The organism is Microvirga yunnanensis (assembly GCF_025460875.1).
On sequence record NZ_JAMXFI010000012.1, the window covers coordinates 1 to 111715 of the forward strand.

The following is a 111715-nucleotide window of genomic DNA, read 5'->3' on the forward strand; positions in this document are numbered from 1 at the left end:
TGGTGGCGCTGCCACCGCCGGATCATCACCGATTATCTGCTCGCCTCCGGCCATTCCGTGTCCCACATCCTTGGACCCGGCAAGATCGAGCCGGCGTCGCTGACGCCTGGTGCCCGCTCCTCCCCTGGCGGGATCGTCTACCCAGCGGCAGGCCGAGCCTCCTGAAACGCCTCGACCGAATTGGCTGCCAGTCCGATCCGTTCCTCCGGCCTGTCCAGGCAAAACCCTGCGGGTGCGGTCCGGATCGGGAACCCGGCTCCAAATGACGGGTTCCCCATTCAGCCAAGCTTGGACGGCTGAATGAAGTGGGCCATGGAATGTGTCAGGTAAGGCAGGGGGAAGGGTGCGCGTGACCAGCGAACGCTATGCCATCGGGTTGGCGCGGGCCTTCGGGGGCGCCATGATTTTCGGCATCCCGTTGCTGATGACCATGGAGATGTGGTCGCTGGGATTTGCCATGGGCCGCGGCCGGCTGCTGCTGCTCATGATCTTCACCCTCGCGGTGCTTGTAGGCCTCTCCTACTTCTCTGGCTTCGAAAAGACCTTCAGCCTGAGGGAGGACGCCATGGACGCGTTTGCCGCCTTCGGCGTCGGCGTGATCACATCCGCGGTGTTGCTCCTGGTGCTTGCGGTGGTCACCTTCGACATGAGCTGGGGCGATATTGTCGGCCGGGTGGCGCTGCAGAGCGTGCCGGCAAGCATCGGAGCCATGCTCGGTCGCAAGCAACTCGGTGACGAGCAGGACATGGACGCCGAGGAGGAGCGCAAGCGGGAGGCCGGCTATGCCGGCGAGCTCTTTCTCATGCTGGCCGGCGCCCTGTTCCTGGCCTTCAACATGGCCCCAACGGAGGAGATGGTCCTGATCGCCTTTCAGATGACGCCGTGGCACGCCTTGGCGCTGGGCGGGCTGTCAATCATCCTGCTGCATGTTTTTGTCTACAGCATCGGGTTCTCCGGCCAGGAGAGCCGGCCCGAGGGTGGGACGTTCCTGTCGACGTTCCTGCACTTCACGGTGGTCGGCTACGGCATTGCGCTTCTGGTAAGCCTTTACGTGCTCTGGAGCTTCGGGCGTACGGACGGGGTGGCCATGGCCGAGATTGCGAACATGCTGGTGGTGCTGGGCTTCCCTGCGTCCTTGGGCGCCGCGACGGCGCGGTTGGTGGTGTGAGATCATCATGAACCGGGAATCCAAGGCAGAGGACATCACTCCCGCTAAGGCGGGGCAGCAGGTGCCGTGGCTCGAATGGCTTGCATCTGGCATCGGCCTGCTTCTCGTCCTCGCCATCTTCGGTGTGATCGGTTGGCAAGCGTTCAACGATGCAAGCACGCCTCCCGTGATCACCGTCGAGGTCGGGAACGTGGCCCCGGTGGAGGGCGGCTACCGCGTTCTCTTCCGGGCGCGCAACACCGCCGGCGACGCCGCTGCGCAAGTGGAGATTGAGGGCAAGCTGTCCGCGGCAGGCGCGGAAGCCGAAACCAGCCGGGTGATCCTCGACTATATCCCGGGACATTCAGAGCGGCACGGGGGAATGTTCTTTACCCGTGACCCGCGATCCGGCGCCTTGGCTATGCGCGCCACAGGGTTCGCCGAGCCGTGAGCCGTCCGGGCCACCGGTATGGCAATCTGCGCGGCTATGGGGCCCTGGGCAGCCAAGGGCACCACTGACCGCTAGCGCCTCCATCGCTGAGATCGCAGGGTACTTGGTGTTCCAAGTATGCGCCTGTCTTGGGATGAGAGGGCGGGCACGATTCACTGCCAATCAAAAATCGCCTGTGTGTTCAACGGGCTTGCGCTTCATACTCCGGTGCAGGGCGTAGTGCCCCTGGGCGACGCGACTGAGAGCTCGAATAGCCCGCTCCAGCTGACGGTTCAGCATACCGGGCCTTGGGCTGCTGCCGCTTGACCGACCGTGCGGAGGGTTTCCTCGACTCCTGCCCCTGGATCACAATCCTCGTCTTTACGAGGCCCTCGGTCCGGACGAGGGCGAACAGCGTCGCTGCGTTCCCGGGCGCAAGGCGGACGCAGCCATGCGACGCGGGCCGCCCCAGATTGCGAGTGGCGGTGCTGCCATGGATGGCATGGCCCCGATGCGTGAAGAAGATCGAGTGCGGCATGGGCGAGTTGTCCCATTCCTTGGAGGCGTGGTCCTTCACCAGGCGAGATGGCGAGAAGGTGCCAACGGGCGTCTCATGCCCTGCCTTGCCCGTTGATACCCACCAGGCATAGCGCGGCTGGCCATCCACGGAGATCGACATGCGCTGGGTGGTCTTGTCGACGGTGATCAGCAGATCTGCCTTGGCCCAACCGGCTCCGAATGTGAGGGCACCCAGCAAAGATGCGGCAAACAGACCAACACGACGCATAGAGAAAAGTCCTCCACGTAGGAATACAAGGCGACATTCCTACAGACGTCCGGTCAGAACTGTGGTTCCACAGGGCCGGTCCGATCTCACGAAACTGTGTGGATTTGCTTCGCGCCGTGTGCCTGGCAATGATCAGCCTGCCCGAACTGGCCTCGGTAGGTGAACGAAGCCCCGGCCATCACCTCTCAGGATGCGGAATGGCTTCGTCATGCATGAGCGCGCAGAAGCCAAGCTCGCCAGGCGCTGCGCCATCATGACCGAGGCACAGGGCCAGAAGTATGCCTGCTCAGTGGGCTGCGAAACGGCCTGTCCTCCGACTCAGCCAGTCAGCACCAACAAGCCTCGAGGGTTGGAAGGTGGCGGCCCCGCTCTATTGTCAAAGGTTGACGTGTGAAGACGGTTTACCGTTCACCCAATCAGCGAGGACACGGCAAGGCTAATTACTGCTATGCTCGCAAGGAACCAGGGCCACCACACAGGGAGGGGGTGGTCGCTTCTGCCATTCATGCTCAAACCCCTGTCACATCATCAGTCGCAGTTTATTCAGCGGTGACGAGTGCAGGTTTGATCTAGGGCAAAGAATACAGCGAAGGCGGCTTTCTGCTCCCGGGAGGCTCACGATCCCAGCACCGTCGTGCAGGCACGCAGGTACTAGGGCAAATCTACGATATGAGCTCTCCCAGGTCAGGCGATGGAAAGCCCCTGTCCGACCCCACAGGGTGATTGTGCGCAACTCAGTGACGATGTATGGCGCTCTGCTCTTAGGGAAATTTGGTCTTGATTGTCCTGCGCCCAAAGCTGCAGTTTCGAACGTATCCTTTGGAAGGCGGTACTCTCGCTGGGGTTCCGATTGTCGTGGCAGGAGTTTCTGTCGGATATGTGGTATGTAAGAGCTCCGCTCATGCCTACCTCATTACAGGATATTGCTGTCCAGCCGAAACCCCGACTGTTCCGTACGGTGAATGGCCCATCGGGCCCGCGGCGAGTGTCGGCATCGGACTGAAACAGCGTCTACGAGGATTCTGCATCGGTGCGGACGAGACGCCATAGCAAGTCTGGTGATTTCAATGTGCTCAGGGAAGCCTGAACGGTGGCAGCCGGGCGATGGCTGGCTTAGTGAATAGGTATCCTTGAAACAGCCGGATCCCAAGGCCCAGCAGGGCCGCGAGCTCAGCGTGGGTCTCCACTCCTTCGGCAATCACCGTAAGCCCGAGTTCACGCGCCATTCCCATGACACCTGCGACGATGGCTTGCCGCGCCCTCGATGCGGGAAGTCCTCGAACGAGCTCCATGTCGATCTTGATGATGTCCGGCTGGAAGTTCGCCAGCAAACTTAATCCAGCATGACCGGCTCCGAAGTCGTCAATGGCGGTGATGAACCCGTGGTGCTTGTACTCCGCCAAGATCCGGCTGACACGGCTGGGATCCGAAATACGCTCGGTCTCAGTAAGCTCGAACATGATGCGATGGGAGCTGAAGCCAACGTGACGTGCCGCCTCCAATGAAACCGCAATGCAGGCGGCCGGCTCATAGACCGCATTCGGCATGAGGTTGATGGAAAGCCGCATGTCAGTGTCGCGAGGGAATAGGCAGCCTGCCATCTCGATGGCCTTAATCCGACAGGCCTGATCGAAGATGTACTGGTTGCCATCGTTAACCTGTCCGAGAACGACATCGGCCGACTCACCGTCTTCTCCCCGAACGAGAGCCTCGTAACCCCAGACTGCGCGTTGCTTGATGTCGATGATCGGATGAAAGGCCATCGTGAAGCCGAAGGGCAAGCGCCTGCCGCTCCAGGGATCATCGCCACATCCAGCTGGTTCAACCAACGCACTACCTCCCCGGCCGCGCCCCTTGTCGTGAATTCCTCCGGTCAAAGCACCCCTTGACGTTGGCGCCTGTTCTAACAGAAGCATGGATCTCCTTCGTGTGGCTAGCGCATGGGCCAGATGATCACGCTGCGGGGATTTGGTTGGCGGATACCGGTCCAACTCGTGCCCATCCACTCCATTCGCTTTAGGACGTCACACGCGGCCGGGTGAACACGTTCCAGTAGACCAGGGCAAAGCCGCCGAAGGCTCCGGCCCATGCAAGTCCCGCTACCTGGAGCAGCGCATCGCTCCAAGCCGGATGCATGGCCGCGCAGACCCGGGCAAGTGCACCGACGACAAGCAGGAGGTAGAGCCCCTGCAGGGCCGCTGACGCGACCAGCGGACGGCCAGTATGTCCAAGACTTGCCCGAGACATCACCGCTAGGGTCATGATCCCCATGGCACCACCCGACCATGCGTGAATTCCGGCAGCGCTCGACAGAAGCCCCATCGAGGCGAGGCCCGTCAGCATGAAGCCGAATGGGACGAAGGCGTAGGCGACGTGCAGGATGAAAATGAGCCGATCGCGCCAAGTGCGATCCCCAGCCCAGCGACTCAGCCGCACCAATTGAAGAGCGCCGGCAGCGATCAGGGCAGTTCCAGTCATGCTCCAGCGAGGTGCAACGATCCACACCACGAGGGCGATGCCTGCCGCAATCATGGTCACCATGTCGAAGCGACCGAACGGCGCCGGCAGCCGGCCGGGGTTCTCACGCACGAGCCAGTTGCGGGTGAAGCTCGGGATGATGCGGCCGCCGATCAGCATGATGAGCATCATCGTGGCGGCGATGCCGAAGCGGATGCCGTACTCCGCGGCGCCGAGGACATGCGCTTCGATGTGGAACAGGATGTTGCCGGCAAGGAGCAAACCGAGGGCGATGAGGACCTTGAGGTTGCGCCAATTCCTACCCTTGACGATCTCCCGACCTATGGCCGCCGCGACGAGCAGCAAAAATGCGTTGTCGATCACCGCCGCGGCCTCCCAGCCGATCCAGGCCGAGGTCGTGACGGCAACCCGGCCCACGGACCAGACCAGCACGAGGGCGAGCAGCGGCCGCCCCTGGAGCGGCATGCGTCCAGTCCAGTTTGGGACTGCGGTGAGCAGGAAGCCGGTGATCACGGCCGGAAGGTAGCCGTAGAGCATCTCGTGGATGTGCCAGTCGCGCGGCGCAAAGGCGGTCGACAGCGCAAGTTCGCCGTAGAACATCGGCAGCCATGCGAGGATGGCCACCCCCGCGTAGAGCGAACCGAACAGGAAGAACGGCCGAAAGCCGTAGGAGAGGAGCGCGAGTCCCTTGTAGCCGCGCAGGCGTGGGATCGGAGCCATCATCGGCCTCCTTCGACAGGAATGAAGGTGTCCTGCGCCACGAACGCCGCTCCCGAGGCGACGTCCGTCGCAGTAAAGGCAACCGCTTGGCGGTCATTCACGGAAGTGGAGACGAGGACACGGAGTTCGCGGGTGGCGTCGGGGGCGACGGATACCGTCGCGTCATCGCCGACGACTTCGATGGAGACTTCCGGCAGCCCGGTCACCTCCAGCCGGAAGTCCCGCTCGCCGTCTGCCTTGTTGTACAGCCGGACTGTGTAGCCGTTCCGGATCCGGCCATCAGACAGCCGCACCGCGACGGGATTGCGGTCATGGATTACGGTAACTTTGGCATCGCTGCGCATCGAGAGGCTCACCCCCATCGCGCCCATCAGCGCAACGATGGAGAGGCCGAGACCGACGGTTTTCGGGCGCATGACCCGGCGGCGCGGCGACTCCTTGCGATGGCCGCGCTCAATGTTCGTCCAAGCCTCATAGTCGATGAGGCCGCGTGGGCGTCCGAGCTTGGTCATGATGCCATCGCAGGCGTCGACGCACAGGCCGCAGTTGATGCAGGCGAAGTTGGGGCCTTCGCGGATGTCGATGCCGATGGGGCAGACGTTCACGCACTGCATGCAGTCGACGCAGTCGCCCGCGGGTTCGCCCTTCGCTCTCAGCTCGGCCGCCTTCTTGGCCGATCCGCGGGGCTCACCCCGGTAGTCACGGTAGTTGACGGTCAGCGCCTCGGGATCCCAGATGGCGCCCTGGAGACGCGGCCACGGGCACATCCAGGTGCAGACCTGCTCGCGGGCGAAGCCGGCCAGGATGTAGGTAGTAGAGGTCAGGATTCCGACCCAGGCATAGGAGAGGACCGAGGCCTGCCCGGTTGCCAGTTCGACAAGAAGCGTCGGGGCATCGGCGAAGTAGAGCACGAAGGCGCCGCCGGTTCCCATGGCGATGACGACCCAGATCGCATGCTTGACGCCGACCTCCAGCAGGCGCCGCGCGGTCAGCGGAGCGCCCCGCTTCTTCAGACGCTCCCTGCGATCGCCCTCGATCAGTCGTTCAACGAGCAGGAACAGGTCGGTCCAGACCGTCTGCGGGCAGAAGTAGCCGCACCAGACGCGCCCTGCGACGGCATTGAGCCAGATGAGGATCAGCGTGGCCAGGATGAGCAGGCCGGTGAGGTAGTAGACCTCCTGCGGCCAGATCTCGATGAAGAAGAAATAGAGGCGGCCGCGCTCGAAGTCGAAGAGCACGGCCTGGTCAGGCTGGCCCGGGCCACGCGCCCAGCGCATGAAGGGCAGCACGTAGTAGACGGCGAGGCAGGCGATCAGCGCGGCCCACTTCAGCCGACGATAGCGGCCCGAGACGGATTGGGGGACAACCCGCTCCGCGATAGTCCCGCGCCTGGGCTTGCGCAGGTGGGCGCGTTCCGGCTTGAAGCTGATGTCGAGCGTGGCCATCGGATGCCTTGAAACAAGGACGCCGCCGCGACGGAACCATCGCGACGGCGGGACAAGGAACTCAAGCCATCACTTCGCCGCTGTCGTTGTGGTGGCGAGCTTGTCGAAGAGGTTGGCGAAGGCCTGCTTGGCTTTGCCGGGGTGCGTGGCCGCTTTGGCCTGATCCACGTTGGTCGCGTCGCCGACCACGACCATGCCGACCATGCCCATGCCGTAGTGCGGCTTGCACTTGTAGCCATACACACCGGCCTTGTCGAAGGTGACCGAGAGCTCCTCGTTGACCTTGCCGGTGAAGGTCTTGCCGCCCTCGGGAAGCATCGTCTCGATGCTCTCGACGTTGTGGCCTTTGTCAGCTGCGACGAACTTCACCGTGTCGCCCGGGTTGATCTTCACCAGCGCCGGCTCGAACACCATGACGCCCTCAGTGCCCTTGTTGAGCATCTTCACCTCGACCTCGGCCGCCCCGGCTGCACCCGCGAAGCCGAGGGCTGCCACGATGGCGCCGAGCACAATGACCTTCCGCATGATTGTCTCCTGTTGCAATGTAAAATTCTGTGAGCCCCGATCCGAAGCTCGTGAGGATGTGATACGCCTCGCTAGTGAGACCGTGTTTGATCTTGCGCAAACAGTCGGCGTTTTTGCTCAGAAGGCAGGATAGGAGTGGAAGCTTGTTTGCGCTGAAGCAAATAGGATGGCACTTGGTGGCGCCGAAGTTGCGCACCGGCCCATCCCTGACGGAGCATTAGGACCTACCAAGGCGGCGCCACCAAAGAGACAACAAAGACCCACTTTGTGTTTGGTCCCCCTTGGCCCAAGCCGCCCGAACAGATCATAATGCTTGGCTGTTAAACTGGACGGATCCTAATCCGGCGGGGCGGCGTTGGTGCCGCGCCCGTGGCCCATTTCAGGACAAGGCAGGTGGCATGGCCAGCGTTGACCGATCCCTCGTCGAAGGACTCCCGCTCTTCGCCGGCCTCGCCCCGGAGCAGATCGACCAGTTGCTCCAGGAGGCGCAGTCGGTGCGCTATCCCAAGGGCACCAACGTGTTCCAGCAGGACGAGGAGGCCCACTCCTTTTTCATCCTGCTCCACGGGCATTTGAGGGTGTTCAAGCTCACGCCCGACGGGCAGCAGGTGGTGGTCCGCTTCGTTGCGCCGGGCGAGGTGTTCGGCGTCGCCATGGCCATAGGCCGCAAAACCTACCCAGCGACGGCTCACGCTGTTGTGGACAGCATCGCCCTGGTCTGGCCCTCAGCCGCATGGCCCCGCCTCGTGGCAACCCACCCCGGGTTGGCGACCAACACCCTCCAGACCGTGGGCAGCCGGCTCCAGGACGCCCACACCCGCGTGGTCGAGATGTCGACCGAGCAGGTCGAGCGCCGCATCGCCCACACGCTGCTTCGGCTCGCGCAGCAGGCCGGCCGCAAGGTCGAGGCCGGCGTTGAGATCGATTTTCCGATCACGCGCCAAGACGTCGCCGAGATGACCGGCGCCACGCTGCACACCGTGAGCCGCGTCCTGAGCGCCTGGGAGAGCCAGGGGCTGGTCGAGGGTGGACGGCAAAGGATCGTCGTTCGCGAGCCACACAAACTGTTCGTCCTCGCCGAAGGCTCATCCCGCTAGGGAACCTAGCACCACCCTGGGCTGCTGGTCTTGCGGCAGGGGATGGGAATGGCTGAGCGGATGGCTCGCCAGGATACTCCGCCGCTGGCCGGCAGGATTTCGTGGGGAAGTTTGCGCCGGGTCAAAGAGAAGATTGGCTCTATCGGCGAAGGTCTGGCCGCTCCAAGGAGGAAAGCCATGCCCCGCGCGTCCCAACCCCTCGACCCCGATGTCCTCGACTGCCTTCAGGAGGTGATGGATCCCGAGATCGGCCTCAGCGTGGTCGACCTCGGCCTGGTTTACCGGGCGGAGCGCGGCGGCGATAGCATTGACGTAGCGCTCACCCTGACGACGCGGGCCTGCCCGCTTGGGGAGATGATCCTGGAGGATGCTCGCGAGCGCCTGGTGCGCCGCTTCCCGGATGCTCCGCGGATCGCCGTCGAGTTGGTGTGGAGCCCGATCTGGACGCCCGACCGCATCACCCCGCGGGGGCAGGAGCTGATGGGCCGCGCCCCGCGGGAAGCCGCATGATGCCCCGAAGCCGCCGTCAGATCGGAACGGCGGCCACCCGTGCCTCCGAATGCGCGCGTCAGGAGAATCAATTCAATGTCTGACATAGTCCCATCGGCCGCCCTGCCCCTGACGGGCACCAGGCCTCGGCTGGAGCTGCGGCTGGCATTTCTGGCGCTTGGGGCGCTTGGCCTGATTGCCGGCTTATACGGAGCCCTCGGGCGGCTCGGCTTGGCGCTGCCCGCCGGCGGCTCCCTCGCGGCCCTGCATGGCCCGTTGATGATCTCCGGCCTGTTCGGAACGCTGATCAGCCTGGAGCGCGCCGTCGCGCTCGGCCGGGGCTGGAGCTACGCCGCCCCGGCACTGTCCGGGTTCGGCACGCTGCTCCTGCTCGCCGGCGCGCCGGAGTCCGCCGGGGCCGGGGCCTACGTGGCGGCGGCCATGGTGCTGGCTGGGACATCGCTGTTGATCACGATCCAGCAGCCGGCCCTGTTCACCGGGACCCTTCTGTTCGGCGCACTGGCATGGCTGGCCGGAAACCTCCTGTGGCTTCTGGGGGGCTCGGTTCCGGACCTGGTGGGCTGGTGGCTGGCCTTCCTGGTGCTGACCATCGCCGGCGAACGGCTGGAGTTGAGCCGCCTGCTGCCGCAGCGGCGCGGCGGCGAGGCCCTGTTCCTGTTCGCCGTCGGCCTGCTGGCTGTCGGAGCCCAGAATGGCCTCATAACCGAGAACGGTGCGGTCCTGTTCGGGCTCGCCCTGCTCGTCACCACCTTGGGGCTGCTCGTGCACGACATTGCGCGCCTGAATATCCGCCGGTCCGGTCAGACCCGCTTCATGGCGGCCTGCATGCTGGCCGGTTATGCCTGGCTGGGTTTGGCCGGCGCGGTTCTGATGGCGTTGCCGCCCCATGAGACCGCCTTCGGCTATGACGTTGCGCTGCATGCGATCCTGATCGGCTTCGCGCTTTCAATGGTGTTCGGGCATGCGCTTATCATCCTGCCGGCGGTCGCGCGAATTCGGGTGCGCTATGCCCCAGTCCTCTACGCGCCACTGCTCCTGTTGCATGCGTCTGTGGCCCTTCGCGTGGGGGCCGGACTCGCTGGCTGGGAGGCCGGACGGATGGGCAGCGGGGTCTTCACGCTCCTCGCCCTTGCCGGGTTCGCCGCCAGCCTGACCAGCGCTTCGCGGAATGACTGCAAGGCTGCTCGCCCGGCGAAACCGTGCGAACGCGGATCCGGTTCACGTTGAGCCACCCCAGCACAGGCCAAGGTAGCCCGCCATGACATGGATCGAGCACAGCGCGAGATGGAGGCGGCAGGCGACGGCGCTTGTCTCCGCCCTCGCGCTGGCCCTCCATATCGTCTTCATGGCCCTTGGTACGCTGGGCCCGCTCGCGCCCGACGGCGAAGCCGCCCAAGTCCACACCCATCATGCGGCGTCAACCGCCGAGCGCGATGCGGGCGGCCCTACCAAGAGCCCTGAACACAAGCCGCCATGTTGCATTCTCAGCGTCTGCCCGGGGCTGCCCGGCCCGCCCATTGATCACATCTTGACTTACCTGCCCCGGCGGGAGGCCCATGCTGCCGTCTATGGCACCCGCCGCCCCATGGCGGGGGCGAGAATTCCCCAACTCCCTCCTGTCGGAGCCCGGGCGCCGCCCGCGCTGGCTTGAAGCCTCCGATCCGCAACAGCCCTCAATCCGACAGGAAAAGCTATGACCACGACCTTACTTCGCGGGGTGCTTGCCGCCGCCGCTCTCCTCGCGCTCGCCGGCCCGGCGCTGGCCCACACCACCCTTGAAGCGCAGCAGGCCCCCGCCGCCTCCACCTACAAAGCGGTGCTGCGCGTTGGCCATGGCTGCGAAGGGGCGCCAACCCTGAAGCTGCGGGTGCGCATCCCGGATGGCGTCATCAGCGTCAAGCCTATGCCCAAGCCGGGGTGGGAGTTGGAGACCGTCAAGGCACCCTACGGTAAGACCTACGACTACTACGGGACGGCGATGTCCGAGGGCGTCCGGGAGATCGTCTGGACGGGCAAGCTGCCCGACGAGCACTACGACGAGTTCGTCTTCCGCGCCTACTTGACGGATAGCCTCAAGCCGGACGCCATGCTGTACTTCCCCGTCGTGCAGGAATGCAGTGGCGGCAAGGCCGACCGCTGGATCGAAATCCCGGCCGAGGGCAAGAGCGCCGGTGACTATCAGTATCCGGCACCGGGGCTGAAGCTCCTGCCGGCCAAGGCCACCCACTGACGAGGGAGCGGGGAGCCGTTCGAAGAGGGCTCCCCGTGCCGCCATGAAGCACGCGCTCCTCCTCATGCTCTGGCTGACGCTCGCGATCCTGGGCGGGCGCGAGAGTGCCCTCGCGCATGCGGCGCTGGTCGAGGCCCATCCCGCCGATGGCGCGGTGATGGAGCAGGCCCCAGCGATGGTGCGCCTGCGTTTCAACGAGCCGGTTTCCCTGCTGGTGGTCACTCTGACGGATGCGCGCGGCCGCACCCACCGCGACTTGGCGGCCTCGGCCAGCAACGGGGAGATCGGCATCGCGATGCCGCCGGATCTGCCCCGGGGCAGTCAGATCCTCAGTTACCGCGTGATATCAGGCGACGGCCACCCGATCAGCGGCTCGGTGGTCTTCTCGTTAGGCGCCCCGACCGGTTCGGGCGCCGGTCCCGCCGCTGAGGGTGCCCCAGGTGTCCAGCCCGTCCTCTGGCTCGCCCGGGTGGCCCTCTACCTTGGTTTGTTTGTGGGGGTCGGGGGCGCGTTCTTCATGGCCTGGGTGGCCCCGGACCTGCCGATAGCCAAAGCGGAACGCTGCCTTGTCGGCTTTCTTGCGATCGGCGCCATTGCGGCGGTCCTGTCCCTGGGGCTTCAGGGCGTCGACGCCCTTGGCGAGCCGCTTACGGTGTTGGCAAGGCTGGCTGTATGGACGGCCGGGTGGCGAACCTCGTTCGGGCCGGCCGCCGCCGCCGGCGTGGCCGCTGTCCTGGTCGCGTGGTTGGGGCTGCGCGGGTCCCCAGGTTCGCGATGGGCCTGCAGCCTCGCCGCCTTGGCCGGGGTCGGCCTGTCCCTGGCGTTGAGCGGCCATGCCAGTGCCGCCGCCCCGCAATGGGCGACCCGCCCCGCCGTGTTCCTGCACGGTGTCGGCGTTGCCTACTGGGTAGGCGCTCTGATCCCGTTGTCCCTCATGGTCCGGCAGGCGCCCGTCCGCGCGCTTCCGGCCATCCGGCGGTTCTCGAACGGTGCCCTCGTGGCCGTCGCCGTGCTAACGCTGACCGGTCTCCTTCTGGCGCTGATTCAGGTGGAGACGCCCGCCAACCTGATTGCAACAGCGTATGGACAGGTTTTGATCGCCAAGCTGGTGCTCGTTGCAGGGCTGCTCGGGCTGGCAGCCGTGAACCGGATCTGGCTCACCCCAAGCCTGGCGGCCACTGATGGCCCTAGGGGGAAGTGGCTCGTGCGCTCGGTCGCAGCCGAAATCGTGCTCGCCACGGCCATCCTGGCGCTGGTGGGCCTATGGCGCCTCACCCCGCCGCCTCGGGCGCTGGCCCCGGCGACCGAGGCGGTCGCATCAGCCAGCGTCCATCTGCACACCCCGACGCTCATGGCGCAAGTCACCCTGTTGTCGGGTCGGGCCAGCGCCACGCGGGCCCGCATCGTGGTCGCGTCCGGACGCGCCGAGCCGGTGCGCCCCAAGGAGGTGACACTCATCCTCGCCAAGCCCGACGTGGGTATCGAGCCCATTGCCCGCCAGGCCCAGAACATGGGCCGGGATGGTTGGCAGGTCGATGGACTGGTCCTGCCGATGGCCGGTCCCTGGCAGATCAGGGTCGAGATCCTCATCAACGACTTCGAGAAAGCGAGTCTTGCAGGAACCCTCACGATCCGGCCCTGAGCCCGCTGGGCTTTCCTATCAGCGTTTCTGCAGTTCCGGCAGATCGGACCGCAGCCACGCAAGGCGAGCGATGGCGCGCCCGGCCATCGCCTGCACCCGCCTCAGCGCCTCTTCATCCCGTAGGGCATCGCCGGCTTCGAGGTAGCGGTCCGTGAGCAGTTCGGCGAGCGCCACGGGGTCGTCAGGCGGCCCAGCGATGGATCTGTCCCCTGGCATGGCGATGAGTGACTGTGCAAGCTCGTCCGCATTCCGCCGCGCCTCTGCGGCGAAGCCCTCGAGGCGCTCTCTTTCCTGCGGCGACGCCTGGGTAGCAAGGGGATCGAGCAGATCGGCGAGCCGCCGCTCCAGAGCGGCAAGGTCCTTTCCACCGTCGTCATCCGCTTGTCTGCGCCCCAGCGGCCTGCGCTCGGCATGGAAGGCCTTGCGGCGCTCCCGCCGCAGGGTCGCCACATGTCCAAGTTCCTCATGCGCCATCGTCTCGGCCGCGCGCTGGATTTCGGGAACCCGCGCATGGGCGGCCACGTAGCTCCAGAAGGCGAAGGCGCGCTCCTCGTTGCGCACCGCCATCGAAAGCGCCCGGTAGGCGCCCAGCAGCTTGGGATCCGTGGTGGCCGCGCCCTCGTCGTCGAAGGTCTCCGGCAGCTCCCAGCGGATCCGCGCCGGATCGGGGTCGTGGCCCTTGGTCTTCTGCGACCAATGCACGACGCCGTCGAGATGGCCCTGCTCGTCGGCAGAGAGGCGCTCGAACACATCCGCCAGCTTCGGATTGCCCTCCCGCCGCATCCGCTCCGCGATCTCAGCGTAGCGGGTCGCAGCCTCATGCTCCATCGCAGCGGCGATGGCAAAGAGCTCCTCCAGGGATCTCACGGCATCCGGCGGTTCATCCTTGAGCAGCGGCATCTGGTGCTCCGCATGATCGAAATCGGGGGTGCAAATTGGCAGAACGCGTCTGTGTATGTCTTTGATCTAGCGCAAAGAACGCTGGGGCTAAGGGTCGTATAAAGCAACAGTCCTGTTCGGACGCATGCAGGACGGGCTGCAAAAGTTCCTCGCGTTATCGGAACGTATCCGCGCTGCGCGGGTTGGACTCTATTTTTGTCGAGTAGCCACGCTAGAAACAGGACGACTTCGTATTGTCCCAAAAACAACTCTCACGCTCCATCGAATGCTTCACAGATACTGTTTCGCATCGCGTGCAAATGGTAATTCTGCTAGGGATATTTCTCCTCCTGTCTTGCGCAGGGCAGGCCTTCGCGACAGGACGTGTGCAGGAATTCCTCCCAAAGGCACAACCCGCCGAATTCTACCCGGGTGCCGACCGGTTCGGCCTACCCCAGGGTGACCCACCCCTCGTCCCCGCTTATCAGGGCGACCGCCTGCTCGGCTACATCTACCTGAACTCCGATTTCACCGGCGCGACCGGCTATTCCGGCAAGCCAATCCAGATCCTGGTCGGCATCGATCCGAACGGCGTGATCACCGGAATCAAGCTCGTTGACCACAAGGAACCTATCGTCCTCATCGGCATCCCGGAGCGCCGCATCGTCGCCGCCATGAACACGCTCGTCGGCAGGGACATGAAGCCGGTGGCGACCGGAGCCGAGCGGCCGCCCCAGGTCGACATCGTCAGCGGCGCGACCGTGACGGTGCTCGTCATGGGCGACAGCATCGTGCGCTCTGCCGTGCGGCTCATCCGCAGCGGCCGCCTGGGTACTGGCGGAGCAGTGGCAGGAGCGACCGCACCGGCACCGGCCGCCGTGAAAACCGTGGACCTGTCGAAGAGCGAGAGTCGCGATTGGCAGACGCTTCTTGGCGATGGCTCGGTCCGTCGCCTGTCGCTGACCGTCGGCGATGTCAACGAGGCCTATTCCAAGGCCGGGAATCAGGGGGCGGCCAACAACGCCGAAACGAACGATCCCTCCGACACCTTCATCGACCTTTATCTCGCCCCCGTGAGCGTGCCCACCATCGGGCGCAGCCTGCTCGGCGATGCTGGCTACGATCAGCTCAAGGCGCGGCTGAAGCCGGACCAGCAGGCCATCGTGGTGGCTGGTGAGGGGGCTTATTCGTTCAAGGGGTCGGGCTATGTCCGCGGCGGCATCTTCGACCGCATTGAGCTGCTGCAGGAAGGCCAGAGCACACGCTTCCGTGACCGCAACCACACCCGCCTTGGTGACCTCGCCGCGGCGGGGGCTCCGGCCCTGCGCGAGATCGCCCTTTTCGTGGTGCCGGAGGACTTCAAGCTTGATCTCACCGAGGCGTGGCAGCTGCAACTGCTCGTGCAGCGCAACGTTGGCGCACGTGACAAGGCCTTCCTGACCTACAATCTCGAATACACCCTGCCCGACCAGTACCTGCGCATCGAACAGCCTGCCCCGCCACCCGCTCCGACCCAGCAGCAAGCGCAAGCGCCGAGTCAAGCCGGTCCTGCTCCTGCTCAGCAGGCGCAGGACCAGGCCGCCGCGCCCGCTCCCGCCGCAACTTCGCTGAATGACGCGGATGCTCTTGCCGCGGGCGAGGTCGAGGAGCCGCTCTGGCTCAAGATCTGGAAGACCAACACCGTCTCCATCGGCATCGCCGCGGTCGCCCTGCTCGTCCTTACGGCGATCTTCTTCTTCCAGGATGCCCTGGTGCGCCGCCCCGCGGTCTACGTCTGGGTGCGCCGCGCTTATCTGACGTTCACCCTCGTCTGGCTCGGCTGGTACGCCAATGCGCAGCTCTCTGTCGTCAATGTCCTCACATTCACGAATTCGCTCATCACAGGCTTCAACTGGGAGTTCTTCCTGGCGGCCCCGCTGATCTTCATCCTGTGGGCGGCGGTCGCGGCGGGGCTGCTGTTCTGGGGTCGTGGCCCCTTCTGTGGCTGGCTCTGCCCGTTTGGCGCGCTCCAGGAGCTGACCAATAATATCGCCCAGTGGCTAAAAGTGCCGCAGGTCACCGTTCCGTGGGGCCTGCACGAGCGCTTGTGGCCCATCAAGTACGTGATCTTCCTCGGCCTGTTCGGCCTCTCGCTCTACAATGTCGCGCTCGCCGAGGTCTTCGCCGAGGTCGAGCCGTTCAAGACGTCCATCATCCTGAAGTTCGTGCGCGGCTGGCCCTTTGTCATCTATGCCCTGACGCTGCTGTCCATCGGCTTGTTCATCGAGCGCTTCTTCTGCCGCTATCTCTGCCCGCTCGGCGCCGCGCTCGCCATTCCCGGCAAGATCCGCATGTTCGAGTGGCTGAAGCGCTGGCCGGAATGCGGCTCACCCTGCCAACGCTGCGCCAAGGAATGCCCGGTGCAGTCGATCCACCCGGAGGGCTTCATCAACGTCAACGAGTGCATCTACTGCATGCATTGCCAGGAGCTGTACCACGACGATCAGCGCTGCCCGCACATGATCCAGGTGCGGCTGAAGCGCGAGAAGCGCGAGGCGCTTTCCTCCCCGTCTATGCGCCAGATCAAAGACGGCAGCCAGGGTCCTGCTAAACCGATCATCACCCACAAGGGCAAGGTGATCGGAACGCCCGCTGACGCGCCGACCACGGCCGACGTCCCGACAACCGCTTCATGAGCAAGTACAAGGAGGCTCACGTGTCACAGGAAGAAAAGAAAAATGGTCTCAGCCGGCGTCAGGTGCTCGGGACAACTGCAGCTGCCGCGGCCGCCGGAGCGGCGGGAGTTGCCGGCGGTATCTCCCTGAACGACACGGGCGTGATCACGCCCGCGGAGGCGCAGACCGCCCCCGCCGCTCCAGCGGCGCGGCCTGCTGCTGCCAACAAGACCGAGGTCAAGCCGGGCGAGCTCGACGAGTACTACGTGTTCTTCTCCAGCGGCCAGACCGGCGAGGTCCGCATCGTCGGCCTGCCCTCCATGCGTGAGCTGATGCGCATTCCCGTGTTCAACCGCGACAGCGCCACCGGCTGGGGTCTGACGGACCAGAGCCGCAAGATCCTCACCGAGGGCCTGACGCCCCAGACCGTCGAGTACCTGAAGGACAAGGGCGGCATCTACACCGCCGGCGACCTGCATCACCCGCACCTGTCCTTCACCGACGGCACCTACGACGGGCGCTACCTGTTCGTGAACGACAAGCTCAACACTCGTGTCGCCCGCATCCGCCTCGATGTGATGAAGTGCGACAAGATCCTCCAGTTGCCTAACCAGCACACCGTGCATGGGTTGCGTGTGCAGAAGTATCCGCGCACAGGCTACGTGTTCTGCAACGGCGAGGACCGGGTGCCGATCCCGAACGACGGCAAGATCCTGGACGATCCGAAGCAGTACTCGTCGATCTACACGGCGGTTGACGGCGACACCATGAAGGTGGCTTGGCAGATCAGGGTCGATGGCAATCTCGACAACACCGATGCCGACTACCAGGGCAAGTACTCCTGGGCGACCTGCTACAACTCCGAGGAAGGCGTCACCCTCGCCGAGATGATGGCCAAGGAGCAGGACTGGGTCGTCGTGTTCAACCTCAAGCGCATTGAGGAGGCAGTGAAGGCTGGCAAGGCCGAAATGATCGGCGGCGTGCCCGTCCTCGACGGTCGCCACGGCTCGCCCTACACACGCTACATTCCGGTGGCGAACAGCCCGCACGGTATCAACACGGCCCCGGACGGCATTCACTTCGTCGCCAATGGCAAGCTGTCGCCGACAGTCACGGTCTTCGACGCGCGCAAGCTCGACGACCTGTTCGACGATAAGATCAAGCCGCGCGACGTGGTCGTCGCCGAGCCCGAGTTGGGCCTCGGTCCGTTGCACACCGCCTACGACGGCAAGGGCAACGCCTACACGACGCTGTTCCTCGACAGCCAAGTGGTGAAGTGGAACATCGACTTGGCCAAGCGTGCATTTGCGGGCGAGAAGGTCAACCCGGTCCTTCAGAAGCTCGACGTGCACTACCAGCCCGGCCACAACCACACCTCCATGGGCCAGACCAAGGAGGCGGATGGCAAGTGGCTGATCTCGCTGAACAAATTCTCGAAGGATCGCTACCTCAACGTGGGACCGCTCAAGCCCGAGAACGACCAGCTCATCGACATCTCAGGCGACCGGATGGTGCTTGTGCATGACAGCCCGAGCTTCGCCGAGCCACATGACGCCACCATCGTCCACCGCTCGAAGATCAACCCGCTGCACACCTGGAAACGTGACGATCCGTTCTTTGCGGACGCGGTGCAGCAGGCCAGGGCCGACGGCATTGATCTCATGACGGATTCGAAGGTTATCCGAGACGGGAACAAAGTGCGGGTCTACATGACCTCGTCCGCGCCGGCCTATGGGCTGGAGAGCTTCCAGGTCAAGCAGGGTGACCAGGTGACGGTGTTCGTCACCAACATCGATGACGTCGAAGACCTGACGCACGGCTTCGCCATCGTCAACTACGGCATCAACATGGAGGTGGCGCCACAGGCGACGGCCTCTGTCACGTTCACTGCGGACCGCCCCGGCGTGTACTGGTACTTCTGCTCTTGGTTCTGCCATGCCATGCACATGGAGATGAAGGGCCGGATGTTCGTCGAGCCGCAGGCGACCTGACGACATGGCAAGCGTTCGCACCATTGTGCGCTTAGGGCTGGCGGCGACTTTCGCCGCCAGCCTCACCCTGCCCGCTTGGGCGGAGCGGATCGCTGTCTCGACGGACGACGGGCTTCAGGAGGTCCTCGACGCGGCCGCCGATGGCGACGTGATCGTCCTCAAGCGCGGCGAGCATCGCGGTCCCATCCGTGTCACGCGCGAGGTGACGCTGGAGGGCGAGGCCGGCGCGATCCTCAACGGGTCAGGCACGGGAAGCGTCGTCACGGTGTCGGCTCCGGGAGCCGTCGTGCGCGGGCTGACCATCCGCGGTTCGGGCCGGGATCTCGAAAAGATGGACTCCGGCGTCTTCGTTGAGAAATCGGCGGCCGGCGCCGTCGTCGACGGCAATTGGATCGAGGGGAATCTTTACGGCGTCTACCTGCACGGGGCAGAGAACGCCGTCGCGCAGGGAAACACGATCATCGGCATCGAAGAAGGTCGCCTGAACGAGGCCGGCAACGGCATCTCGGTCTGGAATGCCACCGGGGCCAAGGTGCTCGACAACAGCGTCCGATACGGGCGGGACGGGATTTTCGTGATCACCAGCAAGCGCAATGTGTTCTCGGGCAACCGCTTCCGCGACCTGCGCTTTGCGATTCACTACATGTACACCAACGACAGCGAGGTCACGGACAACGTGTCGATCAACAACGCCGTCGGGTACGCGCTGATGTTCTCGAACCGCCTGAAGGTCAGCGGCAACGTCTCGGACGGCGACCGCGACCACGGCTTCCTGTTCAACTACGCCAATGGGTCGCAGATCACCGGCAACACCGTATTGGGCCGGCTTCAGCCGGCCAAGCGGTGGACGACAGCGGGCACACGCTCCAGGGACGACAAGGAGCATGGCCTGCCGACGCCGGACGCGGGCGAGGTGGCCCAGGGTGCCGACGCCAGGCCCGGTCCGACCAAATGCGTGTTCATCTACAATGCCAACCAAAACCGCTTCCGCGACAACTGGTTTGAAGGCTGCGAAATCGGCATCCACTTCACCGCCGGGTCCGAGCGCAACGAGATGGTTGGCAACGCCTTCATCAGAAATCGCAATCAGGTGAAGTACGTCAGCACGCGCTATCTCGACTGGTCCAAGGACGGGCGCGGCAACTACTGGAGCGACAACCCGGCCTTCGACCTCAATGGCGACGGGCTGGGCGACAGCGCCTATCGCCCAAATGACCTGGTCGACAAGGTGCTCTGGACTGCGCCGCAGGCGAAGGTGCTCATGAACAGCCCCGCCATGCAGGTGATCCGCTGGGCGCAGGCGCAGTTCCCGGCCCTGCTGCCAGGCGGCGTGGTCGACAGCCATCCCCTCATGGCGCCGCCCGCGCGTCCCAAGACAGTTGCGGAAGGAGGCCAGCCATGACCGGAACCGTCGAGATCAGGAACGTCGTCAAGCACTTCGGCAAGGTCGAGGCGGTGCGCGGGGTCTCGTTTGATTTGCCCGAGGGCGAGACAGTAGCGCTCGTTGGTCACAACGGCGCCGGCAAGACCACCTTGATGAAGCTCATGCTCGGCCTGATCCGGCCCACCAACGGCAGCATCGCCGTTCTTGGTGATGATCCGGCCGCAGGCGAGTTCGAGGCCCGGCGGCGGTTGGGCTATCTACCCGAGAACGTCTCGTTCAATGCAGCCCTGACAGGACAGGAAACGCTCGCGTTCTACGCCCGTCTCAAGCGCGAGCCCACCAAGACCGTTGCGCCGCTTCTCGACCGCGTCGGCCTCACCCATGCCGCCAATCGGCGCGTCGGCACGTACTCGAAAGGCATGCGCCAGCGCCTCGGCCTCGCCCAGGCGCTGCTTGGCGAGCCTCGCGTGCTCCTGCTCGACGAGCCGACTACCGGCCTCGACCCGGCTCTGCGTCACAGCTTCTACGAGATCGTTGAGGAGTTGCGCGGGCGCGGTGCGACGGTGCTCCTATCGTCGCATGCCCTGACCGAGCTGGAGGAGCGTGCCGGGCGGGTGATCATCATGAACCGCGGCGTCAAGGTCGCGGACGGCACGCTTGACGAGTTGCGCCGCATTGCGCGTCTGCCGACGCGCATCCGCCTCAGGGTCACGGACGTGGGGCTGGCCAACGTGCCGAACTGGCTCGGGCCGGTCGACGGCTGGCGTCGCGTCAACGGCCACATGGTTGAGATCGACGCTGCACCCGAACGCAAGATCGAGGTGCTGCGGCGCGCCACTGACGAGGGGGCGCCGGTCGAGGACCTCGACGTGGTACCGCCGACCCTTGACGAGCTCTATGCCCACTTCCTTCTGTCGCAGGAGGCTGAGCGATGAGAAACATCCTGATCGTCGCGCGCAAGGAGATCCAGGAAGGCCTGCGCAACCGCTGGGTCCTCGCGACCACCCTGCTGCTCGCGGGTCTTGCCCTGTCGCTCACCTTCCTCGGCAGCGCGCCGACAGGCACTGTCGGCGTGCGGGCCCTCGACGTGGTGATCGTGAGCCTCTCCAGCCTCACGATCTTCCTGCTCCCCCTGATCGCGCTGCTGATCTCGCACGATGCCATTGTCGGCGAGATGGAGCGCGGCACCATGCTGCTGCTGCTCAGCTACCCGGTCGGGCGCTGGCAGGTGCTGCTCGGCAAGTTCGTCGGCCATCTTGCCATCCTCGCCTTCGCGACGCTCCTGGGTTACGGCGCCGCGGCTGGGGCGCTGGCGGTCACTGGCGTGGCCATCGATGCGGAGAGCTGGATGGCCTTTGCCTCGATGATCGGCTCCTCGATCCTGCTCGGCGCCGCCTTCATCGCAGTTGGCTACCTGGTCAGTGCGCTTGTCCGCGAGCGCGGCACCGCCGCCGGCATCGCCATCGGCATCTGGCTGGTGTTCGTGCTGATCTATGACATGGCGCTGCTCGGCCTGCTCGTGGTTGACCAGGGGCAGACGCTCTCCGGAGGTCTCCTCAACGCCTTGCTGCTGCTCAACCCCGCCGATGCCTATCGCCTGTTCAATCTGACGGGATCAGCGGGCGTGGGCGCCTTCTCGGGCATGGCCGGGGTGGCGCAGACCGCCACCTTGAGCCCCTCCGTCCTTCTCGCCGCGCTGGCCGCTTGGGCCCTCGTCCCGCTCAGCCTCGCGGCGCTCGCCTTCTCCAGGAGAGAACTATGAGAACGATCGCCCTCCTCGCAGCTCTTGCCGGTGGGCTTCTGCTATCCGGGTGCACCGAGCAGAAGACGGCTGAGGCCCCGCCGCCGCCACAGGAGATGACGGGCTCGGCCATCGGCCGCTACTGCGGCATGAACGTGATGGAGCATCCCGGACCCAAGGGGCAGATCATTCTGGCAGGCCAGAAGGAAGCGGTCTGGTTCTCCTCCGCACGCGACGCGATCTCGTTCACCCTGCTGCCCGAGGAGCCCAAGGACATCCGCGCGATCTACGTGTCCGACATGGCCAAGGCGCCGAACTGGGACGAGCCGGGAGCAACGAACTGGGTCGACGCGAGGCAAGCCTCGTTTGTGATTGGCAGCCGCATGCAGGGCGGCATGGGCGGCGAGGAGGCGGTACCGTTTTCCGACAAGGCGGCGGCCGACAAGTTCGCGGCCGAGAACGGCGGGCACGTCGTCGCCTTCGCGGATGTTCCGAAGGATTATGTCCTCGGCGGCACGGCCGGGCTGACAGGCTCAGTGGAGCAAGAGTCTGGGACGGATGAGGCACTAGGAGGTCATGGCGATCATGCCGACCGCGCCGCACCCTCCGCTTCACAGACCGGCCATGTCCATTAGGAGTTCGAGATGCCCCTCCTCTCCCGCAGGCGCTTCATTGGGATCACGGCGGCAGCGGCGGGCCTGGGGCTCGTGCGGTTCAACCGTGCCGCCCAGGCCGACGCCCACCTCGTGACTTGGCGGGGAGAGGCCATGGGCGCCGTCGCCACGCTGCAGGTTCATCACCGCGACCGCACGGCCGCCGAGCGGCTCGTCGAGCGCGCCCTCGCGGAGGTGCGCCGGCTGGAGGCGGTGTTCAGCCTCTACCGGGAAGACTCTGCCCTGGTGGCGCTGAACCGGCACGGCGTCCTGGTTGCTCCACCAGCGGACCTGGTCGCGCTCCTCGGCGAGAGTCGCCGGTGGTGGGAGCTGACCGGGGGCGCCTTTGACCCGACCGTCCAGCCCCTCTGGACGCTATACTGGGGCCATTTCTCAAAGCCTAATCCGGATCCGCAGGGGCCTCCTGAGCCCGAACTTCGTGAAGCCCTAGGGCGGGTCGGCTTTGACCGGGTGAGATTTGACTCTAACCGGATTGTCTTTGCGCGGCGTGACATGGGCCTGACGCTGAACGGGATCGCCCAGGGCTATGTGACCGACCGAGTCGTGGACATCCTGCGCGCGGGCGGCATCACGAGCAGCCTCGTCGACATGGGCGAACCCAGAGCCTTGGGGACCCGCCTGTTGGGCGAGCCCTGGCGGGTCGGCATCGTGGATCCTGACTGTCCTGGGGAGGTTGGCGAAACGTTGGAGGTGGTCGATCAGGCCATCGCAACCTCGGGTGGTTACGGCTTCCACTTCGACGCGGCTGGCCACTTCAACCACCTGCTCGACCCGCGGACGGGAGCTTCGGCCCGACTGCATCGGAGCGTCACCGTCGTGCTGCCAAGGGCAACGGCCGCCGATGCGTTGTCGACCGCGTTCAGCCTGCTGCCTCCAGAAGGCGTCGGGCGCACGCTTCAACGGCTCGGTGAAGGGCAGGCTCGCCTGATCACAATGGAAGGGGAACGCTATACTCTGAATGCATGATCCAATTGCCGTTAAACTGGAGGTGGCATTTCCGTTGCCTCAATTGCACCTGCAACAGCGGCTCGCCGTTCGAAGTGGATCCTCCCACGTCTGCGTTATCGCGACCGACTGCCTGCACGCCGGTGGGTGCGCCGGGGCCGCGGCCCCGGTGATGCTCCTTGGGTTCCAAGCAGTGCCAGTGCAGCGACGTCTTTGACGATCACGCGACGGCGGCCACGCCTGATCTGCCCCCGCACCTCCCATGAACCGAGCGTCCGGCTCACCGTGTGAAGGGTTGTGCCAGCCAAATCGGCAAGATCCTGGCGGCTCAGCGGAAACGGGATCTCCACACCGTCCGGAACAAGCCTGCCAAACTTATGGGCAAGCTTTGAGAGTGCATGGGCGATCCGTTGTTCCACAGTGCCGCTTGAGAGATCCTTCAGCCTGCTCTCCATCTCACGCAGACGGGCCTCGAGATCACGTAGCGCGTTCCTTACCACTCCAGGATGTTGACTCATCAAGTCGTTGATGATCGACGCTGGCCACTGCAATTCAACGCAGTTTGTCACAGTTATGGCTTCGGCCGGATAAACGCCGTTCAACAAGGCAGGCGTTCCGAATGTCTCGCCAGGTTTGATGTATCGCGTAATGACATGCTCCCCACAGGGCGTGGTCTGCACCATTTTGACGAACCCGGAAAGAAGCACATGCACTGCCCGTGCCGGTTGACCCTCGCTGAAGAGCAGGGTGTCAGCAGGGATCCTGCGCGCCTGCGCCTGCTGCATCAACTCCTTCACGACGGATTCGGCGAGGCCATCGAACAAATCGACCGAAGGTCCTCTCAAAGCTTCGATAACCATCCCATCCGCCAAGAAGTTACAAGCCGCGGATTCACTGGCTCCGCGGCATCTCGTGTGAATGGGTTAGTGGATTAAGGGGGCGGCTACTTTGACGGAGCGCAAAGAGAGGAACCTTTATGGGTCCACCCAGCTTGATGCCGCGACCTGGGTGACCGTTGCCGACATCCATTCGTCCTGGCCGCCCATGCCTGGTTTGTCGCAGCACGGGCAGTTCGTTTGCTCCGTATCTTGAAGGAGGATCGATATGAAGGGACTACTTGCGGCCACCGGCGCTTGCATGCTTCTAGCCGTTCAACCGGTTTGGGCACAGCAGGAACAGCCCCGCTCGACAACTCCCTCGCAAGCCGAAACCAACCCGACCAGTAGCCCGATGGCGGACCCGCACAAGGACGGTGGTCGACCCGAGAGCCATGGCGGCACCGTGCATGCCCCTCAGGTCAACGCAGTCGCGCCCCTGCCGGCCGACATGAAGCCGACCGTCGAGAGCCTCGCCCGCAATGCCGTCACGGCGCAGCAATATGGTAACTTAGCTTCCAAGCGGCACACGAGCGGCGCGGTGCACGATCTCGGCGACCGGATGGTGCTCACGAACAGCCGCATAAACCGTGCCCTGGCCGCCGCTGCCCCCGAGTTGGGGGATGTGCAGATCCCAGGCAAGGAGCGCGGCACCTTCGACAGTCTGGCGCGGGATGCCGATGCGACGCAGTTGGGAGTCAACGTCGCACAGTGGGTCGTGCAATCCTATCCGCAGGCAATCAGCGACCTGGAGAGGCTCGGCCAGCAGGGCCCGTTCAGCGACCTGGTGGGTTCGGCTCTCCCTGAGATGAAGTCACAGTTTTCGGAGGCCCAGAGGATCCTCCAATCCGCGAGCATGTCACCGAACCGGCAGCCGACCTCGACGGGCACGGTCACCGACCCGAAGACGAAATCCGACTGATCCCATATTCCTTGGAGGCCGGGTCGGCCATCGGAGCCGGCCCGAAGTTCTCCGCATTGAGCCAAAATCCCAGCCCAGCAAGGAGTTCTCCATGCGCATTGCCTTGATCGTCCCCATCGCCTTGGCGTTCAGCCCAGAGGTCGCGCAGGCGCAGGACGCTGCCGCCGGAGAAAAGACCTTCGCGCAGTGCCGGGCCTGCCACCAGATCGGCCCGACCGCCAAGAACGCCGTGGGCCCGGTGCTGAATGGCGTCATCGGCCGCAAGGCCGGATCCGTCGAGGGGTACAACTACTCGCCCGCCAACAAGAACTCCGGTATTACCTGGGACGAGGCGACGTTTGCCGAGTACATCAAGGATCCCAAGGCGAAGGTGCCCGGCACCAAGATGGTCTATGCCGGCCTCAAAGACGAGCAGAGGATCAAGGACCTGATCGCGTACCTCAAGCAGTTCGACGCGAGCGGAAATAAGTCCGCTGCGCTCCTTGAACCCCAGCACCTCGCCGCACGATAGCCCAAGACCGGAATTGACGCATCGGATGGATGCCTGACGGGCTCGCGTCGCGATTACGGCGGCTGGTTCCGTGCGGGGCTCAACCGGCTTCCGTCCGACCGGCAATTCTGATCACCTCCCCGGCGGCTGCGCATGCGCGCGTTGCTCGCTGGCTTCCAGCAGGTGCTGGAGAAGTCTTCTGGAGGACGGCGCCCTGCTCGACGGCATTCGCGGCGCCTTGGCGGCCTCCACGCAACATAGTTCTCCGGATAGGTGAGCCACTGATCCCTGCGGTTGGGCTGATGAGCGCCACATGCAACTGCACCTGATGCAGGCTGTCGCCGCTGCGAAAGGCGGGAACTGCGGGCCGCCTGCTCGAAACGAAGGGCTAGGGTCGCGCGGTGCGCCGGTGGCTCCGCCGGGGTTTCGCCACCGGCGCACTGGCTTGGTAAAGGACTCGCGCCACGGCCTCTACGTCGGCAATGACCAGCCGAAGACGGTGGCGCCGGATCTGGCGCTGCGCTTCCCAGGTCCGAAGCGTCCGGCTGACCGTTGGCAGGGTGCATCCGATCAGATCCGCTAGGTCTTGGCGGCTGACCGGAAACGGGATCTCAATTCCCTCCGGAGCCTCCTGCCCGAAGGTCTCGACCAACTTCAGGATCGCGCCCGCAAGCCGCTGCTCGACAGGTTCGTTCGAGAGGTCGCGCAGTCGGCCCTCCATCTCGCGCAGGCGCGTCTCCAAGTCGCGGATGACGTTGAGCGCCACACGCGGATGCTGGTCAATAAAGGTCCTGACCAGTTCGGAGGGCCACCGCAACTCCACGCCGTCCATGACCGCCACGGCGTCCACGGGATAGAACCTGTCCAGCAGGGCAGGACTGCCGAAGACCTCGCCCGGCCTGACGTACTTGACGATGACACGCGCCCCCTTGGACGTGCTCTGCATCAGCTTGGCCGCTCCAGTGGCGAGCACATGCACCGCTCGTGCCGGCTGCCCTGCCGCGAAGAGCATGTCGTCGGCGCGTACCGTCCGGCGCTGCGCCTGCTGCAGCAGGGCAGCGGCGACATCTGGCTCAAGCCCTTCGAACAGGCCTATCGATGCGATCTTTCCGGACATGCAACCAGGCCCAATCGTGTCACTGCTGACATCGTGTACAGGCGTACGGCTTAACAGAGGCGAAGGTTGTGCGCCAAGCCCTGCACTCACAATCACCGGTCGATCCACAAGGCCAGCGAGGGAAAGCCGCCGGCCGAGTACACGGCCTGTGCCGGTGGCTCCCCGAAATCAGCGCAATCTGAACCGTGCGGGCCAGGAACTCCTCTGCCACGACACCGGATTCCAGCCGGGCCAGGTCAGCTCGCGGGTGGATGTGGGTGGGAATGAGCGCAGAATGAAGTCTAGACGCCGCCCCCATCGACGTGTCTCGCCCCCGGGGCCGATTGATGTGGCTTCAGCCTTGCGACACGATCCTCCGCGCCCCGGTAAGGCGCCAGGCTGCCGCAAGGCGTTGGCGCGCCATGATGAGGCCGATGGCGATGGGGGCAATGATCGTAGCCCCCAAGAGAGCTACGGCTGCGACAAAGGCCATGAGCGCCATCGTAGCCAGAATGGCGCCGACGCCCAGTCCCTGAAAAACTAAGCGCAGGAAGGGCGTATCTGGCAAACCGGGCACTGGAGTATCTCCGGATGAAGGATCCGGTTTTGTGGCCCAGCCGGCGGCCCGTTGCTTTGCGCCATGACAAACAAGACCGCTTTTACGTGTGGCGCTGAACGAGCTGCGATCCTCGGCCGAGACGGCTGCGCCTACCCGGAGCTCCCTTCCGAGCAGACGTCCCTCTGCCAAGGGCTGCAGGCGCAACAGCGGCGAGTGCCAGCAGAAGAAGGACCACGGCCACGAAGAACGGAGCCCCCCAGCTGATGGAAGGACCGGGTTGCGCCACGCCCGCGGCGAAGCTCGCCGTGAAGAGGACTGGGCCGATCAGGCCGCTCACGCCCCGCAGGCTGTTGAGTGCGCCCTGCAGCCGCCCCTGCTCTGAGACCGCGATCCGCAGGGTCATCAGGCTCTGCGCGGCCGGGCCGAACAGGCCCCAGAGCGCTGCCATTGGGATGGCTAGCCAGATCCAGCCTCCGCTCGGGGCAAGACCGAACAGGAGGGAGCCGAGAGCGCCGCAGGTAAGGCCCACAGCCATCGTCCGCCGCTCGCCGAGGCGGGGTACGAGCCGGCGCACGAGGCCGCCCTGCACGGCCGCCGACGCGACACCCACGGCCGCCAGGGCGAAGCCGATGGTCATCTGGTCCCATTCGTAGCGATGGCCGGCATAAAGCACGAACACGGCTGGAAAGACCTCATGGGCTAGATTCGAAACGAACATCACCGCCGAGATCCTGAACACCTCCGTGTTCGACCGCAGCAGTCGCAGTGCGGCCACGGGGTTCGCGTTGCGCCAGGCGAACGGTCTCCGCCTCTCCTCCGGCAACGACTCGGGCAGGGCAATAATGCCGTACAGCGCGTTGGCCAGGCACAACCCTGCGGCCACCCAGAACGGAAGCCGCAGATCGATTGCTCCGAGCACTCCGCCAAGGGCTGGTCCGGCGATGAAGCCGAAAGCAAACGCTGCGCCAATCACGCCAAACCCGGCCGCGCGGCGGTCGGCGTCTGTGACGTCGGCGACATAGGCAAAGGCGGTGGTAAAGCTCGATGAGGCCAAGCCGCCAACGGCGCGCCCGGCCAGAAGCCACCCCACGCCGGGAGCCGCTGCCATGAGCAGGTAGTCAAGGCCAAGCGCCAGATTGGACAGCAGGATGATGGGACGGCGCCCGAGCGCGTCGGACAGCGCGCCGAGGATCGGCGCGCCAAAGAACTGGGCCACGGCCCAGGTGAGGCCGAACAGGCCATAGACCTGCGCCGCGCTTATGGTCTCGCCGCCGAGGAAATCCTGAACCAGGCGCGGCAGAACCGGGATGATGATGCCGAAGGCCAGGAGGTCGAGGGCGACGCTGATCACCAGGAACGAGAGGGTCGCGCGAGGGCGTGGATGGACTTGCATGGGCTGAGATCTCAAGGCGCGTTCGAGGGTGGCGGGCTCACAAGAGAGGTCGCGCTACGGCGTTCCGGTCGCGGCCGGACCCTCACCCTGCCAGTGGCCCTGGCTCTTCAAGGCGTCCGCCACCTCGCGGGGCATGTAGTTTTCATCGTGCTTGGCGAGCACCGTGTCGGCCTTGAAGATGCCGGCCGGGTCGAGCACGCCCTCGGCCACGACGCCCTGCCCCTCGCGGAACAGGTCGGGCAGAAGGCCCCTGTATTGCACGCTCACCGCCCCGCTCGCGTCCTTGATCCTGAAGGCGATGATCTGGTTGCCGCCCTTATGCACCGAGTCCTCCTGAACAAGGCCGCCGAGGCGGAAACGAGTGCCGGGAGCAACGCCTTTGGCTTGGATCTCGCTCGGCGTATGGAAGAACACGATGGTGTCGCGCATGGCAAAGGACACCAGGCCGAGCGCGGCGGCGATGGTGGCCACTCCCGTCCCAATGAGGGTCAGGCGCCGTTGCTTGCGGGTCATGTTTCATGCCTCCAGGCTTGCAATCGTGCCCTCCTGTACCATCACGGCAGCCGCCGGGATTTGATGGAGCGCAAGCTCGTGGCCTGTCGAACGCCGCCGGCAGACATGGAGCCCATGACATTCAGCCGCATCGCAGACCAGTCCGGCGGCGTCACCGCCGCCTTGGCCCGGGGCATGATCAGGCCGAGCGCAACCAGCCCATGATGAGCGCCAAGACCAAGTGAAGGACGCGGGCGTCCGCGGACCGTATGATTGTTGCATTGGACAGGCCGTGCGTGCCAACGGCCGTCGCGGGAGGCGGGATGGCTCCCTCGTCGCGTCAACTCGGGCGCAGGGGGCTGAACCGCTGGTGATGGGAAAGCCGCATGGCCCGCTCCGGATCAGAACGGGCAGAACACCAGACGGTGAGCGGCAGGATGACGCCGAGCGCCGCCAGCGTAATGCTTCCACACCCATAATCGAGGTGAAGCCTCTGCATAAGGCATGCTTGCTGCTGCATCAGGAGGAGACGGCGTGGCACCGCTCCGCCCGCAGGGCCTTAATCGTCTCGGCGTTGGGACAGTACCGCTGCACCACGGGCACCCACCCGCGGTCGAGATCGCGCCGGCAGCGGGAGGCGGCCGCGCAGCCGGAACAGACGATGCTCATGTCGCGCATGACATCCGGATGGGTGCGCTCCAGCCGTTCCGGGACGAGCCCGGCGCCACGCAGGAGCCGCGGCATTTCCTCCCCGGCATGGACGCCGCGCGCCGTCAGCCGGGCCAGTTGCTCCAAGGGAAGCCCGACATCCCGCGCAAGCGCAGCAAGCTCGTCAGCATCCAGAGCGTTCAGTTCGTGGCGCGCCTTTCGGCTGGACCGCCAGTTCCAGATCGTGGTCATCAGATCCATGGGACACCTCTATGCCGTCCGGTGAATGGTGCCACAGTCCCATTCCACGATATTGCTCTGGCGCAAACTGGATGCGGTGATCGCCACAGCATCCGCCGATCTTCCAAGGCCGACCAGCTCCTTGCCGAACTTGCCAAACCACGATTGCGGTGCCCTGCTCACGCAGTGGGACGCGAGTTGCTCACAATTCAGACCGCAGCGGCAGTAGCCAGCCTGCGCGCATCTGGAGTACCCGACGGCCATGCCGTGCGGCGGCTCGTCACCTCGCCGGCCGCAGGCGATTGCAGCCGGCAGGCCAAGCCTGTCCACGGGCAAGCGGGTCCGCCGTCCTGGTGACCCCGCGGGTGCGCGCCGGTTTGTTACCGGGCCTCGGGACAACGGGCGCGGACAACGTCAGTCGTCGCCCTCGGAGCAGCCGACTCTGGGTCGACCGCGGCCCGCAGGTCCGCCAGGAACCTCGCACGATCCGCCCCATGCTCGCGGCATGCGTCATCCACGCTGTGGAAGCAGGCAATCGGACAGCCGACACAACGCATCTTGTGGCTCAGGAAAACGCGAATGGTTGCCGGCCATCGTCGCATCACATCGTCGACGAGCTGGGTGGCCTCAATGGACATCACGGCTGTCATCACAGCCTCCAAAGTGACAGTGTTGGTGTGTTGTCTTGATTAACAGGCCCTCTGCCGGCGCTCTTTGCGCGGCGACAAGAAAGGATGAAAACCTCGGGTCATCTCCGCTTCTGTTTGACCCAGGGCAAAGAAGATGTGGGTTCAGCCCGTCAAGGTCCCGCTGTCGAAGCGGAACGAGAGGCACCGGCGAGGCCTTGCGCCCCGGGTCCAGCACGCCTTCCGCATTGACATCTGCCCGGTCGGAGTCCGTCTGGACACCCGACCCAAATACCGCCCGCGGCTGGGACATCCTTGGCCGCCTGCCAAGGAACACCTCGCGATGTGCAGTTGCAATATCACCGAAACCGTTATCGACGTCCGCCAGATCATGCCGCGGATGCGGCATCCGCTGATCTTCAATACCTTTGACCAGCTCGCCCCCGGCGAGGCCTTCCTGCTCGTCAACGACCACGACCCCCGGCCGCTGTTCTACCAGTTCAATGTCGAACGGCCGGGCGCGTTTGGCTGGGACTACCAGGAAGAAGGCCCGGATCTCTGGCGGGTTCGCATCAGCCGTGGCGCCTGAGGAACCAGGGGAACAACGGGGCAAGGACAGGGCCGCATGGGTCCTGCTCCCTGCCCGGCCCGGTATCGTCTCACCAAGGCCTGACCCATGATCGAATTCTGTGCCGCGCTGACCACTTTCCTGGTGGCCCATCTGATCCCGGCGAGCCGTGGCCTGCGCGCCCGCTTGATCCTGCTGATGGGCCGGACGGCCTATCTGACTGTCTACTCGATTCTGTCCCTTGGCCTGCTGGGCTGGCTGATCGTGGCCGCCCAGCGCGCGGAAACCGTATGGCTCTGGGATCCTGCCCCGTGGCAGTGGCACGTCCCGTTCATCGCCATGCCGATGGCGACGTTCCTTCTGGTCGCAGGCCTCCTGTCGGCCAATCCCCTATCGATTTCCCTGAGAGGCGGCACCGAGCCCGGCCCGATCACCACCATCACCCGGCACCCGGTGCTGTGGGCTTTTCTGATCTGGGCGGCGGCCCACATCCCACCAAACGGAACCGTGGTTGCGCTCCTGCTCTTCGGCGCGATGGTCCTGTTCTCCCTGCTCGGGTTCGTCCTGCTTGACCTCAAGGCGCGCAAGCGCCTCGGCCCGGAGCGCTGGCAGATGGTGGCGGCCGGAACGTCCATCCTTCCCTTTGCGGCGCTTCTCTCGGGACGGGCCCAGTGGCGCGCCTTGCGCGCGCTGGTCCTGCCGGCCCTGATAGCGCTTGCCGTCTATGCCTGGTTCGTGCTGCAGGGCCATGCGCTTCTCATCGGCCTGGACCCGCTCGCCGGTCTTGCGGCCATGGGATAGCGCCTGCCAGGGCGACGGGCGCCGGGCCCAGCAGGCAAACCCGAGGTTTCTACTGCGTCAGGAAAAGGACGGTCGCGATCACGACCGACATGGCCACCGCCGCAATCGTGCCGGTCGGGCGCAACACCCCCATCCGGTTCAGCATGACGGCAAAGATGATGATGAGGGGCGTGGCCATCACCAGGCCAACCTGGGCATCGCTCATGAACGGGCTCTCCTGTTTCCAAAGCCGTCTCCTCTATGGCCGAGAACGCGCGGGATTTGTTTGTGCCATCGCAATGAAACGCAGCACAGCGGGCGGTACGAGGCACCGACGATCAAGCTGTCCTGTCGGAGAAAGCCATGGATGCGGCAAGAGCCCTGAACGCTGCGCAAGACGAGCGCCCCTGGGGCGCCCTCTCGGACCTGCCCGGGCATCCGATGATGTGGGTGCTCATCCTCACCGAGGTCGTGACCTTCGGTCTGCTCTTCATGACGTTCGCCGTGGCGGGCGCCGTTCATCACGATGTCTTCGCCGCGGGCCGCGCCCAGCTCGATCCCATGCTTGGCGGAGTGAACACGCTCGTCCTGATCACCAGTGGCTGGCTCGCCGCCCTGGCCGTCGAGACCCGGTCCGTCGGGCGGCGCGGGACGGCGCGGCTGCAGCTTACGGGAGCGATGGCGCTGGGGCTCGTCTTCATCATCATCAAGCTCGCCGAGTACATCGCGAAAGCCCAGGCCGGCATCGGCCTGGAGACCGACACGTTCTTCACGCTCTACTTCCTGCTCACCGGCTTCCACCTCCTGCATGTGCTGCTGGGCATCGTCATCCTGGCGGCCGTCGGGCTCTCGGACAGCCCCGAGAACCTGAAGACCGGCACCGCCTTCTGGCACATGGTCGATCTCGTCTGGGTCGTGATGTACCCGCTCGTCTACCTGATTGGATAAGGCATGGCACGGTCCACCGCGCGCCAGGTCACCCGGGCCTGGGGCATCCTCGTCCTGCTCACCCTTCTCAGCCTTGCCGCAAGCCATTCCGGCTTGGCCGGAGTGATGGTCAACGGGCTGATCCTGGCTGCCACGTTCGCCAAGGGGCGGTGGATGCTGATGGATTTCCTCAAGCTCCGCGGCGTGCCGCCCGGTTGGCGGGGCCTGTTTCTCTGCTGGCTCGGGCTGGTCACCGTCATTCCCTGGGCCTCCGCCGCCCTTCCCTTGCTGCGCGGCTAAAATGGCCATTCGTTGTCAGGCTTGCGCCAGAGCAAAGAGCGGGCCCGGCGCTCCTGTCATCAAACGGGGGCGCACGCCGCACCTGTGCCTCCCTGCTCTTCAAGAAAGGATCGTGTGATGGCTGAAGCCCTCACCAAATCGGCGGCGAGGAACGTGTTCTACGGGGGCTCGTTCTTCTTCTTCGCCATCTTCGTGGGCCTGACCGCCCACAGCCACTACTACATGAACACCACGTCGACGGACACCTCGACGCTCTCGTCCTCCGTCGCCCGCGGCAAGCACGTGTGGGAGAGAAACTCCTGCATCAACTGCCACTCGATCCTGGGCGAAGGAGCCTACTTCGCCCCCGAGCTCGGCAACGTCTGGGACCGCTGGGGCGGGAGGGAAGACCCGGCCGCCGCCCGCGAGATGCTGAAGGCCTGGATGGCCGCCCAACCCTCGGGCATCGAGGGCCGGCGCCAGATGCCGCAGTTCAACCTCACCGACCAGGAACTCAACGATCTCGCCGACTTCCTGGAATGGACCGACCGCATCAAGACCCAGAACTGGCCCCCGAACAAGGCCGGCTGAGAGGGGATGTCATCATGAAGTACCAAACCCAAAGGGTGGCTCTGCTCTATTTCTACGGAGCGCTGGCCCTGTTCATCGCCCAGGTTCTGTTCGGCGTTCTCGCCGGCACGATCTATGTCCTGCCCAACACCCTGTCCGAATTGCTGCCGTTCAACGTCGTCCGGATGATCCACACCAACGCGCTGATCGTGTGGTTGCTGATCGGGTTCATGGGAGCGACTTACTACCTGATCCCGGAGGAGACCGAGAACGAGCTCTTCAGTCCGCTTCTCGCGAAGGTCCAGTTCTGGATGTTTTTCATCGCGGCCGGAATCGCGGTGGTCGGGTATCTGTTCAAGATCCACGAGGGCCGTGAATTCCTGGAGCAACCCTTCCTCATCAAGGTCGGCATCGTCGTCGTGTGCCTGATGTTCCTGTTCAACATCACCATGACGGCGCTCAAGGGCCGCAAGACCGTTGTCACCAACATCCTGCTCTTCGGGCTGTGGGGCGTGGCGATCTTCTTCCTGTTCTCGTTCTACAACCCGTCGAACCTTGCCGTGGACAAGATGTACTGGTGGTACGTCGTGCACCTGTGGGTCGAGGGCGTGTGGGAGCTGATCATGGCCTCGGTGCTCGCCTTCCTGATGATCAAGCTCAATGGCATCGACCGCGAGGTGGTGGAGAAGTGGCTCTATGTCATCGTCGGCATGGCCCTGTTCTCCGGCATTCTCGGCACGGGTCACCATTTCTATTGGATCGGCGCTCCCGGCTATTGGCAGTGGATCGGCTCGCTGTTCTCCACCCTTGAGGTCGCGCCCTTCTTCACCATGGTCGTCTTCACGGTACAGATGACTTGGAAGGCCGGTCGCAAGCATCCCAACCGCGCCGCGCTGCTGTGGTCCATCGGGTGCTCGGTGATGGCCTTCTTTGGCGCGGGCGTCTGGGGCTTCCTGCACACCCTGTCCTCGGTGAACTACTACACCCACGGCACGCAGGTCACGGCCGCCCACGGGCACCTCGCCTTCTTCGGCGCCTACGTGATGCTAAACCTCGCCGTCATGGCCTATGCCATGCCGCAGATCCTCGGCCGCGCTCCCTACAACCAGATGCTCAGCATCGTCAGCTTCTGGATCATGTGCACGGCAATGTCGGTCATGACCTTCGCACTCACCTTCGCGGGCGTCATCCAGGTCCACCTGCAACGCGTGCTCGGCCAGTCGTACATGGAGGTCCAGGATCAGCTCGCCCTGTTCTACTGGATCCGCCTCGGATCGGGCGTGTTCGTGCTGATTTCGGCGATCATGTTCGTCTATGCGGTGTTTGTCCCCGGGCGCGAACAGGCGCCTCGCCTGACCCAAGGCCTGCAGCCCGCCGAATAGTCCACAGTGGGGCGGCCTGTTGCGGGCCGCCCCACCCTCCCGTTCAACCAAGCTTTGAGGATTGACCGATGAAGCCTCTTCTCCATGCCGTGCCGCAGCCAACGGTTGACATTCCCTACTATGTGCCGGCCAGCAATGAGTGCGCCCTTTTCGAGCTTGCGTGGCGCAAGCGTCTGCCGCTTCTCCTGAAAGGCCCGACGGGCTGCGGCAAGACCCGCTTTGTGGCGCACATGGCCTCCAGGCTCGGCCTGCCCCTCCATACCGTCTCCTGCCATGACGACCTCACGGCTGCCGATCTCACCGGCCGCTATCTTCTCAAGGGCGGCGACACCGTGTGGTCCGACGGTCCCCTCACGCGCGCCGTGCGCGAGGGTGGCATCTGCTATCTCGACGAGATCGTCGAGGCCCGGAAGGACGTGACGGTGGTGCTCCATCCGCTCACCGACGACCGCCGCATCCTGCCACTCGACCGCACGGGCGAGGAACTGCAGGCGCCGGATTCCTTCATGCTGGTTGTGTCCTACAATCCCGGCTATCAGACGCTGCTCAAGTCGCTAAAGCCCTCAACGCGCCAGCGTTTCGTCGCCATCGAGTTCGACTTTCTGCCCTTCGAGCACGAGATCACGGTCGTCGCCTCGGAAAGCGGCCTCTCCACGGAGCGCGTGCGTCCGTTTCTGCTGCTCGCCCGCCGTCTGCGCGCGCTTAAGGGCCAAGACCTGGAGGAAGGCGTCTCGACGCGGCTGGTCGTCTACTGCGCATCCCTCATTGCGGCGGGTGTCCCGGCGGAAGAAGCCATCCTCGCCGCCATGATCGAGCCGCTGACCGATGATCTGGACGTCAAGAAGGCTTTGATCGAGGTCGCCCGCGCGACGCTCGCCTGATCCGGAGATCCGCCATGCTCGACTTCCTCGAACTCGAAGAAACCGTCGGCCAGTTCTGGCACCGGTTGGTCGGCCGTGCCGTCACCTACCCACGCTACCCCGAGCTTGGCGTCTCCCTTGATGAGGTCCGCGGATCCCTCCCGGTCTTCTTCCGGGGCCTCGGCGGCGAGACCGGGGTGCAACTGGCCGGCAGCGCCGCGCGCGCCTCGTCCCACCGCCTGAGTTTTCTTCAGCGCCTCGGCGTCACCGAGGAGCGGCTGGAGCAGCCCGGACGGGACGCGGCCACCCTGTTCCTGCCGCCGCGGATCGAGCTGTTCCCGTCAAGCGTGCTCAATCGCGCGCTTTATCTCTGGCTCACGGCCTACTTCGCCCATGTTCCCATGGAGCCCATTCCGGAAGTCGATCCGCTGCGCCGCGATATCCTGGTGCTCCGGCGGGTGCGGGAGACAGTCGTCGCCGTTCTAGCGGAGTGCCCCGGCCTGGCGAGCATGTACAACGACCTTTGCACCGCGATGCGCGAGGCTCGGCCAATGCGCCCCCTGCCGGCTACGGAGAGCAAAATCGAGCAGATCGTGCTCTCGCTCCTCGGGGACGACGGCGCGACGCCGCCTCCCCACTGGGACACGGCGGCCGACGACGCGACCCTGCCGCGCCAAGCCCCCGCCGGCTACCAGCCCTTCCTGCCCGTGCCTCTCTGGGGCGACACCTGGGCCCGCGAGGGCGGTGAGCCGGGCCGCACCAGCGACGAGCCCGCTGGTCCGAGCGATCTTATCGCCTCGGACGCACGCAAGCGGTTTGCCGCACGGCGCGAGACCGACCAGGCCCAGCGCAGCGACCCGTTCATCCTCAACCGCTTCGAGAAGATCCTAGCCATGGCGGAGATGGTGAACGTCAACCGTCCCTCGGACGATGACGGGGACGAGAATGCCGAGAAGGCTCTGGACGAGATGGAGGAGATCCCGCTCTCCCAACACAAGGGCAAGCCAGCGACCAGGCTCAAGTTCGACCTCGACCTGCCGCCGGAGGCCGTCGACATGACGAGCCTGACGGCTGATCTCACCTATCCGGAGTGGGATTATACCCGCAAAGCCTATCTGCCGAACCATTGCCGTGTGCTCGCGGCCCCTGCTTCCGAACAGGGTGAGGCATGGGACGCGGACGACAATGCCCGCCGGATGATCCGGCGCGTACGTCGGCAGTTCGAGGCACTGAGGCCCAAGCATGAGATCCTACGGGCGCAGCCTGATGGTGAAGAGCTCGACATCGACGCGCTCGTGCGTGCGCGCAGCGACCTGCTGTCCGGCGGCTCTAGCTCGGAGCGCGTCCACCTCGCCAGCAAGCGGCAGGCACACGATCTGGCTGTGACGCTGCTGGTCGACGTCTCGCTCTCGACGGATGCCTGGATCGATAACAGGCGCGTGCTCGACGTGGAGAAGGAGGCGCTGATGGTGCTGGCGCAAGGCATGGCGGCCTGCGGCGATTCCCACTCCATCCTGACGTTCACGTCGCGTCGCCGCTCCTGGGTGCGGGTCGAGACCGTGAAGGATTTCGACGAACCCATGAGCCAGACCGTGACAGGGCGGATCGCGGCCCTGAAGCCCGGCTACTACACCCGCATTGGCACGGGCATCCGCCACGCGACAGCGAAACTCTCCGGGCGCCCGAACCGCCAGAAGCTGCTGCTGGTGCTGACCGACGGCAAACCGAACGATGTCGATTACTACGAGGGGCGCTTCGGCATCGAGGACACCCGGCGCGCCGTCATGGAGGCCCGCCGGGCGGGCGTGACCGTGTTTGGCGTGACCGTCGACCGGGAGGCGCAGTCCTACTTCCCGACCCTGTTCGGCCGCGGCGGCTACACCATCGTCGGCCAGGTGGCGAAGCTCCCTTCGGCCCTGCCGGCGATCTACCGCCACCTCGTCCGCTAGGTCGGGCGTACCTTGCCGTCTCGGCAGCCGCGAACGCTGCCCGCGGCACCGCGGGCAGCGTTCGCCATCTCTACGGTACAATTACCGGCGGGCATTGACGCGGGCTTGCAACGCCAGGTGCCCTCCCAAGGCGCAGTCGATCAGCTCGCGACGCATCACGAACTTGGTTCGGGTTTCCTGAATGGCCGCAAAACCAAGTCGCTCGTACAAGCGCGCGGCGGGGTTGTTCTCAGCACGAACACGGCCATCGATGTTGCCGTCCCACGCCACTCGTCCAACAGCTTCCGGACGCCACGCGAGCCAATTCCCTGTCGCTGATGAGGGGGAGCCACGTATAACTGCTTCAGGAACACTTCCGATCCGGTCCGCCTCGCCTCCAACCAGCCGACAACTTTCCGTCCGTCAAGCACGATGATGCGGGTGTCGTCGGGACGCCAAAGCATCGCGAAGTGCGCCTCCTGGTCCTCGTCATCCCACGTCGTCCAGGCGCTGGCGTACGGCTTGATGGTTGTGGCGTACAGTTGAAAGGCGAAGCGGTGGTCATCCGGCCGGGCCGCGCGAAGATCGACGCTCATCCGGTTGTTCATGGCTTGAAGGTGGGGTGACGGATCGAACGGGTTGTCGTCGCGGCCGCCTTTCGGTTGCCAGCCGGCCACGCTGCCGGCGGGGGCGCGGCCGGGCAGATGCAAGACCTTCGGGCCAATGACGAGCCCGATCTGCAGGCTGTCGGCGATGCGCCGCGCACGGCCGAAGAAGGTCTCGACCAGACGCCGGATCCTGTCCTCGGTCACGCCCCATGCCGGCTCGATCAGGGGAACTGGCGTCGCTGAACCCATCATCAAACATGCCTTCGGAATTCCTCTTTGCTTACGCTTCAAAAGATGTATTGTGAATGCATCTTTGAGGAACCCGCATGAGGCTGACGTCCCACACCGACTTTGCGTTGCGGCTGCTGATGAGCCTTGCCGTGATGGAGGAGCGGCTCGTCACCATCGAGGAGCTCTCGACACGGCACAGGCTGTCGCGCAACCACCTGATGAAGGTGGCGCAGACCCTGGTCAGCCTCGGCTACGTGACAGGCGTACGCGGACGAACCGGCGGCCTGAAGCTCGCCAAGCCGGCCTCCGCCATCCGGATGGGCGAGGTCGTCCGCGCCCTGGAGGACGACACTGCATTGGTCGAGTGCCTGGGCGACGGCCCGACCACCTGCATCCTGAGCGGCGCCTGCCTTCTCACCCGCACCATGGGCCGCGCGAGGGAAGCCTTCTTCGCCTCGCTCGATGAGGTGACGCTGGCTGATCTCGTCGCCCCGCGGATCCTGCTGCGCCAACGCCTCGGGGTGGGCAACGGAAACGAACGCGGTCTTGCCGCGACTGCCTGAGATCAACACACCCAACGGAAGGACATAAGAGCCATGCCGACCAAAGCCATCCTGACCGCCGTGCTCCTGCTCTCGGCCGCGCCGGCCTCCGCGGAGTGCGTCTATCGGAATGCTTACAACCACCTGACCAACGAATACGTCACCGTTCCCGTCTCCTGCCCTCCCGTGAAGGCCAGCCAGACCCCCAAGTACCGCAGCTGGCATGAATGCCCGGTTCACGAGGAGCGGAATGCCAAGACCGGGGATGTGTACCAGGTGCGGTCCTGCGCATGACGAAGCCGTCAGTGGCGATTTGAGGGCTGTGATCAACGAGGTCGGCACAACAAAGCCCGTAGGAGCCGGGTCGAAGCTCGATTCCTACGGGCTATTTGCTGCCGATCACACGGCACGACTGTGAGTTCTGCCTGACCGACCGAGGTAGGCGTCGAACGCGGACGCCACGCTGCGCACGAGAAAGCGGGTGTCGTCATTCACCGACAGCATCGTGCCATCGAGCCGGATGACGCCGTCGCCCTCCAACATCCGCAGCCGCGGGATCGACTGCAGGATGGTCTCAGGCGCCACGCCATGCCGGCCGCACACCTGCGCCACGTCCACCTTAAAGTCGCACATGACCCTTTCAATCAGGTCGGCCCGGAGGCGGTCATCCGAAGTCAGCGCGTAACCCTTCGCGGTCGCGAATTCGCCGCGCGCGATGCGCTCGGCATAGCGGCCCAGTACGACCTCGTTCTGGGCATAGCCTTGGGCCAGCCGTCCGATCGCTGAGGCGCCCAAGCCGATCAGCACGTCGCTGGGATCGGTCGTGTAGCCCTGGAAGTTGCGGTGCAGGACACCGTCGACCTGGGCTTGCACCATCGTGTCCTCCGGCAGCGCATAGTGGTCGAGGCCGATCCTGCGGTACCCGGCTTCAACGAGCGCCGCGGCGATGGCTTCGGCCTGCTCGTAGCGGGCGGCGCCGTCTGGCAGCGCGGCCTCGTCGATCTTGCGCTGATGCTTCTTGAATGTGGGAATGTGCGCGTAGCCGAAGACGGAGAAGCGCTCGGGACGCAGCGCGATGCTCTGCCGCACGGTCTCGACGCACGAATCCACCGTCTGGTGTGGCAGGCCATAGATCAGATCAAAATTGACGCCACACACTCCCGCCGCCCGAAGGCCTTCCGTCGCACGGGCCGTCTGCTCGAAGCTCTGGATCCGGTTGATCGCGCGCTGCACCACGGGATCGAAGCTCTGCACGCCAAGGCTGGCGCGGGTGACGCCCGCCTCCCCGAGGGCCGGCGTCATTTTGCGGGTGAGCGTGCGGGGATCGATCTCGACCGCAATCTCAGTCCCCTCGCCGAGGGAAAACCTCTGCCGCATCAGGGCCATGAGGCCGAGAAACTCGGCGGGCTCCATGATAGTCGGCGTCCCGCCGCCGAAATGGACATGGCGGACCGGCAGCGGACTGGTCAGGTACTCCGCGACCAGGCCGATCTCGCGGCGGAGGACCTCAAGGTAATCGACAATCGGCGCATCACGCTGAGTGATGGTGGTGTGGCAGCCGCAGTACCAGCACATGGAGCGGCAGAACGGCACGTGAAGGTACAGGGAGGTGCTCGTCCCGGCCGGCAGGGATGCCAGCCAGTTCCCGTAAGCCTCATGCCCGATGGCGTCGGAGAACTGCGGTGCCGTCGGATAGCTCGTGTAGCGGGGAAGCCGTTCCTCGCCGTAGCGCGCTCTCAGGTCGTCTTTCATGGTGCAAACCCTCGCATGCGACGGATCAGCCTCCGGGAGGCGGTCCGCCCTTCCTGCCAGGAGGCGTACAGGAAACCCCACCCCGGTTCCTTGCGCTTGCTCAATATGACCCGGCGGTTCTCCGGCCGCAGTGCACACTTTATTTGATCTGGATCAAATCCTTGAGTGTTCTCAGCAAAAACTGCGCAGCTTCGACCACATTCGATGAACTATTTGCGCTGCAGCAAATAGGGCCGGGAAGCTCGGGGGTACAAAGCCTTCATCCGATGACGGACCAGAACGATCCGCCAAGCGGTCCCACAGAGGAGATGATGATGAAGGCCCTGAAGATCCCGGGACGCCGGCCGCTGCTTGCGACCGCTGCCGTTGTAGCCCTTGCCACCGCGGCGTGGCTCGGCGCCCCGCTCGCAGCCAACGCAGGCGACAAGGTGGCGGCCGCCACGACGCACGTTCACGCTGCGACCGAGGCTGCCCCGGTGAGCGTGGTGCGCCTGCCTTCCGATCTGCCTGGTCCCATCGGCAAGCGCGGCCCGCAGCGGGTCAGGGTCGACTTCGAAACCACCGAAGTGACAGGTCATCTGGACGATGGCGCGACCTATCACTACTGGACCTTCAACAACAAGGTCCCGGGTCCTTTCGTCCGCGTCCGCGTCGGCGACACGGTCGAGGTCAAGCTGAAGAACGCCGACGACAGCGTGATGATGCACAATGTGGACTTCCATGCGGTGACCGGCCCGGGCGGCGGCGCGAAAGCAACCGAGGCAGCTCCAGGCGAAACCCGCGGCTTCGAGTTCAAGGCGCTTAACCCCGGACTTTACGTCTACCACTGCGCAACTCCCACGGTCGCCCAGCACATCGCCAACGGCATGTACGGCCTGATCCTGGTGGAGCCGGAGGACGGTCTGCCGAAGGTCGACCACGAGTTCTACGTCATGCAGGGCGAGATCTACACCGAGCAGGCCCATGGCACGAAGGGACTCGTGGAAGAGAGCATCGACAAGCTCCTGAGCGAGCGTCCCGAGTACTTCATCTTCAACGGCAGCGCGGACGCTCTGAAGAAGAACCCGCTCAAGGCGAAGGTCGGCGAGACGGTGCGCATCTACTTCGGCGTGGGCGGCCCGAACTACACCTCGTCCTTCCATGTGATCGGCGAGATCTTCGACAAAGCCTATCCGCTGGCTTCGCTCAGCTCGCCGATGAAGGACGTCCAGACGATCACCACACCTCCCGGAGGTGCCAGCGTGGTGGACTTCAAAGTTGAGGTGCCCGGCAACTATATCCTCGTCGATCATGCGTTGAGCCGCGTCGAGCGTGGGCTGGCTGGCATCCTTCAGGTCGAAGGAGTGCAGAACGAGGCGATCTTCAAGGACTACAACCCCGAGAAGTCGGCCATGTCGACCGGTGGCCACTGATCAAAGTAACCTGAAACGAGGGAAAGTCCGGGCCCAGCCCGGACTTTCCGCATTCCAGATTTTCGCGCCCAGGCAACGACGCCAGGGCCGTCATCTGTCTTCCTGTCAGGACATGGCAAATACCGTCCTGAACTCAAACCTGACGGAGAATGCCCATGAAACCCGAACTGCGTGAGTTGACCACTCCCGTCCCGGCGTCCTCGCCTGTCCCCTCCCCGCTGTTGACACGTGTGCGCACCGTCATGGACACTCTTGACCTGGACTGTCGGTGCCGCGGCAAGCTCGACGCCGCGCTGGAAAGGTTTGAGACCCTGGAAAACCGGCGCCAGCTCCGCGGCCTGATCCTTGATGCCCGGCACCAGGCGGAGCGCATCGCGGCGCTGCTCGAACTCGTCGGCGAACTTGACACAGTCTCAACCGACGAAGCCGACCTGAGCGTCTTCCGGGAGATCGCGCTGTTGTTCGAGGACATCAAGGCGGCGGCGAAGCGCGGGGCCGAGGATATGGTCTGTGCGGGAGGCCTTGACCTGCATGGCGGAGAAGCCGCCTGACCTGCAGCTGTGCGCCGCTTGTGTTTGTCGACGGGGGCCCCGGTCTGGCCTGCCGACCACGGCCGGCTTGGTGTCTATGGTTCGGGGATCAGCCAGATCATCTCGGGATCACGAAGGGGCGCACCATCAGGCGTCAGGTGATCCGACTCTTAGAGGATGCCTCCAATGCGGCTAATCCGTGATGCTGGTGATCGTGTCCTCGACAGCATCTTTCGCTGCACCGGGCACTGCGGAGCACCGGCTGGGCATCGTGCCTTCGGCCACGGCCAGCACCGCCGCGGAGATCAGACCGCAAATCCATCTCGGAACGGATGGAACATGACCAGTTCACCTTCCCGTACGGGAGCATGAAGCGCATCGATGCACACAAGCCCGTCGGCCATAGCAAGAGGCTTCAGGCGCGCCGATCCTCCGCGTCCGAGGATTTCGGCTGCCAAGCCCTCGACGGTCTGAACAAGCCGAGCCGGCGCGAACTCGGTGCGCCCGGGGCGCCGCTCGAACGTATGGGTCAAGGGAAGCCGCATGCCGGCCAAGGGCTGTGCTCGACGACCATTCATGGCGGCCAGAACGGCTCCGCCAAGCAGCAGCCAGGAAACCAGAGCGGCGACCGGGTTGCCGGGCAGTCCTAGGTACGCAGCGTGGCCGATCCTGCCGATGGCTGCCGGCTTGCCGGGCTTGAGCGCAATCTTGAGGCATTCTCCCATACCGCCAGCCTTACCGAGAGCCACCAGGGAGTGATCTTCATCGCCCACGGAGACACCGCCTGTGCTGACGATCAGGTCGCACTGGGTGGCAAGTTCTCGAAGGGCTTCCGCTATGCGTTGCGGATCGTCCGGAACGATCCCGCCATCAACCACTGTGGCACCAGCCTGACGGGCCAGCGCGAGAACCATCGGTCTGTTGGAATCGAACAGCGAGGTGTCGGCGAGCGGCTCCCCGTGGGACCGCAACTCGTTGCCTGTCGAGAGCACCGCGACCCGGATCCTCCGGCGAACGCACACCGTATCGCGGCCCTGGGCTGCTAGGAGGGCCACATGCCGTGCATCGATGCGAGTTCCTTCGACGAGGAGCGTCTCACCGGCTTGGACATCCTCCCCGCGACGTCGGATGTTGTCCCCGGGACGCTGCATGCGGGACAGGACGATCCTATCGCCGGCACGGGTTACATTCTCCTGCATGACGACTGCATCGGCGCCCTGCGGGACCATCGCTCCTGTAAGAATGCGCAAGGCAGAATTTGGAGGAAGTGTCCGGGCCCCGTCGCCCGCCGCAACGCGTCCCATCACTGTGAGGACCGAGCCGGCCGGCAGGCCATCTCCGGCGGCCAGGGCGTAGCCATCCATAGCCGACTGGTCGAATGGCGGGAGCGGCAGGTCGGCGGCGACAGCCCGGGCCAGGATCTGGCCCACTGCCTGATCCAGGATCACCTCCTCATGCCCCTCGACTGGAACCGCCCAAGCCGCCGCCCGGGACCGGGCCTCCTCAAGCGAGACGAGACCGTCCGCCGCGTCGCAAGAGGAGCGTCCTACGGGAAAGACAACCAGGTGGCTCAAGGCTTGACGGTCTCGTACATCTTGCGGGCTTCGGCCTGTTGCCGCTCCAGATCAGGGAGAACCTGGGAAGCGAAAGCCTTGACCTCTTGGTTAGGCGCCCGGTTGGCGGCTTGATAGATGCCGATCTCCTGCTCCAGGGCCTGCATTTGCACCTCCGCGTAGCGTCGGCTCAAGGCGAGATAATCGAGCGGCTCCAAGTTCTCGATGATCACCTGGTGCTCGAACTCCTTGACGGAGGGAAGTGGCATGTTCCGCTCCCGCGCAAAGGCCTCGATCCGCTGCAAGAGGCTCGTGCGGAAATCGACGGCCGCAGCGGCGTAGCCTTTGACCTCCGGCCTCGTGTCCCGGCTGGCGGCCAACTTGGCGATCTGTCCCTGGAGCGTGGCCGAGCTGTAAGCCAAGCGGAGGAACTCGTCCGGCTCGATGGGACGGGGCTGGGCGGTGGTTCCGGATGCCCCCTGCCCCTGCGCCGAGACGGATGGGATGGCTCCGGAGAACGCGGCTCCGAGCACAAAGGCCAGCATGAGAGGTCTGAAAACGTTCATGTGCTCACTGCCATCCTGGAACGCCCGACATGTCGGGCAAGCGATGCGCGATGCCCTTGTGGCAGTCGATGCAGGTTTTCTCTCCCGAGAACAGGAAGCGCTCGTGAGCCGACGCTGCGCGCGGGTTCTGCTTCGTCAGGTCCATCGAGTCCGAGCTATGGCAGTTGCGGCATTCGAGCGAGTCGTTCGCCTTCATCCGTTCCCACTCCCGCTCAGCCAGATGCTTGCGCATGGCCAGGAACTTGTCCCGCGTGTCGATGGAGCCGAAGATGTGGCCCCAGACTTCCTTGGAGGCCTGCATCTTGCGGGCGATCTTGTTCGTCCAGTTGTGCGGGACGTGGCAGTCGGGGCACGTGGCCCGCACGCCAGACCGGTTCGTGAAGTGGACAGTGCCCTTCAGCTCCTCGAAGACATTGGCCTGCATCTCATGGCAGCCAGTGCAGAACTTCTCTGTGTTCGTGACCTCCAGTGCCGTGTTGAACCCGCCCCAGAAGATGACGCCAGCCAGAAAGCCTCCAAGGGTCAGGAAGGCGAGGCTGAGATAGCCCGGCGGGCTCAGGGCCGTTTGGACCCAGCGGTTGCCACGGAACCAGCCCCACGCGCGTGTGATCCCGGCGGCCATCAGTGCCGCCCCCGCTCAGGCTGACGCTCCGGCTCGGCAAGGGCGTCCATGTCGGTGAAAACATTGTCCACCAGGGGCTTTGCGGTCGTCTGCGGCACGTGGCAGGAGACGCATACGTAGCGCCGCGGCGCCAAGCCGCCGAGGGTGTTGCCATCGCGGTCCTGATAGTGCGTCACGCTGATCATCGGGGCTTGGCTCTGGTCCGTGAACTTGCGGGCGTGGCACGCCATGCACTTGTTCGCGTTCAGATCCATCGCATAGCCTTCAATGGAATGCGGGATCACCGGAGGCTGATCGGGATAGTTGCGGCGCACGCGCACGTCGTCGGTAACCTGCCGCTGCATCGGCGGCGCCGGGGTCTCCTTGGTAAATGGCTCGGGGCCGCGAAGGCGTGGCGCATCCTGCGCAAGGATCGTCCCAGCCACCAGACAAGGCCCGAGACCCGCCAGGATCAGGAAAACGCTGCGCCTCATTGCACATCTCCCGCATCGGCAGTGGCGGCTGCGATGACCTTGACCGCGCATTTCTTGAAGTCCGTCTGCTTGGAGATCGGATCGGTCGCATCAAGCGTGACCTTGTTGATCAGCTGGCTCGCATCGAAGAATGGCACGAAGACGAGTCCGGGTGGCACCTTATTGCGCCCGCGGGTCTCGACCCGGCTGCGGATCTCGCCGCGCCGGGAGACGATCCGCACCTCCTGCCCACGCCGCAGGTGGCGCTTGGCAGCGTCGTCCGGATGCATGAACAGCACCGCGCCCGAGAATGCCTTGTAGAGTTCAGGCACGCGCAGGGTCATGGAACCGGAGTGCCAGTGCTCAAGCACGCGGCCCGTCACGAGCCAAAGATCGTATTCCCCGTCAGGCGACTCGGCGGGCGGTTCATAGGGTGCCCCCATGATGTTGGCCTTCTTGTCGGGGTTGCCGTAGAATTGGAGACCAGCTCCCTTCTCCACGTAGGGGTCGTAACCCTCGCGATAGCGCCAACGCGTCTCCTGGCCATTGACGACCGGCCAGCGCAACCCCCTCACCTGGTGATACGTATCGAACGGTGCGAGATCGTGCCCGTGGCCGCGGCCAAAACTGGCGTATTCCTCGAACAGGCCTTTCTGGACATAGAAGCCGAAGGCCTTCGCCTCACGGTTCTCGTAGGCCGGGTCAGTCCCGGTTAGCGGAAACTTGTCCACCTCGCCGTTGGCGTAGAGCACATCAAAGAGGCTCTTGCCTTTGTACTCCGGGTGCGCGTCGAGGATCGCGGCCGGCCAGACCTCGTCGGTGGTGAACCGCTTCGAAAATTCCATCAGTTGCCACAGGTCGGAGCGGGCCTCGCCAGGGGCGTTGACGAGTTGGTGCCAGAAATGGGTGCGCCGCTCCGCATTGCCGTAGGCCCCCTCCTTTTCCACCCACATGGCGGCCGGCAGGATCAGGTCAGCGGCCATCGCGGTCACGGTCGGATAGGCATCCGAGACGACGACAAAGTTGGCTGGATTGCGATAGCCCGGATAGGTCTCGTTGTTGGTGTTCGGCGCCGTCTGGAGGTTGTTGTTGCACATGATCCAGTAAGCGTTGAGCTTGCCGTCCTTGAGCATCCGATCCTGCTGCACCGCATGATAGCCGACCTTCTCCGGCAGGAGACTGTGCGGCAGCTTCCAGATCTCCTCGGCGTGTTTGCGATGCTCGGGATTGTTGACTTGCATGTCGGCCGGCAGGCGGTGGCTGAAGGTGCCAACCTCGCGCGCCGTGCCGCAGGCTGACGGCTGCCCCGTGAGCGAGAAGGGCGAGTTCCCGGGCTCCGAGATCTTTCCTGTCAGCAGATGCAGGTTGTAGACCATGTGGTTGGCCCAGACGCCGCGGACGTGCTGGTTAAAGCCCATGGTCCAGAGCGACATCACCTTGACCTTCGGATCGGCATAGAGCTTCGCGAGGGCCTCCAGCCGTTCCTTCGGGAGGCCTGACAGCTCCGAGGCCTTCTCGACCGTGTACTGGCTCATGAGCTTCGCATAGTCCTCGAAGCTCGCTGCACTCGACACCTGGGCATCGTTGGCGTGCTGTGCCCGCTGCTCTAGCACGTGGTCCGACCGCAGGCCGTAGCCGATGTCGGTGTTCGCCAGCCGGAAGTTGCAGTGTTTCTCGACGAACTCCTTGTTCACCGCGCCGGTCTGGATGATGTAGTTCGCGATGTAGTTCATGATCGCGAGGTCCGAGTTCGGCTTGAAGATCAAGGCCATGTCGGACAGGTCCGTCGTGCGGTGCTCGTAGGTCGAGAGCGTCATGATCTTGACATGCGGATGGCTCAGGCGGCGGTCGGTCACCCGCGTCCAGAGGATCGGGTGCATCTCGGCCATGTTCGAGCCCCAGAGCACGAAGGCGTCGGCATTCTCGAAATCGTCGTAGCAGCCCATCGGCTCGTCCATGCCGAAGGTGCGGATGAAGGTAACCGCGGCGGACGCCATGCAGTGGCGGGCATTGGGGTCGAGGTTGTTGGTCCGGAAGCCGGCGCGCATCAGCTTGGAGGCCGCGTACCCTTCCCAGATGGTCCATTGCCCCGAGCCGAACATGCCCACGGCCTCCGGTCCCTTCTCCTTGAGCACGCGCTTGAACTGCCGGGCCATCTCGTCGAAGGCCTGGTCCCAGGAAACTGGTTGGAACTCGCCATCCTTCGCGAACTGTCCATTCTTCATACGCATCAGCGGCTGCGTGAGGCGGTCGTTGCCATACATGATCTTGGACAGGAAGTAGCCCTTGACGCAGTTGAGGCCGCGGTTGACCTCGGCCTGCATGTCGCCATGGGTGGCCACGACCTTGCCGTCCTTCACTCCGACCATCACGCCGCAACCCGTCCCGCAGAAGCGGCAGGGCGCCTTCGACCATTGAAGCTTGAGGTCTTCGCCGGTGAGAATGTTCTGCGCGCTCGCAGGAAGCGTCACATTCGCGGCAGCCGCGGCAGCCGCGGCCGCTTGTGTTTTGAGGAGGGTGCGGCGCGTGAGGTCCATGGGCTTACTCCCGCTCTTGAACAGGTTCGAAATGGTGGAAGACGAGGGTAGCGGCGAGAACGCCGTCGAGAAGCTGGATGGCGTTGATGCGCTCGACGACCTGGCTCTCAGTGTCCGTTTCGAGGGTGACGATCAACTTGCCGGTGTCCTGCCCACCGTGAATCTCGGCTCCGTCAAGTGAGCCGATAGACTGCGCAATCGACGACATGCAGTCGGGAAGGCCGTGAACCACCAGACTGGAGATGTGGCACTCGCGGCTCATGCAACCTCCTCGGCCTCGGACATTTGGATGGCATCGGCGGGGCAAGCTTGGGAGCAGTCGCCACAGCCAGTGCAGGTTTCAGCATCGATCCTGGGACGGGCGCCACCGATGACAAGCTCCAACCGGACGGCTCCCGATGCGCAGACGTCCCGACAGCTCATGCACGTAACCCCCTGGAAGGCCAGACAGGATGGGCCGATGGTAGCGCTGGGAGTTTGCGGGGCCTGGGCGGCTGCGGTGAACTTGCCGAGCAGAAAACGACGACGGCCGGGATCTGGTATGTCAGTCATGGAGGCTGTCCGTCACACCGGCCCCGGGGGGCCTGTGAATAGGTAGTACATCCAGACCAGGAACCCCCACCCGGCGACAACCCCGACAGCAATGAAGGGCCATATCAAAACAGCGAGAATCAGAAAGGTAACCGTCTCACGCCTTTTTTGACCCGGGCTGAAGACCTCTGGCTGCATCTCTCACATTTACCCACGAACAGGACCATTCTTGCTCAACTAATCTAACCAGCGCAGGTTCCATCTACTATAAATGATTTGGCTCGGCATCGTTATACTTTGGTGATACTTAGCGTGAGGAGAGAATCATCCACGGTATCCGCAAGTAGCCGCCTTGTCTTTGCGCTAGATCAAATAAATTAAGGCTTACCCACGCTCTGGGCAGCCCCTGCCGGCTGCCTCACTCTCCATACGTATGACTAGCCGTGTCCAGCAGGAGGAAGCCGACGAGATCCGGTCGGCACGCATACACTGGGCGCCACACACAGAGTGGCAGCCGATCCTGGGCTAGAAGAGGGCCGCCATCCAAGAGGAGGTCATCGCTGCTCACGGCGCAAACCTGTTAACCGCAGGCGGGGTGGCGAGAGCCTCTGCGTACCCTATAGGGAGTGACCATCTCGTGGGTCGAAGGATCTCTTGCACTCAGGCGGGCGACCGGTCGCACTACCGCCGCCTCCGGGATTTCCCGGAGTGGCGAGGACAAGGCAGATTGGGCAAAGTCCTAGATAGCAAGGCATCTTTAGAAACATTCTAACCCAAGGGGCTTCGATGATCGTCTGCTCGTGCAACGTCTTCTCGGACGGCGAGGTACGTTCTTGCCTTGGCCCTGGTCCGGACTGCCCCCGCACCCCCGCCCAGGTCTACCGCAATCTCGGTTGCGGCCCACAGTGCGGGCGCTGCGCCAACACCATACGCTCGATCTTGGACCAGGAGCTGGCCCGAAAGCACGCCTGCACGGTCAACTGTGAGGCGGACTGCCCGATGACCCGGCAGGCCAACTCCAATGAGCCCCAGAAGCTTGAGACATGGCGACCGCGCTCCACCGTCAGAGGCGCCGCACGAAGGCAGAGCTAAACCTGCTTCGGATCGGCCGGAGCATGCGGGACGTCCCGCAGGGCGATCGTTCAGTCGAGGAAGGCCATATCGACTTCCGAGGACGCGGTTCAATCCCGTCGAACGGATGGGGATCGGCTCTATGCCCAGAGGCACGTCGGCGGCCTCGGAAAGGATGAAAGCCATGGTTGAGGCAGGACCGGACTTCCGCACGGCGGCCCATCCCCGTCCCGGCTGCCCCTTGGCGCAGGTGCGGGACCGACTCCGCAGGGCGGGCCTGCGCCCAACCCGGCAGCGCATCTGCCTGGGGTGGCTCCTTTTCGGCCGAGGCGACCGGCATGTAACGGCCGACACGCTATTCGAGGAGGCCCAGAGAGTGCGGGTGCCGGTCTCCCTGGCAACGGTCTACAACACCCTGAAGCAGTTCACGGAGGCAGGGCTCGTGCGGCAGATCGCGGCCGAGGGCCGCAAGTCCTATTTCGACACCGACCTGTCGGATCACCATCACTTTCTGGTCGAGGGGGAGGAGGAGCTGGTGGATGTCCCGGGCGGCCCAATGCCTGTGGCCGAATTGCCCGCGGCACCCGAAGGCTATGAGATCGAGCGGGTCGATGTGATCGTGCGGCTCCGCCGGCGTGCGGACGGCCCCACAGCTGCTGCGCCAGCGGGGATGCCACCATCGGCGGAGTGACGCGGGAGGCCTTGGCGGGTAGGACGGGCTGGCAGCCGATCTATATAACGGCTGTTGCCATAACCCCTGGAGCCAGTCTTGCAGCACACTGCCAGAGTCGGCGGGCGTCGGTTCGCACCCCCGGTGCCCCCCGACCTCCTGATCGATGCCATCGGCGACATCGCCCTCGTCGTCCTTGACCCGGACGGGTGGATCACGGGCTGGAACGCCGGGGCCGAGCAGATCGCCGGCTGGCACGAGGACGAGGTCCTGGGGCGGCATTTCTCGATGTTGTTCCTCCCGGAGGAGGTGGCGGACGGCAAGCCCGCAAGGGTGCTGGCCCTTGCCCGGGAGACGGGCCGCTACCGCGAGGAGGGACTGCGCCTGCGCAAGGACGGCTCGCGCTATGTCGCGCATGTCACGGTGACCCCGCTGTGGGACGAGGCTGGTACGATGGTGGGCTATGCCAGGGTGGTGCGGGACATCACCGAGCGGGTTGCCGCCGAGGAGGCGCTCAGGTCCCGGGAGGCTCACCTGCGCTTGATCCTGGAGACCGTGCCCGACGCCATGGTCGTCATCGACGAGCAGGCCGTGATCCAGTCCTTCAGCACCGCGGCCGTGCGTCTGTTCGGCTACGAGCCCGGCGAGGTCATCGGGCAGAACGTCAACGTGCTGATGCCGGAGCCCTACCGCACCCAGCACGACGGCTACATGCACCGCTACCGCACGACCGGGCAGCGCCGGATCATCGGCATCGGACGGGTCGTGGTCGGCCTGCGCAGGGACGGCTCGACCTTTCCGATGGAGCTTTCCGTCGGCGAGGTGCGCTCCGGAGGCGTCCGCTACTTCACGGGCTTCATCCGCGATCTCACCGAGCGCCAGCAGACGGAAACCCGGCTGCAGGAGCTGCAATCCGAGATCGTGCACATGTCGCGGTTCACGGCGCTCGGCGAGATGGCCTCCACCCTCGCGCACGAGATCAATCAGCCGCTCACGGCCATCGCGAACTACCTGAAAGGCTGCCGCCGGATCCTGCAGCGCATGGATGGCGACCAGGTGCCCATGCTACGCGACGCCGTCAACCAGGCGGCCGACCAGGCTTTGCGAGCCGGGCAGGTGATCCGGCACCTGCGCGAGTTCGTAGCCCGCGGTGAGAGCGAGCGGCACATCGAAAGTCTGCCAAAGCTGATTGAAGAGGCAAGTGCCTTGGCCTTGGTGGGCGCCAAGGAGAAGGGTGTCCGTGTCGCCTACCGTCTCGACCCTGATGCGCAGCTCGTCCTTGCGGACCGCATCCAGATCCAGCAGGTCCTTCTCAACCTGATCCGGAACGCCATCGAAGCCATGCAGGATGCCACACGCCGGGAACTCACCATCGCGACGGGCAGCCTGCCCCAGGACGGCTTGATTGCGATCTCGGTCGAGGACACCGGCACGGGCATCGCACCAGAGGTCGCCGCGCAGCTCTTCCAACCATTCATGACGACCAAGAAGCATGGGATGGGAGTGGGTTTGTCCATTTGCCGCACGATCGTCGAGGCGCACGGTGGCAAGATTTCAGTGGTGTCCGAGCCAGGGCAAGGAACAACGTTCCGGTTCACCCTGCGCGGTTTTGATGAGGAGGAGTTGGCGAATGCAGAATGAGCCAGTCGTGCATGTGATCGACGACGACGTCGCCGTACGCCAGTCTCTCTCCTTCCTCCTGGCGTCGGACGGCCTGCATGTGCGCCTGCACGATTCGGCCTCCGCCTTCCTAGATACCCTGGGGGACACGGTGGCCGGTTGCATCGTCACCGATGTGCGCATGCCGGGCATCGATGGCATCGAGCTGCTGCGGCGCCTCAATTCACGTGGCCTGACCCTCCCGGTGATCGTGATGACAGGGCACGCCGATGTGCCCATGGCGGTGGAGGCCATGAAGGAAGGAGCCGTCGACTTCATCGAGAAACCGTTCGACGACGACCTCTTTCTAACCGCCGTCCGCGCCGCGCTGTCCCGTCACGAGCAGCGCGCCTACCAAGAGGCTCAGATGACCGAGGTGGCGGCCCGCGCGAACGCCCTTACAGAGCGCGAGCGCCAAGTGCTGGAGGGGCTCGTGGCCGGTAAATCCAACAAGATCATTGCCTACGACCTCAGCATCAGCCCCCGTACGGTCGAGATCTATCGGGCAAACGTCATGGCCAAGATGCAGGCCGGTAGTTTGTCCGAACTCGTTCGCCTGACGCTCATGATCGGAAACCGAGCAGCTTGAGCCGCGCCCGTACGGACAGTTCCTGAATAGGGTTTTGGCCGACAGTTGACCGATATCAAGTCCTAGGCCAACCAACCGGGTTATACCGGTGGGCACCCAGATCAGGATCCTGTCATGCCCACCGCCTCAGGTCCGGTCCTTGTCGTCGAGGACGATACGGCCGTCCGGCAGTCATTGAAGTTCGCGCTTGAGCTTGAAGGCTTGAGTGTCCGCCTCTACGAAGATGGCGGCCGGCTTCTCGCGGACAGGGACATGCCGTCCCGAGGCTGCCTTGTCATCGATTACCACATGCCCGACTTTGACGGGATCGAGCTCATGAGACGGCTGCGGCGACGCGATGTTGCGCTGCCTGCCATCCTGATCACATCCAAGGCGACTCCCTGGCTGCGCGAGCTCGCCCGGCAGGCCGGGTTTCGGCAGATCCTGGAGAAGCCCCTCGAAGACGAGTCTCTGCTCAACGGCATCCGGAGCGCGCTGGCAACCCCGGTATGATCCATCGCGCACTCGAAGCCGAACTCCGTAGAACACCTTAAGGAGACGATCTGAATTTCCAGGAAACCCACGACAGCCGTACTGATAAGCCCATATCAGACACCGAGGACGAGTGGTTCCATGCAGACCGCCTTTAGAAACGACATTCCCGCACCTGCCCTGGCTCCTGCCCTCTCCCCGGTTTCGCCTCTGCTCCGCCCGGAGCGAGAATCCCCCACGCTTGGAACAGTCCGTACCTTCACGAAGGATGAGGAAATCTTCATGGAAGGGGACAACGCCGCCTTCGTGTACAAGGTCGTTTCCGGCGGCGTGCGAACCTGCAAGCTTCTCAACGACGGACGTCGCCAAATCGCGGCCTTCCATCTGCTTGGTGATTTCTTCGGCATTGAAGTCGGTCAGGAGCACCGGTTCACTGCCGAAGCCCTCGGGGACTGCAAAGTGATCGCCTATCGGCGGCGCGGCCTTGACGTCCTGTCAGGTGGAGAGACGTTGTCTGAGCAACTCATGACAGCCTTGATGCGCGCCCTTGAACGTGCCCAGGCGCACATGCTGCTTCTCGGGCGCAAGAGCGCCCAGGAGAAGATCGCCGCGTTCCTACTCGACTTGGCCGAGCGAGAGATCGACCACAGGCATATCGAACTTCCCATGGCTAGGATTGATGTCGCTGACTATTTGGGCCTGACGATTGAAACCGTGTCACGCACGCTCACACAACTTGAGCGGCAGGGGGTCATTGCGATGCCAGCCCACCGCCGGTCCATTATGCTGAAGGACAAAGCTGCCCTGCAACGCCTCGACGCCTAGGCCACCACTCTCCCGCTGGCTGTGCGGCCTGATGATCGTCCCTGCTTGGGCGATGCTTGCTTTGACATGACTCCAAGGCTGGCAGCCCGTCAGCCCCAACGTGCCTCGCGCTCTACCCGGCGAAGATTGGGGATGGGTCAACCTCGACCCCACGCCCCTGCATCATATCAACGAGATTCCGATAGCTGGTCTCATACTTGCAACATCAGCGCACGCACCGAAGGACGACCTCAACCGGAAAGCGGCGGCGCATGCACAGAAACAACAAGATCTCTGAAGGCTTGGCTCGACGGCCTCGACCCAGCAGACGCGAAGATCACGCTCTCATAAGGATGCAGCGCGTTACTCTCCCCCCTGTCGCGCTGCTCAGCGCTGGTCCTGTGGAGGCGAGACGCCGGACCAGCGCTCGCATCAACCGGAGGAGGAGTTCTACCGCACCTATGCCAAGCGCGCTGGATGGCAGCGGTGCGCTGTGGGAGAGAGCAATGGCAACGGGAATGGCGGCCGATCCAGCCGGGTAGCGGCTCCGGAGCAGAGACGGCAGGCCTGGAGGGACTATTGGGCAGCCACAAGAGCGCAGAACGCAGCCGTGCCAGACATCCCGACATCACTGAGGAGCTACAGTCTTTATGGCCGAAATCGTGAGCCACAATGCAGATCGCGCTTATGAGGTCCACGCGTCATACAGCGTTGTGCGATCTTCGAAGGGCTCGACATAGGCAAGCGTTAGTCTGATTTGTTGCGCCATGTCAGCCTCAATGCCATCGAGCTGCTCAAGTCGGTGTGCATTTGCCCTGAGCTGATCAAGGGTCTGGATATTCTCCCTCCGCAGCACCTCCCAAGCGATAGGAGGCAGATAGAGACCCTCAATCGGTCCTGCGCAGGTGTCATAGAAACGGGGCATAGGAAGCTCCTAAGCCTTGCCGGCTGGAGCACGCGCATCTCTAGCCGACAACTCCCTATTGTACACCGTTGCTGAGCATACAACCAACATTATTCCATCAGCGGTTGCCAGAAGATAGCAGCCCGCTGCTTGAAATTGCGCGGTTGAGGCAGCGGCTATACGGACCGGCTCCTGAAACTATGCCTCTGGTCGACGCTCCAGCCGCGAGTTGTTGGCCTGAGCCTTTCTCCTCTTCCTCCGCCAGCTTCTCAAGACGCTCGACTGTCTCGAGAAGCTGCTCGCGGGCCTCGTCGATCGAGAGCTTCTGGACCATGGTCCGGATCTCCTGCGCCTGGCGGCGGTACTCTGCCGCTTGGTCACGATGGGGATGCTTCGGCATGGCCTACAGCCTCCAACCAAGCCCATGATGATCCCCTCCAGCCGAACGGGGACGCTGGCGCGGCCGGGCAGTCCCCAAATGGGCTGGGCGATGAGGCCTCGCGATTGGGGCAGTCCTACGGACTAAGCCATGCGAGGCCGCAGGCTTAGAATAGCGAGTCGAGCAGGCGCTTCAAAGTTCTCCTTTGGTTTACTCATGGCCCAGGTTCCCGGAACAGCGCCGCCTGTATCAAAGTTCTGCAAGGCTCATGAACTCTTCCGGCGCTGCTCCAAGCTTTTTCTGGCGTCGTCCCTCACCAGGTGCCAGTGCTACTCCACATCCTGCTCGATGGGTTCCCGGCCCTCCTTCCCACGCAAAGCCGGATACCAGCCCAAGAGATCGATGGTCTCGCGCAGCATAGCGCGAGCCCTAGCCTGGAATGGGAGCACAGCATCCCGGCTGTGGAAAGCCTGCACTACTCAGTCACCTTCAGGAACTTCAGGCCTGCACACCACCCTGGTCGGCAGGAGGGTTTCAGGTGACCGCGCGGCCAGCCGTGCCTGTACGCACTCGGCCGCGCCCACACCTGCTCAGGCGGCCGCGAGGATCTCGTCGGCGGGCCCAAAGAACTCATAGTGGATGCGGTTTGACCGGACCCCGGCCAGCGCTAGGCCGCCGACGAACGCCCGCAGGAACGGCCGCGGGCCGCACAGGTAGTAGCCTGCCTCATCCAAGGGTGTGTTGGCCCGAAGCCAATCGATGGTGATCAGGCCGACGTGGTCGAAGCTCTCGCCCTGGCGGTCATCCGGACGCGGCTCAACATAGAAGGTGGTGGCCTTGATGTTCGGGTAGGCTTGAGCCAGGGAGCGGACGCGGTCCTTCATGGCATGGGTCGAGCCGTTCAGCGTGCCATGCACGTAATGGACAGCCTTGTTGGGATACTTGGCTGCAATGGTCTCCATCATGCTTATCATCGGGGTTAGCCCGACCCCGCCGCTCAGCAGCACGACCGGTCGCGGCGACTCCTCGTTGAGGAAGAACTCGCCCGCGGGCGGTGCCACCTTGAGCATGGTCCCGACTTCAGTCTGGTCATGCAACCAAGTGGACGCGATGCCCTGTGGCTCCCGCTTGACCGAGATGCGATAGGTCTCGCCGTTCGGGGCGCTGGAGATGCTGTAGTTGCGCTTGAGCGGATGTTGGCCCGGCACCTCAATCCAGAAGGTCAGGTACTGACCGGGCTTATGGCGCAGCACAGGCTGGCCATCCTCGGGCCGCAGCACGAAGGAGGTGATAATCTCGCTCTCGCGCTGCTTGCTCTCGATCCGGAAGTTGCGCCAGCCGTTCCAGCCGCCCGGTGCGGTGGCGAGGCTGGTGTAGATCGCCTTCTCGCGCCCGATCAGCACGTGCGCCAGGAACCAGTAGGCCTCACCCCAGGCGGACAGGATCTCGTCGGTGGCGGCGTCCCCGAGCACGTCCTTGATCGCGCCGAGCAGCGCTTCGGCCACGTAAGGGTAGTGCTCGGGCAGGATGTTGAGCCCGACATGCTTTTGGGCGATCCGCTCCACGGCCGGCGCCAACGCACCGAGGTTGTCGATGTTCTGGGCGTAGGCCAGCACGGCGCTCGCGAGTGCCTTGGGCTGCGATCCGGTCTCGCCGTGGTGCGACTGGTTGAAGAGGTCGCGGATCTCCTCGTTGAGGAACATGCGGTCGTACATGCGCCTGGTGATCGCTAGGCCGTGCTCCTGGAGCGCGGGCACGGTGGCCTTCACGAGATGAATGGTCGTGTCGCTCAATGTGTCCGTCATGGGATGACCTCCTGGGATGCAGCATCGCGGGGAAAAGGCGCCGACGGACCGGTCCGGCATGCGTAAGGCCCGCCGTTGCCCCTGGGGGATACGCTCATCGAACCGGTGCCGAAACTAAGGGATTGCCCTGATCCCCGGTGGTCGCAGGCCGGACGGCGTGCAGGTCACTTATGCGTGGTAGGCCTCCCGGCGCCATGGGCCGCCTTCTCTACGGCCACCAGGACATCCAGAGCCCGCCAAGGCTTGGGCATGAAGCGCGCCGTCGTCGGCAGCCCATCCTTCAGCAGCCGCACTCGCCCTGAGGTGACGAGCACCTGGATATGTGGCCAACGCGCCGCGCAATGGCCGAATCACAGGGACCTTGGAACAAGAGTACATTGGGCCGACGATCGATTCAGCCCCTCCGGCGGCCTCTCGATACCCGATCCAGCGCAGGAAGCGTTCCATGGCTGTGCGCCTGGCCTTCATCGCTGCTGTCTCATCAGCCTGTTGCTCCCCGCCCACAGGGGCAGGGTTTGGGGACGAGGATCCTAACTGGACCAAGCGCCTTACGTCCTGGGGCTATGCGGTGGTGCTGGTGGACAGCTACGACTCCCGCGGCACCAAGGACACCTGCGCCGACCCGACCTTTGACGCCGCTCGTGTTGCCGATGCCTTATGGGGCTCTCGCGTACGTCGCTAAGCAACCCTGGGCGGACCCGCAGCGCATCAGCCTCCTGGGCTTCCAGACGGGCGATGTCTGGCGGATTCCGGCACCTGCGGACACCACGGCCTTCATCGTTGGGCCTGAGCAGTTCAAGGCTGCGGTGGCCTTCGTCTATTCCCCACTGTGCGGCATGAAATCCCGCATGGCAGCTCCAACCCTCGTCATCAATGGGATCTCTGCTCCTGATGCCGCTGACAGATGCCCTCGGGTCACCGCACAGCAATCCGCAGGGGGAGCGCCCGCCGAAGAGAGGGTGGCCCCCACCCTGTTCAAGAACTTCGAGCCCAACTCACCCATGCCTGACAAGATCGCCTTCGCGGACTGGCTCAGGGCCGAACCGCAACATGCCGAGATGGCGGCGGCTCAGGCGAGGGACTTCTTCGCTCAACATCTCAAGCCCTAGCTGTTGAAACGAGATTGGAGCACCCGGCATACGCCGCCCAGGCGGTACTCGATGAAACGTCAGTCCGAATAGCCGCAGGCGCCCTGGAGCATGCCGAGAGCTTGGAGAAGGAATGCCTCCTCCCGCAGGCCCCAGGTGCGGAGATAGAGAGCCTGGACGCTGTAGGCGTCCGTCTCCAGCACTCCCGGCCATGAGGCGCGCTCGTGTGCGCGGGTCGCGAACTGCTGCGCATGCACCAGCTCGTGGACGAGATAGCTGCGCGCGAGCGGGGTACCGGGATCGAGATCGTCGGCGAGCAGGATCTCCCGCGTGGCCGGGACGTAGACCGCAGCCACGGCCTCGCCGTGAGACTGCCCGAGGGCCACCGGGAATACGAGCTCGTCCAGATGCTCCTTCCTGGCCAGGCGCACGCAGGTCTCTGGGGCCTGGATGCCCGTCTCCTCCGCCACAAAGGCTCTTGCCTCGGCGATCCAGTCGCCCTCAAGGCACCCGCCGGACCCGCCCGCACGGGCCGGCGCAGGACCAATGGCGGCCAACAGATTTGCGAGGCCGCAGGCGACCAGTGCGATCATACGGGCGAGACGAAGGGTGTCCCAAACGCTGCCGGCCGTATCGTCGTGGGCATGGAGCGAGCGAGCTTTCCTCATGGGCCGATTCTCCCGCGTGCGGTGTTGCGGGAGTTGGGCCGCCGGAGCGTTAGACAGGCGTGAGGCGGGGACTCTAGGCGTTTCGCGGATCCTGGCGCGGTGCTAGACTGCTCCTGCTGCGACAGCGTCCGAGGCCTCCATGACGGAACTCGAGATCGCACTGCTCGGCGGGCTTCGCCTGCGGCATCCCGACCGCGGACCCATCGAACTCGTGGGCGAGAAGGGTCCTCAGCTCCTTGCGCGCTTGGCATTCCGCCCCGGCACGAGGCATCGGCGCGACACCCTCCAGGGGTTGCTGTGGCCAGATTCTGACCCACCGCATGCCCAGGGCAACCTTCGCTTCGTCCTGCACCAGCTCAGAAAGCTCCATGGCGGGAGTGAGGGGCCGCTCCGCAGTGACAACCGGTCGGTCTGGCTCGACCCGGATCACGTGGCCGTCGATGTGGTGCGCTTCGAGGCGCTCGCGGCGGAAGGCACACTCGATGCCCTCATCGCGGCCTGCGATCTGTACCGCGGCGACCTCTTGTCGGATGTGGCCGATCTCAGCGCCGAATACGAGGACTGGCTCCTGCCCGAGCGGGAGCGCCTGCGCGACCTGGCCCGGTCCGCCTTCTGGAACCTGTTCTCACTCCGACTGTGGCGCGGCGAGGTGACGGAAGCCAAGGCCTGTGCCCAGCGCTACCTCGGGATCGATCCCTATTGCGAGCGTATGCATGCGGCTCTCATGCGGATGCATCTGACGCAGGGCGAGGGTGCTCTCGCGGCCGGGCACTACGGCGCGTTCCGCGCCCGCCTCGAGCGTGACCTCCAGATCCTGCCGGGTGCCGAGGTCGAGCAACTCGCCCAGGCCGCGGCTCAGGTGCGTGGCAGGCGCGTCCAAGAGCCGTTCAATGCCGCCTGGGTTCTGGGCCGCAGCGACGTACCCTCAGACGGCAAGCCCCTCGTGGCCGTGTTGCCCTTCCGGGATCTCTCCGAGGACCAGACGCTGGTCAGCCTGCCGGCCGCCCTCACCGAGGATGTCATCGCCGATCTGGCGCGCTTTCGCCGGCTCGGTGTACTGGCCCGGCAAACGTCCTTCGCACTCGGGCGCGATCCCGATCCCGAGGCCAGGCTGCGCCAGCTCGGGGCACGCTACACAGTCGAGGGCAGTGTCCGCCGCACCGGCAACCGATTGAGCGTGACGGCTCGTCTTGTCGACAACACCTCGCAGCGGCAACTCTGGGGCGAGCACTACCAGGGTGACTGGGAGGAGCTACCCTCGTTCCAGGAGGAAGCGGCCCTGGCCACCGTGGCCTCCGTCCCGGTGCAGGTTGAGCAGGCCGAACTGGAGCGGATCCGCCACCGGGAGATCCAGTCCTTGAGCGCGTATGAGCACTGCCTGCGCGGCCGCGAGCACCAGCGCTCGATCGCCCACGCCTCCCATGCCAGGGCCCTCGAACACTTCAGCCGCGCACTCGAACAGGACCCGACCTCGGCGGCCGCCCATTGCGGCCTCGCCGTGTGCTACGTCTCGACCGGCGGGATCACGCCGGGGGAGGAGGACCGCCGGCGGGAGCGGGCCATCAGCCATGCCCAGCAGGCGATTGCCCTCGATCCCCTGGATCCTCAGGGCCATTGGCTGCTCGGCATGCTGCTTCAGATGCGGCGCGACTTCTCCGGCGCCCACTTTCACCTGGATCGTGCCATGATGCTCAGCCCCGGCGATGTCGAGACGCTCGGCTACACAGGACTGGAATACGCCTATGCGGGCGAGCCCGAGCGCGGCATCGGGCAGGCGGAGCAAGCCATCCGGCTCAACCCTTACTTTCCGCCGGTATCGGCCGAACAGATCGGCAAGGCCTGCTTCATCGGCCGCCGATACGAGGAGGCACTGTTCTGGCTGAGGCAGACGCCGGACCGGATCACCACCAACCGCGGCTGGCTGGCCGCGGCCGCCGCCTATGCCGGACGCTTGGAGGAGGCAGCCATGCATGCGCGGCGGATGCGCTCCACGCTGCAACAGCGTCTCGGCGAGGAGGAGTTGCGGGCAGTCGGCGGCCCGATCGGGTGGCTTCGGTTACCAGCCCGGTTTCAGCATGCGGCCGACCTGGAGCACTACGAGCGCGGCTTGGAGCTGGCAGGGCTTGGATAGCCGGGCCGACCTCGGAGCGACGCGTGATGGAGGGAGGCAAGATCATGATGAGGATTTCGGTATCGGCGCCCCTCGCGATCGTCATGGCGGGGCTTGCCGCCACGGGAGCGTCGGCCCAGGCGACGCTGGCCAGCGTCAAGCAGAAGGGCGTCCTGACCTGCGGCTCGAACCGGGGCGCCCCCGGCTTCGGCGCGCCGGATGCGCAGGGCAACTGGTCGGGTCTCGACGTGGACCTCTGCCGCGCCATCGCGGCGGCCATCTTCGACGATCCGACCAAGGTGCAGTTCGTCCCCCTCTCGGCCCAGGACCGCTTCACGGCGCTCCAGACCGGGCAGATTGATGTCCTGGCCCGCAACTCGACCGCGACCATGTCGCGCGACACCCAGCTCGGTCTCGAGTTCCCGGCGATCAACTACTTCGACGGTCAGGGCTTCATGGTCCGCAAGACGCTCGGCCTTGCCTCAGCCAAGGAGCTGAACGGCAAGTCGGTCTGCACCGATCAGGGCACCACGACCGAGCTCAACCTCACCGATTACTTCCGCGCCAACAACCTGACCTATCAGCCGGTGAGCTTCGCGAACGCGACGGAAGCAAAGAAGGCCTACGAGGCCGGCCGCTGCGATGCGATGACGACGGACGTGTCTGGCCTCTATGCCATGCGGCTGACCCTCCCGAACCCGGACGATCACGTGATCCTGCCTGAGGTCATCTCGAAGGAGCCGCTTGGGCCTGCGGTGCGCCACGGCGACAATCAGTGGGCCGACATCGTGCGCTGGACTTTCAACGCCTTGCTCAATGCCGAGGAGCTCGGCGTGACCAAGGCCAATGTCGAGCAGATGAAGGCCTCCGACAATCCGGAGATCAAGCGCCTGCTCGGCACTGAGGGGAAGTTCGGCGAAGCCGTCGGCCTGACGAATGACTGGGCCGTGCGCATCATCAGGCACGTGGGCAACTACGGCGAGAGCTTCGAGCGCAACGTCGGCGAGGGTTCCCCGCTCAAGATCAAGCGCGGTCAGAACGCGCTGTGGACCAAGGGCGGCCTCCAGTACGGCATCCCAGTCCGCTAAGGCATCGGACGGTTAAATGGACGCCTAACGGGCGGCGTTGCGCAGGTGCCTTGAATAGCTCCTGCCACAGGCTTCTGAACTTAGCTATGCTGATACCCCCGAGAAAGGGAGGATGTCATGACACATTGCGTGAGGTATCTTTTTATAACCGTCGGGATGTTCGTGGCTGGCGCGGCTCACGGTCAAGACTTCAAGAGCCAAGTCACTACCGGGGCGGCAAACTGGGATGCTGCCTTCAACGCGGGCGATGCTTCGAAGATCGTGACATTCTACACGAAGGATGCCGTCATCATGCCCGCTGGAGGAAATCCGGTTACCGGTCACGACGGTGTGCAGACCCTTTATGGCGGTATCATCAAGAGCGGGGTAAAAGCGCACAGAGTCACTGTGGAGAGCGCGGAGGCGGATGGGAACCTCGGCTATGCCTATGGCACTTGGCAGGCAGAATCGGGCGGCAAGACGATTGCCGGATATGTCACCCAAGTGTTCAAGAAAGACGAGAGCGGGTGGCACCTCGTATTGCATACATGGACGAGAAAACCCTCGTCTTGAGCATCGGATGATTTGGCCGACACATATCCAGCCGCCCTGAGGTAGTTCAAGCGTTCATACGGCTCGAACAGGTCGCCGATGTCGCCGGAGCTCCGGAGGCTCCACTACGGAACATCCACAGCTTGACGGGGGCAGGCCGTGGCGGAACATGCGGGATAGGCAGGAATTCGGGATCCCCGGTTCGGAATGCCCCTTGACCAGATCTGGAACCTCACCCGAGTTGCCCATGCGACCTGACGACGATTTCGCGCCTTCACGGCAGGGCGATTGGCTGGCTCCACTGCTGCAAGGGTGGGCCAACAGCCAGCAGGCGGTCGGGCTGTTCGATGAGCAGGATCGGCTGCAATACGCCAATGCCGTCTACCGCGAGGTCTTTCTTGGCGGCCAGGAGGGCTCGTTCACCCTGTCGGACCTGCTGCGCTACGGCTTCAAGAGTCGGACCGGGACCGTGATCGAATGCGGCGACGTCGAGGCCTTCATCACCGACCTCTACACCCGCCGGCGCAAGGCCGGGCCGCATCAGGCGTTCGAGACGGACCTCATGGACGGACGGTGGTTCTTCATGAACCAGACCGTTCTCCCCAACGGCTGGATTCTCATCGTGGGCACCGACATCACTGCGCTCAAGCACAACGAGAAGACCCTGCGCCAGGCGGCTGAAACCGACCCGCTCACCGGGCAGGCCAACCGCCGGCGGATGTTCGGCCTGCTGGACCGTGCCCTGGCCGGCATGGCGACGGAGCCGTTCTGTCTGGCCCTGGTCGACATCGACCGGTTCAAGGGCATCAACGACCGCTTCGGGCATCCGGCCGGGGACGCGGTGCTGAAGCACTTCGCCGACCTGGTGCGGCACCGCCTTGGAAACGCCGGCTCGTTCGGCCGGATCGGTGGTGAGGAGTTGGAGAGCATGAGGAGTTGTGGGGCAGCTTGGTAACGGGTCGGCTGTACACGGTCTACTGCGAGACGAAACAAGGCTACGGGACATCCTCACTTGCCAAAGCGCACCCCATCCGAGCCCGACTTGCCTGGTGCTTCCCAATCTCCGAAGATTCTGCAGTTCAAGGTTTGGCTGGTGGGCATCAGCCCCATGATCTGGCGGCGGGTTCAGGTGCCAGCCAGCATGACCCTGCGGGAGCTGCACGGCGTCATCCAGGTGGCGATGGGCTGGGAGGGCATCCATCTGTTCCAGTTCACGCTCTGGGCCCGGCGGTTCGGCTCTCGGGAACTGTCGGCCCGGTCTCCGGATATCCCGCTTTCAGAGCTGCGCCTCCGCTCAGGCACCCGCTTCCGCTATGAGTACGATCTCAATGGTCCATGGGAGCACGAGGTGCGACTTGAGAGCCGGCACGAGGCTGACGCCCAGAGGACCCATCCCATTTGCCTGGACGGGGATGGATCCTGCCCGCCAGAGGATTGCGGCGGGGTGAGCGGCTTTCTGGCCCAGTGTGAGGCCTGGACTGCTCCGGAGACCCGTGATGACTTCGCCGCCCTCGCTAATTTCGTGGATCAGCTCGCTCTCAAGCGAAGCACAGGCACCTCCATCGATGCCGAGGAGGTCGATGGCGTCCGGGAGGCTCTCGAGCGCCTTGAAGTGCGCCAGAGCTGGCAAGGAAAGCCGTTCTCCCGCAAGGACGTCAACGAGCGGCTAAGGAACACCGAGTATCTCGACCTCATGCATCAACAGTGGTGAGGCCATGGTCACGGTGATCTGACAACGGCGCTGTGGCTCGCCCGAGAACCCATGGAAGGTCCTATGCAGGTCAGGATCATGCTTCAGATCGTCGGAGACGACGGTACCATAGGTGGCACGGAGGAAATCGCAGCTCTAACGAAGGTCACCGAGGGAGCCGAGGATCTGGGCTTGTCCCTGGCCGAGAGCAAGGCCCTGCTGGCAGCCGCTCAGCAGCGGATCGTCGAGGCTCAGGTCAATGGCTGGCTCGCGAACCACCGCCACTGCAAGGTCACGGGTCGCAAGCTCCGGTGCAAGGGCAGCTATCCGGTCACCTTTCGGACCTTGTTCGGCGATGTCCAGCTCAAGACCCACGCTTCTACGTTCTCAAAGAACGGCAGGCCAATGGTCCGGCAACGATTTCGCCATTGACGCAGTTGCTTCCCGACCATGTTGCGCCCGAGCGCCTGTACCTCGAGACCCGCTGGGCTTCGCTCGTGTCCTATGCGGCAGCCGCCGATCTCCTGGCCGATGTCTTGCCTGTTGAGAGCGGCGTCAACGCGACGACGGTCCGTCAGCACGTCCTTCGGGCAGCCGAGCGGATAGAGGGCGATCTCGCTGAACAGCGGGCCTCGTTCACCGAGGGCGCAGACTCTCGCGATTGGGAGGATCTGCCGGTCCCCGATGGCCGGGTAGTTATCGGCCTGGACGGCGGCTACATCCGCGACTGGCGCGACAGAAAGAAGAACTTCGAGCTCGTCGTCGGCCGATCCATGCCCGAAGAAGGAGAGGCCCGCTACATCGGCTTTGTTCATGGCTATGACCGCAAGCCGCAGCGCCGCGTTATTGATCACCTCCGCCGACAGGGCGTCCAGGCCGATCAGGATCTGACCTTTATCACGGATGGCGGAGACGAGGTCCGCTCCCTCGCTGAGCGGATCAGTCCATGCAGTGAGCATGTGCTTGACTGGTTCCACATCACGATGCGGATCACGGTTCTGCGCCAGTTCGCCCAGGGACTGGTGCACCATGACAAGGACCCCGGAGTGGCGGCAATTGATGGTTTGCGCCGGATCAAGTGGTTCCTCTGGCACGGCAACACCTACCGAGCCAGTGAGGCGATCGATGATCTGCTTCTCGATCTGGAAGCTCTCGACAGTCGCTATCCCAATCTGCGCAAGTTCCGGACGGCGATGCGGGAGTTTCGGGTCTACATCACCAGTAACCAGGCCAGCCTGATCAACTATGGCGAGCGCTATCGGTCTGGCGAGCGGATCTCCTCGGCTTTTGTTGAGGCGACGGTGAATGCGGTGATCAGCAAGCGCTTTGCCAAGAAACAGCAGATGCAGTGGAGCCGCCGCGGGGCTCATCTGCTCCTGCAGACACGGGCCAGGGCTCTGGATGGCTCGCTGCGTGATACATTCGAGCACTGGTACCCCGGCATGATGAACGACAATAACAGGGGCCACAGACAGGCCGCAGCTTAGCTGCCCCAAACTTCCTCATGCTCTCCTTACTGCAACGGTGCCCGTCGGAGCGGCTTCTGGGCCGTGAAGCCGCAGCGCGCCAGATAGGTGCCGACAGTGCGCACCGCCAGCCGGACCCCGCAATGCTGCTCGATCAGCTCCCGCACGACCGCCCGGCTCCACAGGGCGAAGGGCAGACCGAGTTCGTCAGGCGTATGCCGGCTGATCAGAGCGCGGACCTATCCCTCCTGCTGGACACCGAGAAAACGTCCCGTGCCAAGAGCCGGACCCAGCCGCTGGTTGGTAGGCGCTTCTCGCTTGTGATTTGTCAGACCTGGGGGGGCGGCTCTGTGCTGTCACCCCTAGGCAGCGGGTGAATTCTAACGCTTGGTACCGACAGACGAAGCCAGCGCGGCGGGTGGAAGCGGACGTTCACTTGGTTCCAGACTCAATAAATCGAGCATCTCATTCGATTATCTCGTCAGCGACGGCGAGAAGTGAGGCGGGAACATCAAGCCCGAGCGCCTTCGCTGTCTTCAGATTGATGACGAGTTGATACCTTGTCGGCTGCTCAATCGGAAGCTCCGCGGGATTCGCTCCACGCAGAATTCGGTCGACGTAATGGGCACCCCGCCTCTCGATGGCCTCAAAGTCAGGGCTGTACGACATGAGCCCTCCCGCCTCAACGAGCGTCCGCGGCAAGTAGAGCGCGGGTAGCTTCGCCTCAGTGGCCAAATCAGGAAGTCGGTTTGGCGGGCTGTGGAACATCGCCTCGCCAGGGACCAAGAGGGCATCCGCCCCTTGCTTTTTCGCCCTCGCGACTGCGGCAGCAAGCTCCTCAATCTCGCGCACCTCGATCACATCGAGCTGGAAGCCGAACTGAGCGGCTGCCGGCGGTGCTTCGATCGGGAGGAGCCTGTTCACAACCTCATTAGTTGGGTTGATGAGCACCGCGATCCGCCGCGCGGTCGGCAAAAGCTCTTTCAGGAGCTGCAGACTTTTGGCGATGAGGGCACCCGGCACGAGGGTGGTTACGCCTGTCAGGTTCCCCCCGGGACGCGCGAGGCTCTGGGCGAGGCCGACCCCCACCGGATCGGCAACGTAGAGCATCACGATGGGGATTTCGGTCGTGGCATCCTTTGCCGCCCGCACAGGTTGCGAGGAGGTCGCAATGATGAGATCGGGCTTCGATTGAACGAGCTCCTTGGCCAACTGCGGCAACCGCTCAAGTCGTGATGCGGCGGGCTTGCGATCGATCAGGATCGTGCTGCCCTCAATCCATCCCAGCTGGCGCAGCTCATCCAGCACAACTGTGGGGCAGACGGCAGCACACAGCATTCCGATGTGCGCTGGCCGTGATGCTGTCTGTCCCGTGGCCGTGCTCCCGATGGCGAGCAGCACCACACAAGCGACAGGAAGAATAGGATGTGGCCTCATGCCATGACCGGCGTGTGCTTACGTCTGCCAACAAGATACTCCTGCAGCGAGATAGATAAAAGCGACGAAATCCCTGACTAAGGCTAGGCCACAAAGCCAATAAGCTGACGGCAGCCGCGGGGGGACAGCAGCCAGATATGATTGCTCCATCGAACCCCTCAAGAAAGTCTGCTCTTTCCTCATTATGCGGTCGAAAGGTCAGGAAGCGAGATTCCGTGTGCATGCGGATTCTGATTCAATGGCGATTGCTGACTTCGAGCTTAAGTCTCAGGCGTGCCGGCTCCAGACCTTCCCGCAATTGTTCTGAGAAGGCGGGGCAGGTAGTCGCGGTAGTTGAGTTGCATCGATAGAGTCTAAGTAAACTGAACGGTGATCGGCGCAAATCATCAACCAGTCCTACCAGTCATAGCTGCTCTGTCCAGGCTTCGCCCAAGCTGGCCAAGCAGCCAGTCGAACAGACGAAAAGGACCGTTGAGGAGGCCCGCAAGCTGTTCGACCAGCCAGTCTGTTCGCACGGCCGGAAGCGCGGCCTGAAGTGACGAGACTGCCATGGGTAGCAAAGACGATCCCCTGATCAGGCACGCCGAAGCCGTTCTGGCGGGAACCGCCCGATTTCGCATAACGCCGAGAATGGAATACCCCTGCTGCTACCGAAATTTAACATTGAGCGTTTCAGGATCCCGGCACCGGGCGCGTGGCGTATCAGCCCGATCAAGCCGGGAACCTTACCCCTGCGAAACGCCCTGGCTGAGTGAGGTCCACGTCTCCCTCGGCCGGGGCTTCAGGCGCTCTCAGCCGGAGGTCCACAAGGACCCCTCGGTGGGGGCGCTCTTCTTGTCGCGAACGCGACCCAGATTTCCGATAGCAGCCATTAGGGAGCAGACTGAGTACGGCCTTCACGAAGGGCAAACGTGGGTTCAACAATGGCTGTCGGGTTCGGCGGAAGGATTGCACAGTAGGTGACATAGCCCAGATCGTAGCCAGGCCCGTTCTCAAACCTTCCGCACCAATGCCCCCCGTCCGTTTCGCCCGTATCACCAAGTAGCGCCCGATACTGAACTGTGTGGTCTGGCACCCAGATCCACTGTCCCTCGACGAACATCTGCACCCCGGTTGGCCTCACTCGGTAGGGCGCAGGGCGACAATCCCCGTCATCGCAGCAATTCCTTCCGGCTTTGTCCCTCAGAGGCGTGTAAATGTCGTGAGCGTCGGTGGGATGCTCAAATATGATCAGGCAGATGGCTGTAAAGAGTTCAAGCTTGAGAGACATAGGCCGCTCTCCCTCACGACGGGCTGGCGGCGCTCGTCAGAGCGTCGGGAACGCTACTCCTGTCACTTTATTCCTGAATAAGGGGCCTGTCGCGCACGCACATAAAGCCGGGCTCAATTCGCATAGTGCTCATTTTGACGAACAGAGCGGGAAGCCTGTCTTAAATGGTCAAGAACATGTCTCACAGTGGGCAGAACATCTCGCCTCGCCCGAAACGAAACGCGAATTTCGCATAATCCTCGGTGTGGAACAGCTGCACGAACTATTTTGACAAGCTCAGAATATCGCAGTGATCATGCGCCCATGACTGCGGCGGAACTGCAAGACAGATTGGCTAATCTGGCTCCCGGGGAAACATTGCTGCTTTCTACAATCGAGGGTGAGCAGGCTTTCCCCAATGAGCGGACCTCTGAGGAACGCCGCGCCGCCGCGACCGTATTGGCCGCTTGGTATGGATGCAGCCTTATGGTCTGTGAGCCGGGCAAGAGCCAAATCCTCTTCACTCGGCACGAGAATTTCTCACTGTCTAATTTCGCATAGTCGTTAGAATGGAAAGACGAACAAACCGCGAAGTTAGTCCCAAACTGTCGAGTAGCGGACAGAACATTAGTACGCGCAAAACCAAATGTGAATTTCGCATAATACTCAGCATGTGTTTCAGCGAATTCATGAAGTGTTCCGAGCGGTTTATGGAACCCTGTGCCGACTAGGGATTAGAACCGCCTTCCTGACAGGGCGCAGCCGACGCGCATACTCAGAACAACTTGGCGCGGGCCAGGCAAGGAAAGGCCTCCTTGCCGGGGAGGTTGGAGGGGGCAAGGAGGCCCGTCTCAGGAGCTAAAGGCTGGAGTCCATGAACAGCCTTCCCAGATCCAACTCATCCGGCCGAAACATGTTTCAGCTTGGCCAATGTCAGGGAGAGGCCGGAATCTGAGATTGCCCGGCCTCTCCCCACCTGGACGAGGAGCAGTAGGGGTGCTCCAGATCCACGCCATTAGATTATAGCCGCACCTTTAGTGACGGGAACGATAGCTGGCTTTGGACAGTCCTAGCATCAGGAGGGTACTGTCATATCTGGACGCTCCATGCCGGCATCGGCGGCTTGAGTCCCATGGCAGAACACCAGCTTTGAGCGGGTCAGTTCCCAGATGCTGGCATTTTACAATGCTTCGCGGCGCCAGAAAAACCTTCAATATCAATTGCTTGTGAGTTGTTCAGCGCCGACTACTTCGGCTCGGTGCCAGGTGAGGCATCAATGCGGATCACCCTGGTCCGGTGGCGCACCGACGTCGCACTTCTTGCAGTTCAGCTCGTGGCCTAGCGCCCTATCGCGGCCTTCCTCTGTCATCACCCACGGACGAATCGTCCACGGCGGGTTATGGCGGACATGTTGGTTGTGGCCACATTCAAGTTCAGCAACCCAGTGCTGTTCGTCGTCAAGGTGAAAACCGACAATCCGTTTCTTCATGTTCCAGCAAAGCGTCAGGCGCCCACGAGCCCAATCGGAGCCGTAATGGAGCCGAGGGGAGGAGAACCACATGGCGCAGTATTCAAGAAAAACAAAGAGATAGGCTGAGGTACAACTTGCTTTGGACCAGCCGTGCGTACCAAAAGGCCTTCCCCTCAACTCGACCTACAGCGCTTGGCACGAACCACTGCATTCGACCTCAGAGCGGAAGTTCGGCTTACTTCCGCTCTGGGTGGAATGCAGGCTGTCGGTTGTCGGGTCTGAGCGGCCTCGCAGCGGACACTGGTCCCATCTGTATAGCCCGTGTATACGGTGTGGCTTGAAGGATCGGGCCAGTGTCTCGCAGCCCGACGCTCACAGCCATGGGGTGGATCCTGAATGGTGGAAGCGGAACGGCGCCGGGGCCGTTCCGTGACGATGCGAAGAAGCGGATCAGGCCTTGGCCTTGACCGGGAGCCGAAAGGGCGCCCCCAGCCGGTTGAACGCGTTCATGGCCGCAATCGTGATCGTGAGGTCCACGAGATCCTTGGGCGCGAAAGCCGCGCTTGCGGCCGCATAGGCCTCGTCGGAGGCGTGCGTCTCGCTGACGAGTGTGACTTCCTCCGCCCACGCGAGCGCGGCGCGGTACGTGTCGGGAAACAGGTGGGGCACCTCGGCCCAGACCGGAACGAGGGCGACCTTCTCGACCGGCATCGTGTCCAGGAGGTCCCGGGTGTGCAGGTCGATGCAGTGTGCGCAGCCGTTGATCTGTGAAACCCGCAGGAAGACGAGGTGGATCAGTTCGTGGGGCAGGTCGGTGCCCGTGGTGATGTAGTGGTGGATGCCGAGGAGGGCCTTGGCACCCTGCGGCGCCACCTCGTTCCAGACCAGCCGTTTGTTCTCGCTCATGACACATCCCTATGTTCGGAACGCCAGAGATCGACGTTCGAAGCCATGACAGGCCAAGCGGTCAGAGTGTGACATGCCGCTCAGCATTTCCGCTCGCAGCGGCCGATGTCACATCCGGACACGCCCGATCGTCTTGTCCTCGGGTTCGGGATGCGCGAGCGAAGGGAAAGCGGATATGGTCGGTGAGGAAACGGGACGGATGGAGACGACGGACGATCGGCGGACCACCGAATTCGAGGCGGAGCGCAGGCGCCTGACACGCCTGGCCTACCGGATGATGGGCTCGCTCACCGAGGCGGAGGACGTCGTGCAGGACGCATGGCTGCGGTGGGTTGGGGTGGAGGATGGCATCGCTTCGCCTCCCGCCTATCTAACCCGCATCGTCACACGCCTGTGCCTCGACCGACGCCGCTCCGCGCGGGCGCGGCGGGAAACCTACGTCGGACCTTGGCTGCCAGATCCGCTCATGGGTTCCGTGGAGCCGGACGAGACGGTCGCCGACGTCACGGTCATGTTGATGCTGGCCCTCGAGCGTCTGTCGCCTCTGGAGCGGGCCGCTTTCCTTCTCCATGACGTCTTCGACGTGCCGCTGACCGAAGTGGCCATCACCCTCGACCGCGAGCCGGCCGCGGTTCGTCAGCTCGCGGTGCGCGCCCGCAAGCACGTGCAGGCCGCACGTCCTCGCTACAATATCGAACCTGAAGATGCGGACCGGATCACCCGTGCCTTCTTTGCCGCAGCACGTGACGGGGACGTGGCGGCGCTATCAGTGCTGCTGGCAGGAAATGTCGAGATTCATACCGATGGCGGCGGCAAGGTCCACGCCTTCCGCAATGTTATCCAGGGCGTCGAGCGGGCCCTGCGCCTTTTTGCCGGGCAGCGGCGCAAGGATGCCGTGCCGCCGACGCTGCTTCGTGTAGTAACCATCGACGGCCTACCAGGCTACGTCAGCCTCGATGGAGGCGGCGTGCTTCAGACAACCGCGCTCGACATCCGCGAGGACGGGATCGCCGCGATCTACATTGTCAAAAATCCGGACAAGCTGTCTCACTTGGCGGCAGAAGTGGACTTTCTGGCCGCATCTCGCCGATACCACCAGCCTGATAGGCCGTCTGAGTGACTGCGATGGAGACCAACAAAGCTCGCATAGCATCCTCCTTCCGCTCAAGCATGGAGGATACTACGGGTTCGGCGCATAGGCTTCGTCAAAGCGTCGGCGGCTGGTATACTGCTGTTGGGCTGGTTGGGACGTCCACCGCCGTTTCGGATTGGGTTGCAGTTTTCCTTACGTGATGCCTGTCCCGGCTACCTGACATGTCTCGGAGCGGCGCGCCGATGGGCTCCGTTGCATTAACCTCGGCCGTATAGCGAGGAGCGGTTCATCAAGGATCCGCTCCCGTGTCTCTGTTCAAGCGCCGTCGCTTCCCGGTTGAGATCATCCTGCTGTGCGTGCGCTGGTACTGCAAGTATGGAGTCAGCTACCGTGATCTGGCAGAAATGATGTCCGAGCGCGGTATCAGCCTCCATCCGAGCACGATCTTTCGTTGGGTCCAACGCTATGCCCCGGAGATCGAGAAGCGGATGCGTCCCTACCAGGGACATCGTTCAGGCTCCTGGAGAGTGGACGAGACCTATGTGCGAGTGGGCGGACGCTGGCGGTACTTGTTCCGAGCGATTGACAAACATGGTCGGCTGATCGCCTCCATGCTGTCCGGCCGGCGTGATACTGGAGCGGCGTATCGCTTCCTGCGCAAAGCTCTGAGGGCGGCGAGCGACTATCCTCCTTCATCCATCACGACGGACAAACTGGCGTCGTATCCAAAGGCAATTCGACGCTTGCAGAACGAAGGATTGCTGCCGCAGGATGTCGAGCATCGGACCTCGAAATATTTGAACAATATTCTTGAGGCGGATCACGGCGCACTCAAACGCGTCATCCGTCCGACGCGCGGCTTCCAGACGATGAAAACCGCCGCCGCAACCTTGAAGGGTTTTGAAACCATGCGCATGATCCGCCGCGGTCATTGCATCCCGCGGACACGTCGAGCGACAGGCGAAGCCCGTCTCGTCAATCAGCTCTTCGGCCTTGCAGCCTGAATGACCCGCTCGACGGGGTTCGTTATGCCCTTTTCAAGTTACTGCAACGGTGCCAAGACGATCATCGCCCTGCATTGGGCCACGGCCCTGCTGGTTCTCGCAGCCTGGCTCACCTCGGAGGGCGGCCGGCACGTTCGGGAGAACCCGCCCCTGCTGCATTTCTCCCTCGGCCTGACCGTGCTCATGCTCGTGATCCCTCGCCTCGTTGCCCGGTTACTGGGCGGCGCACCCCGCGTGGAGGACACCCAGGGTCCTTGGCTCAACCTGGCGGCGAAGATCGGCCACGGGGTCCTGTATGCCTTCCTCATTGGCCTGCCGCTGACCGGATGGTATGCCGCCTCGCGCCTTGGCGTTCCAATCTCGTTCTTCGGCCTCAGCCTTCCCGCACTTGTCAGTCCGGTGCAGGGTGCGCCCGGATTCCTCGCAGAGGTGCATGAGACCGGCGGGACCGTGATCCTGTGGCTCGTCGGCCTGCACGCCCTGATCGCCTGCTGGCACCAGTTCGTCCTGCGGGATGGCACCTTGCGGCGCATGAGCCCGGTCTAGGGGAGGCTCACGCTACCGGGGTCGGAAGCCTTCCGCCCCGTTCAACCGGAGAGCCGGGGCAAATGACTGCCACGGGTCCCGCAAGGGCAACACGCCCGCCGGATCAGGCGTCGTCGGCCACTCCCGCGGATCGGCGCGGGAAGGTCACCCGCGGCCAGTCGGATGGTGCGGCCCGGAACAGGGCCATGCCCGCCACCATGGCACCGACGAACACGGCGACCTGCCAGGGACCGAAGGTGATCGCGGTTAGGGCCGGGCCGGGACACAGTCCGACGAGACCCCAGCCAATGCCGAACAGGACCGCGCCGCTGATCAGGCGCCGATCGAGGTCGCGGCGGGACGGGATCTCGAGCCGGGCCGCCAGCACGGGAACGCCACGCCGTCTGGCGATGACGGTGCCGAAGGCCGACACCGCGACCGCGCCGCCCATGACCATGGCAAGGCTCGGATCCCAATGGCCGAAGATGTCGAGGAAGCCCAGCACCTTGGCCGGGTTGATCATCTGCGAGACGATCAGACCGAGGCCGAAGAGCAGGCCGGAGCCGAAGGCGGCCAGGATCGCCGGCATGGCCTATGTCCCGATGACGTGACGGGTGAGAAGGACCGTGACGACGGCGACGGCCATGAAGACGAGGGTGGCCGCGATCGAGCGCGGCGATCCGCGGCCGATGCCGCAGACGCCGTGGCCGCTGGTACAGCCTGCGCCAAGGCGGCTGCCGAAGCCCACGAGCAGGCCTGCGGCGACGAGGATACCGAGCGGCGCGTCGAGGCTGACGGGCGGCAGGGCGCCTCCGAAGGTTCGGTACACCAGGGGTGCGATCAGCAGGCCGACGAGAAAGGCCCCGCGCCAGCCGACCTCGCCGTGGCTCGGGTGCAGCAGGCCGCCCAGGATGCCGCTGATGCCCGCGATGCGTCCGTTGAGCACCAGCAACAGGGCCGAGGACGTGCCGATCAAAACACCGCCGACGAGAGCGGAAACAGGAGTGAAGTTTTCCACGGCAGCCTCCGGTTGGTGTAACTTCGGCCGCCTCAAGCGCGGTGGCTAGGCGGTCGGCATCATGCCCGGCCAACCGCCGAAGGCGCGGGTTCGTTGCCGACCAGATCCATATGACCGAAGCCCTTGCGGTAGTCGAGAACCGAGATCACCTTCGGGACGACCTTGAAGAATGCCACTCCCTCAAGCGCGCCGGAGGCATACTCCGCGATCCCCTGCGGGAATTTCTGGAGCAGGAGCTGCCCCGCCCGCGCGATCTCCTGCGGGTCCGTGAGGCGGTCCGCATGACCGCCCGCCGAGATGCCGCGGATCTCGCCCCAATCCGCATAGGGCAGGTTGATTGTCAGGGAAACCTTGCCGTTGCGGCGGATGTTCCGCGCCTTCTGGGAGGCCTCCGAACATCCGAAGTAGATGTCGAGCCCGTCGTTGGCGAAACTGACCGTCGTGGCTTGCGGATATCCGTCCTGGCGGATCGTCGCGAGCGTCATGTCGCTCGCACGATCGAGGATGGACAAAATCTCGTCGCGAAGTCTCGCGTCCATGGCGCTGTCCTCATATTGGATATTGGACGGACCTTGTCGGCCCATGATGGCTTCGGTCCCGCCCGACCGCCTTGATGTGGATCAATGCGGAGGCGGGAGAAGCCCCGCATCCTTGGCCCGGGTTCGCCGAGAACGATTCCCCGGTCCGGCCGCAGGCTTTGGCGTCATTTCAACCGAAAGGGCCTGACATTCGGGTATGATCGGGGGCGAGCGAGCTTTTCAAGAGCCGGGCCGACGGTGGAGGGCTCCATGACCGCCGATGACGGGCTTTCGCGTGTTTCAGGTGAGCGGAGGGACCATCGGACCTATGATCCGGACATCCTCCCGCGGCTACAGTCGCTGCTCGCGATCCTCGCCGACATCGATGTTGCCCATCGAAGCAACCTGCTGGTGATTGAGAGCAGGCCGATGGACGAAGCCCGCAAGGGGCAACTGGTCGCCGATCTCCGGCAGAACCATTGCAGGCGGCGGGCGCCGTACGTCCGCGAGATCGAGGTGCTGGAGGCGCGGATGGAAGCCGCGTTTCGCTGAGGGGATGCCATGAAGGCGATGGTTCTCCAGAAGGTGGGGACGCCCCTGGTCCCGGAGGAGCGGCCACCGCCGGTGCCAAGTGCAGGCGAGATCCGCGTTGCGGTGGAAGCCTGCGCGGTATGTCGGACCGATCTCCATGTGGTCGATGGCGACCTGCCGCATCCCAGGCTACCCCTCGTCCCCGGCCATGAGATCGTGGGACGGGTCGAGGCGCTCGGTTCCGGGGTCTCGTCTCTCGAGCCGGGGCAGCGCGTGGGCATTCCCTGGCTCGGGCACACCTGCGGACATTGCCCCTACTGCGTCTCAGGACAGGAGAACCTGTGCGACGAGCCGCTGTTCACCGGTTATACCAGGGATGGCGGCTTCGCCTCGCATGCGATCGCCCATGCCGCCTACGCCTTCAGCTTGCCAGAGGACGGCGATCCCGTCGCCCTGGCTCCGCTCCTCTGCGCCGGATTGATCGGCTGGCGTTCACTGGTCGCCGCAGGTCCCGGCGCGAGGATCGGCATCTACGGCTTTGGTGCCGCCGCCCATATCATCACGCAGGTCTGCACCTGGCAGGGACGGCGTGTCTTCGCCTTCACGCGCCCGGGCGACGTCACTGCCCAGGACTTTGCCCGTTCGCTCGGTGCCGCCTGGGCCGACGGCTCGGACGAAGTGCCACCCGAGAAGCTCGATGCGGCGATCATCTTCGCGCCCGTGGGCGACCTAGTGCCCTTGGCGCTCGGCGCCGTGCGCAAGGGCGGTCGCGTCGTGTGCGGCGGCATCCACATGAGCGACATCCCAGGCTTTCCCTATCGGTTGCTCTGGGAGGAACGGCAGGTCGTCTCCGTCGCCAACCTGACCCGCCGAGATGCCTTGGACTTCCTGGCGATCGTGCCCAAGGCCCGGATCAGGACGCACACAGTGCGCTATCCGCTGGAGTCCGCGAACGAGGTGAGGACGCTCACATAGGTTGGCGAGAATCTCGCTAACCGCGCCTCAAATGAAGCCAAAGCCCGCCGCACCCCTGCGGCGGGCTCTTTAATGCGCTCGGCGCGACCTGATGCGCAACTGACGAGCATCCTTGCGACATGTGCGATGTCGCTCGTCCATCACAGGGCGTCACACCAATGAGAGCTACCTTCCTTCAGGCACTGGACGTCATGGAGCGTGCCTTCCGCAGGCTGGAGCGGCAGGTACCCCCTCCGGTCGAGCAGCCATGGAAGGACGGCTTCGTCCTCCGTTACCAGGAGCGGACGATCGAGCAGGCACTCATCCAGAAGCTGGCCCGGCAGATCAGTGGCCTGCACGCGATCGATGCCCTGCTCCTGAAAGGACTCGCGCAGGAACAGGCGGTCATCCAGCGGACGCTGGACGAGATAGGGGAAGACATCCACTTCCTCGTACTTGCCGTCACTACCGGGAACCTGATGCCGTTGCACCAACGCTATCTGGACGATTTCTGGCAGGAAGAGTTCGATCACCCGGACCCACTCAAAGCCACCCAGAAACGCGGCATGGTCCAACGTCAGAAGATCAGGGCCTTTAATGCACGTGCAGGCGGACTCCCCGGTCCCTCGACCATGGATGCGGTCGGCCATACGGTCCACAAGACCTATTCCGGCTTCGTCCACGCAGCCTCTCCGCAGGTCATGGACATGCTGGAGGGAACCCCGCCAACGTTTCAGGTCTCAGGCATGAAGAGCGGGCACCGGAGGGCGGAGCATGTCGACGATGCCTGGAACTACTTCTACCGCGGCCTGACGAGCGTCACCATGGTGGCCATGGCCTTCGGTGACGCTCCCTTGGTCGACGACATGTATGCCTACCTGCGTGAGTTCGAGGCTGCGTCCGGGACGGAATACGTCGATGGCGCTTTTCACGACCGTGCGGATCACTTGCGCCGATCCTGAGATCGTTCCCTCTGCTGCGTACGGTCTCCGAAGGCTGGGTATCACAATCTTCGAGGAGAGCCATCCTGGTGGATACTGGCAATGCCCCGTACGGTTTGCGCCGGTCCAGGCTCCTGCCATCATTCCGTACAGGACTTTGCAGGGGGAAGGTCATGGCAGGAGGCTCGGTCATCGAGACGGCTCCGTTGGAGGATACCTCGGCGGCATCCACGGCGAGAACCTTTGAGCTCGGTCTAAGGACATCCCTGCCGCTCACGCTCCGAGGCTTGCTCCTCATGGAGGAAATGGGGATGTACGCCCGCCAGATCGAATTGATCCGGGAAACGGAGGCATCGCCGCCGAGGCCTTACGCCGGGATCGGGAAAGCCTGGGGGGAAGCCGAGCTTCGCGTGCTCAAGGAACTACGGACACGTGCGGAGCGCGCCCTCGCCATCGAGGCGGAGTTCGGGAGCGGGTGCCTGCTCAATGTCGAACATCCTCTCGTGACGGCGGCCGTCCTGAGTTGGAAATCAATTACAGAGGCGGAGGTGGCCAAGGCCCGGGAGTTCCAGGAACGGCACCCTGGTCTTTATCGCGAGTTTCTCCTCAACCAATCGGCCTCTGCCGAATTCTCCTGAGGGAATGGCTCTCCCATGGCGTCCCAGTGCAGGAGTTCGACCTTCCCGCGCTCGGTGAGGCGCGCCGTCAACGCCTCACGGTTGGGGAGCAGCGTCGCCTTCTGGTTCAGGATTGCCGCGAAGTCGCGGAAAGTGCGTTCTGCTTCCTCCCGCTCCGATGCCGCGGCTTGCCCGGCCCACTTCTTCCTCGCCCGCTCCGCAAAGATTCCCAGAATGCGCTTGAGTCCCTCCTCGCCGAAATCGGGGTGGATCTCGACACCTTCAGCATCCTTGGCAAAGTAGATCTCAATCCCGTCAACGACACGTATGCTGAGTTCCATAGGGTTCATCGGGGGCCATTCCTCTCTTGGGAGAGCGTCGCCTACACCGCCGCTGGATCGCCGGCAACAACCGCAACCGGGCTTTGCGCCGGGCCATCCAGCCGCTACTGACGGGCATCCCCGCCGATCCAAGGATTCGTTCCCTGCCCATCTCCCGCCTCACCTACGCCATCGGCGACGTCCACGGACGCGCCGACCTCCTCCGGTCCCTGCTCGCCTTCATCGCCGCGGACGCAGAGCGCCGCGGGCAGGAGCCTCGCGTCATCTTCCTGGGCGACATCGTGGACCGCGGGCCCGACAGCCGGGGTGCCATGGACCTGGTCGGCAAGACCCTGAAACGCTGGCCGTCCTCCCGGCTGCTGCTGGGCAACCACGACGACTACTTCCTGCACGTGGTGACGGAGGACGTTCCCGACGAGCGAATCCTTGCGCTTTGGCTGCGCAACGGCGGTGACGCGACGGTCGCGAGCTACGACTTCATGGGGGACCTGGACGCCGCGAGAACGAAGGTCAGGATCGACTTCGCCGACCACCTGGACCTGCTCCGGTCCGCGTCCCTGATCGAGACCGACGGCCCGTTCGCCTTCGTGCACGCGGGCATCGACCCCACAAGGCCCATCGACGCCCAGGACCGGAAGGGCTGCCTCACCATCCGAAAGGGCTTCCTCGACCATACGGGGCCGCTGTCGCACGTCGTCATCCACGGGCACACCATTACCGAGAGCAGGCTGCCTGAGGTCTCGGAGAACCGGATCGCTCTCGACACCGGGGCATACGGGACGGGGCGGCTGACGACCCTGATCATCGATCCCACAACGGATGGGCTGGAGTTCGCCTGCACGGCCCACTCCGATGGGAGGATCTCTGTCGAGAAATGTCCCCACTTGCGATGATTGGAGACGATTCTGGACAGTCCCCCGGCAAGTGAGAACGCGCGCCGCGGCTGCCAGTCCCGTTAGTTCCTTGCTCCCCCTGCCCACACCCTCCTCCGTATTCCACCCACGGAGGTCCGGGTCATGCGTCGCAGTCCGTCTTTTGCCTCGACCGCCCCCATGAGGGAGCTGTACGACCGGACCGTCCGTCATGAGCCCAAGGGGGATCATCAATCCCCTCTTCTCGTACGCCCCAGTGCCCTCAAGAGGCATATCGTGGACCGGGCTGCGGAATACCTCGTCCACTGCCTCGTGCGCCGCCTGGCCGTCGAGGCAGGCGCCGAGGTCCGCATCGGGGAATCCCCGGCCGAGGCCCGCATCAGGCAGGCCTTCGACCTCGATACGTACAAGCCGTCCCTGAAGGAATGGTCGGACCATGTCCGCGGCGCCATGGCGGTCTTCCGGGAGTTTTCGGACGGGGGCGAAGTCCCGCACGGCCGCATCCTGACGCCCTGCCAGGCACTGGCGCAACTTGAGTTCGTGACCCTCGAAGGCCGCAAGAGGATGGATCCCGTGAGGATCGACCCAGCCATCCATGCCGAACTGCTGCAATTCTGGAAGACCCTCGACACGGCTCGGCTGCCGCAACCCTGCTCGCTCGCGATCACCCATCCTGAGATCGCCGGGGCAGGCCCCGTCTGGCCGACGCAGGCGAGCCTGCTCGTCGACGGCACGCTGATCCAGGTCGCGTCCCGGACCGTGGCTTCCGTCGCACCGGACGACCTTCGCCTTCTCGCAGCCAAGGCAGCTCAGGCACAGTTATGCGGCGTCCTCGGCAATGGCGGCGGACCATGCCCAGTCCCGATCGACCGCGTGGCCCTGATGTTCACGCGGCACAACCGCCTGATGGAGTTCAGGCCCGAGGAGATCTTCGGGGTCGACGGCTTGGAGCAATACCTGGAGGGCTTTGCGGTGTCCGCCGGAATGGACCTGGAACGCGACAGGGAGCCGGATCTCATGCCGATGATGGGATAAGCCGGGCCGCATGAACGCCGTGTCCTTGGACATGGTTCTACAATGCGGCTGGCTTTCCCCGCATTACACAGACCACGAACAAAGCAAGAACATTCTCCTGGTGAACAGGATCCTGAATCAGTATCGTCGCGGCTCTCGAGGGAGATGACGATGACCGATCAGGCTCAGACCGCTTGCGATACGGACCCGATGGAGGCCGATGTCACGGCCGTGATCGAGGCCTGCGGCGGCGATCCACGAACGGCCATCAAGGCCCTGCTCGTCGAGCAGGAAATCCTGGAGCAGCGGATCGCGCGCCTGGCATCGGCGCTGTCGTTCGGCTACGTCCGCGGAAAAACGGGCGCCGACCGTCCTGCCCCCGTACGTCCATGATGCCTCGTTGATGGCGCAGAGGAACCCATCGCGAGTTGCCCGGTAGGATTGGCTGTTCCGGGAGGGCATGATAATCACCTCGTCGTCCCCTAACCCCGTACGAACCTTGGAGCCATGGCATGGGAGCCGAGCCCTCGTCGGACAAGTAAGCCGCAACAACCCTTTCCTTGTTGTTGCGGCGTCTGTCGAACCGATTCCAGCCCAGGCTGACAGGCAGATCGCCGCCGGATGTTCCTCATTCGAGCGGATGCCTCATCATGTCTCCAAAGCCCCCCGTGTGGGCCTATTCCCTGCCGACAGCGCTCCTGCTGATGGCACCCTTCTACATCCTCGCCTCGCTGGCGATGGATATCTACCTTCCCATCGTTCCAGCCATGCCGGGCATTCTCGGCACCGGTCCGGCCATCGTTCAGCTCACGTTGAGCCTGTACATGGTGATGCTCGGCCTCGGCCAGATCATCTTCGGGCCGATCTCCGACCGCATCGGACGGCGGCCCGTTCTGATCGGCGGCGCGATCCTGTTCGCAGCGGCGTCATTCGGCCTGGCGGCATCCTCGACCGCCGGTTCCTTCGTCGTCCTTCGCTTCCTGCAAGCGGTGGGGGCTTCGGCCGCGATGGTGGCCACCTTCGCGACGGTACGGGACGTGTATGCCGACCGCCCGGAGAGCACTGAGGGACAGAGCCGGGAGGAATTGCTGCGACGATGGGGATTGTCGCCCTGCGCCCTACCGGGTGAGGCCGAACGGGGTGCAGATGTTCGTCGAGGGGCAGTGGATCTGGGTGCCCGACCAGACGATCCAGTATCGGGCGCTGCCTGGTGACACGGGTGAAACGGACGGGGGCCATTGGTGCGGGCGGGTCCAGAGCGGCCGTGGCTACGAGCTGGGCTTTGCTACCCTCTGTGCCATCCTTCCGCCGAACCCGACTGCCATTTCCAGACCATCGCTTGCCCATGGTGGGGGCGGACACCTGTTTCTAGGGGGTCCCAATCCTGAGCACGGTCCCCTCGGCTTAACCAAGAAGTTCGATAGGATTTCTCTTCGGTTGCTCTTCAATGCTCAGGTTCTCCCACTCCGGAATTAAATCGGGAAGCTGCCGGATATAGATCATCAAGTCTGGTGGCACTTGCTGCCGAATGCCGGAAAAGCCTGGCTCTCCGGTCCTTGCAGTCTTAGGTTGGGTACGGACAGACGGGCCTGGGCGCATCCGCTAAGGATTGGAAAAGGCCCGCCTCCATCATGGAAGGGTGGGCCTTTTCCATCAGTTCACCGTCATCGACAAGGCCAGGGTCCGCCTCATCATGAAGCGAATGAACCCTTCCGTCTAAGCCGGCAGCCCGGCCAAGCGCAGTCCTTCCCGCAGGAGTCCCTCATCCTCCGGGCGCCGAAGGTAGGACGTGTCGACGAACCAGTCGACGTACTCGGGCGGTCCCGCCTTCGGATCGCCGCGCCACGCGTCCCTGACGCTTTCCAGGAACCACCCGGCGCATCGCTGAGCCGGCTCCGCTTGCCCCAGAAGGCCAAACGCGGCACTCAGCAGCAGCATGTCGCGGCGGTGCTGGGTGGGTTCCCCGGTTATGCGGTAGTGAAGCTGGGCAACGACGTCCTCGTAGCGCCGCAGGAGGAAAAGCGCCCTAGTCTCGTAAAAGCTGTACCAGTGCGGATGGCGCGGGTTCAGACGCCGTGCGAGCTCGGCAGCCGTCAGGCCCTTCGCCGGGTTGCCCAAGCACGCCTGGGCCCAAGCCCAGAAGATCTGGATCGTCGCATCGTTCGGGTTCATCGACTGCGCAAGGCCGAGATGACGCTCGGCCCGGTCGAACTCGCGCCAGGTCAGGAACACGTAACCTGCGGTCGATTGCACCCGCGGCTCTGTTGGATCGACCGTCAGGGCCTGTTCGACGAGCCGGTGCGCCTCGATCCGGTTCGGATCCCGCTCCCGCGGCAGCCCGACACCCTCGTCGGCGGCTCGGTTGAGAGAGTTGAACGCAAGCCCGGTGTAGGCTCTGGCGAAGGTGGGGTCGAGGTCGCGGGCCCGCTCGAAGAACGCCCGCGCGCGAGCCTGACCATCCTCCGTGAAGACGTCGGACAGGCGGTGCCCTTGCAGGAAGAGATCGTAGGCACGCATGTCCTGCGGCGGGCGGCGGCGCGCCACCGCCTCGGTCTCCTCCTCGATGCGGCGGGCCACGGTGGCGACCACCCCACGCGCGATCTCGTCCTGGATGACGAACACGTCCTCGAACGAGCGGTCATACCGATCAGCCCAGAGATGGCTCCCTGTGGCGGCGTTGATCAACTGTGCGGTGATCCGGACCCGGTCGCCGGCCCGGCGCACGCTGCCCTCGACGACGTAGTCGGCATTGAGCACCCGCCCGACCTCCCGCACGTCGACGTCCTTGCCTCGAAACAAGAAGGAGGAGTTGCGGGCGATGACGAGAAGCTCCCGGAAACGGGCGAGCTCGGTGATGATGTCCTCGGTGATGCCGTCGCTGAAGTAGGCTTGGTCTGGGTCGCCCATGTTGGTGAACGGCAGCACCGCCACGGCCGGTCGGTCGGCGCGGAGGAGTTCCCTGGCGGAGGGAGTACGGGCCGGAACTCCCTGCCCTTGGGTGGCTTTGACAGCGAAAGCCCGAACGGGCTCGTCGATGTTCTTGACGCGCTGCGGTCCGAGATCCTCGAAGATGACGGGCAGGGCCTTGCGCACGTACTCCTGGGCGGTTGCCGACAGGCAGATGCCGCCGGGCCGGGACAGCGCCTGAAGCCGGGCGGCGATGTTGACGCCGTCGCCGAACAGATCGCCGCCCTTCACCATCACGTCACCCACATGCACCCCGACCCGGAACTGAAGGCGCCGGGTCTCCGGCAGCTTGGCATTGCCGGACGCGAGCGCCTCCTGGGCTCTCAGCGCGCACGTCACTGCATCGACGGCACTGGGAAACTCCGCCAGCACGCTGTCGCCGGCTGTGTTGGCGATCCGCCCCCGGTGTTCGGCAATGAAGCCATCGAGGATGGCGCGATGGGAGGCCAGCGTCTCAAAGGTCGCGGCCTCGTCCTCTTCCATGAGGCGGGAGTAGCCTTCCACGTCTGCCGCGAAGAGGGCGGCCAGCCGACGCTCCATAACCGAGATCTCCGGTCCAATGGCTCACTTTGCGGCTATCGCCCTACGAGGCCGGTCGGGTTTCCTTCGGGCCGCATGTGACTGGGCCGCATGAGCACAACCATTGTGCACCCAAGACCACGAACAGGCCATCCCCGCATGGGACTACGACGCTTGACCGGATGATCATGGCACGGATGTGCGCGCTGTGACGAGGTCCGCAGCATGTCAACGCAAGTCCGCCCTGTGTTGCCGAAGGGGACGGAGTTCATTGATTGCAGGAGTCCCAAGAGCGGCCATTCGCAAACCCTTGTGCGTTCACGGCGGCATCCCCGCCTCCTCCAGCCGGCTTTGCAACCGCTGCCGTAGCCCTGGGTCACGGTAGCGCTCCTGGAACAGGAACTGCGACAGGGTGAAGCTCGGCTTGCTCGCCATCGCCTCCCTGACGAGCCGGCCGGCCTCCTCCGCCTGACCAAGCGCCATCAAGGCAGCGGCCCGGTACAGCCGCGAGCGGAACGTCTGGAATACGAGCTTGCCCAAGGCCTCCAGCGCCTCCCCGTGGCGGCCAAGCGCATAATAGGCGACGCCGCGCTCCTCGACGCACCACACCGGAAGCAGCGGGTCGAGCGCCTCGGCCTCGTCGAGCAGCCGCAGCGCCTCCTCAGGCTCGCCGACAAAGGTCATGACGGCCGCACAGCGGGCCTTGATGTAGGCATCGGACGGGTTCAGCTCGATCGCCCGCCGCATCAACCGTGCCGCCTGATCATGATTGTCCTTGAGCAGCTCGAAGAAGGAGGCAATCCGGTTCGCCTCGGCGTCGCAGGGGTCGAGTTCCAGTGCCCGGCGGATGTCTGCCTCGCCCTCGGGAATGGCGAATTCCGGCAACTCGGACGCCGCGCAGACCCGCCAGGCGTAGGCAGCGCCGTAGGTCGGATCGAGCGCGATGGCGCGAGTGAACCAATCCACGGCTTCGCGGGTGTGCGCCTCCAGCACGCCGCCGAGGCGGTGGTGCTCGAGCCCACGCAGGAAGCACTCGAAGGCCGACATCTTCTCCGGCGGCTTGCGGCGGGCCGTGATCATGCCGGCATCCTCCACCCGCCCGAACACGATGGCAGCGATCCTGGTCGCCGTGCTGTCGAGCAGGTCGAGGAGTTCGGCAAAGGGACGAGCGATCCTGTCGCTCCACACCACGGACCCTGTCTCCGTCTCGGTCAGCGTGAGGCCGATCCGCACCTGGTCGCCGATCTTCCTGACCTGCCCCTCCAGGACGTACCGCACGCCCAGCGTGGTGCCGACCTTGACCGGATCGGCATCGGCCAGGGCGAAGCTGGCGCTGCGGGAGCTGACGAACAGCCGCCGGAAGCGGGCCAGCTCGACGATGAGTTCGTCCGTCAGCCCCTCGGCCAGGAACCGCTGCTCCTCGTCCCCGCCCATGACGCGGAAGGGCAGCACCGCCAGCGACAACGGGCGCTTCTGCTCCGCGCCCCGCGTCCGTGTCGGTGCGGTTTGCAGCCGGTGCCGCCCCATCTCCTCCCGCAACCGATAGACCCGGATCGGCTCCGACAGGTTCTTCGGACGCCGCTCGCCGAGATCATCGAAGGCGAAAGGCGAGTTGCGCCGGATGTTGTCGAAGAAGGCCCCGCTGACCCAGATGCTGTCGGGTTCCGCCTCCTGCTGGATGCGGGCCGCGACGTTCACTCCGTCCCCGAGGAGATCGTCACCCTGGACCACCACGTCGGCGAGATGAAGCCCGAAGCGGAGCCTGAGCGGATCGAGTTCGGGATCCTCGCTTCCGGCGAGCGCGTGGCGGATTTCGGCCGCGCAGCGCAGGGCGTTGATCGGGCTGCCGAACTCGGCGAGCCAGGCATCGCCGGCGGTATTGAAGATGCGACCACCCAGGGCGGCCACCTTCTGCCGGACCAGTTCCCGGCAGCGGGCGACCCGGCCAAGGGTGTGCTCTTCGGCCTCCTCCATCAGGGCCGAGTAGCCGACGATGTCGGCCACCATGATCACGGCCAAGCGGCGCTGCATACCGAAACTCCCACGCATGCTATACCCCCGCGCAGTACCCCGTCGGCCAAGCCGGTCGCGGTGCGAGGGCGGGAGTTAATACGGCAGGACCAATCGATTCCCTGAGGGTGGGATCGAGCCTCCCGCTGCCTGTTCGCCCTTGCGAACCCTTCTTAGGCTCTCTTGCGGCCTTTGACAGCACTCGCGCGTGCCTCATAGGTAACGGTTCCACCGGCTGTCACCGGCATTTGCTGTTCGAGAACGCTTCGCAATTGCGCCCGGCGGTCAGGCGACATCGCAGAGATCGCCTTTCCGGCGGGTCCAACCGGCACCGTCATTGACTGCCAAAACTCCTCGAAATCCCTGAATTCCACCACAATCTCGATGGTTCGCGTGCCGATCTGCACGAAGCCAGCGGCCCGCCAGAGTTCCTCAAGCGCGGCTAACGAAGTCACTTGCGGGCTCGGTGGTGCAGGTGATTGGAGGCCCATCGCCTTCATCGCGGCCGCAAGCGGCGAGGTTGGCGACCCAGCGTTCTTGTAGTCCCACACGTAGGCTGCGGCGGTGCCGCCGGGCCGGAGAACTCGCCCCATCTCAGCGGCCGCCTTGGCCGGGTCAGGCACAAAGTGGATGACCAACGCCATGACTGCAATGTCGAAGCTGTTGTCCAGGAACGGCAGGTCCTGCGCGTCGCCGACGTGGAACTCTACCTTGCTCAATTCCCCTCGTCCACGGGCAAAGGCCAGTTGCTCGGCGGACGGATCGAGCCCGACGACCGCTGCGGGAGCGCAACACCGGATCACTTGCTCGGTGAAAACGCCGGTACCACACCCGATGTCCAGCCATCGAAGGCCGCTTGGGACTTGGATCCAGTCGACGAACACGTCGCCGACGCGGCGGCTCCAGCGGCCCATGAGCCTCTCATAGGCAGCGCCATCCGTGAACAGTTGGCCAGTCGGGGACATTGCGCTGCCTCAGACCTTGTTCCTGGGGCAAGTCCCCAGCGGCGGACGAACAGGCCTCCATTATCGCGTGGCGCGATCCATCCGCGCAAGTGCGACCCGCTGGGTTGAGGCCCCAGACCACTGCCGTCTTGAAGTGACCGGCCTTGCGCATGGCCATGCCCTCGGGTTCGCGGAGCCGCAAAACACAACCGAGCATGGTCAATGACCAGAACCTCGGTCTCAACGCTTGGTGGTACTCCGCGTCCTGTGCCCCGCTCCAGGTCTTCGGAGAATCCGCGTTTCCGCTGCCGATCCTCTCAGGGCGGGACGATCAACGCACTGAAGCGTAAACTTGCAAGAAAGTTATGCGACGGTCGGCCAGGCAGGAAGACCGCTTGCGTTTCGACTCCCGGCAGGATCCTGATCCTGGCGATCCAGGGCTGGGCCGAGCGGCACCTGATCTGCTCGCGCGGCACGAGATCGTTGCGCTGACGGCTCGTGCCGACACGAATGCCGTAGACCTTCGGGCCCTCCCCATTCGAGGTCGGATGGATCGGCGATCCGCGTAAGCGGCATAAGGGTTGCAGCCGCTTCGCGCCGCTGTCGCTGATTTTCCACGTGGGTCTTGAGTTGACCTGAGAGCAGGTTGCCCCCTCCTCACACGATAGGACGAAGGTGCGGAAGGCGAATCCCGTGATCGTCTGGCGTTCGGTGCAGTGGCAGATCATCACGATCTTGGGGGTCGATCTCCACCTCGTAACCGATGAAGCCACCGCGGCAGGGCCCGCCAACCTTATGGCGCCCTCCGTCGATATCCGGTGATCAGGAGACGATGCGCTCCCCCTCGGAAAGACGAAGGCACCGGGAGGGATAACCTTTTCGCAGGCGTGAGTGGAGGAAGGGCTGGACGATCCAGCCGATCCGAAGCACCATTTGCACATTCGCCCGGGAGGACAGATGGTCAGCTCCCAACGGGTTCATAGACGCCTCGCAGCGATTCTGGCGGCGGATGTGGTCGGTTTCTCGGCTCTCATGGAGCAGGACGAGGAAGGCACTCTCGCCCGCGTCAAACAGCTCCGCCGCGACCTCATCGAGCCCAAGGTCCAGGAGCACGGCGGGCGCGTGTTCAAGACCACCGGAGACGGTTTCCTGGCCGAGTTCCCGAGCCCCGTCGAGGCCGTCCGCTGCGCAACGGAGGTTCAGGAGACCCTCGCCGGTGAGGCTCCGCGGGAGTCCTCCGACCCTCTCCAGCTCCGCATCGGCATCAACCTGGGCGACATCATCGTCGAGGAGGACGGGGAAGTGTACGGGGACGGGGTGAACATCGCTGCTCGGCTCCAGCAGCTCGCCGATCCGGGAGGCATTTGGATCTCCGGCCCTGTTCACGACCATGTCGGCGGAAGGATCGGAACAACCTTCGAGAACCGGGGCGAGCAGCAGGTCAAGAACATCGCCAGACCGGTTCGCGTGTTTGCCTGGTCCGGGACTGATGCCGAGGCTCCTCCGAGCGCATCCAAACGTCCGCCCCTGTCCGGCAGGCCCACCATTGCGGTTCTGCCGTTCACGAACGTGAGCCGTGATCCCGAGCAGGAGTACTTCGCCGACGGCATCGTGGAGGAGATCATCACGGCTCTCTCGCGGGTGAAGTGGTTCTTCGTGATCGCCCGCAACTCGTCGTTCACCTACAAGGGCCGGGCCGTCGATGTTCGCCAGGTCGGCAGGGACCTGGGCGTCCTCTACGTGCTTGAGGGAGCCATCCGCCGGGCCGGCACTCGCGTCCGCATCACGGCCCAGCTCGTCGAGACCGCCACGGGGCACCACATCTGGGCCGAGCGGTTCGAGGGAGATCTCACCGACATCTTCGACCTCCAGGACCGCATCACGTCGGGCGTGGTGACCGCCGTCGAGCCCAACCTCCTCACAGCCGAGTTGGACCGGAGTCGATCGAGACCGACCGACAATCTCAGCGCCTACGACCTTTATCTCCGATCCCTTCCGGAGATGTTCTCCTTCACGAAAGAGGGCTTGCAGCGTGCCGAGAAGCTGCTGGAGAGCACGGTCGAATTGGACCAGAACTTCTCCGATGCGTGGGCTGCTTTGTCGGACTGCATCGCTCGCCAGACGACGGCGGGCTGGATTGAGGATTGGGACAAAGGCAGCGAGCTGGCGCGCCGAGCGGCTGGCCGCGCGATTGCCACCGATCGGGAGAATGGGCGGGCGCTCTCCCTGGCGGCCTTCACGGTCGCCATGTTCGCCGGTGACCATGATCAGGCAGTCGATCTTGCGTCCCAGGCTCTCCGGCTGCACCCGAACTCTGCCTACGTGCAGATGAACTGCGCATGGGTGTTCATCTACAACGGCGAGCCGGACTGCGCTCTGGAGCATTTGGCGATCGCTCGGCGCATGAACCCGCGCGACCCTCTCGTAGCCCGCACTCTCACCGCAATGGCTCTGGCTCACCTGATCGCCGGCCGTTTCGCAGAGGCTGAGAAATGGGGAGGACGGGCCATTCAGCAGAGACCCAACTTTCCTCCGCCGCTTCGCTTCAGGGCCGCCGCCCTGGCTCATCTGGGCCGCCTTGAGGAAGCATCGGCGTTGATCCGGCATTTGTTGCGTGTGCAGCCAAGATCAACCATCAGGCGGACGGCAAAGGTCTGCTTCCGACATGCGTCTCATCAAGCAATGCTCCTTGAAGGGCTTCGGTTGGCAGGCCTCCCTGAATAGGGCCAGATCCTGCCCGACATGCAACGGCAGATCATGGCCGGCTTTTTGCCCGGCGACCTCCGCGGCCGGCCTATCATCCTCAAGTGCTGGGACCTCTTGCGGCGATCCCGTCACGACACCGAGATCAGGGTTCAGGTTGCGAACTTCACGATAACGCCGCCGGCACGCTCAGGCGGCACGATCAGGTAGTCGCCCGTGTCCGAAACGGCGCCGCCTGTTGCCCGCGCCGCTGCCTTTATGTCGCCGACCTCAAGGATGACCGCCAAGCCGCCATCCTCCTCGAACGCGTCGAGCCACTCCTCCGGATACCGTCGTCGTGCGGTTGCCCTGTCGAGGTACACGATGGCGGCCCGGTCGGGCGCGGTCTGAGCCCTGTAGCTGCCGTCCGGCTCCGCCGTATGCGGGATGCCGATCAATTCCGAAAGCTCTGCTGCCGCTTTCGCAGGTTCATCGGCGAGCACCTCAACGGACAGCACGCGCCGAGCGGTGTTCGCGTGCTGCTGCAAGGCAGGAAGCCAAACCTGCTCTGGTGTGACGTGCTGGACAGCGGAGATGCGCATTCCGGCTGGGGTACGGTCGAGCGGCCACTGGATGGTGCGGAACCGCGCCTCCCCCGTCCCGCCTCCCGGCAGGTCCACGGGTCGGCTGAACTCCTGAGGGCCCTCGATGGCGATCCCCCGCCGCCGTAAGGCTGCGACCGCGGCCTCGGCATCCCAGGCGCGCAGTACCGTTCGCTCAATCCCCTCGCGCCGTTCCAGCCGCGCACGGCTTGGGGCGTTGAACTCGGTTGGGGTGAGGACGCCCTGAAGCTCCAGATAGTCCGGTCCGAGCATGACCGTGTGATTCCCCGTGCCGCGGATCGCGCTGTGCACGCCCCGGGGCGAGAGTGTAAACCCCAGGTTGGCCCAGGCCTCGCGGGCGCGATCAAGGTCTCGGACGAGAACGGCGACATGGTCGATTCCGCCTAGCCCTTCGATCATCCCATCCCTCCATGCCTTTGGAAGCGCTATTTTACCTTCGACACGGCAGATTCGAGAGACGCAACATGCGTCCGATAGGTCGTCGTTTGAATGTATTAGGAAGGACACCCGCGAGGTTCGCGGTCCGTTCGTGGAGTTGGCGGCGAGCCGGGTGGCTCCACTCCCTTGGAAGGCGACAGCCCGAAGTGATAAGGTCGGCGAGCGGGGCGCAGGAGCAATGCCATGCGGGTTCTGGTCAGTGTGGCCTTCGGGCTTGTCCTCGCAACCGGGGCGTGGGCCCAACAACCTGGATCGGTCTCGGCACCTGTCACTGTCGAGAAGGTGGACCTTCAAGCCGCCGCCCGGCCGATCGGAGGACTCATGGCCCGCAGGATGCGCGAGCGCGGCGAGGAGCCGAAGCCCACGCCGGGAAGCCGCATCGAGGGGCACCTGGCAAAGCCTCAAGCGGACGGCCCCTTCCCGGCCGTCGTGGTGCTCCCCGACTGCATCGGCCTGACCCCCTTCGTCCGTGAAACTCTTCCGGCGCGGCTGGCGTCCTGGGGATACGTAACCCTTGTCGTCGACAGTTGGACCTCCCGGAACGCACAGGCCGGCTGCTTCCTGAACGGTCAGGAACCGCCGGGCGTCGACCGGGTCGCCGATGCCTATGGCGGGCTCTTCCATCTGGCCGGGCTGCCGTTCGTGCAGCGTGACCGGGTGGGCCTGCTCGGGTTTGCGACCGGAGGCGTCTTCGTCCTTACGCTTTCCGAGCCGCAAACACAGTCGAGCGTGGTCAACGACCAGAACCTCGGCTTCAAGGCCGGAGTCGTGTACTACGCCCCCTGTGCCGCGCTCGATCTCATCCAGAAACCTGCATATCCGCTGCTGGTCCTGACGGGGCAGGATGACCGGCGCACGGGGGTGCAGGCCTGCGAGAAAGTCGCGCGCCCCGCGAGCGCCGACGGAAACCCGGTCGAGGTCCACGTCTATCCCGACGTGAAGCACGGGTTTGCCGATCCGCATTGGGGGGCAAACGGTGAGATCCTCGGCTTCCCGGCCGCCTACGATCCGAAGGCAGCAGAGGATGCGTTGGCCCGCACCCACGAATTCCTCGACCGTACCATGGGTGGAAGGCCCCGGTGAGTGTCGGAGTGTCGAGTGGGCGGCATCCTTGAGCGTCGCATCGCGATGACGCTCATCGGCGGCGATTGAGCCATACGGTCGCCTGCATGCTCGTCCAGGCCGACAGCACCAGGAACTCGTGCCACTTGCCGTCAGGCGCCAGAAGCCGCCGCACATCGTAGTCGGCGGCTTCGCCCGATGGGACCGAGGCTTTGTCCGGGGGAGCGATCAGAGCCTCGTCGTTCTGGGGTGCCAGGCGGACCCGCCGCTCCTCGCACACGGTGTGGAGCATGCCGTCACACGGGCCTCCCACGCACCGATAGGTTCGCTCCCGCGTTGCCATCACGAACGCTCCGTTCTCACGCCTTGCGCCGCTCGTGCCTGAACGGACCAATCCTCTCCGCCCAGTCCCGAACGGCAAGAGATTCGCCGCATCTCCATGGCATGCAAACCATAGCCGCCTTCGAGCATCCTGGCACCAGGACGAATCCCCTGATCCGAGGATGTCAGCCGCAGGGAAATGGCCTGCCTGACTCTGCCCCATCATGGGGTTCACGCCCGGCAACGCAGGTTTGTCCGCCTAGCCCGTATGGAGCAGGAACCTGCGGGGCCAGGCCACGTTGCTCCTCACCAAGGGAGGCGGGAATGTCAAAGCTCCGGAGCCGGCTCGCATCGTTGGCGAGATCATGCAGCGTGCTGGCCGTGGCCCTGATCCTCCCGTTTGCGGTCGGATCCGTTCCTGCCCGGGCGCAGGGCATCTTCGGGCTGTTCAGGGCCTTCACCCAGCCGGCAACCCCGGCCCCGCCGCCCCCATCGTTCGGATACGAACCCGATCCGGAAGTCGAGAGGCCCCGACGCAAGGCCCGCCCACGGCCGAAGCCCGTTGCCGTCGAGCAGCCGGAGGTCAGGAAACCGATCGAGCCGAGACCCATGGAAGAGATCGACAACCCCGTTCCGGCGCTCCTGGCCGACAGCACGTTGCGCCGGGGCGACATGGTGATGTTTCCCGACGGATTGCGGGTCTTTGCCGGCCGCCCTGGCGGGCCACACAAGCTCACCGACTTCAAGCCCGTGGCGCAGGCAGGCAAGCTCCTCTCGCGTGAGACACGAAAGCTGGTCAAGCATCTCCTCCCGGCCGAGAACATCGCCTGGAGCACGGATGCGGTCAGGTCGGGCGGCAAGCTTGCGGTCAACACCGACGACGTCGCGACGACCGGAAGCGTAAACCGATCCAAGGGGCGTAATGGGTCAGGCTCGCGCTGATCGCCGCAGGCGCCACGTCGGACAGGAGCGGCTTGGCATCGGCTTCTCCTGACCTCAAGGAAGTTCAGGGACAGAGATAGCCGCGGCTGCCATCCGAAACACACCGTGCCCCGTTCGGGAGGATGATTCCGCCCGTGCCGTCAGGCGGCACAACCACCCCGTTCGACAGCGTGAAACCGCCACCCGGCTCCGCGGCCACCGTCGTGCCATCGGGCAGGATGTACCTGCCGTCGCCGTAGGTCACGCGTCTCGTGTACGTGGGTGCGGAGGTCGGCGCCGGGGCGGACGGTGTCGCTTGCGTCGATCCCAAGTTCGCTGGCGGCATGGACCTAGCCTGCTGCTGGCCCGACGAGACGCATGCGGACACCGCGAAGGACATAAACACGATATACGGCAGGCGCATGAAATTTCTCCAGTCAAACCAAGGACGCGATCAGGAAGAAAAGACTTCCGGGAGTTCAACCCTTCCCCGCAGCAGAGCCGGGGTTACCGAACATCGACAGCTTCCCGAAATGTTCGGCCAACAGATAGTAGGGGGTGACTCTGTTCTTCGTCCGGTCGCCCTTCATCTTCTCGCCGACAGCCATAATCGCCTTGTCGAGATCAGCATCGGGCTCGGCCAGACCGAGCTTCTTTTTCAGGAAACTCTCCCGCACCCGGGTGACCTCCTCCCTGTCACTCAGCGAAACCAGGGACGAATCCCGCTTTTGCAACGAGATGCCGCAGTAACGGACGATCCCATTGATCGCATTCCGGTCCGCGTTTGCAGAGTATTTCTGAACGTCCAGTGCCCAGTCTCCAGGTTCCGATGAAGCCGGACGCTGATTCCAAGGTGAAGCCGGACGCCTATTCCGATTTCATTCCGGACAGCGTTCCGATCTGAAGCCGGACACTCTCCTCGTCTGATCCTGGGTCATGGGAATGGTGGAATGGGATGGGCCTCTCGTCAATCGGACGATGATGTGGCGCCCGGGGAGCGCTGCTTGCGCAGGCTCTCGCCGGAGAGCTCAATCCGGTAGGCATTGTGGACGAGCCGATCCAGGATCGCATCGGCAATGGTCGGATTGCCGATGATCTCATACCAGCGGTCGACCGGGATCTGGCTCGTCACGATGGTGGAGCGCCGCTCATAGCGGTCCTCGACGATCTCCAGCAGATCCCGCCGCTGATCATCATTGAGCTTCTCGGGGCCCCAATCATCCAGAATGAGCAGGTCCACACGGGCCAGCGTTTTGAGCATCCGTGCGTAGCGGCCGTCGTCCCGCGCCAGAGAAAGCGCCGCAAACAGCCTGGGGGCGCGGTGATAAGCGACCGAGAAGTCCTCCCGGCAAGCCTTCTGGCCCAGCGCGCATGCGAGCCAGCTCTTGCCGACCCCAGCCGGTCCGGTCAGCAGGAGCCCGCGGCGCTCGCGGATCCAGTCGCAGCCGGACAGCTTGAGGAAGAGCCCGCGATCAAGTCCACGAGCCGCCCGGAAGTCGACGTCCTCGACATGAGCATCATGGCGCAGGCGGGCCGCCCGGGCCCGGCTCTCGAAGCGCTTCTGACAGCGCAGCGTTGCCTCCCGCTCGAGCAGGAGCGCCAGCCAGTCGCCATGCTCCAGAGCGCGAGCCTCGGGCTGGGATTGCAGATCCTTGAAGGCGCTGGCCATGCCGTGAAGACCAAGGTCGGTCAGCAGGGCGAGCGTGGGATGGGTCAACATGAGGGATCTCCTTAGTGGAAGTAGCCGGGGCCGCGCATGTTGGCGTGCTCCAGGATGGCGGTGGGCTCGGGGTCGCGGGCGGGTTGGGCGGCCAGGCGGTTGGCCAGGATGGAGGCAACGCTCTTGGAGGTGAGCGCACCGATCTGGAGAGCGCGGGCCGACACCGCTTCGGCGCGCGAGGGATCGAGATCGCGCAACAGGCGCAACACCCCAAGACAGGTCCGAAAGCCCTGCTCAGGATGCGGACGGTGCGCCAGAATGGCCGTGATCAATCCTTCCGTCTGCGGACCGACGGACGCCGCCCAACGGCAAAAGCGCTCCGGCGTCCAGTCGGCATAGCGCCGATGGGAACTCGGCATGTGGTCCGGGTCGGTGCCATGCCGGCGCCCACCGTAGCGGCGCTGATGGGTTGCCACACGCTGGCCGCGGTGGAAGATCTCGATCGTGCGGCTGGTCGCCCGCAGATCGACCTGCGCGCGGATCAGGCCGTGCGGGACCGAATAGAAGAAGCCCTCGTATTCGACGTGATAGTCTGTGCCGACCCGGACAAGGCGCCACTCGGCGAACTCATAGTCATCGCCCGGCAGCGGCGCGAGCGCCGGGCGCTCCATCGTCTCGAAGAGATGCCGGCGGCTGACGCCGAGGCGGCGCACGACATGATCGTTGATGCGCTCGCACGCGCCGGCAATCGCCGCATTGGCTTCGGCCAGAGAGAAGAAGGTCTGGTGTCGCAGCCGTCCGAGAATGCAGGTCTGTGCAAAGCGCACGCCATTCTCGACCTTGGCTTTGTCCCTGGGCTTTCGGGGCCGCGCCGGCAGAACGCCGATGCCGTAATGGGCGGCCATCATGCCGTAGCTGCGGTTAATCTCGGGATCATAGAACGAGGCCCGGTTGACCCCGGCCTTGAGATTGTCCGGCACGATCAGGCGCGGGACGCCGCCGAAGACACGGAACATGCGTGCGTGCGCGCCGATCCAGTCCGGCAGGGTCTGGGTCCAGGTTGCCTCGGCGTAGGTGAAGTTGGAGGCGCCGAGCACGGCGACGAAGATCTCGGCCTGGCGGATCTCGCCGGTGCAGGGATCGACGATGGCGATCTTCTTGCCGGAATAGTCGACGAACACTTTGTCGCCGGCAACATGGTCTTGGCGCATGGTCGGCGAGAGGCGGCCCTCGAAGGAGCGGAAGAGCTCGCAGAAGCGGCTGTAGCCATAGCCGGTGGGATGGACAGCCCGATACTCCTCCCAGAGGATTTGCAGCGTGACGCCGGGCTTTCTCAGCTCGACGACCGCATCGGCCCAGTGGGGCTCGGGCCGGCGACGCTGTCCCTGCTTGACGCCGGCGCGGGCAAACAGCCTGTTCTCCAGGGCCTCGTCGGTCAGGTCGCCGGGCAAGGGCCAGCTCAAGCCGGCCTGCTCGGCGCGCTTGAGGTTCTCCTGGACGGTGCTGCGCGCGATCCCGAGCCTCTCGGCGATGTCACGCACGCCCACGCCGTCCCGGGACAGGCGCAGCATGTGTCTCAATTGTCTCATGGTCAGCTTCCTCTTGGCGGGCATTCCGGTCTCCTCGATGACGTGAGGAGGGTGATGCCCGAGTTGCTGACCCAGGGGATCGTCAGAGTGGGGAAAGTGTCCGGAAATTGATTGGAACGGTGTCCGGCTTCATTCCGGAATGCTGTCCGGCTTCAAATCGGAATACCTGTCCGGATTAAATCGGAATCCGCACCCAGTCTTCAGCCATCATTCTCTCCCGCGCCTCTCAAATGGACCTGTACAGTGCCATGACACTCTTCTTGGATGCGCGATCAGGAACGGGGCAGGTCCGTCGACTCAGGAAGGCGCCCGTCGGGGGTGACCTTATCCACGGTCTCTGGCAGCATCGTTGTGAGCCGCGACAGGAGTTCCTCCCGCGACAGTCCGGTCTGCTGGGTCAAGGTCGCGAGCACCTCGGGACCGATGGCCTGTTCGAGCTGATCGGGAGCGATGGGCTTGTTCGGTCCGGTGCTAACCCAGGACTCCGCGACATCCCCTTGACCCTGCTGCCTGAAGCTGTCCATCAGCTCACCTAGCCCGCCGCCGAGCAGGCCCCCGAGGCCGCCGCTGCCAAGGCCTCCGAGCAGCCCGCCAAGGCCGGACTGTGGATCACCCTGGCCCGCTCCCCCGAGACTTCCGCCTAGATTACCGAGGAGACCACCTAGGCCACCCTGCTGATCAATTTGGTCAGGATTGCCCGGCGCGCTCGAACCCGCGCCTCTCAGCATCTCGGCGATCTTGTCCCTGTTCTGGAAGCCTGCGACGGCAAGAAGCCCCAGCAGGGCCGTCATCGATGGAAATCCGCGACTCATCTCATTGCTCCTCGGGTTGGCTTGGTGGGACGGGAGAAGCGCAAGACCTTGACGGGGTTCAGGACGCTCCCGCGGTCGGACCTGAACGATTCATGACGGGATGACCTCACGTTGCCGGACGGATTGGCGGACGGCCGCCTGTGGGTTCAATTCCCGTGACCTGGGCCGAGGGCTCCTCGCTGAGCCAGCGGTACAGGATGCCGCCGAGCACGCCGCCGATCAGCGGCGCGACCCAGAACATCCAGAGTTGGGCCAGGGCCCATCCGCCGACGAACAGCGCCGGCCCGGTGCTGCGGGCCGGATTGACCGACGTGTTGGTGATCGGGATGCCGACCAGATGGATCAGCGTCAGCCCGAGGCCGATGGCAATGGGGGCAAAGCCGACCGGTGCCTTGCCGTGGGTCGATCCCATGATGATGAACAGGAACATCATGGTGAGCACGATCTCGGCCAGCAGTCCCGAGAACAGGGTGTACTTGCCCGGCGAGTGATCGCCGTAGCCGTTCGCCGCAAAGCCCTTGGCGAGGTCGAAGCCGGGTGCCCCGCTGGCGATGGCGTAGAGGACCGCGGCAGCAATCACCGCGCCGATGACCTGCGCCACCACGTAGGGAACGACGTCCTTCGCCGGGAAGCGCCCGCCTGCCGCGAGTCCGACCGTCACCGCCGGGTTGAGATGGCAGCCGGAGACGTGACCGATGGCGTAGGCCATGGTGAGCACGCTCAGGCCGAAGGCAAGCGAGACGCCGAGCAGGCCGATGCCGACCTCCGGGAAGGCGGCGGCGATCACGGCGCTGCCGCAGCCGGCAAAGGTGAGCCAGAAGGTGCCGATCGCCTCGGCGACGCACTTGCGAAGGTCCATGGTTGCTCTCCCCTCAGAAGAAACCGGATAGGTCTTGCGGACAGTCGGCCCCTTATCGGCGGGGCCGGCGCTCTCACGGACCTCTCACTGGCTTGATGCCAGCGGCACCTGTTGCCTGACCTGTCGCCAGCAGATCCCTGATCTCCGACAGCAGCTTCACGTCGGCCGGGATTTCCGGAGCCTGGGGCACGTCGGTCTTCGCATCCTCCTGCCTCTTCAGCTTGTTCATCCCCCGGATCACGAAGAACAGCACCCAGGCGACGAGCAGGAAGTTCAGGGCCACCGTGATGAACTGTCCGTAGCCGACCACGGCCCCCTGTTTCTTGGCGTCGGCGTAGGAGGCCCCGTCCTGCACGGCCGAGGACAGCGGCAGGTAGTAGTTCGAGAAGTCCAGACCGCCCGTGGCCGCTCCGATGATCGGCATGATGATGTCCTCGACCAGCGAGGTCACGATGGCGCCGAACGCCACGCCGATGATCACGCCGACCGCAAGGTCGACGACATTGCCCCGCAAGGCGAACTTCTTGAACTCCTCAAGCATAAGTCAGACTCCGTTGGTCGTGGTTCACGATCGGCTTCGGGATTTGGTTTCCGGCGGACGCGAAATGCCCTTTCGACGGTGTTCGCGTTGCGCCTCCTGCGTCGTTCGCGTGAGCGGCTCCCATCAGGAGCACCCCGAGGCAGGTGGCGATCAGCAGGACGAGAAGCGCGCGTGGGTCTAGTGTCATGAACGTGTCCTTGCCCTTCGCCTGTGGGGATCGGGGAACGTTCAAGCGTCTTCCCGTCGGGGTACCTTGCCCTTGGCCGAATGCGGCCTCGCCGGGCGGCGCGGGCGACGTGTCTTTCGGGCGGGCGGCGTCCCGTGTCCGGAGGATGGCCGTGGCCCGGTCCACGGCGTCATCGACGCGCTTGGCGAAGCCGTGAACGGGTACCCTCAGCACCTTCCCGGTCTTGGCTGGCATCGCGTCCCTCCTCTAGGGCGCCAGGGAACCTCCTACGCCGCATGGATGCCCTAGTGCAGATTATGTACCCGTTGCCATGCGCGGGCTATGAGCGTCACTGCCCGCGCCAGCTCGGCCGCGTCGAGTTCGGCACATTCGCAACTGTCGACGACGGCGTGCCTGGCGTGGGAATAGAGATCGAGCCGCACCCCTGGGGGATCGGGAAGCCGATGCGCCTCCTGAATTCCGGTCAGCCACGCCTCCAGCATGCCGAACCGGAGAACGGTGAAGGTGCGGGAGCCGGCCGTCTCGGGCGACCAGGCGAGATGGATATAGGCCCGTATGATACGCCGTTCGATCTCGTCAGGGCTCATGCCGGTCCTGGCAAGGCTCAAGGCCGTTCCTGTCATCCCAAGCATTGCGTGTCCTCAACCGTCGCTCCGCGATGGCTGCGCGTCCTGCGCCCCGGCTTTCGGCTCCGGTCGCGGATGCGATGATCGCCTCGTCGATCCTTGCTCCTGCCGTCCGCCACACGGAAACGAGACGCCTCCAAACCCTCACCACGATACCTCGGCCTCATTCCCATGGGCGGGAAGTCGCCTCCCGTCCCGAAGCGCCATCCCCATTCATAAAGGCGCATCAGGGCCGGGATTGGAATCAGGTCAGGACCGGAGGAGAAGGTCAGGATTTCCCTACCATCCGGCTCACCCCAGCCTCTCGACGGTCAGGACAAGGCTCAGGTTCAGCCGGGACCGGCCGTGTTCATCGCGGACCCTGACCCGAACCAACCGCGCGGATGACAGCCAGGCCTGTCCGAGCTCAATCGCCGTCTGCGTCGCCTGCCGCTCGGCAGCCTCCAGGCTGTCGGTCTCGAAGCCGTCTGGATCCGGGATGAGTTCCGGTCCCTTGTGGATGTCGAAATAGAAGCGCGGCATGTCCGTCCCCACCCGGTTCATGACTCGGCGGGGAGACCTTGGGCCATGCAGACCCCGACGAGCACCGCCACTCAGGGAATACCGGCAGCACCTGGATTGGAATCGGGTCACGACCGGAGGAGCGGGTCGGGATTGCCCTGATGCCGGAAACGGCAGGGTCAGGGCTCGACCAGCTTGTTGCGGACGGCATAGAGGGCGAGCTCCACGCCCGATCGCAGGTTCAGCTTCTTCATCGCCGCGGTACGGTGGCTCTCGACGGTCTTGATGCTCACCTGCCAGCGCTCGGCGATGTCACGGTTGTTCCGCCCCTCCGCCACGAGCTGGATCACCTCCCGCTCGCGCGAGGTCAGGGTCTGCGACGCCACCACCTTGTCGCTGGTCAGGAAGGTGTCGAGCAGGGTCTCGGACACCTTCGGCGAGAAGTAGGGTTGCTTCCGCAGCAGGGCGTGCACCGCCCTGACGACCTCGGCATCGTCCTCCGTCTTGAGCAGGTAGCCGCGGGCCCCGGCTCGCAGCACGTCGCGGATCACGTCCTCGTTGTTGTGCATGGTGTAGATCAGCACCTCGGTGCCCGGGCTGGCGAGGCGGATGTGGCGGGTGGCCTCAAGGCCGTTCAGCCCTGGCAGGGAATAGTCGAGGATGGCCACGTCCGGCCGGTGCTGGGTCGCCAGATCGACCGCCACCTGCCCGTTCTCGGCGGTGGCGCAGACCTGCCAATCCGGCTCGGCCTCCAGCAGGGCTTGCAAGCCGCGGCGAACGATGGCGTGGTCGTCGGCGACGAGGAGCTTTCTGTTCATGGCACCCCTTTGGACTCCGGCAATCCTTATCCCCGATGCCGCTTCCGTCCTATCGGGTCTGGACCCGAACCATGGCTCGGGATTTCCCTGAGGGCAGCTTCAGGCTGAGCGTGCAATTCACCGGACCGAGCCGTCTCGGACCCGGAACGTCCGTCGACCTGTTCGTCAGGCAGCATGACAGGGAACAGGAGGCGCACGATCGTGCCGCGACCCTCGCGACTCTCCAGCTCCACGTCGCCGGAACTCTGCTGGACGAAACCCAGAACCTGACTGAGTCCGAGGCCATTACCGTGTCCCTTGGTGGTGAAGAAGGGATCGAACGCGCGCTCCAGCACCGCCGGGGGCATTCCGATGCCCGGATCCGTCACCGTGACCTGAACCCACCGCCGGTCGGCGTCGTAGGCGCGACGTCCTCCCGGATCGGACGGGCGGTCGATGCCTGTCGTCTCCACGATGATGGTGCCGCCGTCCGGCATGGCATCGCGAGCATTCAGGACAAGGTTGAGCAGCGTCGCCTCGAGCTGAACTGGATCGAGCCGGGCGGCGTGGCCCATGGCGGAGAGCCTGAGGTCGAGCGTGATCCGGGGGCCGACAGCCTGCCTCAGGATGGGGGCAAAGCCCTCGATCCGCTGGTCAATGACCGTGATCTCCGGCCGGAGTTCCTGCCGTCGCGCGAAGGCGAGCAGGTGCTCGATCATCGCCGTTGCGCCCTTGAGGGTTTGGTCGGCATCCTTGACCAGGGACAGTGCGTCCGGGCGGTCAGCCAGGGAGGGACGCAGGAGCCGGAACGTGGACTGCATGATCCGGATGGTGTTGCCGAGATCGTGCGCGATGCCGCCGGCGATCCGTCCCAGTCCTTCGAGCCGCTGCGCCTGGCTGAGCCGGGCCTGCTCCGCCTGCTCGCGCCGGCGGCCTTTCTGGACGAGGACGATCAGGGCGCCCGTCAGGCCGAGCAGGATGGCCGCGGAGATGGACACCACGACCGCATGCTCCCGCCAGGGCCGGAGGACCGTCTGGCGCGCCAGCCCCACGTTGACGACGGCCGGCACGGTATCAAGGGCGCGATACCCGATGACACGGGTCATGCCGTCGATCGGGCTGGTGCCCCAGAAGATGCCTTGAGGACTTCGGGACAAGTGGGTGTTGAGCGGTTCCACGGCGGCGAAGGACTTGCCGATCGCCTCCTCGGCGGCCGGGCTGCGGGCCAGAAGGGTACCGTTGCGCAACAGGAGCGCGATGAAGCCTTCCTCGCCGACCGAGAGCCCGCGGTAGAACCGCTCGAAGTAACGCGGCTCGACGGCCGCGACGACGATCCCGCCGAAGCTGCCGTCGGGCCGGTTGATCCTGCGGCTGAAGCTGACGAACCAGACCCCCACCGATCGGCTGCGCAGCGGTTGCTCGACGTGCAGGCCGAGGGCGGGATCCTGCTGGTGAGCCTTGTAGTAGGGCCGATCTGCCAGGCTTACCCTCGGCGTCGAGGGGTAATCCGTATCGTGCGCGATGAATCCGTCCGGTCCGATGACGTAGAGGGCGCGGACGTACGGCAGGTCCTTGAGCCGCTGCTTCAGCGTCTCCCGAAGGCGGGCATCGTTGCCGGGCATGCCGGGAGCAGCCGCCAGCGCATCGCGGATGCCCACGAGCGTGAAGTCGACGGCCTGGAAGGTCCGTTCGGTCTGCTCGGCCAGCACATCGGCGAGGTTCCGGGCGTCCTCCTCGCCGCGAACTGCCGCCTCCTTGTAGCTTTGCAGGAGTTCCAGCGTTCCCAGCAGCAGGATGCCAAGCGCGAGAACCACGGCCGGAGCAAGCGGCAGCGCGAATCTCGTGGGCCTGGGCCTCATGCAGTGGATCCCTCAAGGCAGGGCGGATGTGAAGCAAAGGCTACTCTAGCAGGCCTGACGCAGCCAGCCATCAGGAACGCATTGGCCCTTTCGGGTGGGGCAGGTCTCCGAGGCCGCCTGGCGACGGCTCCACCGGGGACAAGCCGCTGAGGTCCCGTTCGTTGGGCGGTGTGCCGCCGGCGATCCCTCAGGGTGCCGCGGAGCCAACCGTCGACTCGAAGGAGACATGCGGAACGGGACTCCGCGTGATCCAGGACTTGATGAAATGGGCGTCACGCTCAAGGATGCCGGCAGGACCGGGATCGGCACCGCACTGCATCCCTGCCTCAAAGGTGCCGCTGGAACGCCGCACTGAGCGAGCCCGAGCGCCGGGCATCCTCAAGAGCGACACCGCAGAGGGAAGCCTTCGCGCTCGCAGCGCCACCGTGATCCAGGGGTGCATATGCTGCCTCTGCTCGGTGACGAGGCCCTGTTCCGGCAGCATACGCTGGCTGGGGTGAAACCGCCGCGCTCCTAGCTTCGAAGGTCGTCGGGAACCTTGCCGCCGCTCGCCGCGAGCTTGGCCATGACTTGCTTGTGCAGCCAGATGTTCATGGTCGCGGAGTCGGAGGTGTCGCCGGTATAGTTCAGCTCCTTCGCGAGTTCCTTGCGCGCATCCAGGCTGCTGTCGAGATCGAGCAGCTTCATCAGGTCGACGATCGACTTGCGCCAATCGAGCTTCTGCCCCTTCTTCGCTGCGCGATCGGTCAACACGGCTTCGACATCGACCTGGGCCATCGGCGTCGCGCTTGGAGCCGATGAGGTGGTGGACCCCTGGGGTGCCGATACGGCCGTACCGCCCGCACCTGGGGCTGCGGCAGACCCTGGCTTAGGCTGCGTCGAAGTTGATGGCGCCTGAGGAGTCTCCTGCGCCGTCGCAGATCCCCCGAAGATTGCGTCCTTGATCCTGCTGAAGATGCTCATCGTATCCTTCCGCTGAAACTGCGTCCCGAAAGATCGCCCCGGCCAAGGAAGTAGAGCCGACCTCGGCTGGGACAATGACGACCATCCGGGCGTACAGGTGCGGCCGGAAAGGGGAAGCCGTGGAGGCGGGCCGCACAGGAGCAGCTTCGTGCCGCCGAACACCATTGGGGTCAGCCGGGGATCCGCGTACGCTGCCTCCGATCACGGCAGTACGGAATCACGATGGCGTGGTTGCGCTAGTGCTCGGAGACTTCCTCAGTCCATCGGCAGGCCAGCATTGGCAAGGCCCTCCTGGATCAGGTCGCGATGCGGGCCGGGCAGGTATTCACCGGTCCCGAGGAAGCCGCCGATGGAGCGGACGGTCGAGTTCCTCCGCAGGTCCTCGATCGCTGACCGGGCTTCCGCGGCACGACCGAGGTGCGCATAGGCCACGGCCGAGAACAGGTGGCACGGCCAGTAGTCCGGCGCCCGCCGCGCGCAGTCACGCAGGTGCGGCAGAGCCTCGTCGAACCGTCGGTCCAACAAGAGGGCGCGGGCCAAGTACATGTCGTAGTTGGGCGGATGGAGCGGATCGAGCACGAACGCTCGCCGCATGAGGGAAACTGCCTCCTCGACCTGACCTGCGAAGGTGAGGATGTTCGCGAGGCCGGCGTGGTATTCGGCCTCGCTGGGGTTGAGCTCGACGGCCCGCCTGGCCCAGCGGATGGCCTCGTCATGCGAAAGCCGGCGCAGGAGCAGGTCGCCCATGACCATGTGGGCCAGGGGCAATGAGGGCTCGGCCGCCAGCGCCCGCTCGGCATAGGACAGGCCCCGTTCCAGCACCTTCTCCCGACTGGGCGGATCCCAACGCAGCGCCACCTCGCGGTAGTCGGAGAAGGCCAGCTCCGCGATGGCGGGCGCGAACAGGGGGTCGAGCTCGACCGCCTTCTCGAAGAGGGTGCGGGCCTCGATCGCCTTGTCCCTCCGGTTCGTCTGGCGCAGGCTCCGGCCGCGAAGATAGTAGTCGTAGGCAGTCAGGTCGGTGGTCGGCTTCCTCAGGCCGGCGGCGACCTCCGCCCTCTGAATCGTGGCTCCGAGCCGGGCCGCGATCCTTTCGGCGATCTCGTCCTGGATGGCGAAGATCTCCTGCAAGGGTCGGTCATACCGTTCGGCCCAGATCTGGGCGCCGCCGCGCGTGTCGCTGAGCTGGGCGGAGACGCGGATCTGGTCTCCCGCCTTCTGCACGCTGCCCTCCAGGGCGTAGCGCACGCCGAGGGTGCGCCCGACCTCGGTCAGGTCGATCACCTTGCCCTTGTAGGAGAAGGTCGAGTTGCGCGAGACGACGAACAGGTGCGGGAAGCGGGCCAGCGCCGTGAGGACGTTCTCGGTCAGTCCATCGCTGAAGTAATCCTGTTCCGGATCGCCGGAGCGATTGGCGAAGGGCAGAACCGCGATCGTCGGCCGGCCACCCTGCGGTTCCTGTCGCCAAGGGAACGGGCCTGATAGGAAGAATGCGGCAAGCCCGGTGACAAGCAGGAGCACCATGGCTAGCCCGATCGGGAGCGCACGTCCCTTCAGGAGCCTTGCCGGAGGCGAATGCCTGCGCGGCCGAGGCTGCCCCGCGACACGGAACGTCCGAACCGGGCGCGAGATGTTCTTGAGCCTCCGTTCCCCGGCCTCCTCGAATGGGAAGCGATCCCTTGCGTGGTCGCGGACGTGGCGAGAGACCAGGATTCCGCCGGGTTCGGCAACCTCTTGCAGCCGAGCGGCGATGTTGACGCCATCGCCGAAGACATCCCCATTCGTCCAGATGACGTCCCCGGCGTGGATGCCGATGCGAAAGCACAGCGGGCTGCCCATCTCCTTGCACCGCCGCTGGACCTCGACCGCGAAGCCGACCGCCTGGATGGCGCTGCCGAACTCGGCCAGGAAGCCGTCGCCCATCGTCTTGACGATGCGGCCGTGGTGTCGCGCGGCTGAGGGGGTGACCACATCGGCCAGCAGGCTCCGGAGCCGGGCGAAGGTCCCGTCCTCGTCCTCGCTCATCAGGCGCGAGTAGCCCGCTATGTCGGCACAGACAATGGCCAGCAGACGGCGATCCGGCTCATCCACGGCACCCTCCCGTCGCCCTGATGATGCGCCTTCGTGCCGCTACGGTCCATGAAAACCGCCGCCGTCATGCCCTAACCCTGAATGGAATTCAGGTAGGCGAGCAGGTCGTTGATCTGCGCGGGATCGAGCTGGAACTGCGGCATGGAAGGGTGGCCCGTCGTGATGCCTTCGGCAAAGGCCTCCGCGAGGTCCTCGATCGGATAGCGGCTGTGCAGGGTCCGGAAGGGCGGCGCCTCCGGAATGGGACTGTCACCGAACCGACCGATGGCATGGCATTGCGAGCAGTTCGTCTGCGCGAACGTGAACCCGCGCTGTGCCCGCCCCGATTGAGCCATGGAGGCCGATGAGGCACATGAGGCACACGCGAGGGCAAGGCAGAGAAGGGTGAGCCGCCCCATCATCGATGCTCCTCCGCCTTGCGAAGTTCCGCCGGTGTCACCGAGACGACCTGGAACGTATAGGGTTTGCCATCGTCGTCCTCGATGGTGACGTATTCACCCTCCACGAAGCGATGCTGGTGCAGGTGATAACCCGCCTCCTCGTCGCCGGGCCGATCCTGATTGTAATCGATCATCCAGGTCGCTCCGCCAGACCCGCCCGCCCGATGGACCAGGACACCGTGCCGTTCCTCGCCGGCCCAGAAGCGGCGGACCCGGCAGCAGGCCCGCTTGTCCGACCACTCCTCCTGGTCCAGATGGCCTTCCGGGTCGAGCGGCGCGGTGATTTCGTAGCCGTAGCGCGGACTGCCCTCGGGAAACTGCTTGCTGCGGGCCAGGTGAAGCGTGACGTGATGGAGCATCGGTCCCTCTCAGAATTCACGCAGGTCTCGAACAGACCCCGACATCGTGGCAAAGCTTAGAGGATACCTGCTCGCCCACCTTGATCCTGATCAATCCGTCGCGGAATCAGGGGCGGGCAAGTCAGCCCGCCTAGTCCTTGGATTCGCTCCTCAAGGCGTCCCTGATGCGCCGGATGACGACCCCCTTCGCCTTCCTGTCGGCCGCAGCCTCCACGGCATCACTGATCTCAAGCAGGAGCTCCGCGTAGTCGTTGTGCCAGTCGCGATGGCCCGCGCTCGCGCCCGGCAGACGCTCCTCGTGCCGCTCGATCCGGACTGCCCGATCGCCCGCCAGATCGTAGACATCGTCGATCTCCGGGATGATCGCGCCGGGCACGTGATCGAGATCAGCAAGGGACGCTTGCAGCGCCTTGAGGGGCGCATCCTCACCGTGCACGAGGAAGACCCCACGCCGGACCGGAAGGCGGTCCGCAAGCCAGGCCTTCAGCTCCGGCCCGTCCGCATGCCCCGAGTAGAGATCGAGGGTCCGCATGCGGGCGCGGACCTTGACCTCCTCGCCCTGGATCCGCACCTTCGCGGCGCCATCCTGTAGGATCCGTCCGAGCGTGCCCTGGGCCTGGAAGCCGACGAAGAGGACGGTGGCCTCGTCGCGCCAGAGCCAGGCCTTCAGGTGATGCCGGATGCGGCCCGCCTCGCACATGCCGCTGGCTGCGATGATGATGTGGAATCTGTGAATGCGGTCGATCGCCTTGCTCTGCTCGACACTCTCCGTGAAGCGCACCCATCGGGACTCCAGCGCCTGGATCAGGTCGGCACCGTTCCTGAGTTCCCCGGCATGCCGCTTGAAGATGGCAGTTGCCTTCGAGGCGAGAGGCGAGTCGATGAAGATCGGGATGTCGGGCAGTTCGCCGGCCTCCATCAGCTCCATCAGGTCGACCAGAAGCTCCTGCGTCCTCTCGACCGCGAAGGACGGGATCAACAGGGCCCCGCTCGGATGCATCGCTGCGCGGACCTCATCGCGCAGCATCCGACGGCGATGCTCGATGGTGGTGCCGGCCCGGTCCGTATCGCCATAGGTCGATTCAAGCAGGACGTAGTCGAGATCGCGAGGGCCGTCGGGGTCCGGTTGCAGGAGCTTGTGGTCGGGTCCGATATCGCCCGAGAACAGGAGGCGCGTCGGCGTCCCGTCACCGCCATGCGTCACCTCTATCTCGATGGAGGCCGAACCCAAAAGGTGACCGGCATTCCAGTAGCGTGCACGGAAGCCGGGGGCGACATCCTGCCATTGGCCGTATGGCACACGCCGGAACTGCGTGAGGGACACGATGGCATCCTCCTCCGTATAGATCGGGGACACGGTCTCCCGACCCCGGCGGCGGTTGCGGTGGTTGAGCTGATCGACCTCCCTTTCCTGGATGTAGCCGGAGTCCGGCAGCATGATCGATGCGAGGTCGGCCGTTCCGGCCGTCGCGTAGACCGGTCTGTCGAAGCCGGCCTTCACCAGCTTCGGCACGAGGCCGCTATGGTCGATGTGGGCATGGGTGAGGCAGAGGGCATCGATCCCTGCGGCACGGAACGGGAAGTGCTCGTAGTTGAGCTCCCTCTCTTCCTTCGATCCCTGGAACATGCCGCAATCGACCAGGATGCGGGCGGTGTCCGTCTCGAGCATGAAGCAGGAACCGGTCACGGTTCGGGCGGCACCGTGGAAGTGAAGGCGAAGCGACAAGGGTTCTCTCCCTGGCTTTGACCGTCGGGCGGAAGGATCGCACCTTCGTACACTGTCGTCGAGCCGTCGTGTTTGATCCCGGTCAAGCTTTTTGGGAATGGCCGTCAGGCCGGCTCTGGTCCCCACAAGGCCCGCAACGCATTGAGGATCACGGCGACATCGATGGCCTCCTGGATGAGAGCCCCTTGCACGGGCGTCAGGTAGCCGAAGGCGGCACCAATCATTCCGACGACGGACAGGCCGATCCCGGCATAGACGCTCTGGAGCGCGATGTGGCGCGACCGACGCGCCGCGTGGATCGCCGCAGGAATCTTGTCGAGACGGTCGACGAGGAGGACGACGTCCGCGGCCTCGGCGCTGGCTGCGGCGCCCTTGGCGCCCATGGCAACGCCCAGGTCGGCCGCGGCCAGGGCGGGAGCGTCGTTGACGCCGTCACCGATCATCATCACGGGACCGTATCGCTTCTCGGCCTGCACGATGGCGATCTTCCGATCAGGTGTGAGATCGGCATGAACGCCATCGAGATGCAGTCCGACCGTGACGGCTTCCGCGACGTCATTGCGGTCTCCGGAGGCCAGGACGATCCGGTTCATTCCCAACCGACGAAGCCTTTCGATGACCTGAGCCGCTTCCGTGCGCAGGTGGTCCGCCAGAACCAGGAGTCCGGCGAGCTGGCCATCGACTGCCACCGCAACCACAACCGATCCGACAGGGTACTGGCTCCCGGCCAGGGTTTCTCGAGTCTCGGGTGCCTGTTGCGAGACATACCGAACCCCACCCACGACGAGATTGAGACCATCGACGCTACCCTCCACTCCTTCGCCAGGAACCTCGATGACCTTGGTGGGTAGCGGCAGCTGCAGGTCCCTTGAATGCGCCTCACGGACAAGCGCCCGGGCGATCACGTGCTTCGAGGCCTGATCGAGCGACGCCGCGAGCTGGAGCAGTCTTTCGCTCGCGAACCCGGTCATCGGCTGGATCGTCGTCAATCGGGCTTCGCCGTGGGTCAGCGTGCCCGTCTTGTCGATCACCAGCACCCGCACCCGCGCCAGCGCCTCCAGCGCCTTGCCTCCCTTCACGAGCACGCCTGCCTTGGCGGCCCGCGACACGCCGGAGACAATGGCGACAGGAACCGCCAGGATCAGCGGGCAAGGCGTGGCCACGACGAGGACGGTCAAGGCCCGGATGGGATCTCCGGTCCAGAGCCATGCCCCACCGGCCAGCGCAACGGTGAGGGCCAGGAAAGCGATGGCGAACCGATCCGCAAGGCGGGCCATCGGTGCCTTCGATGCCTGGGCCGCCTCAATCAGGCGAATGATGCCGGCATAGGTACTTTCGGCGGCGCGATGGGTGGCGGTCAGGTCGAAGGCATCGCCGGCATTCGTCACGCCGCTCATCACCGGCTCACCGTGATCCTTGCGCACGGGCAGCGCCTCGCCCGTGAGAGCGGCCTGGTCGAGAACCGCCGTTCCCTGCGCCACGGTGCCGTCCACCGGCACCACATCGCCCTGGCGAATGAGCAGGCAGTCTCCCGATGTGATCGCCTCAAGGCCGACCTCCTCGAGCCGTCCATCCCGATAGCGGATTGCCGTGCGGGGAACGCGCCCGAGCAGCGCCGTCATCTCGCGTTCGGCGCGGCGCTCGGCAAAGCTCTCGAGATACTGCCCGCCCGCATACATCAGCGCCACCACGACGGCGGCAAGGTTCTCCCCGAACAGGAGCGCACCGGTCATGGACAAGGCCGCCACGATGTCGAGGCCTACATCCCCGCGGCGCAGGCTTGCAGCGATCTCGACGAGAAGCGCACCCAGGACGGGGATCGTGGCCGCGGCCCAGATCGATCCGAACCACTGCCCGGCCCCGCCAATCTGCGCGCCCCATCCCAGGATCAGCCCAAACAGGGGCACGACCACGAGGATCGGGCGAATGAAGCGGTGCAGACTGCGCCGGCCCTGTGCGCTCGGCATCGCAAGCGGGTGCAGCATGGAGGAAATTTCAGGCGTGGCTTTCCGGATCCCCGACATCGCTCATCCTATCGGGCTTTCGCCCCGAGCCTTCGCATGGCGGCGAGCCATGCCTTGCGCCTGGCACCGCCCATGCCCTCGATCCCGCCGATGAGGGTGTGGCGGTTCGGGCCGATTCCGACCAGGGACAGGATGCTGCGCTTGAGGCTCTTGAGGCCATGCGCCCCGACGTACCATCGGTAGACGAGGGCGGGCATGCCCATGGTCACGACGATGCGCGACGAGCGTCCCTTGAGTGCGCTCTTCCAACTGCCGCTTGCCCCGGTGCATCCCGTCATGAAGGCGGGCCGCAAGGCCTGCTCCAGGAAGCCCTTGAGGAGCGCGGGCATCCCTCCCAGCCACAGGGGATGGATGATGACGAGGTGCTCGGCCCACGCCATCGTCCGCTGGGCCTCGGCGATGACGGACGACGGCGGGGCGCCGTCCCAATCCGCCTTCGAGCGCAACAGCGGGAAGTCAAGGTCGGCAACGGCAATGAACCGGACCTGATGGCCGCCGGCGAAGGCCCCTTCCGCGTAGGCCTCTGCGAGTGCGTGGCAGAAATGGCCACCGGGCGTGGGATGGCCCTGGATGATAACGATGCGCGTCATGCCGTCGTCCCTGGCCCGTCGTTCGGCGCCCAAACCTCCCGAAGCCGCTGGGCCAGCCCGAACCAACCGCCGGCCAGGACCGCGATGATCAAGGTCGCCGCCCACCAGGACAGGCCCGGCGGGGAAACCCGGAGGATGGCGGCCAGCGGCGGAACGTAAATGACTGCGGTGACGATGACGGCGGCCCCGGCTCCGATTCCCCAGAAGGCGAGCCGCCTCCGGTCGAAGAAGGAGGTTCCCGGCTCCGCCGCGTCGGCGAAGGCCAGGACCAGGTTGCCGAGCACCAGGGCGGCGAACGCCGAGGCCCGTGCCTGCATTTCGGCGACGCCGGCATCCAGCGCCCAGACATAAAGGCCGAGGACGGCCCCGAGGACGACGGCCCCCTGGACGAACCCGAGCACGATCTGGGGGGTGCCGAAGAGCGGCTCGGTGGCGGGACGCGGCGGCTTTTCCATCGCGTGCCGCTCGCTCGGCTCGCCCTCGAAGACGAGCGAGCAGACGGGATCGATCACGAGTTCCAACAGGATCACGTGCATCGGATACAGGATCGGCGGCAGGCCCATGAGCAACGGCAGCAGGGCCAGCCCCGCGATCGGCACGTGGATGGCGGTGACGTAGGTCAGCGCCTTGCGCAGGTTCGCGAAGATGCGCCGCCCGAGCCGCACGCCACCGATGATCGAGACGAAGCGGTCGTCGAGGAGGACGAGGTCCGCCGCCTCCCTTGCGACATCCGTGCCCCGCTGCCCCATGGCGATGCCGATGTGAGCCGCCTCGAGCGCCGGTGCGTCGTTGACGCCATCACCAGTCATGGCAACGACCGCGCCATTGGCCTTCAGAGCCTCGACGAGGGCGAGCTTCTGCTCCGGCATG

115 protein-coding genes and 3 pseudogenes (1 of these 118 cut by a window edge) are annotated in these 111715 nt (G+C 64.7%); 56 read left to right on the plus strand and 62 right to left on the minus strand.

What is annotated here, in order from left to right; translation table 11 throughout:
- Positions 1–349: 349 nt before the first annotated feature.
- Together NF876_RS08285 and NF876_RS08290 are read left to right on the plus strand one after the other, a co-directional pair.
- Positions 350–1168, plus strand: a complete 819-nt coding sequence (locus NF876_RS08285) for a TIGR02587 family membrane protein (RefSeq protein WP_262268333.1) — start codon at positions 350–352, stop codon at positions 1166–1168.
- A 7-nt stretch (positions 1169–1175) separates the two neighbouring features.
- Positions 1176–1598: a TIGR02588 family protein gene (locus NF876_RS08290; protein WP_262268334.1), complete on the plus strand. Its 423-nt coding sequence runs from the start codon at positions 1176–1178 to the stop codon at positions 1596–1598.
- A 181-nt stretch (positions 1599–1779) separates the two neighbouring features.
- Here NF876_RS08290 and NF876_RS08295 read toward each other — a convergent pair whose 3' ends face one another.
- From NF876_RS08295 to NF876_RS08315, 5 genes are all read right to left on the minus strand, one after another.
- Positions 1780–2364, minus strand: coding sequence for a L,D-transpeptidase (locus NF876_RS08295; RefSeq protein WP_262268335.1), 585 nt, complete (start codon positions 2362–2364; stop codon positions 1780–1782).
- A 1073-nt stretch (positions 2365–3437) separates the two neighbouring features.
- Positions 3438–4127 (minus strand): EAL domain-containing protein, encoded by a 690-nt coding sequence (locus tag NF876_RS08300; RefSeq protein ID WP_262268439.1) that lies wholly within the window; start codon positions 4125–4127, stop codon positions 3438–3440.
- A 253-nt stretch (positions 4128–4380) separates the two neighbouring features.
- Positions 4381–5562, minus strand: a complete 1182-nt coding sequence (locus NF876_RS08305; RefSeq protein ID WP_262268336.1) for an NnrS family protein — start codon at positions 5560–5562, stop codon at positions 4381–4383.
- Positions 5562–7007, minus strand: coding sequence for a cytochrome c oxidase accessory protein CcoG (gene ccoG / locus NF876_RS08310; protein WP_262268337.1), 1446 nt, complete (start codon positions 7005–7007; stop codon positions 5562–5564). The genes NF876_RS08305 and ccoG overlap by 1 nt, the downstream gene beginning before the upstream one ends.
- A gap of 69 nt (positions 7008–7076) precedes the next feature.
- The gene (locus NF876_RS08315) at positions 7077–7532 is read right to left on the minus strand and encodes a pseudoazurin (RefSeq protein WP_262265931.1); all 456 of its coding nucleotides are present in this window, start codon (positions 7530–7532) and stop codon (positions 7077–7079) included.
- A gap of 398 nt (positions 7533–7930) precedes the next feature.
- Between NF876_RS08315 and NF876_RS08320 the strand changes: the two genes are divergently transcribed.
- From NF876_RS08320 to NF876_RS08345, 6 genes are all read left to right on the plus strand, one after another.
- Positions 7931–8629 carry a Crp/Fnr family transcriptional regulator gene (locus NF876_RS08320; protein ID WP_262265932.1) on the plus strand — a complete coding sequence of 233 codons (699 nt, stop codon included), beginning with the start codon at positions 7931–7933 and terminating at the stop codon, positions 8627–8629.
- Positions 8630–8806: 177 nt separating this feature from the next.
- Positions 8807–9139: a metal-sulfur cluster assembly factor gene (locus NF876_RS08325; RefSeq protein ID WP_262265933.1), complete on the plus strand. Its 333-nt coding sequence runs from the start codon at positions 8807–8809 to the stop codon at positions 9137–9139.
- Between the two features lie 75 nt (positions 9140–9214).
- Positions 9215–10366 (plus strand): DUF8744 domain-containing protein, encoded by a 1152-nt coding sequence (locus NF876_RS08330; RefSeq protein WP_262268338.1) that lies wholly within the window; start codon positions 9215–9217, stop codon positions 10364–10366.
- A 31-nt stretch (positions 10367–10397) separates the two neighbouring features.
- Complete coding sequence (locus tag NF876_RS08335; protein WP_262268339.1) at positions 10398–10790, plus strand: hypothetical protein; 393 nt, start codon at positions 10398–10400, stop codon at positions 10788–10790.
- A gap of 42 nt (positions 10791–10832) precedes the next feature.
- Entirely contained in the window at positions 10833–11369 is a 537-nt protein-coding gene (locus NF876_RS08340) for a YcnI family copper-binding membrane protein (RefSeq protein WP_262268340.1), read from the plus strand.
- 43 nt (positions 11370–11412) lie between these two features.
- Complete coding sequence (locus NF876_RS08345) at positions 11413–13011, plus strand: copper resistance CopC/CopD family protein (protein WP_262268341.1); 1599 nt, start codon at positions 11413–11415, stop codon at positions 13009–13011.
- Positions 13012–13029: 18 nt separating this feature from the next.
- On the opposite strand, the gene NF876_RS08350 is transcribed toward NF876_RS08345, so the two are convergent.
- Complete coding sequence (locus NF876_RS08350) at positions 13030–13911, minus strand: ferritin family protein (RefSeq protein WP_262268342.1); 882 nt, start codon at positions 13909–13911, stop codon at positions 13030–13032.
- 299 nt (positions 13912–14210) lie between these two features.
- On the opposite strand from NF876_RS08350, the gene NF876_RS08355 reads away from it, so the two are divergent.
- The 7 genes from NF876_RS08355 to NF876_RS08385 are packed head-to-tail and all read left to right on the plus strand — an operon-like array spanning position 14211 to position 23300.
- A complete protein-coding gene (locus NF876_RS08355) occupies positions 14211–16565 on the plus strand; it encodes a NosR/NirI family protein (RefSeq protein ID WP_262268343.1) in 2355 nt (784 codons plus the stop codon).
- A gap of 20 nt (positions 16566–16585) precedes the next feature.
- Positions 16586–18535, plus strand: a complete 1950-nt coding sequence (gene nosZ, locus NF876_RS08360) for a TAT-dependent nitrous-oxide reductase (protein WP_262268344.1) — start codon at positions 16586–16588, stop codon at positions 18533–18535.
- Positions 18536–18539: 4 nt separating this feature from the next.
- Complete coding sequence (locus NF876_RS08365) at positions 18540–19937, plus strand: nitrous oxide reductase family maturation protein NosD (RefSeq protein WP_262268345.1); 1398 nt, start codon at positions 18540–18542, stop codon at positions 19935–19937.
- Positions 19934–20854 carry an ABC transporter ATP-binding protein gene (locus NF876_RS08370; RefSeq protein WP_262268346.1) on the plus strand — a complete coding sequence of 307 codons (921 nt, stop codon included), beginning with the start codon at positions 19934–19936 and terminating at the stop codon, positions 20852–20854. Before NF876_RS08365 ends, NF876_RS08370 begins: the two co-directional genes overlap by 4 nt.
- On the plus strand, positions 20851–21681 hold the full coding sequence (locus NF876_RS08375) for a DUF2705 family protein (protein ID WP_262268347.1): 831 nt from the start codon (positions 20851–20853) through the stop codon (positions 21679–21681). The genes NF876_RS08370 and NF876_RS08375 overlap by 4 nt, the downstream gene beginning before the upstream one ends.
- Positions 21678–22295 carry a nitrous oxide reductase accessory protein NosL gene (locus tag NF876_RS08380; protein WP_262268348.1) on the plus strand — a complete coding sequence of 206 codons (618 nt, stop codon included), beginning with the start codon at positions 21678–21680 and terminating at the stop codon, positions 22293–22295. The genes NF876_RS08375 and NF876_RS08380 overlap by 4 nt, the downstream gene beginning before the upstream one ends.
- Positions 22296–22304: 9 nt before the next feature.
- Positions 22305–23300 (plus strand): FAD:protein FMN transferase, encoded by a 996-nt coding sequence (locus tag NF876_RS08385; RefSeq protein ID WP_262268349.1) that lies wholly within the window; start codon positions 22305–22307, stop codon positions 23298–23300.
- 95 nt (positions 23301–23395) lie between these two features.
- Here NF876_RS08385 and NF876_RS08390 read toward each other — a convergent pair whose 3' ends face one another.
- The gene (locus NF876_RS08390; protein ID WP_262268350.1) at positions 23396–24139 is read right to left on the minus strand and encodes a Crp/Fnr family transcriptional regulator; all 744 of its coding nucleotides are present in this window, start codon (positions 24137–24139) and stop codon (positions 23396–23398) included.
- 244 nt (positions 24140–24383) lie between these two features.
- Here NF876_RS08390 and NF876_RS08395 point away from each other — a divergent pair, with 244 nt between their 5' ends.
- Entirely contained in the window at positions 24384–25076 is a 693-nt protein-coding gene (locus NF876_RS08395) for a DUF305 domain-containing protein (protein WP_262268351.1), read from the plus strand.
- 91 nt (positions 25077–25167) lie between these two features.
- The gene (locus tag NF876_RS08400; protein ID WP_262268352.1) at positions 25168–25587 is read left to right on the plus strand and encodes a c-type cytochrome; all 420 of its coding nucleotides are present in this window, start codon (positions 25168–25170) and stop codon (positions 25585–25587) included.
- Positions 25588–25954: 367 nt separating this feature from the next.
- Here NF876_RS08400 and NF876_RS08405 read toward each other — a convergent pair whose 3' ends face one another.
- From NF876_RS08405 to NF876_RS08430, 6 genes are all read right to left on the minus strand, one after another.
- Complete coding sequence (locus tag NF876_RS08405) at positions 25955–26683, minus strand: Crp/Fnr family transcriptional regulator (protein ID WP_262268353.1); 729 nt, start codon at positions 26681–26683, stop codon at positions 25955–25957.
- A gap of 334 nt (positions 26684–27017) precedes the next feature.
- Positions 27018–27239, minus strand: coding sequence for a hypothetical protein (locus NF876_RS08410; RefSeq protein WP_262268354.1), 222 nt, complete (start codon positions 27237–27239; stop codon positions 27018–27020).
- A gap of 82 nt (positions 27240–27321) precedes the next feature.
- Positions 27322–28614, minus strand: a complete 1293-nt coding sequence (locus tag NF876_RS08415) for an MFS transporter (protein WP_262268355.1) — start codon at positions 28612–28614, stop codon at positions 27322–27324.
- 54 nt (positions 28615–28668) lie between these two features.
- Positions 28669–29127, minus strand: coding sequence for a cytochrome c maturation protein CcmE (gene ccmE / locus NF876_RS08420; RefSeq protein WP_262268356.1), 459 nt, complete (start codon positions 29125–29127; stop codon positions 28669–28671).
- 498 nt (positions 29128–29625) lie between these two features.
- Positions 29626–30015: a hypothetical protein gene (locus tag NF876_RS08425; protein WP_262268357.1), complete on the minus strand. Its 390-nt coding sequence runs from the start codon at positions 30013–30015 to the stop codon at positions 29626–29628.
- A 359-nt stretch (positions 30016–30374) separates the two neighbouring features.
- Positions 30375–30632: a DUF1858 domain-containing protein gene (locus NF876_RS08430; protein ID WP_262268440.1), complete on the minus strand. Its 258-nt coding sequence runs from the start codon at positions 30630–30632 to the stop codon at positions 30375–30377.
- Positions 30633–30777: 145 nt separating this feature from the next.
- Between NF876_RS08430 and NF876_RS43125 the strand changes: the two genes are divergently transcribed.
- Entirely contained in the window at positions 30778–31209 is a 432-nt protein-coding gene (locus NF876_RS43125; RefSeq protein ID WP_315974881.1) for a DUF2249 domain-containing protein, read from the plus strand.
- An 87-nt stretch (positions 31210–31296) separates the two neighbouring features.
- The gene (locus NF876_RS08440) at positions 31297–31989 is read left to right on the plus strand and encodes an NnrU family protein (RefSeq protein ID WP_262268358.1); all 693 of its coding nucleotides are present in this window, start codon (positions 31297–31299) and stop codon (positions 31987–31989) included.
- A 49-nt stretch (positions 31990–32038) separates the two neighbouring features.
- Here NF876_RS08440 and NF876_RS08445 read toward each other — a convergent pair whose 3' ends face one another.
- The gene (locus tag NF876_RS08445; RefSeq protein ID WP_262268359.1) at positions 32039–32194 is read right to left on the minus strand and encodes a hypothetical protein; all 156 of its coding nucleotides are present in this window, start codon (positions 32192–32194) and stop codon (positions 32039–32041) included.
- A 137-nt stretch (positions 32195–32331) separates the two neighbouring features.
- Between NF876_RS08445 and NF876_RS08450 the strand changes: the two genes are divergently transcribed.
- The 6 genes from NF876_RS08450 to NF876_RS08475 all read left to right on the plus strand — a co-directional run bounded on the left by NF876_RS08450 (position 32332) and on the right by NF876_RS08475 (position 37935).
- Complete coding sequence (locus NF876_RS08450) at positions 32332–32916, plus strand: cytochrome c oxidase subunit 3 family protein (RefSeq protein ID WP_262268360.1); 585 nt, start codon at positions 32332–32334, stop codon at positions 32914–32916.
- 3 nt (positions 32917–32919) lie between these two features.
- The gene (locus tag NF876_RS08455; protein WP_262268361.1) at positions 32920–33195 is read left to right on the plus strand and encodes a cytochrome C oxidase subunit IV family protein; all 276 of its coding nucleotides are present in this window, start codon (positions 32920–32922) and stop codon (positions 33193–33195) included.
- Between the two features lie 117 nt (positions 33196–33312).
- The gene (locus NF876_RS08460; RefSeq protein WP_262265960.1) at positions 33313–33765 is read left to right on the plus strand and encodes a c-type cytochrome; all 453 of its coding nucleotides are present in this window, start codon (positions 33313–33315) and stop codon (positions 33763–33765) included.
- A gap of 14 nt (positions 33766–33779) precedes the next feature.
- The gene (locus tag NF876_RS08465) at positions 33780–35126 is read left to right on the plus strand and encodes a cbb3-type cytochrome c oxidase subunit I (protein ID WP_262265961.1); all 1347 of its coding nucleotides are present in this window, start codon (positions 33780–33782) and stop codon (positions 35124–35126) included.
- Positions 35127–35194: 68 nt separating this feature from the next.
- Positions 35195–36007: a CbbQ/NirQ/NorQ/GpvN family protein gene (locus NF876_RS08470; RefSeq protein ID WP_262268362.1), complete on the plus strand. Its 813-nt coding sequence runs from the start codon at positions 35195–35197 to the stop codon at positions 36005–36007.
- Positions 36008–36021: 14 nt separating this feature from the next.
- Positions 36022–37935 (plus strand): nitric oxide reductase activation protein NorD, encoded by a 1914-nt coding sequence (locus NF876_RS08475; RefSeq protein WP_262268363.1) that lies wholly within the window; start codon positions 36022–36024, stop codon positions 37933–37935.
- A gap of 155 nt (positions 37936–38090) precedes the next feature.
- On the opposite strand, the gene NF876_RS08480 is transcribed toward NF876_RS08475, so the two are convergent.
- Complete coding sequence (locus NF876_RS08480; protein WP_262268364.1) at positions 38091–38774, minus strand: GNAT family N-acetyltransferase; 684 nt, start codon at positions 38772–38774, stop codon at positions 38091–38093.
- Between the two features lie 74 nt (positions 38775–38848).
- Between NF876_RS08480 and NF876_RS08485 the strand changes: the two genes are divergently transcribed.
- Both NF876_RS08485 and NF876_RS08490 read left to right on the plus strand, forming a co-directional pair.
- Positions 38849–39316 (plus strand): RrF2 family transcriptional regulator, encoded by a 468-nt coding sequence (locus NF876_RS08485; protein ID WP_262268365.1) that lies wholly within the window; start codon positions 38849–38851, stop codon positions 39314–39316.
- A gap of 33 nt (positions 39317–39349) precedes the next feature.
- Positions 39350–39589 (plus strand): hypothetical protein, encoded by a 240-nt coding sequence (locus NF876_RS08490; protein ID WP_262268366.1) that lies wholly within the window; start codon positions 39350–39352, stop codon positions 39587–39589.
- A gap of 105 nt (positions 39590–39694) precedes the next feature.
- Here NF876_RS08490 and hemN read toward each other — a convergent pair whose 3' ends face one another.
- Complete coding sequence (gene hemN, locus NF876_RS08495; RefSeq protein WP_262268367.1) at positions 39695–41047, minus strand: oxygen-independent coproporphyrinogen III oxidase; 1353 nt, start codon at positions 41045–41047, stop codon at positions 39695–39697.
- A 314-nt stretch (positions 41048–41361) separates the two neighbouring features.
- On the opposite strand from hemN, the gene nirK reads away from it, so the two are divergent.
- Both nirK and NF876_RS08505 read left to right on the plus strand, forming a co-directional pair.
- Positions 41362–42459, plus strand: coding sequence for a copper-containing nitrite reductase (nirK, locus tag NF876_RS08500; protein ID WP_262268368.1), 1098 nt, complete (start codon positions 41362–41364; stop codon positions 42457–42459).
- 155 nt (positions 42460–42614) lie between these two features.
- Entirely contained in the window at positions 42615–43010 is a 396-nt protein-coding gene (locus tag NF876_RS08505; RefSeq protein ID WP_262268369.1) for a hypothetical protein, read from the plus strand.
- 284 nt (positions 43011–43294) lie between these two features.
- On the opposite strand, the gene NF876_RS08510 is transcribed toward NF876_RS08505, so the two are convergent.
- From NF876_RS08510 to NF876_RS08540, 8 genes are read right to left on the minus strand one after another with little or no spacing between them, the layout of a single operon-like run.
- Complete coding sequence (locus NF876_RS08510; RefSeq protein ID WP_262268370.1) at positions 43295–44563, minus strand: molybdopterin molybdotransferase MoeA; 1269 nt, start codon at positions 44561–44563, stop codon at positions 43295–43297.
- Positions 44560–45108 (minus strand): DUF4142 domain-containing protein, encoded by a 549-nt coding sequence (locus tag NF876_RS08515; RefSeq protein WP_262268371.1) that lies wholly within the window; start codon positions 45106–45108, stop codon positions 44560–44562. Before NF876_RS08515 ends, NF876_RS08510 begins: the two co-directional genes overlap by 4 nt.
- Before the next feature lie 4 nt (positions 45109–45112).
- On the minus strand, positions 45113–45730 hold the full coding sequence (locus NF876_RS08520) for a NapC/NirT family cytochrome c (protein WP_262265972.1): 618 nt from the start codon (positions 45728–45730) through the stop codon (positions 45113–45115).
- Complete coding sequence (locus NF876_RS08525) at positions 45730–46203, minus strand: nitrate reductase cytochrome c-type subunit (RefSeq protein ID WP_262265973.1); 474 nt, start codon at positions 46201–46203, stop codon at positions 45730–45732. The genes NF876_RS08520 and NF876_RS08525 overlap by 1 nt, the downstream gene beginning before the upstream one ends.
- Positions 46200–48719, minus strand: coding sequence for a periplasmic nitrate reductase subunit alpha (gene napA, locus NF876_RS08530; protein ID WP_262268372.1), 2520 nt, complete (start codon positions 48717–48719; stop codon positions 46200–46202). The genes NF876_RS08525 and napA overlap by 4 nt, the downstream gene beginning before the upstream one ends.
- A 4-nt stretch (positions 48720–48723) precedes the next feature.
- On the minus strand, positions 48724–48981 hold the full coding sequence (locus NF876_RS08535; RefSeq protein WP_262268373.1) for a chaperone NapD: 258 nt from the start codon (positions 48979–48981) through the stop codon (positions 48724–48726).
- Positions 48978–49271, minus strand: coding sequence for a 4Fe-4S dicluster domain-containing protein (locus NF876_RS43410; RefSeq protein WP_373696632.1), 294 nt, complete (start codon positions 49269–49271; stop codon positions 48978–48980). Before NF876_RS43410 ends, NF876_RS08535 begins: the two co-directional genes overlap by 4 nt.
- Before the next feature lie 12 nt (positions 49272–49283).
- The gene (locus tag NF876_RS08540; RefSeq protein WP_262265976.1) at positions 49284–49448 is read right to left on the minus strand and encodes a periplasmic nitrate reductase, NapE protein; all 165 of its coding nucleotides are present in this window, start codon (positions 49446–49448) and stop codon (positions 49284–49286) included.
- Positions 49449–50036: 588 nt separating this feature from the next.
- On the opposite strand from NF876_RS08540, the gene NF876_RS08545 reads away from it, so the two are divergent.
- The 6 genes from NF876_RS08545 (at position 50037) to NF876_RS08570 (ending at position 54535) form a co-directional block, all read left to right on the plus strand.
- On the plus strand, positions 50037–50342 hold the full coding sequence (locus tag NF876_RS08545; protein WP_262268374.1) for a (2Fe-2S)-binding protein: 306 nt from the start codon (positions 50037–50039) through the stop codon (positions 50340–50342).
- A 163-nt stretch (positions 50343–50505) separates the two neighbouring features.
- Positions 50506–51012, plus strand: a complete 507-nt coding sequence (irrA, locus tag NF876_RS08550) for an iron response transcriptional regulator IrrA (protein ID WP_262265978.1) — start codon at positions 50506–50508, stop codon at positions 51010–51012.
- 78 nt (positions 51013–51090) lie between these two features.
- On the plus strand, positions 51091–52632 hold the full coding sequence (locus NF876_RS08555; RefSeq protein WP_262268375.1) for a PAS domain-containing sensor histidine kinase: 1542 nt from the start codon (positions 51091–51093) through the stop codon (positions 52630–52632).
- Positions 52622–53239 (plus strand): response regulator FixJ, encoded by a 618-nt coding sequence (gene fixJ / locus NF876_RS08560; RefSeq protein WP_262268376.1) that lies wholly within the window; start codon positions 52622–52624, stop codon positions 53237–53239. Before NF876_RS08555 ends, fixJ begins: the two co-directional genes overlap by 11 nt.
- 114 nt (positions 53240–53353) lie before the next feature.
- Complete coding sequence (locus NF876_RS08565) at positions 53354–53731, plus strand: response regulator (protein WP_262268377.1); 378 nt, start codon at positions 53354–53356, stop codon at positions 53729–53731.
- A 120-nt stretch (positions 53732–53851) separates the two neighbouring features.
- Positions 53852–54535, plus strand: coding sequence for a helix-turn-helix domain-containing protein (locus NF876_RS08570; protein WP_262268378.1), 684 nt, complete (start codon positions 53852–53854; stop codon positions 54533–54535).
- 664 nt (positions 54536–55199) lie between these two features.
- On the opposite strand, the gene NF876_RS08575 is transcribed toward NF876_RS08570, so the two are convergent.
- The 3 genes from NF876_RS08575 to hmpA form a co-directional block, all read right to left on the minus strand.
- On the minus strand, positions 55200–55439 hold the full coding sequence (locus NF876_RS08575; protein WP_262268379.1) for a hypothetical protein: 240 nt from the start codon (positions 55437–55439) through the stop codon (positions 55200–55202).
- Positions 55440–55536: 97 nt separating this feature from the next.
- The gene (locus NF876_RS08580; protein WP_262268380.1) at positions 55537–55818 is read right to left on the minus strand and encodes a hypothetical protein; all 282 of its coding nucleotides are present in this window, start codon (positions 55816–55818) and stop codon (positions 55537–55539) included.
- A 569-nt stretch (positions 55819–56387) separates the two neighbouring features.
- Positions 56388–57602, minus strand: coding sequence for an NO-inducible flavohemoprotein (gene hmpA / locus NF876_RS08585; RefSeq protein WP_262268381.1), 1215 nt, complete (start codon positions 57600–57602; stop codon positions 56388–56390).
- 641 nt (positions 57603–58243) lie between these two features.
- Here hmpA and NF876_RS08590 point away from each other — a divergent pair.
- Positions 58244–58711: a hypothetical protein gene (locus NF876_RS08590; RefSeq protein ID WP_262268382.1), complete on the plus strand. Its 468-nt coding sequence runs from the start codon at positions 58244–58246 to the stop codon at positions 58709–58711.
- A 59-nt stretch (positions 58712–58770) separates the two neighbouring features.
- Here NF876_RS08590 and NF876_RS08595 read toward each other — a convergent pair whose 3' ends face one another.
- Entirely contained in the window at positions 58771–59358 is a 588-nt protein-coding gene (locus NF876_RS08595) for a DUF6647 family protein (RefSeq protein ID WP_262268383.1), read from the minus strand.
- 139 nt (positions 59359–59497) lie between these two features.
- On the opposite strand from NF876_RS08595, the gene NF876_RS08600 reads away from it, so the two are divergent.
- From NF876_RS08600 to NF876_RS08630, 6 genes and pseudogenes are all read left to right on the plus strand, one after another.
- Positions 59498–61489, plus strand: coding sequence for a BTAD domain-containing putative transcriptional regulator (locus tag NF876_RS08600; protein ID WP_262268384.1), 1992 nt, complete (start codon positions 59498–59500; stop codon positions 61487–61489).
- Positions 61490–61533: 44 nt separating this feature from the next.
- Complete coding sequence (locus NF876_RS08605; RefSeq protein ID WP_262268385.1) at positions 61534–62556, plus strand: amino acid ABC transporter substrate-binding protein; 1023 nt, start codon at positions 61534–61536, stop codon at positions 62554–62556.
- A gap of 117 nt (positions 62557–62673) precedes the next feature.
- Positions 62674–63108: a YybH family protein gene (locus tag NF876_RS08610; RefSeq protein ID WP_262268386.1), complete on the plus strand. Its 435-nt coding sequence runs from the start codon at positions 62674–62676 to the stop codon at positions 63106–63108.
- 226 nt (positions 63109–63334) lie between these two features.
- Positions 63335–64042 (plus strand): sensor domain-containing diguanylate cyclase, encoded by a 708-nt coding sequence (locus NF876_RS43130; protein WP_315975014.1) that lies wholly within the window; start codon positions 63335–63337, stop codon positions 64040–64042.
- 87 nt (positions 64043–64129) lie between these two features.
- Positions 64130–64798, plus strand: a complete 669-nt coding sequence (locus NF876_RS08625; protein WP_262268387.1) for a plasmid pRiA4b ORF-3 family protein — start codon at positions 64130–64132, stop codon at positions 64796–64798.
- A gap of 63 nt (positions 64799–64861) precedes the next feature.
- Positions 64862–66264 (plus strand): annotated as a pseudogene (locus NF876_RS08630) (ISKra4 family transposase).
- A gap of 38 nt (positions 66265–66302) precedes the next feature.
- Here the strand turns inward: NF876_RS08630 and NF876_RS08635 are convergent.
- The 4 genes and pseudogenes from NF876_RS08635 to NF876_RS08645 all read right to left on the minus strand — a co-directional run.
- Positions 66303–66449, minus strand: a pseudogene (locus NF876_RS08635) (helix-turn-helix domain-containing protein); the annotation flags it as partial.
- Positions 66450–66708: 259 nt separating this feature from the next.
- On the minus strand, positions 66709–67644 hold the full coding sequence (locus tag NF876_RS08640) for an ABC transporter substrate-binding protein (protein WP_262268388.1): 936 nt from the start codon (positions 67642–67644) through the stop codon (positions 66709–66711).
- 2558 nt (positions 67645–70202) lie between these two features.
- On the minus strand, positions 70203–70490 hold the full coding sequence (locus NF876_RS43415) for a DUF3565 domain-containing protein (protein ID WP_373696633.1): 288 nt from the start codon (positions 70488–70490) through the stop codon (positions 70203–70205).
- Positions 70491–70850: 360 nt separating this feature from the next.
- Positions 70851–71306, minus strand: coding sequence for a carboxymuconolactone decarboxylase family protein (locus NF876_RS08645; RefSeq protein ID WP_262268389.1), 456 nt, complete (start codon positions 71304–71306; stop codon positions 70851–70853).
- Positions 71307–71505: 199 nt separating this feature from the next.
- On the opposite strand from NF876_RS08645, the gene sigJ reads away from it, so the two are divergent.
- The 3 genes from sigJ to NF876_RS08660 all read left to right on the plus strand — a co-directional run bounded on the left by sigJ (position 71506) and on the right by NF876_RS08660 (position 73949).
- Positions 71506–72426: an RNA polymerase sigma factor SigJ gene (gene sigJ / locus NF876_RS08650; protein WP_262268390.1), complete on the plus strand. Its 921-nt coding sequence runs from the start codon at positions 71506–71508 to the stop codon at positions 72424–72426.
- A gap of 278 nt (positions 72427–72704) precedes the next feature.
- Positions 72705–73403, plus strand: coding sequence for an IS6 family transposase (locus NF876_RS08655; protein WP_262268391.1), 699 nt, complete (start codon positions 72705–72707; stop codon positions 73401–73403).
- Positions 73404–73949: a cytochrome b gene (locus NF876_RS08660; RefSeq protein WP_262268392.1), complete on the plus strand. Its 546-nt coding sequence runs from the start codon at positions 73404–73406 to the stop codon at positions 73947–73949.
- A 103-nt stretch (positions 73950–74052) separates the two neighbouring features.
- Here NF876_RS08660 and NF876_RS08665 read toward each other — a convergent pair whose 3' ends face one another.
- From NF876_RS08665 to NF876_RS08675, 3 genes are read right to left on the minus strand one after another with little or no spacing between them, the layout of a single operon-like run.
- Positions 74053–74517, minus strand: coding sequence for a DUF6691 family protein (locus NF876_RS08665; RefSeq protein ID WP_262268393.1), 465 nt, complete (start codon positions 74515–74517; stop codon positions 74053–74055).
- A gap of 3 nt (positions 74518–74520) precedes the next feature.
- Positions 74521–74946, minus strand: a complete 426-nt coding sequence (locus NF876_RS08670) for a YeeE/YedE family protein (protein ID WP_262268394.1) — start codon at positions 74944–74946, stop codon at positions 74521–74523.
- A gap of 59 nt (positions 74947–75005) precedes the next feature.
- On the minus strand, positions 75006–75485 hold the full coding sequence (locus tag NF876_RS08675) for a pyridoxamine 5'-phosphate oxidase family protein (RefSeq protein ID WP_262268395.1): 480 nt from the start codon (positions 75483–75485) through the stop codon (positions 75006–75008).
- Positions 75486–75734: 249 nt separating this feature from the next.
- Here NF876_RS08675 and NF876_RS08680 point away from each other — a divergent pair, with 249 nt between their 5' ends.
- From NF876_RS08680 to NF876_RS08695, 4 genes are all read left to right on the plus strand, one after another.
- Complete coding sequence (locus NF876_RS08680; RefSeq protein WP_262268396.1) at positions 75735–76016, plus strand: hypothetical protein; 282 nt, start codon at positions 75735–75737, stop codon at positions 76014–76016.
- Positions 76017–76025: 9 nt separating this feature from the next.
- A complete protein-coding gene (locus tag NF876_RS08685) occupies positions 76026–76970 on the plus strand; it encodes a zinc-dependent alcohol dehydrogenase family protein (protein ID WP_262268397.1) in 945 nt (314 codons plus the stop codon).
- Positions 76971–77128: 158 nt separating this feature from the next.
- Positions 77129–77911, plus strand: a complete 783-nt coding sequence (locus tag NF876_RS08690; protein WP_262268398.1) for a hypothetical protein — start codon at positions 77129–77131, stop codon at positions 77909–77911.
- Between the two features lie 152 nt (positions 77912–78063).
- Positions 78064–78528, plus strand: coding sequence for a hypothetical protein (locus NF876_RS08695; RefSeq protein ID WP_262268399.1), 465 nt, complete (start codon positions 78064–78066; stop codon positions 78526–78528).
- Here NF876_RS08695 and NF876_RS08700 read toward each other — a convergent pair.
- A complete protein-coding gene (locus NF876_RS08700; RefSeq protein WP_262268400.1) occupies positions 78480–78857 on the minus strand; it encodes a hypothetical protein in 378 nt (125 codons plus the stop codon). The genes NF876_RS08695 and NF876_RS08700 overlap by 49 nt on opposite strands.
- Positions 78858–78874: 17 nt before the next feature.
- On the opposite strand from NF876_RS08700, the gene NF876_RS08705 reads away from it, so the two are divergent.
- The 4 genes and pseudogenes from NF876_RS08705 to NF876_RS08720 form a co-directional block, all read left to right on the plus strand.
- Positions 78875–79741 carry a metallophosphoesterase gene (locus NF876_RS08705; RefSeq protein WP_262268401.1) on the plus strand — a complete coding sequence of 289 codons (867 nt, stop codon included), beginning with the start codon at positions 78875–78877 and terminating at the stop codon, positions 79739–79741.
- A gap of 123 nt (positions 79742–79864) precedes the next feature.
- Positions 79865–80755, plus strand: coding sequence for a hypothetical protein (locus NF876_RS08710; RefSeq protein WP_262268402.1), 891 nt, complete (start codon positions 79865–79867; stop codon positions 80753–80755).
- Between the two features lie 150 nt (positions 80756–80905).
- Positions 80906–81127 carry a hypothetical protein gene (locus NF876_RS08715; RefSeq protein ID WP_262268403.1) on the plus strand — a complete coding sequence of 74 codons (222 nt, stop codon included), beginning with the start codon at positions 80906–80908 and terminating at the stop codon, positions 81125–81127.
- Between the two features lie 257 nt (positions 81128–81384).
- Positions 81385–81792, plus strand: a pseudogene (locus NF876_RS08720) (MFS transporter); the annotation flags it as partial.
- 658 nt (positions 81793–82450) lie between these two features.
- On the opposite strand, the gene NF876_RS08725 reads toward NF876_RS08720, so the two are convergent.
- The 4 genes from NF876_RS08725 to NF876_RS43420 all read right to left on the minus strand — a co-directional run bounded on the left by NF876_RS08725 (position 82451) and on the right by NF876_RS43420 (position 88115).
- Positions 82451–84241, minus strand: coding sequence for an adenylate/guanylate cyclase domain-containing protein (locus tag NF876_RS08725; RefSeq protein WP_262268404.1), 1791 nt, complete (start codon positions 84239–84241; stop codon positions 82451–82453).
- Positions 84242–84538: 297 nt separating this feature from the next.
- Positions 84539–86251 carry an adenylate/guanylate cyclase domain-containing protein gene (locus NF876_RS08730; protein ID WP_262268405.1) on the minus strand — a complete coding sequence of 571 codons (1713 nt, stop codon included), beginning with the start codon at positions 86249–86251 and terminating at the stop codon, positions 84539–84541.
- A 152-nt stretch (positions 86252–86403) separates the two neighbouring features.
- Entirely contained in the window at positions 86404–87144 is a 741-nt protein-coding gene (locus NF876_RS08735) for a class I SAM-dependent methyltransferase (protein WP_262268406.1), read from the minus strand.
- A 347-nt stretch (positions 87145–87491) separates the two neighbouring features.
- Positions 87492–88115, minus strand: a complete 624-nt coding sequence (locus NF876_RS43420) for a GFA family protein (protein ID WP_373696634.1) — start codon at positions 88113–88115, stop codon at positions 87492–87494.
- Between the two features lie 16 nt (positions 88116–88131).
- Here NF876_RS43420 and NF876_RS08740 point away from each other — a divergent pair, with 16 nt between their 5' ends.
- Entirely contained in the window at positions 88132–89898 is a 1767-nt protein-coding gene (locus tag NF876_RS08740) for an adenylate/guanylate cyclase domain-containing protein (RefSeq protein ID WP_262268407.1), read from the plus strand.
- Between the two features lie 131 nt (positions 89899–90029).
- Here the strand turns inward: NF876_RS08740 and NF876_RS08745 are convergent, their stop codons facing one another.
- Positions 90030–90878, minus strand: a complete 849-nt coding sequence (locus tag NF876_RS08745; RefSeq protein ID WP_262268408.1) for a VOC family protein — start codon at positions 90876–90878, stop codon at positions 90030–90032.
- Between the two features lie 222 nt (positions 90879–91100).
- Here NF876_RS08745 and NF876_RS08750 point away from each other — a divergent pair, with 222 nt between their 5' ends.
- The gene (locus NF876_RS08750) at positions 91101–92000 is read left to right on the plus strand and encodes a dienelactone hydrolase family protein (RefSeq protein WP_262268409.1); all 900 of its coding nucleotides are present in this window, start codon (positions 91101–91103) and stop codon (positions 91998–92000) included.
- Positions 92001–92052: 52 nt separating this feature from the next.
- Here NF876_RS08750 and NF876_RS08755 read toward each other — a convergent pair whose 3' ends face one another.
- Entirely contained in the window at positions 92053–92271 is a 219-nt protein-coding gene (locus tag NF876_RS08755) for a hypothetical protein (protein ID WP_262268410.1), read from the minus strand.
- Positions 92272–92624: 353 nt separating this feature from the next.
- Between NF876_RS08755 and NF876_RS08760 the strand changes: the two genes are divergently transcribed.
- Complete coding sequence (locus NF876_RS08760; RefSeq protein WP_262268411.1) at positions 92625–93242, plus strand: hypothetical protein; 618 nt, start codon at positions 92625–92627, stop codon at positions 93240–93242.
- Between the two features lie 64 nt (positions 93243–93306).
- On the opposite strand, the gene NF876_RS08765 is transcribed toward NF876_RS08760, so the two are convergent.
- From NF876_RS08765 to NF876_RS08860, 20 genes are all read right to left on the minus strand, one after another.
- Positions 93307–93645, minus strand: coding sequence for a hypothetical protein (locus tag NF876_RS08765; RefSeq protein ID WP_262268412.1), 339 nt, complete (start codon positions 93643–93645; stop codon positions 93307–93309).
- A 55-nt stretch (positions 93646–93700) separates the two neighbouring features.
- On the minus strand, positions 93701–94030 hold the full coding sequence (locus NF876_RS08770; protein ID WP_262268442.1) for a DUF2853 family protein: 330 nt from the start codon (positions 94028–94030) through the stop codon (positions 93701–93703).
- A gap of 158 nt (positions 94031–94188) precedes the next feature.
- Positions 94189–94941 carry an IS21-like element helper ATPase IstB gene (gene istB, locus NF876_RS08775; RefSeq protein WP_262268413.1) on the minus strand — a complete coding sequence of 251 codons (753 nt, stop codon included), beginning with the start codon at positions 94939–94941 and terminating at the stop codon, positions 94189–94191.
- Between the two features lie 11 nt (positions 94942–94952).
- Positions 94953–96470, minus strand: coding sequence for an IS21 family transposase (gene istA, locus NF876_RS08780; protein WP_262268414.1), 1518 nt, complete (start codon positions 96468–96470; stop codon positions 94953–94955).
- Between the two features lie 272 nt (positions 96471–96742).
- The gene (locus NF876_RS08785) at positions 96743–97282 is read right to left on the minus strand and encodes a YidB family protein (RefSeq protein WP_262268415.1); all 540 of its coding nucleotides are present in this window, start codon (positions 97280–97282) and stop codon (positions 96743–96745) included.
- Between the two features lie 106 nt (positions 97283–97388).
- Positions 97389–98141 (minus strand): aquaporin Z, encoded by a 753-nt coding sequence (gene aqpZ, locus NF876_RS08790; RefSeq protein ID WP_262268416.1) that lies wholly within the window; start codon positions 98139–98141, stop codon positions 97389–97391.
- A 73-nt stretch (positions 98142–98214) separates the two neighbouring features.
- A complete protein-coding gene (gene mscL / locus NF876_RS08795) occupies positions 98215–98682 on the minus strand; it encodes a large conductance mechanosensitive channel protein MscL (protein ID WP_262268417.1) in 468 nt (155 codons plus the stop codon).
- A complete protein-coding gene (locus NF876_RS08800; RefSeq protein ID WP_181051306.1) occupies positions 98675–99103 on the minus strand; it encodes a hypothetical protein in 429 nt (142 codons plus the stop codon). The genes mscL and NF876_RS08800 overlap by 8 nt, the downstream gene beginning before the upstream one ends.
- 50 nt (positions 99104–99153) lie before the next feature.
- Positions 99154–99501 carry a hypothetical protein gene (locus NF876_RS08805; RefSeq protein WP_262268418.1) on the minus strand — a complete coding sequence of 116 codons (348 nt, stop codon included), beginning with the start codon at positions 99499–99501 and terminating at the stop codon, positions 99154–99156.
- A 285-nt stretch (positions 99502–99786) separates the two neighbouring features.
- On the minus strand, positions 99787–100017 hold the full coding sequence (locus tag NF876_RS08810; protein ID WP_262268419.1) for a DUF6894 family protein: 231 nt from the start codon (positions 100015–100017) through the stop codon (positions 99787–99789).
- A gap of 158 nt (positions 100018–100175) precedes the next feature.
- Entirely contained in the window at positions 100176–100814 is a 639-nt protein-coding gene (locus NF876_RS08815; protein ID WP_262268420.1) for a response regulator, read from the minus strand.
- Positions 100815–100840: 26 nt separating this feature from the next.
- A complete protein-coding gene (locus NF876_RS08820) occupies positions 100841–102652 on the minus strand; it encodes a hybrid sensor histidine kinase/response regulator family protein (protein ID WP_262268421.1) in 1812 nt (603 codons plus the stop codon).
- A 513-nt stretch (positions 102653–103165) separates the two neighbouring features.
- Complete coding sequence (locus NF876_RS08825) at positions 103166–103615, minus strand: DUF3597 domain-containing protein (RefSeq protein ID WP_262268422.1); 450 nt, start codon at positions 103613–103615, stop codon at positions 103166–103168.
- Between the two features lie 255 nt (positions 103616–103870).
- Complete coding sequence (locus NF876_RS08830) at positions 103871–105706, minus strand: adenylate/guanylate cyclase domain-containing protein (RefSeq protein WP_262268423.1); 1836 nt, start codon at positions 105704–105706, stop codon at positions 103871–103873.
- 71 nt (positions 105707–105777) lie between these two features.
- Positions 105778–106107 carry a c-type cytochrome gene (locus tag NF876_RS08835; protein ID WP_373696635.1) on the minus strand — a complete coding sequence of 110 codons (330 nt, stop codon included), beginning with the start codon at positions 106105–106107 and terminating at the stop codon, positions 105778–105780.
- Positions 106104–106505, minus strand: coding sequence for a hypothetical protein (locus tag NF876_RS08840; protein ID WP_262268424.1), 402 nt, complete (start codon positions 106503–106505; stop codon positions 106104–106106). Before NF876_RS08840 ends, NF876_RS08835 begins: the two co-directional genes overlap by 4 nt.
- Positions 106506–106635: 130 nt before the next feature.
- Complete coding sequence (locus tag NF876_RS08845) at positions 106636–108231, minus strand: MBL fold metallo-hydrolase (RefSeq protein WP_262268425.1); 1596 nt, start codon at positions 108229–108231, stop codon at positions 106636–106638.
- Positions 108232–108335: 104 nt separating this feature from the next.
- Positions 108336–110198 (minus strand): heavy metal translocating P-type ATPase, encoded by a 1863-nt coding sequence (locus NF876_RS08850; protein WP_373696636.1) that lies wholly within the window; start codon positions 110196–110198, stop codon positions 108336–108338.
- Between the two features lie 65 nt (positions 110199–110263).
- The gene (locus NF876_RS08855) at positions 110264–110845 is read right to left on the minus strand and encodes an NAD(P)H-dependent oxidoreductase (protein WP_262268427.1); all 582 of its coding nucleotides are present in this window, start codon (positions 110843–110845) and stop codon (positions 110264–110266) included.
- Positions 110842–111715: the 3' portion of a cation-translocating P-type ATPase gene (locus NF876_RS08860; RefSeq protein ID WP_315975015.1), read on the minus strand. 1721 nt of this gene lie beyond the right edge of the window; only the last 874 of its 2595 coding nucleotides appear in the window; its start codon lies off the right edge, out of view — the gene reads right to left on this strand; its stop codon occupies positions 110842–110844. Before NF876_RS08860 ends, NF876_RS08855 begins: the two co-directional genes overlap by 4 nt.

Bases quoted from the DNA above. Each gene is read 5' to 3' on its own strand.
- NF876_RS08290 (WP_262268334.1), top strand. From the start codon at position 1,176: ATGAACCGGGAATCCAAGGCAGAGGACATCACTCCCGCTAAGGCGGGG.
- NF876_RS08295 (WP_262268335.1), bottom strand. From the start codon at position 2,364: ATGCGTCGTGTTGGTCTGTTTGCCGCATCTTTGCTGGGTGCCCTCACA.
- NF876_RS08300 (WP_262268439.1), bottom strand. From the start codon at position 4,127: ATGGCCTTTCATCCGATCATCGACATCAAGCAACGCGCAGTCTGGGGT.
- NF876_RS08305 (WP_262268336.1), bottom strand. From the start codon at position 5,562: ATGGCTCCGATCCCACGCCTGCGCGGCTACAAGGGACTCGCGCTCCTC.
- ccoG (WP_262268337.1), bottom strand. From the start codon at position 7,007: ATGGCCACGCTCGACATCAGCTTCAAGCCGGAACGCGCCCACCTGCGC.
- NF876_RS08315 (WP_262265931.1), bottom strand. From the start codon at position 7,532: ATGCGGAAGGTCATTGTGCTCGGCGCCATCGTGGCAGCCCTCGGCTTC.
- NF876_RS08320 (WP_262265932.1), top strand. From the start codon at position 7,931: ATGGCCAGCGTTGACCGATCCCTCGTCGAAGGACTCCCGCTCTTCGCC.
- NF876_RS08325 (WP_262265933.1), top strand. From the start codon at position 8,807: ATGCCCCGCGCGTCCCAACCCCTCGACCCCGATGTCCTCGACTGCCTT.
- NF876_RS08330 (WP_262268338.1), top strand. From the start codon at position 9,215: ATGTCTGACATAGTCCCATCGGCCGCCCTGCCCCTGACGGGCACCAGG.
- NF876_RS08335 (WP_262268339.1), top strand. From the start codon at position 10,398: ATGACATGGATCGAGCACAGCGCGAGATGGAGGCGGCAGGCGACGGCG.
- NF876_RS08340 (WP_262268340.1), top strand. From the start codon at position 10,833: ATGACCACGACCTTACTTCGCGGGGTGCTTGCCGCCGCCGCTCTCCTC.
- NF876_RS08345 (WP_262268341.1), top strand. From the start codon at position 11,413: ATGAAGCACGCGCTCCTCCTCATGCTCTGGCTGACGCTCGCGATCCTG.
- NF876_RS08350 (WP_262268342.1), bottom strand. From the start codon at position 13,911: ATGCCGCTGCTCAAGGATGAACCGCCGGATGCCGTGAGATCCCTGGAG.
- NF876_RS08355 (WP_262268343.1), top strand. From the start codon at position 14,211: ATGGTAATTCTGCTAGGGATATTTCTCCTCCTGTCTTGCGCAGGGCAG.
- NF876_RS08365 (WP_262268345.1), top strand. From the start codon at position 18,540: ATGGCAAGCGTTCGCACCATTGTGCGCTTAGGGCTGGCGGCGACTTTC.
- NF876_RS08370 (WP_262268346.1), top strand. From the start codon at position 19,934: ATGACCGGAACCGTCGAGATCAGGAACGTCGTCAAGCACTTCGGCAAG.
- NF876_RS08375 (WP_262268347.1), top strand. From the start codon at position 20,851: ATGAGAAACATCCTGATCGTCGCGCGCAAGGAGATCCAGGAAGGCCTG.
- NF876_RS08380 (WP_262268348.1), top strand. From the start codon at position 21,678: ATGAGAACGATCGCCCTCCTCGCAGCTCTTGCCGGTGGGCTTCTGCTA.
- NF876_RS08385 (WP_262268349.1), top strand. From the start codon at position 22,305: ATGCCCCTCCTCTCCCGCAGGCGCTTCATTGGGATCACGGCGGCAGCG.
- NF876_RS08390 (WP_262268350.1), bottom strand. From the start codon at position 24,139: ATGGTTATCGAAGCTTTGAGAGGACCTTCGGTCGATTTGTTCGATGGC.
- NF876_RS08395 (WP_262268351.1), top strand. From the start codon at position 24,384: ATGAAGGGACTACTTGCGGCCACCGGCGCTTGCATGCTTCTAGCCGTT.
- NF876_RS08400 (WP_262268352.1), top strand. From the start codon at position 25,168: ATGCGCATTGCCTTGATCGTCCCCATCGCCTTGGCGTTCAGCCCAGAG.
- NF876_RS08405 (WP_262268353.1), bottom strand. From the start codon at position 26,683: ATGTCCGGAAAGATCGCATCGATAGGCCTGTTCGAAGGGCTTGAGCCA.
- NF876_RS08415 (WP_262268355.1), bottom strand. From the start codon at position 28,614: ATGCAAGTCCATCCACGCCCTCGCGCGACCCTCTCGTTCCTGGTGATC.
- ccmE (WP_262268356.1), bottom strand. From the start codon at position 29,127: ATGACCCGCAAGCAACGGCGCCTGACCCTCATTGGGACGGGAGTGGCC.
- NF876_RS08425 (WP_262268357.1), bottom strand. From the start codon at position 30,015: ATGGATCTGATGACCACGATCTGGAACTGGCGGTCCAGCCGAAAGGCG.
- NF876_RS08430 (WP_262268440.1), bottom strand. From the start codon at position 30,632: ATGTCCATTGAGGCCACCCAGCTCGTCGACGATGTGATGCGACGATGG.
- NF876_RS43125 (WP_315974881.1), top strand. From the start codon at position 30,778: ATGTGGGTTCAGCCCGTCAAGGTCCCGCTGTCGAAGCGGAACGAGAGG.
- NF876_RS08440 (WP_262268358.1), top strand. From the start codon at position 31,297: ATGATCGAATTCTGTGCCGCGCTGACCACTTTCCTGGTGGCCCATCTG.
- NF876_RS08445 (WP_262268359.1), bottom strand. From the start codon at position 32,194: ATGAGCGATGCCCAGGTTGGCCTGGTGATGGCCACGCCCCTCATCATC.
- NF876_RS08450 (WP_262268360.1), top strand. From the start codon at position 32,332: ATGGATGCGGCAAGAGCCCTGAACGCTGCGCAAGACGAGCGCCCCTGG.
- NF876_RS08455 (WP_262268361.1), top strand. From the start codon at position 32,920: ATGGCACGGTCCACCGCGCGCCAGGTCACCCGGGCCTGGGGCATCCTC.
- NF876_RS08460 (WP_262265960.1), top strand. From the start codon at position 33,313: ATGGCTGAAGCCCTCACCAAATCGGCGGCGAGGAACGTGTTCTACGGG.
- NF876_RS08465 (WP_262265961.1), top strand. From the start codon at position 33,780: ATGAAGTACCAAACCCAAAGGGTGGCTCTGCTCTATTTCTACGGAGCG.
- NF876_RS08470 (WP_262268362.1), top strand. From the start codon at position 35,195: ATGAAGCCTCTTCTCCATGCCGTGCCGCAGCCAACGGTTGACATTCCC.
- NF876_RS08475 (WP_262268363.1), top strand. From the start codon at position 36,022: ATGCTCGACTTCCTCGAACTCGAAGAAACCGTCGGCCAGTTCTGGCAC.
- NF876_RS08480 (WP_262268364.1), bottom strand. From the start codon at position 38,774: ATGATGGGTTCAGCGACGCCAGTTCCCCTGATCGAGCCGGCATGGGGC.
- NF876_RS08485 (WP_262268365.1), top strand. From the start codon at position 38,849: ATGAGGCTGACGTCCCACACCGACTTTGCGTTGCGGCTGCTGATGAGC.
- NF876_RS08490 (WP_262268366.1), top strand. From the start codon at position 39,350: ATGCCGACCAAAGCCATCCTGACCGCCGTGCTCCTGCTCTCGGCCGCG.
- hemN (WP_262268367.1), bottom strand. From the start codon at position 41,047: ATGAAAGACGACCTGAGAGCGCGCTACGGCGAGGAACGGCTTCCCCGC.
- nirK (WP_262268368.1), top strand. From the start codon at position 41,362: ATGAAGGCCCTGAAGATCCCGGGACGCCGGCCGCTGCTTGCGACCGCT.
- NF876_RS08505 (WP_262268369.1), top strand. From the start codon at position 42,615: ATGAAACCCGAACTGCGTGAGTTGACCACTCCCGTCCCGGCGTCCTCG.
- NF876_RS08515 (WP_262268371.1), bottom strand. From the start codon at position 45,108: ATGAACGTTTTCAGACCTCTCATGCTGGCCTTTGTGCTCGGAGCCGCG.
- NF876_RS08520 (WP_262265972.1), bottom strand. From the start codon at position 45,730: ATGGCCGCCGGGATCACACGCGCGTGGGGCTGGTTCCGTGGCAACCGC.
- NF876_RS08525 (WP_262265973.1), bottom strand. From the start codon at position 46,203: ATGAGGCGCAGCGTTTTCCTGATCCTGGCGGGTCTCGGGCCTTGTCTG.
- napA (WP_262268372.1), bottom strand. From the start codon at position 48,719: ATGGACCTCACGCGCCGCACCCTCCTCAAAACACAAGCGGCCGCGGCT.
- NF876_RS08535 (WP_262268373.1), bottom strand. From the start codon at position 48,981: ATGAGCCGCGAGTGCCACATCTCCAGTCTGGTGGTTCACGGCCTTCCC.
- NF876_RS43410 (WP_373696632.1), bottom strand. From the start codon at position 49,271: ATGACTGACATACCAGATCCCGGCCGTCGTCGTTTTCTGCTCGGCAAG.
- NF876_RS08540 (WP_262265976.1), bottom strand. From the start codon at position 49,448: ATGCAGCCAGAGGTCTTCAGCCCGGGTCAAAAAAGGCGTGAGACGGTT.
- NF876_RS08545 (WP_262268374.1), top strand. From the start codon at position 50,037: ATGATCGTCTGCTCGTGCAACGTCTTCTCGGACGGCGAGGTACGTTCT.
- irrA (WP_262265978.1), top strand. From the start codon at position 50,506: ATGGTTGAGGCAGGACCGGACTTCCGCACGGCGGCCCATCCCCGTCCC.
- fixJ (WP_262268376.1), top strand. From the start codon at position 52,622: ATGCAGAATGAGCCAGTCGTGCATGTGATCGACGACGACGTCGCCGTA.
- NF876_RS08565 (WP_262268377.1), top strand. From the start codon at position 53,354: ATGCCCACCGCCTCAGGTCCGGTCCTTGTCGTCGAGGACGATACGGCC.
- NF876_RS08570 (WP_262268378.1), top strand. From the start codon at position 53,852: ATGCAGACCGCCTTTAGAAACGACATTCCCGCACCTGCCCTGGCTCCT.
- NF876_RS08575 (WP_262268379.1), bottom strand. From the start codon at position 55,439: ATGCCCCGTTTCTATGACACCTGCGCAGGACCGATTGAGGGTCTCTAT.
- NF876_RS08580 (WP_262268380.1), bottom strand. From the start codon at position 55,818: ATGCCGAAGCATCCCCATCGTGACCAAGCGGCAGAGTACCGCCGCCAG.
- hmpA (WP_262268381.1), bottom strand. From the start codon at position 57,602: ATGACGGACACATTGAGCGACACGACCATTCATCTCGTGAAGGCCACC.
- NF876_RS08595 (WP_262268383.1), bottom strand. From the start codon at position 59,358: ATGAGGAAAGCTCGCTCGCTCCATGCCCACGACGATACGGCCGGCAGC.
- NF876_RS08600 (WP_262268384.1), top strand. From the start codon at position 59,498: ATGACGGAACTCGAGATCGCACTGCTCGGCGGGCTTCGCCTGCGGCAT.
- NF876_RS08605 (WP_262268385.1), top strand. From the start codon at position 61,534: ATGATGAGGATTTCGGTATCGGCGCCCCTCGCGATCGTCATGGCGGGG.
- NF876_RS08610 (WP_262268386.1), top strand. From the start codon at position 62,674: ATGACACATTGCGTGAGGTATCTTTTTATAACCGTCGGGATGTTCGTG.
- NF876_RS43130 (WP_315975014.1), top strand. From the start codon at position 63,335: ATGCGACCTGACGACGATTTCGCGCCTTCACGGCAGGGCGATTGGCTG.
- NF876_RS43415 (WP_373696633.1), bottom strand. From the start codon at position 70,490: ATGTGGTTCTCCTCCCCTCGGCTCCATTACGGCTCCGATTGGGCTCGT.
- NF876_RS08645 (WP_262268389.1), bottom strand. From the start codon at position 71,306: ATGAGCGAGAACAAACGGCTGGTCTGGAACGAGGTGGCGCCGCAGGGT.
- sigJ (WP_262268390.1), top strand. From the start codon at position 71,506: ATGGAGACGACGGACGATCGGCGGACCACCGAATTCGAGGCGGAGCGC.
- NF876_RS08660 (WP_262268392.1), top strand. From the start codon at position 73,404: ATGACCCGCTCGACGGGGTTCGTTATGCCCTTTTCAAGTTACTGCAAC.
- NF876_RS08665 (WP_262268393.1), bottom strand. From the start codon at position 74,517: ATGCCGGCGATCCTGGCCGCCTTCGGCTCCGGCCTGCTCTTCGGCCTC.
- NF876_RS08675 (WP_262268395.1), bottom strand. From the start codon at position 75,485: ATGGACGCGAGACTTCGCGACGAGATTTTGTCCATCCTCGATCGTGCG.
- NF876_RS08680 (WP_262268396.1), top strand. From the start codon at position 75,735: ATGACCGCCGATGACGGGCTTTCGCGTGTTTCAGGTGAGCGGAGGGAC.
- NF876_RS08685 (WP_262268397.1), top strand. From the start codon at position 76,026: ATGAAGGCGATGGTTCTCCAGAAGGTGGGGACGCCCCTGGTCCCGGAG.
- NF876_RS08690 (WP_262268398.1), top strand. From the start codon at position 77,129: ATGAGAGCTACCTTCCTTCAGGCACTGGACGTCATGGAGCGTGCCTTC.
- NF876_RS08695 (WP_262268399.1), top strand. From the start codon at position 78,064: ATGGCAGGAGGCTCGGTCATCGAGACGGCTCCGTTGGAGGATACCTCG.
- NF876_RS08700 (WP_262268400.1), bottom strand. From the start codon at position 78,857: ATGAACCCTATGGAACTCAGCATACGTGTCGTTGACGGGATTGAGATC.
- NF876_RS08710 (WP_262268402.1), top strand. From the start codon at position 79,865: ATGCGTCGCAGTCCGTCTTTTGCCTCGACCGCCCCCATGAGGGAGCTG.
- NF876_RS08715 (WP_262268403.1), top strand. From the start codon at position 80,906: ATGACCGATCAGGCTCAGACCGCTTGCGATACGGACCCGATGGAGGCC.
- NF876_RS08725 (WP_262268404.1), bottom strand. From the start codon at position 84,241: ATGGAGCGTCGGCTGGCCGCCCTCTTCGCGGCAGACGTGGAAGGCTAC.
- NF876_RS08730 (WP_262268405.1), bottom strand. From the start codon at position 86,251: ATGCAGCGCCGCTTGGCCGTGATCATGGTGGCCGACATCGTCGGCTAC.
- NF876_RS08735 (WP_262268406.1), bottom strand. From the start codon at position 87,144: ATGGGCCGCTGGAGCCGCCGCGTCGGCGACGTGTTCGTCGACTGGATC.
- NF876_RS43420 (WP_373696634.1), bottom strand. From the start codon at position 88,115: ATGTGCAAATGGTGCTTCGGATCGGCTGGATCGTCCAGCCCTTCCTCC.
- NF876_RS08740 (WP_262268407.1), top strand. From the start codon at position 88,132: ATGGTCAGCTCCCAACGGGTTCATAGACGCCTCGCAGCGATTCTGGCG.
- NF876_RS08745 (WP_262268408.1), bottom strand. From the start codon at position 90,878: ATGATCGAAGGGCTAGGCGGAATCGACCATGTCGCCGTTCTCGTCCGA.
- NF876_RS08750 (WP_262268409.1), top strand. From the start codon at position 91,101: ATGCGGGTTCTGGTCAGTGTGGCCTTCGGGCTTGTCCTCGCAACCGGG.
- NF876_RS08755 (WP_262268410.1), bottom strand. From the start codon at position 92,271: ATGCTCCACACCGTGTGCGAGGAGCGGCGGGTCCGCCTGGCACCCCAG.
- NF876_RS08760 (WP_262268411.1), top strand. From the start codon at position 92,625: ATGTCAAAGCTCCGGAGCCGGCTCGCATCGTTGGCGAGATCATGCAGC.
- NF876_RS08765 (WP_262268412.1), bottom strand. From the start codon at position 93,645: ATGCGCCTGCCGTATATCGTGTTTATGTCCTTCGCGGTGTCCGCATGC.
- istB (WP_262268413.1), bottom strand. From the start codon at position 94,941: ATGTTGACCCATCCCACGCTCGCCCTGCTGACCGACCTTGGTCTTCAC.
- istA (WP_262268414.1), bottom strand. From the start codon at position 96,470: ATGAGACAATTGAGACACATGCTGCGCCTGTCCCGGGACGGCGTGGGC.
- NF876_RS08785 (WP_262268415.1), bottom strand. From the start codon at position 97,282: ATGAGTCGCGGATTTCCATCGATGACGGCCCTGCTGGGGCTTCTTGCC.
- aqpZ (WP_262268416.1), bottom strand. From the start codon at position 98,141: ATGGACCTTCGCAAGTGCGTCGCCGAGGCGATCGGCACCTTCTGGCTC.
- mscL (WP_262268417.1), bottom strand. From the start codon at position 98,682: ATGCTTGAGGAGTTCAAGAAGTTCGCCTTGCGGGGCAATGTCGTCGAC.
- NF876_RS08800 (WP_181051306.1), bottom strand. From the start codon at position 99,103: ATGCCAGCCAAGACCGGGAAGGTGCTGAGGGTACCCGTTCACGGCTTC.
- NF876_RS08805 (WP_262268418.1), bottom strand. From the start codon at position 99,501: ATGCTTGGGATGACAGGAACGGCCTTGAGCCTTGCCAGGACCGGCATG.
- NF876_RS08810 (WP_262268419.1), bottom strand. From the start codon at position 100,017: ATGCCGCGCTTCTATTTCGACATCCACAAGGGACCGGAACTCATCCCG.
- NF876_RS08815 (WP_262268420.1), bottom strand. From the start codon at position 100,814: ATGAACAGAAAGCTCCTCGTCGCCGACGACCACGCCATCGTTCGCCGC.
- NF876_RS08820 (WP_262268421.1), bottom strand. From the start codon at position 102,652: ATGAGGCCCAGGCCCACGAGATTCGCGCTGCCGCTTGCTCCGGCCGTG.
- NF876_RS08825 (WP_262268422.1), bottom strand. From the start codon at position 103,615: ATGAGCATCTTCAGCAGGATCAAGGACGCAATCTTCGGGGGATCTGCG.
- NF876_RS08835 (WP_373696635.1), bottom strand. From the start codon at position 106,107: ATGATGGGGCGGCTCACCCTTCTCTGCCTTGCCCTCGCGTGTGCCTCA.
- NF876_RS08840 (WP_262268424.1), bottom strand. From the start codon at position 106,505: ATGCTCCATCACGTCACGCTTCACCTGGCCCGCAGCAAGCAGTTTCCC.
- NF876_RS08850 (WP_373696636.1), bottom strand. From the start codon at position 110,198: ATGCCGAGCGCACAGGGCCGGCGCAGTCTGCACCGCTTCATTCGCCCG.
- NF876_RS08855 (WP_262268427.1), bottom strand. From the start codon at position 110,845: ATGACGCGCATCGTTATCATCCAGGGCCATCCCACGCCCGGTGGCCAT.